The 115343-nt window shown below is 33.2% G+C and carries 110 protein-coding genes, 7 tRNA genes and 1 pseudogene (2 of these 118 only partly in view); 66 read left to right on the top strand and 52 right to left on the bottom strand.

Translation table 11 applies throughout. The features are described from left to right. A protein-coding gene (locus ACFS5J_RS07215; RefSeq protein ID WP_379811403.1) for a L,D-transpeptidase family protein crosses the window boundary here: on the bottom strand, positions 1 to 1396 show its 5' portion. Its footprint begins 197 nt before the window's first position; the window shows 1396 of its 1593 coding nt (coding positions 1-1396); the start codon lies at positions 1394 to 1396; the stop codon falls past the left edge of the window. A gap of 12 nt (positions 1397 to 1408) precedes the next feature. Further along, a complete protein-coding gene (locus tag ACFS5J_RS07210; RefSeq protein WP_379811402.1) occupies positions 1409 to 1849 on the bottom strand; it encodes a GNAT family N-acetyltransferase in 441 nt (146 codons plus the stop codon). Between the two features lie 140 nt (positions 1850 to 1989). Between ACFS5J_RS07210 and ACFS5J_RS07205 the strand changes: the two genes are divergently transcribed. From ACFS5J_RS07205 to ACFS5J_RS07195, 3 genes are all read left to right on the top strand, one after another. Continuing rightward, a tRNA-Gly gene (locus tag ACFS5J_RS07205) sits at positions 1990 to 2062 on the top strand. A 28-nt stretch (positions 2063 to 2090) separates the two neighbouring features. Next, a tRNA-Gly gene (locus tag ACFS5J_RS07200) sits at positions 2091 to 2166 on the top strand. Positions 2167 to 2191: 25 nt separating this feature from the next. Further along, positions 2192 to 2264: transfer RNA gene (locus ACFS5J_RS07195), tRNA-Gly, on the top strand. Positions 2265 to 2364: 100 nt separating this feature from the next. Here the strand turns inward: ACFS5J_RS07195 and pepE are convergent. Next, positions 2365 to 3072: a dipeptidase PepE gene (gene pepE, locus ACFS5J_RS07190; RefSeq protein ID WP_379811401.1), complete on the bottom strand. Its 708-nt coding sequence runs from the start codon at positions 3070 to 3072 to the stop codon at positions 2365 to 2367. 119 nt (positions 3073 to 3191) lie between these two features. Between pepE and ACFS5J_RS07185 the strand changes: the two genes are divergently transcribed. The 6 genes from ACFS5J_RS07185 to ACFS5J_RS07160 all read left to right on the top strand — a co-directional run bounded on the left by ACFS5J_RS07185 (position 3192) and on the right by ACFS5J_RS07160 (position 8610). Then, the gene (locus ACFS5J_RS07185) at positions 3192 to 3926 is read left to right on the top strand and encodes a carboxypeptidase-like regulatory domain-containing protein (protein ID WP_379811400.1); all 735 of its coding nucleotides are present in this window, start codon (positions 3192 to 3194) and stop codon (positions 3924 to 3926) included. 7 nt (positions 3927 to 3933) lie between these two features. Next, entirely contained in the window at positions 3934 to 4794 is an 861-nt protein-coding gene (locus ACFS5J_RS07180; RefSeq protein WP_379811399.1) for a hypothetical protein, read from the top strand. Positions 4795 to 4803: 9 nt separating this feature from the next. Beyond that, positions 4804 to 5307 (top strand): DUF6702 family protein, encoded by a 504-nt coding sequence (locus tag ACFS5J_RS07175; RefSeq protein ID WP_379811398.1) that lies wholly within the window; start codon positions 4804 to 4806, stop codon positions 5305 to 5307. A 15-nt stretch (positions 5308 to 5322) separates the two neighbouring features. Continuing rightward, complete coding sequence (locus ACFS5J_RS07170; RefSeq protein WP_379811397.1) at positions 5323 to 7590, top strand: M1 family metallopeptidase; 2268 nt, start codon at positions 5323 to 5325, stop codon at positions 7588 to 7590. Between the two features lie 103 nt (positions 7591 to 7693). Then, complete coding sequence (locus ACFS5J_RS07165; RefSeq protein ID WP_379811396.1) at positions 7694 to 8041, top strand: Sec-independent protein translocase subunit TatA/TatB; 348 nt, start codon at positions 7694 to 7696, stop codon at positions 8039 to 8041. Next, on the top strand, positions 8041 to 8610 hold the full coding sequence (locus ACFS5J_RS07160; RefSeq protein WP_379811477.1) for a phosphatase PAP2 family protein: 570 nt from the start codon (positions 8041 to 8043) through the stop codon (positions 8608 to 8610). Before ACFS5J_RS07165 ends, ACFS5J_RS07160 begins: the two co-directional genes overlap by 1 nt. Here the strand turns inward: ACFS5J_RS07160 and ACFS5J_RS07155 are convergent, their stop codons facing one another. Then, positions 8611 to 9252, bottom strand: coding sequence for an O-methyltransferase (locus ACFS5J_RS07155; protein ID WP_379811395.1), 642 nt, complete (start codon positions 9250 to 9252; stop codon positions 8611 to 8613). A gap of 71 nt (positions 9253 to 9323) precedes the next feature. Between ACFS5J_RS07155 and rlmN the strand changes: the two genes are divergently transcribed. The 7 genes from rlmN to dnaG all read left to right on the top strand — a co-directional run bounded on the left by rlmN (position 9324) and on the right by dnaG (position 17395). After that, positions 9324 to 10364, top strand: coding sequence for a 23S rRNA (adenine(2503)-C(2))-methyltransferase RlmN (gene rlmN / locus ACFS5J_RS07150; RefSeq protein ID WP_379811394.1), 1041 nt, complete (start codon positions 9324 to 9326; stop codon positions 10362 to 10364). 34 nt (positions 10365 to 10398) lie between these two features. Next, positions 10399 to 11379, top strand: a complete 981-nt coding sequence (locus ACFS5J_RS07145) for a polyprenyl synthetase family protein (protein WP_379811393.1) — start codon at positions 10399 to 10401, stop codon at positions 11377 to 11379. 105 nt (positions 11380 to 11484) lie between these two features. Beyond that, entirely contained in the window at positions 11485 to 12054 is a 570-nt protein-coding gene (locus tag ACFS5J_RS07140; RefSeq protein ID WP_379811392.1) for an RNA polymerase sigma factor, read from the top strand. Continuing rightward, on the top strand, positions 12041 to 12727 hold the full coding sequence (locus ACFS5J_RS07135; RefSeq protein WP_379811391.1) for a hypothetical protein: 687 nt from the start codon (positions 12041 to 12043) through the stop codon (positions 12725 to 12727). Before ACFS5J_RS07140 ends, ACFS5J_RS07135 begins: the two co-directional genes overlap by 14 nt. 30 nt (positions 12728 to 12757) lie before the next feature. After that, positions 12758 to 13870 carry a cell envelope integrity protein TolA gene (locus tag ACFS5J_RS07130; protein WP_379811390.1) on the top strand — a complete coding sequence of 371 codons (1113 nt, stop codon included), beginning with the start codon at positions 12758 to 12760 and terminating at the stop codon, positions 13868 to 13870. Positions 13871 to 14040: 170 nt separating this feature from the next. Next, positions 14041 to 15324 carry a hypothetical protein gene (locus ACFS5J_RS07125; protein WP_379811389.1) on the top strand — a complete coding sequence of 428 codons (1284 nt, stop codon included), beginning with the start codon at positions 14041 to 14043 and terminating at the stop codon, positions 15322 to 15324. Positions 15325 to 15418: 94 nt separating this feature from the next. Further along, positions 15419 to 17395, top strand: coding sequence for a DNA primase (gene dnaG, locus ACFS5J_RS07120; RefSeq protein WP_379811388.1), 1977 nt, complete (start codon positions 15419 to 15421; stop codon positions 17393 to 17395). On the opposite strand, the gene ACFS5J_RS07115 is transcribed toward dnaG, so the two are convergent. Both ACFS5J_RS07115 and nadE read right to left on the bottom strand, forming a co-directional pair. Continuing rightward, positions 17392 to 18021, bottom strand: coding sequence for a LuxR C-terminal-related transcriptional regulator (locus tag ACFS5J_RS07115; RefSeq protein WP_379811387.1), 630 nt, complete (start codon positions 18019 to 18021; stop codon positions 17392 to 17394). The genes dnaG and ACFS5J_RS07115 overlap by 4 nt on opposite strands. Before the next feature lie 80 nt (positions 18022 to 18101). Then, on the bottom strand, positions 18102 to 18908 hold the full coding sequence (gene nadE / locus ACFS5J_RS07110; protein ID WP_379811386.1) for an NAD(+) synthase: 807 nt from the start codon (positions 18906 to 18908) through the stop codon (positions 18102 to 18104). Positions 18909 to 19009: 101 nt separating this feature from the next. Here nadE and gldB point away from each other — a divergent pair, with 101 nt between their 5' ends. Both gldB and gldC read left to right on the top strand, forming a co-directional pair. Further along, positions 19010 to 19966 carry a gliding motility lipoprotein GldB gene (gldB, locus tag ACFS5J_RS07105; protein WP_379811385.1) on the top strand — a complete coding sequence of 319 codons (957 nt, stop codon included), beginning with the start codon at positions 19010 to 19012 and terminating at the stop codon, positions 19964 to 19966. Beyond that, positions 19966 to 20295 carry a gliding motility protein GldC gene (gene gldC / locus ACFS5J_RS07100; protein ID WP_379811384.1) on the top strand — a complete coding sequence of 110 codons (330 nt, stop codon included), beginning with the start codon at positions 19966 to 19968 and terminating at the stop codon, positions 20293 to 20295. The genes gldB and gldC overlap by 1 nt, the downstream gene beginning before the upstream one ends. Here gldC and yihA read toward each other — a convergent pair whose 3' ends face one another. Both yihA and ACFS5J_RS07090 read right to left on the bottom strand, forming a co-directional pair. Beyond that, entirely contained in the window at positions 20296 to 20916 is a 621-nt protein-coding gene (gene yihA, locus ACFS5J_RS07095; protein ID WP_379811383.1) for a ribosome biogenesis GTP-binding protein YihA/YsxC, read from the bottom strand. A gap of 36 nt (positions 20917 to 20952) precedes the next feature. Beyond that, on the bottom strand, positions 20953 to 21708 hold the full coding sequence (locus ACFS5J_RS07090) for an alpha/beta fold hydrolase (protein WP_379811382.1): 756 nt from the start codon (positions 21706 to 21708) through the stop codon (positions 20953 to 20955). Positions 21709 to 22060: 352 nt separating this feature from the next. Here ACFS5J_RS07090 and mraZ point away from each other — a divergent pair, with 352 nt between their 5' ends. The 19 genes from mraZ to ACFS5J_RS06995 all read left to right on the top strand — a co-directional run bounded on the left by mraZ (position 22061) and on the right by ACFS5J_RS06995 (position 42037). Continuing rightward, positions 22061 to 22531 carry a division/cell wall cluster transcriptional repressor MraZ gene (gene mraZ, locus ACFS5J_RS07085; RefSeq protein WP_379811381.1) on the top strand — a complete coding sequence of 157 codons (471 nt, stop codon included), beginning with the start codon at positions 22061 to 22063 and terminating at the stop codon, positions 22529 to 22531. Beyond that, positions 22518 to 23414, top strand: coding sequence for a 16S rRNA (cytosine(1402)-N(4))-methyltransferase RsmH (gene rsmH, locus ACFS5J_RS07080; protein WP_379811380.1), 897 nt, complete (start codon positions 22518 to 22520; stop codon positions 23412 to 23414). Before mraZ ends, rsmH begins: the two co-directional genes overlap by 14 nt. Position 23415: 1 nt before the next feature. Continuing rightward, on the top strand, positions 23416 to 23778 hold the full coding sequence (locus ACFS5J_RS07075; RefSeq protein WP_379811379.1) for an FtsL-like putative cell division protein: 363 nt from the start codon (positions 23416 to 23418) through the stop codon (positions 23776 to 23778). Continuing rightward, positions 23769 to 25751 (top strand): penicillin-binding protein, encoded by a 1983-nt coding sequence (locus ACFS5J_RS07070; protein WP_379811378.1) that lies wholly within the window; start codon positions 23769 to 23771, stop codon positions 25749 to 25751. The genes ACFS5J_RS07075 and ACFS5J_RS07070 overlap by 10 nt, the downstream gene beginning before the upstream one ends. Continuing rightward, positions 25748 to 27211: a UDP-N-acetylmuramoyl-L-alanyl-D-glutamate--2,6-diaminopimelate ligase gene (locus ACFS5J_RS07065; protein WP_379811377.1), complete on the top strand. Its 1464-nt coding sequence runs from the start codon at positions 25748 to 25750 to the stop codon at positions 27209 to 27211. The genes ACFS5J_RS07070 and ACFS5J_RS07065 overlap by 4 nt, the downstream gene beginning before the upstream one ends. Before the next feature lie 4 nt (positions 27212 to 27215). Then, the gene (mraY, locus tag ACFS5J_RS07060; RefSeq protein ID WP_379811376.1) at positions 27216 to 28433 is read left to right on the top strand and encodes a phospho-N-acetylmuramoyl-pentapeptide-transferase; all 1218 of its coding nucleotides are present in this window, start codon (positions 27216 to 27218) and stop codon (positions 28431 to 28433) included. Between the two features lies 1 nt (position 28434). Beyond that, positions 28435 to 29766 carry a UDP-N-acetylmuramoyl-L-alanine--D-glutamate ligase gene (gene murD / locus ACFS5J_RS07055; protein ID WP_379811375.1) on the top strand — a complete coding sequence of 444 codons (1332 nt, stop codon included), beginning with the start codon at positions 28435 to 28437 and terminating at the stop codon, positions 29764 to 29766. 3 nt (positions 29767 to 29769) lie between these two features. Beyond that, a complete protein-coding gene (locus ACFS5J_RS07050) occupies positions 29770 to 31068 on the top strand; it encodes an FtsW/RodA/SpoVE family cell cycle protein (protein ID WP_379811374.1) in 1299 nt (432 codons plus the stop codon). Continuing rightward, a complete protein-coding gene (gene murG, locus ACFS5J_RS07045) occupies positions 31069 to 32166 on the top strand; it encodes an undecaprenyldiphospho-muramoylpentapeptide beta-N-acetylglucosaminyltransferase (RefSeq protein WP_379811373.1) in 1098 nt (365 codons plus the stop codon). Between the two features lie 80 nt (positions 32167 to 32246). Beyond that, positions 32247 to 33605 carry a UDP-N-acetylmuramate--L-alanine ligase gene (murC, locus tag ACFS5J_RS07040; protein WP_379811372.1) on the top strand — a complete coding sequence of 453 codons (1359 nt, stop codon included), beginning with the start codon at positions 32247 to 32249 and terminating at the stop codon, positions 33603 to 33605. After that, positions 33583 to 34308, top strand: a complete 726-nt coding sequence (locus ACFS5J_RS07035; protein WP_379811371.1) for a cell division protein FtsQ/DivIB — start codon at positions 33583 to 33585, stop codon at positions 34306 to 34308. Before murC ends, ACFS5J_RS07035 begins: the two co-directional genes overlap by 23 nt. A 9-nt stretch (positions 34309 to 34317) precedes the next feature. After that, complete coding sequence (gene ftsA / locus ACFS5J_RS07030; RefSeq protein ID WP_379811370.1) at positions 34318 to 35682, top strand: cell division protein FtsA; 1365 nt, start codon at positions 34318 to 34320, stop codon at positions 35680 to 35682. Between the two features lie 12 nt (positions 35683 to 35694). After that, on the top strand, positions 35695 to 37704 hold the full coding sequence (gene ftsZ, locus ACFS5J_RS07025) for a cell division protein FtsZ (RefSeq protein WP_379811369.1): 2010 nt from the start codon (positions 35695 to 35697) through the stop codon (positions 37702 to 37704). 134 nt (positions 37705 to 37838) lie between these two features. Beyond that, positions 37839 to 38285 (top strand): GatB/YqeY domain-containing protein, encoded by a 447-nt coding sequence (locus ACFS5J_RS07020; RefSeq protein WP_379811368.1) that lies wholly within the window; start codon positions 37839 to 37841, stop codon positions 38283 to 38285. A gap of 25 nt (positions 38286 to 38310) precedes the next feature. Beyond that, positions 38311 to 38384, top strand: a tRNA-Arg gene (locus ACFS5J_RS07015). Between the two features lie 665 nt (positions 38385 to 39049). Further along, positions 39050 to 39943, top strand: a complete 894-nt coding sequence (locus tag ACFS5J_RS07010; protein WP_379811367.1) for a carboxypeptidase-like regulatory domain-containing protein — start codon at positions 39050 to 39052, stop codon at positions 39941 to 39943. Positions 39944 to 40195: 252 nt separating this feature from the next. Beyond that, on the top strand, positions 40196 to 40579 hold the full coding sequence (locus tag ACFS5J_RS07005; RefSeq protein ID WP_379811366.1) for a hypothetical protein: 384 nt from the start codon (positions 40196 to 40198) through the stop codon (positions 40577 to 40579). 142 nt (positions 40580 to 40721) lie between these two features. Continuing rightward, the gene (locus ACFS5J_RS07000; protein WP_379811365.1) at positions 40722 to 41522 is read left to right on the top strand and encodes a zinc-dependent peptidase; all 801 of its coding nucleotides are present in this window, start codon (positions 40722 to 40724) and stop codon (positions 41520 to 41522) included. A 95-nt stretch (positions 41523 to 41617) separates the two neighbouring features. Continuing rightward, positions 41618 to 42037 carry a CBS domain-containing protein gene (locus ACFS5J_RS06995; RefSeq protein WP_379811364.1) on the top strand — a complete coding sequence of 140 codons (420 nt, stop codon included), beginning with the start codon at positions 41618 to 41620 and terminating at the stop codon, positions 42035 to 42037. A 24-nt stretch (positions 42038 to 42061) separates the two neighbouring features. On the opposite strand, the gene rpe is transcribed toward ACFS5J_RS06995, so the two are convergent. From rpe to ACFS5J_RS06970, 5 genes are all read right to left on the bottom strand, one after another. Then, entirely contained in the window at positions 42062 to 42721 is a 660-nt protein-coding gene (gene rpe, locus ACFS5J_RS06990) for a ribulose-phosphate 3-epimerase (RefSeq protein ID WP_379811363.1), read from the bottom strand. 293 nt (positions 42722 to 43014) lie between these two features. Further along, complete coding sequence (locus ACFS5J_RS06985) at positions 43015 to 43878, bottom strand: sigma-70 family RNA polymerase sigma factor (protein ID WP_045967558.1); 864 nt, start codon at positions 43876 to 43878, stop codon at positions 43015 to 43017. A gap of 146 nt (positions 43879 to 44024) precedes the next feature. Continuing rightward, positions 44025 to 46193, bottom strand: coding sequence for a polyribonucleotide nucleotidyltransferase (locus tag ACFS5J_RS06980; RefSeq protein ID WP_379811362.1), 2169 nt, complete (start codon positions 46191 to 46193; stop codon positions 44025 to 44027). Positions 46194 to 46323: 130 nt separating this feature from the next. Beyond that, a complete protein-coding gene (rpsO, locus tag ACFS5J_RS06975) occupies positions 46324 to 46593 on the bottom strand; it encodes a 30S ribosomal protein S15 (RefSeq protein WP_379811361.1) in 270 nt (89 codons plus the stop codon). 118 nt (positions 46594 to 46711) lie between these two features. Beyond that, a complete protein-coding gene (locus tag ACFS5J_RS06970; protein ID WP_379811360.1) occupies positions 46712 to 47167 on the bottom strand; it encodes a GAF domain-containing protein in 456 nt (151 codons plus the stop codon). Positions 47168 to 47226: 59 nt separating this feature from the next. Between ACFS5J_RS06970 and xrtF the strand changes: the two genes are divergently transcribed. From xrtF to ACFS5J_RS06935, 7 genes are read left to right on the top strand one after another with little or no spacing between them, the layout of a single operon-like run. Then, positions 47227 to 47778 carry an exosortase family protein XrtF gene (gene xrtF / locus ACFS5J_RS06965; RefSeq protein ID WP_379811359.1) on the top strand — a complete coding sequence of 184 codons (552 nt, stop codon included), beginning with the start codon at positions 47227 to 47229 and terminating at the stop codon, positions 47776 to 47778. Continuing rightward, positions 47759 to 48208 (top strand): exosortase F system-associated membrane protein, encoded by a 450-nt coding sequence (locus ACFS5J_RS06960; protein ID WP_379811358.1) that lies wholly within the window; start codon positions 47759 to 47761, stop codon positions 48206 to 48208. The genes xrtF and ACFS5J_RS06960 overlap by 20 nt, the downstream gene beginning before the upstream one ends. A 22-nt stretch (positions 48209 to 48230) precedes the next feature. Continuing rightward, positions 48231 to 49058 carry an ATP cone domain-containing protein gene (locus ACFS5J_RS06955; protein ID WP_379811357.1) on the top strand — a complete coding sequence of 276 codons (828 nt, stop codon included), beginning with the start codon at positions 48231 to 48233 and terminating at the stop codon, positions 49056 to 49058. A gap of 2 nt (positions 49059 to 49060) precedes the next feature. Next, positions 49061 to 50416, top strand: coding sequence for an MBL fold metallo-hydrolase RNA specificity domain-containing protein (locus tag ACFS5J_RS06950; protein WP_379811356.1), 1356 nt, complete (start codon positions 49061 to 49063; stop codon positions 50414 to 50416). 45 nt (positions 50417 to 50461) lie between these two features. Then, positions 50462 to 50869 carry an HYC_CC_PP family protein gene (locus tag ACFS5J_RS06945; protein WP_379811355.1) on the top strand — a complete coding sequence of 136 codons (408 nt, stop codon included), beginning with the start codon at positions 50462 to 50464 and terminating at the stop codon, positions 50867 to 50869. A gap of 56 nt (positions 50870 to 50925) precedes the next feature. After that, positions 50926 to 53166 carry a TonB-dependent receptor gene (locus tag ACFS5J_RS06940; RefSeq protein WP_379811354.1) on the top strand — a complete coding sequence of 747 codons (2241 nt, stop codon included), beginning with the start codon at positions 50926 to 50928 and terminating at the stop codon, positions 53164 to 53166. 24 nt (positions 53167 to 53190) lie between these two features. Further along, complete coding sequence (locus tag ACFS5J_RS06935) at positions 53191 to 53535, top strand: heavy-metal-associated domain-containing protein (protein ID WP_379811353.1); 345 nt, start codon at positions 53191 to 53193, stop codon at positions 53533 to 53535. Between the two features lie 68 nt (positions 53536 to 53603). Here the strand turns inward: ACFS5J_RS06935 and ACFS5J_RS06930 are convergent, their stop codons facing one another. The 10 genes from ACFS5J_RS06930 to miaB form a co-directional block, all read right to left on the bottom strand. Beyond that, complete coding sequence (locus tag ACFS5J_RS06930; protein ID WP_379811352.1) at positions 53604 to 55016, bottom strand: hypothetical protein; 1413 nt, start codon at positions 55014 to 55016, stop codon at positions 53604 to 53606. Beyond that, positions 55006 to 55554, bottom strand: coding sequence for an RNA polymerase sigma factor (locus ACFS5J_RS06925; RefSeq protein ID WP_379811351.1), 549 nt, complete (start codon positions 55552 to 55554; stop codon positions 55006 to 55008). The genes ACFS5J_RS06930 and ACFS5J_RS06925 overlap by 11 nt, the downstream gene beginning before the upstream one ends. Positions 55555 to 55556: 2 nt before the next feature. Beyond that, positions 55557 to 56846, bottom strand: a complete 1290-nt coding sequence (locus tag ACFS5J_RS06920; protein WP_379811350.1) for a hypothetical protein — start codon at positions 56844 to 56846, stop codon at positions 55557 to 55559. A gap of 121 nt (positions 56847 to 56967) precedes the next feature. Then, on the bottom strand, positions 56968 to 58593 hold the full coding sequence (groL, locus tag ACFS5J_RS06915) for a chaperonin GroEL (protein ID WP_379811349.1): 1626 nt from the start codon (positions 58591 to 58593) through the stop codon (positions 56968 to 56970). A gap of 47 nt (positions 58594 to 58640) precedes the next feature. Continuing rightward, positions 58641 to 58916, bottom strand: a complete 276-nt coding sequence (locus ACFS5J_RS06910) for a co-chaperone GroES (protein WP_379811348.1) — start codon at positions 58914 to 58916, stop codon at positions 58641 to 58643. 140 nt (positions 58917 to 59056) lie between these two features. After that, a complete protein-coding gene (secG, locus tag ACFS5J_RS06905) occupies positions 59057 to 59419 on the bottom strand; it encodes a preprotein translocase subunit SecG (RefSeq protein ID WP_379811347.1) in 363 nt (120 codons plus the stop codon). Positions 59420 to 59422: 3 nt separating this feature from the next. Continuing rightward, positions 59423 to 60334, bottom strand: coding sequence for a hypothetical protein (locus ACFS5J_RS06900; protein WP_379811346.1), 912 nt, complete (start codon positions 60332 to 60334; stop codon positions 59423 to 59425). Between the two features lie 16 nt (positions 60335 to 60350). After that, a complete protein-coding gene (gene lptE, locus ACFS5J_RS06895; protein WP_379811345.1) occupies positions 60351 to 60854 on the bottom strand; it encodes an LPS assembly lipoprotein LptE in 504 nt (167 codons plus the stop codon). Next, positions 60855 to 62129, bottom strand: a complete 1275-nt coding sequence (locus ACFS5J_RS06890) for a sigma-54 interaction domain-containing protein (RefSeq protein WP_379811344.1) — start codon at positions 62127 to 62129, stop codon at positions 60855 to 60857. A 6-nt stretch (positions 62130 to 62135) separates the two neighbouring features. Then, positions 62136 to 63584 (bottom strand): tRNA (N6-isopentenyl adenosine(37)-C2)-methylthiotransferase MiaB, encoded by a 1449-nt coding sequence (miaB, locus tag ACFS5J_RS06885; protein ID WP_379811343.1) that lies wholly within the window; start codon positions 63582 to 63584, stop codon positions 62136 to 62138. A gap of 222 nt (positions 63585 to 63806) precedes the next feature. On the opposite strand from miaB, the gene topA reads away from it, so the two are divergent. From topA to ACFS5J_RS06850, 7 genes are all read left to right on the top strand, one after another. Then, positions 63807 to 66308 carry a type I DNA topoisomerase gene (gene topA / locus ACFS5J_RS06880; protein ID WP_379811342.1) on the top strand — a complete coding sequence of 834 codons (2502 nt, stop codon included), beginning with the start codon at positions 63807 to 63809 and terminating at the stop codon, positions 66306 to 66308. Between the two features lie 9 nt (positions 66309 to 66317). After that, entirely contained in the window at positions 66318 to 67466 is a 1149-nt protein-coding gene (locus ACFS5J_RS06875) for a formimidoylglutamase (protein ID WP_379811341.1), read from the top strand. A gap of 144 nt (positions 67467 to 67610) precedes the next feature. Further along, complete coding sequence (porK, locus tag ACFS5J_RS06870; RefSeq protein ID WP_379811340.1) at positions 67611 to 69005, top strand: T9SS ring complex lipoprotein PorK/GldK; 1395 nt, start codon at positions 67611 to 67613, stop codon at positions 69003 to 69005. A 55-nt stretch (positions 69006 to 69060) separates the two neighbouring features. After that, positions 69061 to 69693 carry a type IX secretion system motor protein PorL/GldL gene (porL, locus tag ACFS5J_RS06865; RefSeq protein WP_379811338.1) on the top strand — a complete coding sequence of 211 codons (633 nt, stop codon included), beginning with the start codon at positions 69061 to 69063 and terminating at the stop codon, positions 69691 to 69693. Positions 69694 to 69749: 56 nt separating this feature from the next. Further along, the gene (porM, locus tag ACFS5J_RS06860) at positions 69750 to 71303 is read left to right on the top strand and encodes a type IX secretion system motor protein PorM/GldM (RefSeq protein ID WP_379811336.1); all 1554 of its coding nucleotides are present in this window, start codon (positions 69750 to 69752) and stop codon (positions 71301 to 71303) included. Between the two features lie 45 nt (positions 71304 to 71348). Further along, positions 71349 to 72236 carry a type IX secretion system ring subunit PorN/GldN gene (porN, locus tag ACFS5J_RS06855; RefSeq protein WP_379811335.1) on the top strand — a complete coding sequence of 296 codons (888 nt, stop codon included), beginning with the start codon at positions 71349 to 71351 and terminating at the stop codon, positions 72234 to 72236. Positions 72237 to 72301: 65 nt separating this feature from the next. Continuing rightward, complete coding sequence (locus ACFS5J_RS06850; protein ID WP_379811334.1) at positions 72302 to 73357, top strand: NAD(P)/FAD-dependent oxidoreductase; 1056 nt, start codon at positions 72302 to 72304, stop codon at positions 73355 to 73357. Here ACFS5J_RS06850 and ACFS5J_RS06845 read toward each other — a convergent pair. Continuing rightward, entirely contained in the window at positions 73352 to 73750 is a 399-nt protein-coding gene (locus tag ACFS5J_RS06845) for a DUF983 domain-containing protein (RefSeq protein ID WP_379811333.1), read from the bottom strand. The two genes, ACFS5J_RS06850 and ACFS5J_RS06845, sit on opposite strands and share 6 nt — an antisense overlap. A 69-nt stretch (positions 73751 to 73819) precedes the next feature. On the opposite strand from ACFS5J_RS06845, the gene ACFS5J_RS06840 reads away from it, so the two are divergent. Further along, positions 73820 to 75730: an ABC-F family ATP-binding cassette domain-containing protein gene (locus ACFS5J_RS06840; protein ID WP_379811331.1), complete on the top strand. Its 1911-nt coding sequence runs from the start codon at positions 73820 to 73822 to the stop codon at positions 75728 to 75730. A gap of 47 nt (positions 75731 to 75777) precedes the next feature. On the opposite strand, the gene ACFS5J_RS06835 is transcribed toward ACFS5J_RS06840, so the two are convergent. Next, positions 75778 to 76923 (bottom strand): 8-amino-7-oxononanoate synthase, encoded by a 1146-nt coding sequence (locus ACFS5J_RS06835; protein WP_379811330.1) that lies wholly within the window; start codon positions 76921 to 76923, stop codon positions 75778 to 75780. 68 nt (positions 76924 to 76991) lie between these two features. Next, entirely contained in the window at positions 76992 to 77468 is a 477-nt protein-coding gene (locus ACFS5J_RS06830; protein WP_379811329.1) for a DUF1761 domain-containing protein, read from the bottom strand. 263 nt (positions 77469 to 77731) lie between these two features. Here ACFS5J_RS06830 and ACFS5J_RS06825 point away from each other — a divergent pair, with 263 nt between their 5' ends. The 5 genes from ACFS5J_RS06825 (at position 77732) to ACFS5J_RS06805 (ending at position 80750) form a co-directional block, all read left to right on the top strand. Beyond that, positions 77732 to 78166, top strand: coding sequence for a hypothetical protein (locus ACFS5J_RS06825; protein ID WP_379811328.1), 435 nt, complete (start codon positions 77732 to 77734; stop codon positions 78164 to 78166). A gap of 59 nt (positions 78167 to 78225) precedes the next feature. Beyond that, positions 78226 to 78537, top strand: a complete 312-nt coding sequence (locus ACFS5J_RS06820) for a hypothetical protein (RefSeq protein WP_379811327.1) — start codon at positions 78226 to 78228, stop codon at positions 78535 to 78537. Positions 78538 to 78862: 325 nt separating this feature from the next. After that, positions 78863 to 79180 (top strand): hypothetical protein, encoded by a 318-nt coding sequence (locus ACFS5J_RS06815; protein WP_379811325.1) that lies wholly within the window; start codon positions 78863 to 78865, stop codon positions 79178 to 79180. Positions 79181 to 79436: 256 nt separating this feature from the next. After that, positions 79437 to 80084, top strand: a complete 648-nt coding sequence (locus tag ACFS5J_RS06810) for a sensor histidine kinase (protein WP_379811324.1) — start codon at positions 79437 to 79439, stop codon at positions 80082 to 80084. A 3-nt stretch (positions 80085 to 80087) separates the two neighbouring features. Beyond that, positions 80088 to 80750: a response regulator transcription factor gene (locus ACFS5J_RS06805; RefSeq protein WP_379811323.1), complete on the top strand. Its 663-nt coding sequence runs from the start codon at positions 80088 to 80090 to the stop codon at positions 80748 to 80750. A gap of 38 nt (positions 80751 to 80788) precedes the next feature. On the opposite strand, the gene ACFS5J_RS06800 is transcribed toward ACFS5J_RS06805, so the two are convergent. The 4 genes from ACFS5J_RS06800 to ACFS5J_RS06785 form a co-directional block, all read right to left on the bottom strand. Further along, on the bottom strand, positions 80789 to 81235 hold the full coding sequence (locus ACFS5J_RS06800) for a KTSC domain-containing protein (RefSeq protein WP_379811321.1): 447 nt from the start codon (positions 81233 to 81235) through the stop codon (positions 80789 to 80791). 106 nt (positions 81236 to 81341) lie between these two features. Further along, positions 81342 to 83168, bottom strand: coding sequence for a hypothetical protein (locus tag ACFS5J_RS06795; RefSeq protein WP_379811320.1), 1827 nt, complete (start codon positions 83166 to 83168; stop codon positions 81342 to 81344). A gap of 142 nt (positions 83169 to 83310) precedes the next feature. Beyond that, entirely contained in the window at positions 83311 to 84687 is a 1377-nt protein-coding gene (locus ACFS5J_RS06790) for a hypothetical protein (RefSeq protein WP_379811319.1), read from the bottom strand. A 230-nt stretch (positions 84688 to 84917) separates the two neighbouring features. Continuing rightward, the gene (locus ACFS5J_RS06785; protein WP_379811317.1) at positions 84918 to 85247 is read right to left on the bottom strand and encodes a hypothetical protein; all 330 of its coding nucleotides are present in this window, start codon (positions 85245 to 85247) and stop codon (positions 84918 to 84920) included. A 520-nt stretch (positions 85248 to 85767) separates the two neighbouring features. Between ACFS5J_RS06785 and ACFS5J_RS06780 the strand changes: the two genes are divergently transcribed. After that, positions 85768 to 86145, top strand: a complete 378-nt coding sequence (locus ACFS5J_RS06780; protein ID WP_379811316.1) for a hypothetical protein — start codon at positions 85768 to 85770, stop codon at positions 86143 to 86145. A gap of 342 nt (positions 86146 to 86487) precedes the next feature. On the opposite strand, the gene ACFS5J_RS06775 is transcribed toward ACFS5J_RS06780, so the two are convergent. After that, positions 86488 to 86865 carry a hypothetical protein gene (locus ACFS5J_RS06775; RefSeq protein ID WP_379811315.1) on the bottom strand — a complete coding sequence of 126 codons (378 nt, stop codon included), beginning with the start codon at positions 86863 to 86865 and terminating at the stop codon, positions 86488 to 86490. An 806-nt stretch (positions 86866 to 87671) separates the two neighbouring features. Further along, a pseudogene (locus tag ACFS5J_RS06770) lies at positions 87672 to 88631 on the bottom strand (RHS repeat-associated core domain-containing protein); the annotation flags it as partial. Positions 88632 to 88845: 214 nt separating this feature from the next. Between ACFS5J_RS06770 and ACFS5J_RS06765 the strand changes: the two are divergent. Then, positions 88846 to 89175, top strand: a complete 330-nt coding sequence (locus tag ACFS5J_RS06765; protein WP_379811313.1) for a YegP family protein — start codon at positions 88846 to 88848, stop codon at positions 89173 to 89175. 272 nt (positions 89176 to 89447) lie between these two features. Here ACFS5J_RS06765 and ACFS5J_RS06760 read toward each other — a convergent pair whose 3' ends face one another. The 6 genes from ACFS5J_RS06760 to ACFS5J_RS06735 all read right to left on the bottom strand — a co-directional run bounded on the left by ACFS5J_RS06760 (position 89448) and on the right by ACFS5J_RS06735 (position 94571). Then, positions 89448 to 90116: an NUMOD1 domain-containing DNA-binding protein gene (locus tag ACFS5J_RS06760; RefSeq protein ID WP_379811312.1), complete on the bottom strand. Its 669-nt coding sequence runs from the start codon at positions 90114 to 90116 to the stop codon at positions 89448 to 89450. A gap of 19 nt (positions 90117 to 90135) precedes the next feature. Then, positions 90136 to 91587: a hypothetical protein gene (locus ACFS5J_RS06755; RefSeq protein ID WP_379811310.1), complete on the bottom strand. Its 1452-nt coding sequence runs from the start codon at positions 91585 to 91587 to the stop codon at positions 90136 to 90138. Between the two features lie 374 nt (positions 91588 to 91961). Beyond that, complete coding sequence (locus ACFS5J_RS06750; RefSeq protein WP_379811309.1) at positions 91962 to 92210, bottom strand: hypothetical protein; 249 nt, start codon at positions 92208 to 92210, stop codon at positions 91962 to 91964. Between the two features lie 49 nt (positions 92211 to 92259). After that, positions 92260 to 93261, bottom strand: coding sequence for a DUF3871 family protein (locus ACFS5J_RS06745; protein ID WP_379811308.1), 1002 nt, complete (start codon positions 93259 to 93261; stop codon positions 92260 to 92262). After that, entirely contained in the window at positions 93233 to 94135 is a 903-nt protein-coding gene (locus tag ACFS5J_RS06740) for an AAA family ATPase (RefSeq protein ID WP_379811307.1), read from the bottom strand. Before ACFS5J_RS06740 ends, ACFS5J_RS06745 begins: the two co-directional genes overlap by 29 nt. Positions 94136 to 94226: 91 nt before the next feature. Continuing rightward, a complete protein-coding gene (locus tag ACFS5J_RS06735) occupies positions 94227 to 94571 on the bottom strand; it encodes a hypothetical protein (RefSeq protein WP_379811305.1) in 345 nt (114 codons plus the stop codon). A 425-nt stretch (positions 94572 to 94996) separates the two neighbouring features. Here ACFS5J_RS06735 and ACFS5J_RS06730 point away from each other — a divergent pair, with 425 nt between their 5' ends. Further along, a complete protein-coding gene (locus ACFS5J_RS06730; RefSeq protein ID WP_379811303.1) occupies positions 94997 to 96775 on the top strand; it encodes a T9SS type A sorting domain-containing protein in 1779 nt (592 codons plus the stop codon). 141 nt (positions 96776 to 96916) lie between these two features. On the opposite strand, the gene ACFS5J_RS06725 is transcribed toward ACFS5J_RS06730, so the two are convergent. The 6 genes from ACFS5J_RS06725 to ACFS5J_RS06700 form a co-directional block, all read right to left on the bottom strand. Beyond that, entirely contained in the window at positions 96917 to 97234 is a 318-nt protein-coding gene (locus tag ACFS5J_RS06725; protein WP_379811302.1) for a hypothetical protein, read from the bottom strand. Between the two features lie 26 nt (positions 97235 to 97260). After that, the gene (locus ACFS5J_RS06720; RefSeq protein ID WP_379811301.1) at positions 97261 to 97674 is read right to left on the bottom strand and encodes a hypothetical protein; all 414 of its coding nucleotides are present in this window, start codon (positions 97672 to 97674) and stop codon (positions 97261 to 97263) included. Between the two features lie 105 nt (positions 97675 to 97779). After that, positions 97780 to 99018, bottom strand: coding sequence for a tyrosine-type recombinase/integrase (locus ACFS5J_RS06715; RefSeq protein WP_379811299.1), 1239 nt, complete (start codon positions 99016 to 99018; stop codon positions 97780 to 97782). 313 nt (positions 99019 to 99331) lie between these two features. Further along, positions 99332 to 99404: transfer RNA gene (locus ACFS5J_RS06710), tRNA-Met, on the bottom strand. Positions 99405 to 99431: 27 nt separating this feature from the next. Then, a tRNA-Met gene (locus tag ACFS5J_RS06705) sits at positions 99432 to 99504 on the bottom strand. An 80-nt stretch (positions 99505 to 99584) separates the two neighbouring features. Further along, positions 99585 to 99657 (bottom strand) — tRNA-Met (locus ACFS5J_RS06700). Between the two features lie 148 nt (positions 99658 to 99805). Between ACFS5J_RS06700 and era the strand changes: the two genes are divergently transcribed. After that, entirely contained in the window at positions 99806 to 100690 is an 885-nt protein-coding gene (gene era, locus ACFS5J_RS06695; RefSeq protein ID WP_379811298.1) for a GTPase Era, read from the top strand. Between the two features lie 6 nt (positions 100691 to 100696). Here era and ACFS5J_RS06690 read toward each other — a convergent pair whose 3' ends face one another. Further along, positions 100697 to 101188: a hypothetical protein gene (locus ACFS5J_RS06690; protein ID WP_379811296.1), complete on the bottom strand. Its 492-nt coding sequence runs from the start codon at positions 101186 to 101188 to the stop codon at positions 100697 to 100699. Between the two features lie 122 nt (positions 101189 to 101310). On the opposite strand from ACFS5J_RS06690, the gene der reads away from it, so the two are divergent. Then, positions 101311 to 102621 carry a ribosome biogenesis GTPase Der gene (gene der, locus ACFS5J_RS06685; protein WP_379811294.1) on the top strand — a complete coding sequence of 437 codons (1311 nt, stop codon included), beginning with the start codon at positions 101311 to 101313 and terminating at the stop codon, positions 102619 to 102621. A 101-nt stretch (positions 102622 to 102722) separates the two neighbouring features. Then, positions 102723 to 105506: an outer membrane beta-barrel protein gene (locus ACFS5J_RS06680; RefSeq protein ID WP_379811293.1), complete on the top strand. Its 2784-nt coding sequence runs from the start codon at positions 102723 to 102725 to the stop codon at positions 105504 to 105506. A 66-nt stretch (positions 105507 to 105572) separates the two neighbouring features. Here ACFS5J_RS06680 and ACFS5J_RS06675 read toward each other — a convergent pair whose 3' ends face one another. From ACFS5J_RS06675 to ACFS5J_RS06655, 5 genes are read right to left on the bottom strand one after another with little or no spacing between them, the layout of a single operon-like run. Next, entirely contained in the window at positions 105573 to 106385 is an 813-nt protein-coding gene (locus ACFS5J_RS06675) for a TPM domain-containing protein (protein WP_379811292.1), read from the bottom strand. Continuing rightward, entirely contained in the window at positions 106385 to 106822 is a 438-nt protein-coding gene (locus tag ACFS5J_RS06670; RefSeq protein WP_379811291.1) for a TPM domain-containing protein, read from the bottom strand. The genes ACFS5J_RS06675 and ACFS5J_RS06670 overlap by 1 nt, the downstream gene beginning before the upstream one ends. 10 nt (positions 106823 to 106832) lie before the next feature. Further along, complete coding sequence (locus tag ACFS5J_RS06665) at positions 106833 to 107432, bottom strand: LemA family protein (protein ID WP_379811289.1); 600 nt, start codon at positions 107430 to 107432, stop codon at positions 106833 to 106835. A 13-nt stretch (positions 107433 to 107445) separates the two neighbouring features. Further along, positions 107446 to 107775, bottom strand: a complete 330-nt coding sequence (locus tag ACFS5J_RS06660; RefSeq protein ID WP_379811288.1) for a MerR family transcriptional regulator — start codon at positions 107773 to 107775, stop codon at positions 107446 to 107448. Further along, positions 107775 to 108752: a M23 family metallopeptidase gene (locus ACFS5J_RS06655; RefSeq protein ID WP_379811287.1), complete on the bottom strand. Its 978-nt coding sequence runs from the start codon at positions 108750 to 108752 to the stop codon at positions 107775 to 107777. The genes ACFS5J_RS06660 and ACFS5J_RS06655 overlap by 1 nt, the downstream gene beginning before the upstream one ends. A gap of 190 nt (positions 108753 to 108942) precedes the next feature. On the opposite strand from ACFS5J_RS06655, the gene alaS reads away from it, so the two are divergent. From alaS to ACFS5J_RS06640, 3 genes are all read left to right on the top strand, one after another. After that, positions 108943 to 111555 carry an alanine--tRNA ligase gene (alaS, locus tag ACFS5J_RS06650; protein ID WP_379811286.1) on the top strand — a complete coding sequence of 871 codons (2613 nt, stop codon included), beginning with the start codon at positions 108943 to 108945 and terminating at the stop codon, positions 111553 to 111555. A 107-nt stretch (positions 111556 to 111662) separates the two neighbouring features. Next, entirely contained in the window at positions 111663 to 112613 is a 951-nt protein-coding gene (locus ACFS5J_RS06645; RefSeq protein ID WP_379811285.1) for a GSCFA domain-containing protein, read from the top strand. 4 nt (positions 112614 to 112617) lie between these two features. Then, positions 112618 to 113298: a DUF4230 domain-containing protein gene (locus tag ACFS5J_RS06640; protein ID WP_379811284.1), complete on the top strand. Its 681-nt coding sequence runs from the start codon at positions 112618 to 112620 to the stop codon at positions 113296 to 113298. Positions 113299 to 113334: 36 nt separating this feature from the next. Here the strand turns inward: ACFS5J_RS06640 and ACFS5J_RS06635 are convergent, their stop codons facing one another. Both ACFS5J_RS06635 and ACFS5J_RS06630 read right to left on the bottom strand, forming a co-directional pair. Continuing rightward, the gene (locus tag ACFS5J_RS06635; protein WP_379811283.1) at positions 113335 to 113643 is read right to left on the bottom strand and encodes a rhodanese-like domain-containing protein; all 309 of its coding nucleotides are present in this window, start codon (positions 113641 to 113643) and stop codon (positions 113335 to 113337) included. A gap of 63 nt (positions 113644 to 113706) precedes the next feature. Continuing rightward, a protein-coding gene (locus tag ACFS5J_RS06630; protein ID WP_379811282.1) for an aromatic amino acid hydroxylase crosses the window boundary here: on the bottom strand, positions 113707 to 115343 show its 3' portion. Its footprint extends 121 nt past the window's final position; the window shows 1637 of its 1758 coding nt (coding positions 122-1758); the start codon falls outside the window, past its right edge; it ends in the stop codon at positions 113707 to 113709.

Genomic DNA, 115343 nt, shown 5'->3' with positions numbered 1-115343 from the left:
CTTTTAAAAGTATTTTTTCGGTGAGTAGTAATGGGTTTTCAATACGCACACAACCAGAACTCAAAGCTCTGTATTCTTTTACAAAGTAATCCCTGTGGTTGGTGTCGTGTAAATATACAGCGTGACGATTTGGGAAATTCAATTTAACTAAGCCTAATGAATTGTCATAACTAGCCGCTTGTACATAGCGGTAAGATTTTGATTTTTCTGGTTTCCAATCTGTAGGTTCAATTTGATTGCCTTCTTTATCGAAAATCGAAATTTTAGTACGTTCAAAATAGCCGATATCTTTTTTTGCTGCAGGAGTTAAGTCTTCTTTTATAATTGTTGGAGGTACAGTCCATGTGGGGTTGAATACAAAATTTGACATGTGCGAACTCAAAATAGGGGTTTTTCTTTTAGGAGTTCCAATGACAACTCTGTTTGTGGATACTGTATCGTTGTTAACCACATAAACAAGATTGTAATTCGGTAAGTTAACTAACAAATATTCTTCACCTAGATTTTTTGGAAACCAGCGCCAACGTTCCAGATTGGCAATAATCTGTTCACGACGTTCATTTTTAGAATAATTAAAAGCTTTAATAGTTCCTTTGCCTATAACGCCATCGGGCTTTAAGCCATGTCTTAATTGAAAACGTTTCACAGCTTCAAACGTTAAACTATCATATACAGGTGTAATGATACTGTCTTTAATACGATAATCTTTCCAATACGCTAATCGTTTTTTAATCGATATGATTTCGTCAAGTGTATCATTTACTTCAATTTTATCGTTTAAAGTAATTTTTTTGAAGCGATATTCGGGATATTGTTCCAGATGATATAGACTTTTTTTAATTTGATTGTAGATGAAATGCTGAGGTTTTAGGTTTTTAAAAGTTGAAGCAATTGTATGCGATTTAATGTTTTTTTCCAATAGAGGAGAAAGAGCTACATCTTCTTTGCTAATATCCCAGTCTTCATACAAAACTTTTGGGTCTAATTTTCCTTTGTATAAATCAGAAGCGAGTTTTTGAAAAGAGCGAGTTAGTAGTATGTCATAGTTGATGATTTCATCATCTTTTAAGTTTTCTCTTTTGGCTTCTAATTTTTGAATTTTGTCCAGGTTATAGTCATCAGGGTTCAAACCTTCATTATAGCAAAGTTTAATTTCGTTAATTAAATCAGTTCTGTTTTCTTGATCGTACCAAATTTCAAGGTTGTTGAGTTTGGAGTAATAAAGTTGTAAACTGTCACTTAATGATTCTAGCTTTTCACTAGGAATAGGTCGAATAACAGTATTCGAGTCTTCCGACTTTATTAAACTATCATCAATACTGGTTATTTCGTTATCTTTTTTACAACTGAAAACGAAAATGAGTAGTATCGAAAGTAGAAATAATTTTTTAAACATAACTTAGTGTGTCTATTCAATTACTTTGAACATCACGAAATGTGTGCCAATTGAATCAATCTCAAAAGCTGTGCCGAAGGTTGTGTAACCTAATTTTTCATAAAATGGAACAGCAATTAGTCTTGCATTAAACCAAATTAAGCCATTTTTTTGAATTTTAACTTCTTTTTCAATTGCTTGAATGAGCTGTGCTCCGTATCCTTTTTTTTGGCACTCTGTTAAAACAGCCATGCCTCTTAATTGAAATTGGGTCTCATTTTTAAAATTTGAGTTACTTTTTTTGAAAAGTGAAGCTACACCTTTTAAATTATTGTCTTCAAAAAGTCCGAAATGGGAGGTGTTGGAGTCGTTATCATGGTCAAATTTACAACTATCAAGGGGCATTCCTGCTCTTAAAATGGGTTGTCGGACACTAAAAGTGTCACTAGCTGTAATTTTTTTTATAAAAAGCATTATGGTGTAATTGGTTAATAGTGAAAGGTTTAATTAGTTTTTTGGATAGGTAGCAATCTTTTTTATAAAGATAGGTGAAAAATTTTCAAAAAAAAACTTGCATTTCGTTTAACTTTTAGATTAAATTTGCACTCAGAAATGCGGAAGTAGCTCAGTTGGTAGAGCTCCAGCCTTCCAAGCTGGTTGTCGCGAGTTCGAGCCTCGTCTTCCGCTCTAAGTTTTACTGAATTAATTTTTTATTGCGGAAGTAGCTCAGTTGGTAGAGCTCCAGCCTTCCAAGCTGGTTGTCGCGAGTTCGAGCCTCGTCTTCCGCTCCAAGTTTTACTGAATTAATTTTTTACTGCGGAAGTAGCTCAGTTGGTAGAGCTCCAGCCTTCCAAGCTGGTTGTCGCGAGTTCGAGCCTCGTCTTCCGCTCACAGATAAACCACTCAAAAGAGTGGTTTTTTATTTTAATTCAATTTGTAATCGCATCTTTTATAACAAAAAGCCTCAAACACATGCTTGAGGCTTTTTGTTATTTTAAATTGTTTAATTCCGTTTCAGGAGCTATTTCAATTGCTGCTTCATTTTGTTTAAACAATCGTGCAGTTAAATGACCTTTTAATACGATTGAGTCATTATTTACTTCTAACCAGCTTCCTTCTCGTAAACCTAATACTGGTTGCGGGTTGAATTTGTGAAATTCGTTAATTCTTGTTTCTCTGGTTTCTCCCATATGTTCAGAGGATGGATCTGGGTCTAAATAATGCGGGTTGAGGTTAAAGGAAATGAAGCCAAGTGTTCTGAAACTTGGTGGATAGACTATAGGCATATCGTTTGTAGTGCCCATTGTTAATCCGCAAATGTTACTTCCTGCACTTGTGCCTAAATATGGTGTTCCGTTATTTACAACTTTGGCTAAAGATTCCATTATATTGTTGCGATACAATTCTGAAACTAATAAAAAGGTGTTACCACCTCCAGTAAAAATTCCTTCAGCTTGTTGTAATGCTTCAATTGGGTTTTCAAATTCGTGGAGCCCTGTTACTTTTTTGTGAATAGTAGTAAATGCTTTTCGTACTTTTTCGGTGTATTCATCGTGTGTAATACCTCCAGGTCTTGCATACGGAATGAATAGTATGGATGTAGCTTTTTCAAAATGTTTAGCTAGTGTAGGGAGTAAATATTCTAAGTACCCGCTGTTGTGTAATGTTGAGGTACTGGCAATTATGATTTTTTTCATTTTTCTCTCATTTTAAACAAAATTACAATTTTGTCTTAACATAAGTTTATCATCTTCTTAGTATTTAATTGGGAGGTTTAGCGGTTATTTTTACAAAGTATTAATTTAGAAACAGTTAAATGGATATACGGCTACTTCTTCTTATTTGTATGATTTTTAATCTGAATTACGGTCAAAAGGATTCTATTGTAAAGGGAAAAGTTGTTTCAGAATATAGTGTTTTGGAAGGTATTCATGTGATTAATAAAAATACGAAGAGAGGATTTGTTACATTGAGAGGAGGCTATTTTTCAATTACTGCATCGGTTCAGGATACGATTATGTTTAGTTCGGTCGGGTTAAAAGGAACAATACATGTTGTTGCTGAGGAAGATTTTACCAAGGATTTACTTTTCATACCGATGGAACCCTTAGTTAGCGAATTGAATGAGGTTGTTATGACGGAATATAAAAGTATTAATGCCGAATCTTTAGGCATCATTCCGAAAGGGATGAAATCGTATACACCAGCTGAACGTCGTTTGAAAACTGCTTCTGAATTTAAATTGGGAACTGCAATGCCATTGGATGGTGTTATAAATGCTATTTCGGGACGCACTAAACAACTTAAAAAAGAATTAAAAGTTGAACGAAAGCAAACATTTATGGAGTTGCTTACTGAAACCTATGATGAAAAATTTATAGTCAATACTTTAAAGATACCGCAAGAGCATGTGGAAGGATTTTTGTATTATGTTGTGGATGAAAAGCGATTGATTCAGGCAGTAACTTCTAAAAACAATACGATGGCTGTTTTTCTTATAAGTGAATTAGCAGCGAATTACAAGAAGTTGTTAGCAAGTGGAACTAACTGAAAAATATATGAGGCAAAACTACTTATTTGCAACGGTTTTATTATTGATACTTACACAGTGGACTTTTGCCCAAGGTAAAGAACGGGTTGTATTAGTGGGTAAAATCCTATCCGATTCGTTAGATGTTGAAAATATTTCAGTTTTTAATATTAGCAGTAACACAACATCGATTACTAATATTGATGGAAAGTTTTCAATTAAAGCACGTGAAACAGATACATTGTTTTTTCAAAGTTTGGCTTTTGTTTCCAAAAAATATGTATTGACTCAAAATGATTTTTGGGTAGATGATTTGGAAATCCGATTGGATGTTAAGATTAACGAACTCGATGAAGTAGTGGTCTCTCCTTCAACTTTAACAGGGATTTTAAAAGAAGATACTAAAAAAATAAAAGTTTACGGACTCAATATGTCGTCTATAGATGTGGGCGAAAAACGACAGTATAGCGATAGTAGATTTGATAGAACGCCAAATTCTGTTATGCCAAGTCAGTTTGCACCTAATGGAAGTAGTATTGATATTAAAATGATACTAGTAGGTGTTGCTGGTTTACTGGGTATTAAAGGAGATCCTAAGCGAAATTCGAGAAAGGTTTACGAATCGCGTTGGAAAAATGAAGTGACGTCCATGTCTTTTTCAGATCATCTTTACCGACGTTTTTCACATAATTTCTTTGTTAATAATTTAAAGCTTAAAAATGAAGAGATTGCAACATTTATAGCTTTTGCAGAACCTGGTGTTGACCAATTGGCTCAATTTTTAAAACCAGAAAATGAATTGCAATTTGTAGAATACTTACTGCAAAAAGTTGAGGAGTTTAAACGTAACAAATCAACTGAAAATACTACTAATACAAATCAAGATTAAAAACAGAGAATGAATTCAAAAATTAAATACGGAGTTTTTTTTATACTCGTTTTGCTTTTTTCGTCTTTTTCGTTGCATAAATTCTATGTTTCGGTGACGCAAATTGATGAAAATGTAAAAAAGGGAAGAATAGAAATTTCCAGTCGCATATTTATCGATGATTTGGAAAAAGCATTGGATAAAAAAAATAATAAAAAATTGTTCTTAGCAACAACAAAAGAGTTGCCTGAAGCAAAACAATTGATTCAAAATTATCTTGCTGATAAAATGAGGGTTACTATTAATGGAAAAGTGCAAAAGTTGGTTTTTTTGGGAAGCGAATATGAGGATGATGTGTTAATATGTTATTTAAAAGTTGATAATTCTCAAAAAATAGCTACTTTCGAATTTTTTAATGCAATCTTAACAGAAATTTATTCTGAACAACAAAATTTAGTACATACCAATATCAATCATAATAAGAAAAGTTTTTTGTTAACCAACAGTGAAAGGTTAGCGAATATCGAGAATTAAAGAATATTAAAAACCATGACAAAAAAGATTCTATTTTCTTCAGTTTTAGTAATGGCGACTTCCTTTTTTGCAACAGCGCAAAATGGAAAAACAGAAGAAGAAACGAGAAAACCAGGACATTATAACGAAAATAAGTTTCGTCAAATGTATGAGGAAATGGCAACGCCTAACATGTTTAGAACAGCATCAGGTGCGCCAGGACCAGCGTATTATCAGCAACAAGCTGATTACAAAATGACGTTGGAGTTGGATGATAAAAACACCAAGTTGTTTGGTAACGAAACCATTACGTATCACAATAATTCTCCTGAGAATTTAGAATATTTATGGGTACAGCTGGATCAAAATATGCGTGCTCCTCAGTCGAATACGCCATTGGTGGAAAGCCAAAGAATGGCTCCGGCACTTTCGCCTGATAAATTTGCAAAACAATTTATGGAAGAGCCTTTTCAAGGAGGTTTTCATATTGAAGAAGTAAAAGATAAATCGGGTAAAAATATGAGTTATACCATCAATCAAACGATGATGCGTATTAATTTAGATAAACCACTTGCTTCTGGTGCAAAAATCACGTTTTCAATTAAATGGTGGTACAATATCAATAATTACCAAGTTGACGGAGGTCGTTCGGGGTATGAGCAATTTGAAGACGGTAACCGTTTGTATGTAATTGCACAGTTTTATCCTCGTATGGCGGTTTATAGTGACGTTGAAGGATGGCAAAACATGCAATTCTGGGGTAGAGGAGAGTTTGCGTTACCATTTGGTAATTTCGACGTAAGCATTACAGTTCCGGCAGATCACGTTATGGAGGCTACAGGTGTTTTACAAAATAGAAAAGAGGTATTTACGGCGACTCAAATGAAGCGTTGGGAATTGGCTGAAAAAACTTATGATAAACCAGTTGTTATTGTAACGCAAGAAGAAGCGATTGCGGCGGAAAAAGGCTTTTCTGATAAAAAGAAAACTTGGAAGTTTAAAGCGGAAAATGTTCGTGATTTCGGATTCTCAACATCGCGTAAATTCATCTTAGATGCAATGGCAGTTAAGCTTGAGACGACTACTCCAATGGCAATTTCGCTTTATCCAAAAGAAGGAAATCCACTTTGGGGAGAATACTCAACAAGAGCGGTTGCACACACTTTAAAGTCATATTCTCACTATACATTCGATTACCCTTACCCAAAGGCGGTATCTATTTCAGCTCAAGATCAAGGTATGGAATATCCAATGATTTGTTGGAATTTTGGTCGTCCAGAAAAAGACGGTTCGTATTCGGATAGAGTTAAATACGGAATGTTAGGTGTAATTATACATGAAGTAGGACATAATTTCTTTCCAATGATTGTAAATTCAGATGAAAGACAATGGACTTGGATGGATGAAGGTTTGAATACTTTTATGGAATTCTTAGCTGAAAAAACATTCGATCCAAACTTCCCGTTAGATAGAGGTCCTGCGGATAAAATTGTTCCTTACATGAAAGGGAATCAAGATTTTATTGCGCCAATTATGTCGAATTCTGAAAATATATTCCAATTTGGAGCTAATGCTTACGGAAAACCAGCTACAGGTTTGAATATTCTTCGTGAAACGATTATGGGGCCAGAATTGTTTGATTATGCATTCAAAACATATGCAAACCGTTGGAAATTCAAACATCCAACTCCAGAAGATTTCTTCAGAACTATGGAAGATGCATCTGCAGTAGATTTGGATTGGTTTTGGAGAGGTTGGTTCTATTCAACGGATTATGTTGATCTAGGAATTAAAAGTGTGAAGCAGTACTATGTTTCAACTGAGCCTACTCAAGAATTGAAAGATTATGTAGCGCGTAGAGGAAGATTCTTACGTGATATGGGGCCTTTTGTCTATTTAATTGATGAAGAGCATAAAGAATTTAATTCTGCGACAAAGAAAGCGTTGAATGTTGCTGATATTCAAGTTTTAGAAGATTATTTATCATCTAACTATTCTGCATCTGAAAGAGCAGCATTGAAAAATCCTAAGTTTTTCTACGAAGTTGAGTTTGAAAAACCAGGAGGTATGATTATGCCAATTATTGCAGAATTTCAATTTGAAGATGGAACTACAGAACTTCATAAATTCCCAGCTCAAATTTGGAGAAAGAATAATGACACTGCTAAACGCATTTTCGCTACAAGTAAAAAAGTGGTTAAAATTCAGTTGGATCCTAAGTTAGAAACAGCCGATATTGATGTGACCAACAATATGTGGCCAAAAGAAGAAGTGAAGTCTAAATTTGACGAATTGGACAAATAATTTAATAGTTATAAAAAAAGGCACTTGTTAAAGTGCCTTTTTTTATTTTTAAAGCACCAAATCTTCGTAACTTTGTTCTTTCTAATTATATAATACTATCAAAATGTTTGGAATAGGCGGTGGAGAATTTGTCTTCATAATTTTTATTGTTTTGATGCTTTTTGGGTCAGATAAAATTCCAGAATTTGCACGTTCACTTGGAAAAGGGATGGCGCAACTTAAAAATGCCACTAACGAAATTAAAACCGAAATCAGTAGAAGTGCAAAAGATTCGGGTATGGATTTGGACTCTTTGACAGGTGGTGTTTCGGAAGAAATTAAAAAGGCTAAAGAAGAAATTAATAAGTCTATTAATCCATTGGAAAATATTGCTTCAGATATTCAAAATCCTATTCAAAAAGCAAAAGAAGACATTGAAAATATTACCGGACCTATAAAAAGACAAATGTAATTTTGGAACAGATTATTGACCTTGACAAGCAACTGTTTGTTTTTTTAAACGGTTTAGGTTCTGCACAATTTGACCCTTTTTGGGAATTGATAACAAAGCAATTCAATTGGGTGCCACTTATTTTAACAGTGTTATATTTAATTCAAAAAAAAATAGGTTGGAAGAACTTAGGAGTAGTAGTTTTATTTTTAGCATTGCTTATTACGTTTACCGATCAAACAACTAATTTTTTTAAAAATCATTTTCAGCGTTTACGTCCATGTAATGATCCCGAAATTATGGAGGTTATTCGAATTGTAATTCATAGAAATTCATTTAGCTTTTTCTCAGGACATGCTGCAAATTCTATGGCCGCAACTATGTTCGTGGGATTAGTGTTGCGTCGTTATTACAAGTATGTAGGATTACTTTTTTTATTTCCCTTAATATTTGCCTACAGCAGAATATACCTAGGTTTGCATTTTCCAGGTGATATTTTAACTGGTTATTTCTTTGGGATGCTTTTCGGATTTTGTTTTTATAAATTGTATCAATTGGTGGTTAAAAAATATCCACAATTGCAGGTATAATTATAAAACGCGACTTACCGTTAACCCATCTCGGATTGGTAACAAAACTGTTTCAACTCTAGGGTCGTCTTTAAGCAAACGATTGTATTCGACTAATACTTTTGTACTGATGTCTCTTGGATCAAGTTCTTCAACTACTTTACCACTCCACAATACATTATCAGATAAAATGATGCCGCCTTGGTTCATCATTGGTACAATCATATGGAAATAATTGATGTAGTTGTCTTTGTCTGCATCAATGAATACTAAGTCGAACTTTTTATTTAACGTAGGTATTATATCTAAAGCATTTCCTAAATGCGAAGTAATTTGATCTTTCCATGGAGAAGCATCAAAATATTTTTGTTGGAAATCCACTAACTCTTCTTTAATATCGATAGTGTCCAAAGTACCATCCTTTTGCATGCCTTCAGCCAAACATAAAGTTGCGTATCCTGTATAGGTTCCAATTTCTAAAATGTTCTTTGGATTGATTATTTTGGAAAGCATACTTAAAACTCTACCTTGAAAATGACCACTTAACATGCGAGGTTGTAGTATTTTCTGATGTGTTTCTTTGTTAAGTTGGGCTAATAATTTTGGTTCATTTTCCGAGTGTTGCTCAACGTAATGTTCTAATTCTTCCGAGATAAAGTGCATGTTTCATGAATTTTGTGCAAAATTACAAATAACCAAATAACCAAATGGACAAATTAACTTAAATTTGCAACATGCAAACGATAAAAAAAGATATCCGATCTTTAACAAAAGAACAATTACGCGAATTTTTTGTTTCCAATGGAGACAAAGCTTTTCGTGGCAATCAAGTTTATGAATGGTTATGGAGTAAACGTGCTCATACTTTTGAAGATATGACAAATGTTTCAAAAGAAACACGAGCTATGCTAGAAGAAAATTTTGTAATCAATCATATCAAAGTAGATACCATGCAGCGTAGTTCGGATGGTACCGTAAAAAATGCGGTTCGTTTGCATGATGATTTAATCGTTGAATCGGTATTGATACCAACAGAGACTAGAACTACAGCTTGCGTCTCAAGTCAAGTAGGGTGTAGTTTGGATTGTAATTTTTGCGCAACGGCACGTTTAAAGCGTATGCGTAATTTGAATCCTGATGAAATTTACGATCAAGTGGCAGCCATAGATAGTGAAAGTCGTTTGTACTACGACAGGCCATTGTCGAATATTGTTTTCATGGGAATGGGTGAACCTTTGATGAATTACCCTAATGTTATGAAAGCAATAGACATGATTACTTCTCCTGAAGGATTAGGAATGTCGCCAAAACGTATTACAGTTTCGACTTCAGGTGTTTCCAAGATGATTAAAAAGATGGCGGATGATGATGTGAAATTTAAGTTGGCGGTATCATTGCATTCGGCAATTGAAGAGATTCGTAATGAAATCATGCCTTTTACCAAAAGCTTTCCGTTAACAGAATTACGTGAAGCTTTAGAATATTGGTTCAAAAAAACAAAAAGTAAAATCACATACGAATATGTAGTGTGGAAAGGGATTAATGATGACAAAAAGTCAATTGATGCTTTGGTGAAATTTTGTAAGTATGTGCCATGTAAAGTAAACCTGATTGAATACAACGCTATTGATGATGGTGATTTTCAACAAGCCTCAGAGCAGGCTACAAATGATTATATAGCAGCTTTGGAGAAAAATAATATAGTTGTTAAAGTAAGACGTAGTCGTGGAAAGGATATTGATGCAGCTTGCGGACAATTGGCAAATAAATCATAAATTATACTGAAATTTCAGTATTTTTGAAACCAGCATGAAAGTCGTAGAACAAATCAAACATCCTATATTCTTAGAAATGGAACTTTTTGAAAAAAAGTTTCAAAACTCGATGTCCTCAAAAGTTGCACTTCTTAACCGAATTACCCATTACATTGTCAATCGAAAAGGAAAGCAAATGCGACCAATGTTTGTTTTCTTAACGGCTAAAATGGTTTCGGGAGGTGAGGTAAACGAACGAACATTTCGTGGCGCTTCAGTAATCGAACTGATTCATACTGCAACTTTGGTACACGATGATGTAGTAGATGATAGTAATAAACGTCGTGGATTTTTCTCGATTAATGCACTTTGGAAAAATAAAATAGCTGTTTTAGTAGGTGATTATTTATTATCAAAAGGCTTATTACTTTCAATAGATAACGAAGATTTCGATTTACTAAAAATCATTTCGGTTGCTGTTCGTGAAATGAGCGAAGGTGAATTGCTGCAAATTGAAAAAGCCCGTAGACTCGATATTACAGAGGAAGTGTATTACGAGATTATTCGTCAAAAAACGGCGACATTAATTGCGGCTTGTTGTTCGTTAGGAGCCTGTTCGGTAGCGCCAGAAGACAAAGATACAGTTGAAAAGATGCGTAAATTTGGAGAGCTTATAGGTATGGCTTTTCAAATTAAAGATGATTTGTTTGACTACACGGATGATGCTATTGGTAAACCTACGGGAATCGATATCAAAGAACAAAAAATGACTTTACCTTTAATTTATGCGTTAAACAGTTGTTCGCCTAAAGAAAAAAGTTGGGTTATAAATTCGGTTAAAAACCACAATAAAGATAAAAAGCGCGTAAAAGAGGTAATTCAATTTGTTAAAGACAAAAAGGGATTGCAATATGCTGAAGAGAAAATGATAGCCTTTCAGCAAGAAGCTTTAGCGTTAATTCAAAACTTCCCCTCATCACCTTACAAAGAGGCATTAACTTTGATGGTTAATTATGTAATTGAAAGGAAAAAATAATTTTTTTTCAATTCGGTACAACCTTTTTTTTACCATTCTCGTCTCTATAAATAGAACGCATTTGTAGAGCATATGAAATTGATTTGAGCGTATTAAAATTTCAAGATGAAGGTAATCAATTTACATCAAGAAGAACGACAATTAATTGAGCAAGCTGTTGCAAACAATAGACAGGCTCAGCAACAATTGTATGCAAAATTTTCTCCTAAAATGTTAGGAGTATGTAGGCAATATGTAAGTGATTTGCATCATGCTGAAGATGTTATGATAACCGCATTTATGAAGGTTTTTACCAACTTGAATAAATTTGAACATAAAGGCAGTTTTGAAGGTTGGATTCGTCGAATTATGGTCAATGAATGTATTGATTTTATTAGAGTAAAGAAAAATGTTTTCAAGCATCAAGATATTGAAGAAGGTGTCACTTTTGGAAATGTAAGCGATGAAGACTTAAATGATTTTTCGGTAGATGACATTCAGTTGTTAATTGATAAATTACCTGATGGCTGTAAAACAATTTTTAACCTTTATGCTATAGAAGGGTACAAACATCAAGAAATTGCTACGATGTTGAATATAACGGAAGGAACGTCAAAATCTCAATTGGCAAATGCTAGAAAATTACTGCAAAACCAAATTAACCAACTAAAACAAACGCAGAATGGAACCAAATAATATCGAAAATAAAATAAGAGAAAAATTGGGGTCTCGCGAAATTAATCCATCCGAAAACTCTTGGGATCGACTAGACGCTATGTTAACGGTACAAGAACCGAAAGGACCAAGGAAGAGTTATGTTATGCTATATGTTGCGGCGGCTTTTTTTCTTGTTTCTGGAATTGTTGTATGGTTTAATTCGAATACAACTACTGAGATTATAACGAATGCAACTCCGGTAGTAATTGCACCTGAAACATTGCCAGAAAATATTCAAGAAATGAGTGTTGAGAATAATGTTCCTAAAGCGGAAGTAGTGAAAGCTATTAATACAACTAACGTGATTTTTGAAAAGACAAGAATAGCCAAAGTCGATACAGAAGAGAATGTTGTTCAAGAAAATGAATTCAATAAAAGTAATATTTTGACAAAAGAGCAATTAACAAAGGTGAAATATCAATATGTGACTCCAGAGCAACTTTTGGCAGCTGTTGATGTTGTAACCACAGATAGCACAATTGAATTGAAAAATGAAACAAAAGAAGTGCCAAAAGTAAAAGTTAATTCAAATGCGCTATTAACTGCTGTAGAGTCTGAAATTGCAATCGAATATAGAGAAAACAGCTTTGATCGTATACAACGTAATTTGAACGAAGTGAAAGCAGCTTTTGCAAATAGAAATTATAAATAAGAATCATCATCAATCAAAAAACAAACAGTTATGCAAAAAATTATTTTTTACACAGTAATAATGTTCATCACGTTTATTACTAAGGTAACAGCTCAAGAAAAGAGCTTTGAGAAACAAGCGGGCGAAATAGCAAAAAATATTGAAACAATTACTACTGAAGAAAAGCAAGCGCTTAAGATAGAGGTTGAAGCTATTGAGAAACAATTGGAAGAAGGAAAGATTACTGCTGAGCAAGCAAAAGAGCAAAAAATGAAAGTTGCAGAGCAACATGCAAAAAATATTGAAACGAAAGTTGCACAAGAGCAAATAAAACTAGAACAATTAGTTCAAGCTAAAGTTGATGGTAAAGTGATTGCTGATACGATTTCGAAAAAGAAATTTAGGGAAGTTAATTTAGTTTTTGGTGTTAGTACTGAAGATGTTGATGAAAACGAAACTGAAATTAATCTTTCATCAATGAAAGTGTATAAAGGGAAAGACGATTATATAAGAAAAGTTTCGAAACGTACTACATCTCAAATTGTTTTTGCAACAGGATTAAATAATCTAATTACTGAAGGTCAAAGTTTAGAAGATTCGGACTATCGTATGTGGGGCTCTCATTTTTATGAATGGGGATTAACATTAAATTCGAGAATACTTAAAAATCACAATCTATTACATGCAAAGTATGGCTTGTCGTTAATGTATAATAATTTGCGTCCAACGGATAATCGTTATTTTGTTAAAAATGCCAATCAAACAGTTTTGTCAACCGCAACTATTGATTTAGATGAATCACGTTTTCGTAATGTGTATCTTGCTCTTCCTGTTCACTTGGAGCTTGACTTTTCTCCTAAAAGAGTTGACGATAAAGGGAATGAGTATTTTAGAACACATAAATCGTTTCGTTTAGGTCTTGGAGGATTTGGGGGATTGAGATTAAAATCAAAACAAATTTTAAAATATGATCAAGACGATTTAAAAGTAAAGGATAAACAAAAAGGCGATTTTAACGTGTCTAATTTTATTTATGGATTAAGTGGGTATATTGGGTATCGGGCAACCAGTTTATATGTGAAATATGATTTGAACCCAATGTTTAAACACAATGCAATTGATCAGAATAATATTTCATTTGGAGTTCGATTTGACATCAATTAAAATTTGAATAGTTAATGAAAAAAGGGCTTTCTCGAATGAGAAAGCTTTTTTGTTTGCGTGAGTTGATGTTTTATTAATAAAGTAGGTAAATTCTTAACGTTTGGTTAAATTTAGGTAGACCTTAGGGTAATGTAGACACGGTAAATTTGGGCAATTAAAAAAATGAAGAAATGAAAAATCATGCCTTTACCGTTGTCTTTTTTTTATTGATAGGGACTTTAAATGCTCAGGAAGCAAAAGGAATTGTTGGGGAATCAAATTGGTTTAATAATTGGACTTCTTTTGATCCTAAAAATGAAATATATAGAGAGCCTACACAGGTTATCGATAGTATTATAACTACAGATCTTGTGCTCAGAAGAAATTATACTTATTTATTGAAAGGTGTAGTTTATGTTACGAATAATGCAGTATTAACAATTGAGCCGGGTACTGTAATCCGTGGCGATTATAATACATGTGGGACATTGGTCGTTACTAAGGGAGCGAAATTAATAGCACAAGGGACAGAGTTTGAACCAATTGTTTTTACATCAAACAAGGAGTCTTATAATAAACGTCCGGGTGATTGGGGTGGTATTATCATTTTAGGTGATGCACCTATCAACAAGTTAGGTGGTATAAGTCATTTGGATTTCAATTTAGATCGTAAGTATAATCTATTTGGGGGGAACAATGCGAGTGATAATTCAGGAGTATTAAAATATGTTCGTATTGAATTTGCAGGGAGAAAGTTAAACTCTTCAAAGGAGTTAAATGCTCTGTCTTTAGCCGGAGTTGGTAATCAAACTGAAGTTAGCTATGTACAAGTAAGTTTTTCAAATGATGATTCTTTTGAAGGTTACGGAGGAAACTTAGCTATGAATCATTTGATTTCGTATCGCGCAACGGATGATGATTTCGATTTTACTTTAGGAGCACAAGTTGATATCAAAAATTCAATTGCTGTACGATATCCTTTCTCGTCAGATATTTCAGTATCGAGATGTTTTGAAATTGATTCATATGATAAAATTGATAATTTCGATTTTAATAGAAATCTTACCAATGTAAAAGCTTCCAACATGACGTTGGTAAACAATGAGTCCAATATGCAAGGATTAGTAAATGAAGCTGTTTTTGTTGATGAGAATAGTTTTTTTACGCTAAACAACTCTGTAGTTTCTGGTTTTGATTCATTTATGAAGTTCAATAAAAAAGTTATCGAAGACAAACATTTGGATAAAATAAAAGTTGCAAATATAACCGTTCATAATTGTGAAAATAATGTTGTATCGGAAACAGGATATGATGCAGAGTCACAATTGAAAAATTGGGCTAAAATGAATAGTAGTGCTGTTAATTTGTCAAATGCAAAAGGGGTTGATATTTTTATAGATTCGAATGTTAAGCATAGTCCTGATTTTAGATTAAAGCAAAATAATACATCAGGTTACTCTATTTCTTCGAAGTAAAAAGAAAGTTTTATTTTTAAAAGCATAGCGTAATTCTCTTTACGAATACAACATTAACTTTGTATCTTTGAGACTTAACTAAGTATAGGTACAATTGATTTCAAAGGCTACAATAGAAAATGTATTTGAAGCTGCTCGTGTAGAGGAGGTTATAGGTGATTTTGTTCAATTAAAACGTTCGGGAAGTAATCTTAAAGGCTTGAGCCCTTTTGTAGATGAAAAGTCGCCTTCGTTTATGGTTTCACCAGTGAAACAAATCTGGAAAGATTTTAGTTCTGGGAAAGGGGGAAATGTTGTGACTTTCTTAATGGAGCACGAACATTTCTCTTATCCCGAAGCTGTAAAATATTTAGCTAAAAAATACAATATTGAAGTTGAAGAAACCGTACAGACAAATGAGGATTTAGCAGTTGCTAATGAAAAAGAAAGTATGTACTTGGTTTCGGAATTTGCAAATAATTTTATGCATAATACCCTCTTGAATACGGAAGAGGGAAAGGCAATCGGACTTACCTATTTTAAAGAACGTGGCTTTACTTCTGATACCATTAAGAAATTTAGTTTAGGGTATTCTCCTGACAGTTGGGATGCTTTTACCAAAGAAGCATTGGGTAAAGGTTACAAATTGCAATATCTTGAAAAAACAGGCTTGACTATTGTAAAGGAAGATAAACAGTTTGATCGTTTTAAAGGGCGTGTGATGTTTCCTATCCAGAGTATGAGCGGTAGAGTGCTTGGTTTTGGTGGTCGTATATTGACTAGCGATAAAAAAGCAGCTAAATATGTTAATTCACCCGAGAGTGAAATTTATCATAAAAGTAAAGTACTTTACGGAATTTACCATGCCAAACAAGCAATAGCCAAACTTGATAATTGCTTTTTGGTAGAAGGTTATACCGATGTTGTTCAGTTTTACCAAGCTGGAATTGAAAATGTAGTTGCGTCTTCAGGAACCGCATTGACACCCGACCAAATTCGATTGGTAAGTCGTTTGACTAAAAATATAACGGTTTTATTTGATGGAGATGCCGCTGGTCTTCGCGCATCTATTCGCGGTATCGACCTTATTCTGGAAGCCGGAATGAATGTAAGGGTTTGTACTTTTCCAGATGGAGAAGACCCTGATAGTTTTGCTAAAAAAACACCTTTGAATGAGTTAACGGCTTATTTGGAAAATAATGCTAAGGATTTTATTCAGTTTAAAGCATCATTATTGATGAAAGAGGCGAATAATGATCCTATAAAAAAAGCGGATTTGATTCGTGATATGGTGGTTAGTATTTCTAAAATTCCAGATCGTATTAGACGCGAAATTTATTTGCAAGAATGTTCTCGAATTATGGATATTTCTGAGGATGTGTTGTTTAATACTTTAGCACAATTAGATAAAAAAGATCTGTCGGAAGCAAATAAAAAATTCAAAGAAGAGCAGAAAGCATTTGAGATTGTTCGAAATGAGAATCAAGCACAACAGTCTAAAATTGATATTCAAGATGAACTAGAGCGAAAGATTATCGAAATTATCTTACTATACGGAAATGTTTCGGAGGAGTTTGAAGATGTATTGTTGAAAGCAAATGAGGAAGGGGAGTTGATTGAGGTTAAAGAAATGAATACGTACAAAGTATACCAACGCATTTTTTTAAGTTTGCAAGAGGATGAGATTGAATTAGCAAACCCACTGTTTCGAGCGATTTATACCGATTTAATAAATTATTTCAATCAACAGGAAACCTTTGAAATTGAACAATATTTAATGCAATTGCCTCCTGAAATTGAACAAGAAGTTGCGTCTATTTTAATGCATGAAGAGCGAGAAGTTTTGCACAATTGGGAATCTCAACAAATTTTGGTAAAACAAAAGGAAACTACTATAGCGCAATATACTACAGAAACCATTTTAACCCTAAGATGGTATTGGGTTAATAAAATTATTGAAGAGTTAAAACTATCCTTAACACAAGAAGTGAAAGAGGATAACTCTGAAACCCTTTCTATGGTTATGGATTACCTAGGCTTAACGAATGTCTTTTCGAAGCGTTTAGGTCGTGTTATGAGTAGGTATTCTTAAATGATATCTAAACTTTTGGCTTTGCTCAATAAATCAACAAGATTGGTTACGTTTAGTTTGGCTAAAAGTCTCAATTTATATGTACTTATCGTTTTTTCGTCTAGACTTAAAATTTCGGCAATTTCTTTGTTTTTCTTTCCATCGTTTAAATAACGTAAAACTTCAATTTCTCTGGTAGAAAGTTTTTTGTACAAACGATCTGCTTTTTTGCCTTTACTTAAAAGTTCAATATTTTTCTTAACATCATCGCTAAAAACCACTATGCCTTGTTGTACCTTGTTAAGCGTGTCTTCAAGCGCTTTTAATGAGGTGTTTTTTTGTATGTAGGCAGAAACACCTGCTTTTATTGCAGTTGGCGCGTACATTTTCTCCGAAACTGCAGTAAACAAAACGAATTTGGTTTCATTGTGGTCTTTGATGAGATTTTTTATATCCCTTATACTTGTAATCCCTTCTAATTCTAAATCGATTATTGCAATGTCAATTTTTTTTGACTGAAGAGCACTTTGTAATTCTTCAAATGTAGTACCTGTGGCAACTATTTCCATTTGGGAGTTGCCACTAAAGTATGACTTGATTCCTTGAATTACCACCGGATGATTGTCTGAGATACAAACTTTTATCATGACTTTGAATTTTGGTTAAACGAACAAGTATATCCAAAGTTAATAAAAAAAAATGTAAATTCTTGTTAAATATTTAGTAATTATTTTAAATTTTTAGGAATTTCACATACAGGTATAGGGTTCATTTTGTGTTGGTTAATGGTGTTTAGGCGTTTGTAAATTTTAAAAACTTGGGCTTCTCTTCCTACAAAATCGTTTTCAGTTTTACCTGCTTCAAATTGCTGCATTGCCAGTTCTAATTCATCATAACTAGCGCCAATTTGCATTTCATCGGTTAAGTCATTTTCATATAAGCCATCAGAAGGTGCAGCGTTTAAAATACTTTCTGGAACGTCTAAGTGTTTCGCTAATAAACGAACTTCACTTTTTACCAAGTCAGCAATAGGACTGATGTCAACACCGCCATCTCCGTATTTAGTATAGAATCCAACACCAAAATCTTCGACTTTATTTCCAGTTCCGGCTACTAGTAAACCTCTAATTCCTGCATGATAATATAACGTTGTCATTCTTAAACGCGCGCGAGTATTGGCCAAAGTAATGTCAAGTGTATTTCTGTCGTTATTTTGTTCTACTTGGTTCGTAAATGCATCAAATACAGGGGTTAAGTCAGTGCGAATGTCTGAAACATTAGGAAATCTGTTTTTCAATTGTGTAATGTGTTCAACGGCTCTGTTTACGTGACTTTGATGCTGATGAATTGGCATTTCCACACAAAGTGTTGCCAATCCTGTTTGCGCACAAAGTGTTGAAGTTAAGGCGCTATCAATTCCTCCAGATATTCCTACAACAAATCCTTTAACTTTTGCGTTATTAGCATAATCAAGTAGCCACTGAACAATATGTTGATTTATTTCCTCAGATTTGAATGTATTTGAATTTGTCATTTTTTTAAGAAAATTTGTTAGGGTAAACAGTATATTTGCAGCGTTTAATTTACGCTGATTTAGAATCTAAAATTTATATAAAATTATAAAAAAAAGCCTTTATGAAGAAGCTTTTCCTATTATCCTTAGTCGTTTTGTTTTTTTCTTGTAAAAAAGAGACTCCTGAAGATTTGGCAATCAAAGAAATACCTGTTGAATTCAAGATTGAACGTTTTGATAAAATGTTTTACGAGTCGGAGCCAGAAGATTTAACAAGTATTAAGTCAAAATACCCATTTTTCTTTCCTGAGGGCAATGAGGATACGGTTTGGATTAATAAAATGCACAATCCTTTACTTCAAGATTTGTATAAAGAAGTAAAAATAAAATATACTAATACAAGTGATTTAGAAAAAGGTTTGGAAAGTTTATTTGCGAGAATTCAATACTACTTTCCAAGTTATAAAACACCACGTGTAATAACCTTAATTAGTGAAGTTGATACTGACGCTAAAGCAATTTATGCAGATTCAATCGCTTTGGTTTCTTTGGATTGTTATTTAGGAGCGGAACATCGTTTTTATGTTGATTTTCCAGAATATCAACGTGTAGGCTTTAATCAAGACCAAATTTTACCTGATTTGGTAACTAGTTTTTCTTATGGAAAAATAGCACCACCAGTTAACAAGTCATTATTGGCTTTAATGGTGTACTATGGTAAAGAACTTTATTTAAAAGATGTTTTGTTGCCAGACGTTACTGATGCAGCTAAAATTGCCTATACTGACAATCAAATTCAATGGTGTAAAGAAAATGAGTTTCAAATGTGGAGCTATTTTGTGGAAAACAATATTTTGTACGAAGCAAATAATAAAAATGAATTCCGCTTTATCAATGATGCTCCTTTTTCTAAGTTTTATTTAGAGATAGACAACGAATCACCAGGGAGAGTAGGACAATGGATAGGTTGGCAAATTGTAAGAAGCTATATGGAGCATAATAAAGTATCATTAGATCAAATGTTGGCTACTGATGCAAAAACTATTTTTGAACAATCACGATATAAACCAAGAAAATAATGGCAAATATTACCTCAGAAATTAAATTTCTAGTAGAATTAGATGAAAACAGAGTACCTGAAAAATTAAGCTGGTCTGCACAAGACGGCGGTATTGAAAATGAAGAAGCAAAAGCGATGATGTTATCTCTTTGGGATGCAAATGCTAGAGAAACAATGCGAATCGATTTATGGACAAAAGATATGCCGGTTGATGACATGAAGCAATTTTTTCACCAAACGTTAGTGGCTATGGCAGATACTTTTCAGCGCGCTACCGATGATGAAAAAATGAGTGCTACTATGCGTGATTTCTGCGATTATTTTGCGGAAAAATTGGAGTTGAAATAACTATACGAAATTTTCGTTTTTGAACATTTGGTCGTTAATATCGCCAATAAAGTTCAAAAGCTCATCCCTTCCAGTGCTTTCTAATGATGAGGTTACAAAATGTTGCGGCATTTCTTCCCATCCATTAGCAAGCACTTTCTTTTTGTAAGCTGCAATATTTTTTTGTGCTTGTACTTTGCCTATTTTATCTGCTTTTGTGAAAACAATACAAAACGGAACTTGTGCTTCACCAAGATAATTGATGAATTCCAAATCGATTTTTTGAGCTTCCAAACGTATATCGATTAAGATGAATGCACATACCAATTGTTCTCTGGTTTCAAAATAATCAGTAATAAACTTTTGAAACACTTCTTTTGTTTTTTTAGATACTCGAGCGTATCCGTATCCAGGTAAATCGACCAAATACCAATTTTGATTAATCTTAAAATGGTTGATCAATTGCGTTTTTCCTGGTTTTCCAGACGTTTTTGCTAAATTTTTATGGTTGGTAAGCATGTTTATAAGTGAGCTTTTTCCAACATTGGAACGTCCAATAAAAGCGTATTCTGGAAGTGGCTCATTCGGACATTTTTTTACGTCTGAATTACTTATAATAAACTCGGCACTGTTAATTTTCATCTTGATATAAAATAAAATTCCCCTTAGGGGGAATGTTTACATGTTGTTATTTTGTAGCCAATTCAATAAAATGGCATTGAATTCTTCTGGGTGCTCCATCATGGCAGCGTGACCACATTTGTCAATCCAAAACAACTCAGAATTCGGTAGTAATTGGTTGAATTCTTCCGCTACTTCTGGAGGAGTTACTTTGTCGTTTTTACCCCAAATAATACAAGTAGGTGTTTGCATTTTTGGTAAGTCTTTAGCCATATTATGACGAATGGCACTTTTGGCAATAGTCAACGTTTTTAATAATTTAATACGGTCGTTTACAGTGGCAAATACTTCGTCAACAATTTCTTTGGTAGCAACTTCCGGATTGTAAAAAACATCTTCACTCTTTTTCTTGATGTATTCATAATCTCCACGTTTTGGGTAGCTTTCTCCCATTCCGCTTTCGTAAAGTCCTGAACTGCCTGTTATTACTAGGCCTTTCATTAATTCTGGGTACATTTTAGTGTGGTACAAAGCAATGTGTCCACCAAGTGAATTACCCAATAATATTACTTTGTCGAAGCCTTTGTAGGTTATAAAGTCTTTGACAAATTTTGAAAAAGCTTTAACGTTTGTTTTTAAAATACTTTGAGTGTACAAGGGTAGTTCCGGAATGACAATTTTATAGCCTTTGTCTGCAAAAAAAGCTGCAACACCATCAAAGTTGCTTAAGCCGCCCATTAAGCCATGAAGAATAATAATTGGGGTGCCTTCTCCGGCTTCAAAATAGGTATATTTTTTTTCTTTCTTTAGCATAACGATAATTCCAAATTCAAATCAGAAATTTTCACAAATATAAGATTTTATAAATGATTTGAAAGAAATATTTAAAAGGGGGCTAAATATGATTTTGTAAGGTTTAAAAGCTTAGTTATCAACAGTTTTTTGTAGGAATGAGATTACTTTGAATTTATGTTTTTTTAGATTTTTTATTTTCGTTTTATGTTGCAATCGCTCGTTTTCACTGTTTTTGATGGTCTTTTGACGAAAAATAAAGGGTAAGTTATTGATTGTTAAAGTGTAAAAACTTATCAACAAAGTGGGGTAATGTGGTAAAAAGTGGTAAATATTTTTTAAATTTGTCAATATTCTAACGCTGTAAACGTATTTGGAAGCAATTATTGGAACATATGAGTGTAAAGTAGATGCAAAAGGAAGATTAATGCTTCCGGCTTCTCTGAAGAAACAATTAGGTTCTTTGGAGGAGGGTTTTGTGTTGAAGCGTTCGGTGTTTCAGCCTTGTTTGGAGTTGTATTCGATGAAGGAATGGCAGTTAGTAATGCAAAGGCTTAATAAGTTGAATCGTTTTGTGAAAAAGAATAATGATTTTATTCGACTTTTTACAGCTGGTGTAAAAATGATTGAAATTGATGCGACAGGAAGGTTGTTGATTTCAAAAGATTTGGTTGGTTTTGCGAAAATTGAAAAAGAAGTTGTATTGTCTTCAGCGATTAATATTGTGGAGATTTGGGATAAAGATCTTTATGAGAATGCTATAGAAAGTGCAACGGGTGATTTTGCAGAGTTAGCAGAAGAAGTAATGGGTAATTTATACGATGATGGAAATGGAATATCATAATCCGGTGTTATTAAAAGAAACTGTTGATGGTTTGAATGTCAAGCCTGATGGGGTGTATGTTGATGTTACATTTGGTGGTGGGGGTCACTCTAGGGAGATAATGTCTCGATTGGGTGAGAATGGAAGATTGTTTGCTTTTGATCAAGATGAGGATGCGCTTGCAAATGCAATTGATGATAGTCGCTTTGTGTTGATAAATGAAAACTTTAGAAATATAAAACGCTTTTTGCGCTTTCATGGTGTGAGAAAAGTGGATGGTATTTTAGCTGATTTGGGAGTTTCTTCTCATCAATTTGATGTTGCGGAAAGAGGGTTTTCAACTCGATTTGATGCGGAATTGGATATGAGGATGAATCGTAAAGGTGATTTAAGTGCTTATCATGTGGTAAATGAATATGATGAACAAGAATTGAAACGTGTTTTCTTGGATTATGGAGAATTGAAAAATGGTGGAGCTATGGCAAGTGTGATTGTTATGGCTCGTAAGGATAAACAAATTAAAGATTCGGAGCATTTAAAGCAGGTTTTAGCTAAGTTCTTACCGGCTCACAAGAGTAATAAAATTTTAGCACAGATATATCAGGCAATTCGTATTGAAGTGAATCAGGAGATGGAGGTTTTAAAGGAGTTTTTAGAACAATCATTAGAGATTTTAGATACAGGGGGACGTTTGAGTGTGATTTCGTATCATTCTTTAGAAGATAGATTGGTGAAGCGATTTATGCGAAACGGAATGTTTGAAGGGGAGCCAGAGCGCGACTTTTTTGGAAACTTTGAAGTTCCATTTAAGATTATAGAAAAATTGATTGTCCCTACAGAAGCTGAAATAGCGGTTAATAATAGAGCAAGAAGTGCAAAACTTAGAGTAGCAGAAAAAAAATAATATGAAAAGCGGAATTTACGGTTTATTGAAAGCAAAGTTTCTTGTAAGCGATGATGCTTTAAAGAACTGGAAATTTATTGTGTTTTTGATTGTTTTGGCTATGATGATGATTGCAAATAACCACCGTTATGATGCTAAAAATTATAAAATCACGGAACTTACTAATAAAGTAAAAGAATTACGATCTGAATTTGTTGATCGTCGTTCGGAATTGATGAAATTAAAGATGGAATCAACGGTTGCTGCAAAAATGGAAGAGCGTGATATTTTTCCTGCAGATGTGCCTCCAACTAAGATAATTGTAAAACATAAAGACTCTGTTAACTCAAAAAGCTTTTTTGATAAACTTAAACTATGGCAGTAACTAATAAAAATACCTCTTTTAGAATGTATTTGGTGGCTTTCTCGATTTTCGTGATGGCTGTTTTGGTTATGGTGAAGTTGAATAATATTCAATGGGTTGAAGGTGCGTATTATCGAAAATTAGCGGCAGAGCGTACAGTTAAAAATTTAAAAATTCCTGCAAACAAAGGAAATGTTTATTCATCAGATGGGAGTTTGTTAGCGACTTCAATACCAGAATATACAATTCGCTTTGATGCTGTTTCTCCATCGGAAGAAAATTTTAGAAATAATCTTAAACCTTTAAGTGATTCATTGGCTGTTTTTTTTGGGAAGTCTTCGGGCTTCTTCCAGGCAAAATTACAGAAGGCTAGAGCAAATAAAAACAGGTATTACCTAATTGGGCGAAAATTAAGCTATACGGATTATATGCGTATTAAAAGTTTTCCGCTTTTCAATAAAGGGCCTTATAAAGGAGGGATTATTATTGAACAAAAAACCGTTAGGGAGCATCCAATAGGTCAAATTGCGCAGCGTACAATTGGTTACGAACGTTCAGATAATGACGGAAAAGGACTGGAATATGCTTTTCGTAATTATATCAATGGAGAAGATGGGCATCGAATGATGCAAAAAATCGCTAAAAGTCAGTGGAAGCCTATTAATGATAATAATGAGTTAGAGCCTCAAGATGGGTATGATATTATTTCGACAATAGATGTTTATATTCAGGATATCGCACATCATGCTTTATTAAAGCAATTGGAATATTATCAAGCAGATCACGGTTGTGTAGTGGTGATGGAAACCAAAACGGGAGAAATTAAAGCAATTTCCAATTTAGGTAGAGCTAATGATGGTTCGTATTATGAAGCTCAAAATTATGCAGTTGCTGAAACACAAGAGCCAGGATCAACATTCAAAATAATGGATTTAATTGCATTATTGGATGATAAAAAAGTTGATACGAGTAAGGTTTACGATACAAACAATGGAATTGTAGAGTATTACGGAAGAAAAGTACGTGACTCCAAAAAAGGAGGATACGGTAAAATTTCTTTAGGAAGAGGTTTCGAACTTTCTTCAAATACTGTAGTAGTACAAGCGGTTTATGATGCTTATAGTAATGATCCGAAACAATTTGTAGAGCGAATTAATAATTATGGTTTAAATAAGCCATTAGGATTACAGCTAATAGGGGAAGGGAAACCGATTATTCCACAACCGGGTACAAAAAGCTGGAGTGGAACAACATTACCTTGGATGGCTTTCGGCTATAATATTGCTATGACTCCTTTACAAACGTTGACCTTGTACAATGCAGTTGCAAATGATGGTGTAATGGTAAAACCACTTTTTGTAAAAGAAATTAAGGAATGGAATAAAACCATTAAGAAGTTTGATACAGAAGTTTTATATCCCAAAATTGCTTCTGATGAAACTTTGATACAAGTGCGTTCATTGTTGGAGAATGTGGTAAAGAGAGGTACGGGTAAAAAATTGTACTCAAAAGATTTTTCAATGGCTGGTAAAACAGGGACAGCTCAAGCGAATTACCGTGATAAGTCAAAATTACATTATGTGTCGTCTTTTGCGGGGTATTTTCCAGCGAACAATCCCAAATATTCTTGCATAGTGGTAGTTCATAAACCAAATGTTTCTGCTGGGTATTATGGGGCAGATGTTGCAGGGCCTGTATTCAAACGTATAGCACAAAAAATTTACACCGATTCTCCACCTACAAATCATATTAAAAACATTGATCAAGCGATAACAAAATTAGATAATGCTTATATGCAGTATACAAATTCTGTAAACAAAGAAACACTAAGTATACCAAATGTTAAGGGAATGAATGGAATGGATGCAGTGGCTTTATTGGAAAATTTAGGATTAAAAGTGGAGGTTGAAGGATTTGGAAAAGTTCAAAAGCAATCGATCAAAGCCGGAGAAAGAATTAGAGAAAACGAAAAAATTACACTGAAATTATCGTGAAAATTTTAAAAGACATATTATACAAAGTTGGTATTGAAGCTGTAAATGGCACAACGGATATTGCGATTAACTATATTCATTTTGATTCAAGAAAAGTCGAAATGAATGATGTTTTTGTAGCAATTCGTGGAACAGTTTCAGATGGACATGATTTTATAGAAAAGGCTTTAAGCCAAGGAGCCACAGCTGTAATATGTGAGGAGTTTCCAAGTGTAATTGTAAACGGAGTTACCTATATAAAAGTTGAAGATGCCAATCATGCTTTGGCTGTAATGGCTGCTAATTTTTACGAAAATCCATCTGAAGGGCTAAAATTAGTTGGTGTTACCGGAACTAATGGTAAAACTACTATCGCTTCATTGTTATTCCAATTATTCAAAAAGGCAGGGTACAAAGTAGGATTACTTTCTACTGTAAAAATAATGGTTAATGATCAGGAGTTTAAAGCAACGCATACCACTCCAGATTCGTTGACAATCAATCATTATCTATATGAGATGATTGCAGTAGGATGTGAATTTTGTTTTATGGAAGTGAGTTCGCATGGAATTCATCAAAAACGTACAGAAGGATTGCACTTTACAGGTGGAATTTTCACCAATTTGTCGCATGATCATTTGGATTATCATAAAACATTTGCAGAATATCGCGATGTTAAAAAATCATTTTTCGATCATTTGCCGAAAACCGCATTTGCCATTTCAAATGTGGATGATAAGAATGGAACGATAATGCTTCAAAATACCAAAGCAAAGAAAATTACTTATGCTTTGAAATCTTATGCTGACTATAAAGCACAAATCTTAGAAAATCAATTTACAGGTTTATTGCTTAAAATTAACAACCATGAAGTGTGGAGTAAGTTGATTGGTTCTTTTAATGCATATAATTTGTTGGCGATTTTGGCAACAGCAGAAGCTTTAGGACTTGAAGAACAAGAAGCTTTACGACTATTGTCGGAATTAGAAAGTGTTTCCGGACGTTTTCAATATGTAATTTCTGAAGGAAAAGTAACAGCGATTGTAGATTATGCACACACGCCTGATGCTTTGGAAAATGTACTGAAGACTATAGAAAATATCCGTACGAAAAACGAGCAATTGATAACAGTTGTAGGTTGTGGAGGCGATAGGGATAAAACAAAACGTCCGATAATGGCACAAATTGCTTCAACATTAAGTGATAAAGTTGTTTTTACCTCTGACAACCCAAGAACGGAAAATCCAGAAACGATAATTGAAGAAATGGAAAAAGGAGTTGAACCTCAAAATTTCAAAAAAACAGTTTCGGTTTTAGATAGAAAACAAGCGATAAAAATGGCTTGTCAATTGGCTAATCCAAATGATATTATTTTGATTGCAGGGAAAGGACATGAAACGTATCAAGAGATTAATGGTGTTCGTCATGATTTTGATGATATGAAAATTGTTCAAGAATTATTAACGCTATTAAACAAGTAAAAGCATGCTATACTACTTTTTTCAATATTTAGACAGAGCATTTGACTTTCCTGGGGCAGGAGTGTTTCAATATATTACATTTCGTTCAGCAATGGCTTTTATTTTGTCATTAGCTATTTCAACTATTTATGGTAAACGCATTATCGGTTTTTTACGCAAACAGCAAGTTGGCGAAACGGTTCGTGAACTTGGTTTGGCAGGGCAGAGTGAGAAAGCAGGAACACCTACAATGGGTGGAATTATCATTATTTTGGCAACATTAGTCCCAGTACTTTTATTGGCGCGATTGGAAAATATTTATGTCATTCTTCTTATTGTTACGACGCTTTGGATGGGTGCAATTGGATTTCTAGATGATTATATTAAAATTTTCAAGAAAGATAAAGAAGGACTAAAAGGACGTTTTAAAGTTATTGGACAGGTAGGTTTAGGGTTAATCGTTGGTTCTGTTTTGTATTTTCATCCAAATGTGACAGTTAGAAAAGATACTACAGGAGCTCGTGTGAAAATCGAAAATCTTGATCCAGTTTCTTTGCAAGAAAAGTCTACAGCCACTACCATTCCATTTTTCAAAAACAACGAATTGGATTATGCCGATGTTTTGTCTTTTATGGGGGATGGTTATGAAAATTGGGCGTGGTTAATTTTTATACCAGTTGTAATTTTTATTATTACTGCAGTATCAAATGGCGCTAATTTAACCGATGGAATTGACGGTTTAGCAGCAGGTACATCGGCAATTTCGGTATTAACACTCGGGATATTTGCATTCCTTTCGGGTAATATCATTTTTTCCGATTATTTAAATATTATGTACATCCCCAATTCTGGAGAGATGACGATTTTCATTGCGGCATTTGTTGGGGCTTTGGTTGGGTTTCTATGGTACAATACCTATCCAGCTCAAGTTTTTATGGGCGATACGGGTAGTTTAACTATTGGAGGTATTATCGCAGTTATTGCAATTGCTATTCGTAAAGAATTATTGATCCCAATTTTATGTGGGATTTTCTTAGCAGAGAATTTATCGGTGGTATTACAAGTGAGTTATTTCAAGTATACCAAAAAGAAATATGGTGAAGGACGACGAATCTTTTTGATGTCACCTTTACATCATCATTATCAAAAGAAAGGGTTTCATGAAAGTAAAATTGTAACTCGATTCTGGATTGTGGGTATTTTATTAGCAATTCTTTCTTTGGTATTATTAAAATTAAGATAGTATGCGATTAGTAGTTCTTGGTGGTGGCGAAAGCGGTGTAGGTACTGCAATCCTTGGGAAAAAGAAAGGATATGATGTCTTTGTTTCCGATTTTGGAAAAATCAAAGAAAACTATCGTGAGATTTTAACCATTAATGGGATAAAATGGGAGGATGAAAAGCATTCAGAAGATTTGATTTTGAATGCAGATGTGGTGATGAAGAGTCCAGGTATTCCAGAAAAGGCGCCAATTGTAAAAAAACTTTTGGAATTGAACGTTCCGGTTATTTCAGAAATTGAGTTTGCGATACAATTTACAAATGCTGTTACTATTGGAATCACAGGTAGTAATGGAAAAACCACGACAACGCTGTTAACCTATCATTTGTTGAAACAAGGTGGTTTGAATGTTGGTTTAGCTGGAAATATTGGAAAAAGTTTTGCATGGCAGGTAGCGGAAAACAAGTTTGATTATTATGTATTGGAGTTGAGTAGTTTTCAGCTAGACGGAATCGTGAATTACAAACCGCATATTGCCATTATAACGAATCTTAGTCCTGATCATTTGGATCGCTATAATTACGATTACAATTTATACATAGCATCGAAATTTAAAATAACACAGAATCAAACGGAAGATGATTTTTTAATTATCGATCACGATGATGTAGAAATTAATAAATGGTTGCATAACCATTCAATAAAAGCACAAATTATTCCTTTTTCGATATCAAGTACAGTAGAAAAAGGAGGATATATAAACGAACAAAATATTAGTAGCAACATTAATAACGAACAATTAACTATGCCAATCAACGAATTAGCTTTAGAAGGAAAACACAATGTGAAAAACGCAATGGCAGCAACTGCTGTAGCGCAACTTTTGAAAATTAGAAAACAAACAATCAGAGAAAGCTTGAGTAATTTTCAAGGAGCTGAACATCGTTTGGAAAAAGTATTGAAAATTCAAAATGTGCAGTATGTGAACGATTCTAAAGCAACTAATGTTAATGCAACATTTTTTGCATTAGATAGTATGAATACGCCTACGGTTTGGATTGTTGGTGGAGTGGATAAGGGAAATGATTATGATGAGTTAATGTCATTGGTTCGTGAAAAAGTAAAAGGTATTGTGTGCTTAGGTGTGGACAATGCAAAATTATTTCAAACTTTCAATAATGTAGTGGATGTAATGGTTGAAACTACTTCTATGGAAGAGGCAGTTAAAATAGCGCAGCGTATGGCAGAAAAGGGCGATACAGTGTTGTTGTCACCATGTTGTGCAAGTTTTGACTTGTTTGAAAATTATGAAGACAGAGGTCGTCAATTTAAAAATGCAGTGCATAATTTGTAAGATATGAATCGATTAGTAGCCAGTTTAAGAGGGGATAAAGTAATATGGGCCATAGTTTTTTTATTGGCGCTTATTTCCTTTTTGCCGGTTTATAGTGCCAGTACCAATCTTGTGTATGTAATTGGTAAAGGTTCTACTTTGGGCTACTTGGTCAAGCATTTGGGGCATTTATTCATTGGTTTTATTATCATTTATTGGACACATAAAATCCCCTATCATTATTTTCGGGCTATATCACTTATTGGTATTCCCTTTGTAATTATACTGCTAATTTATACGCTTTTTCAGGGCACTACAATAGGAGGGGCTAATGCAAGTAGATGGATAAGAATACCGTTTGTAGGTATTGGTTTTCAAACTTCCACTTTAGCATTCACTGTTTTAATGGTTTATGTGGCACGATATCTAGCCAAAGTAAGTGATAAAACCTACAGCTTTAAAGAGTCGTTAGTTGAATTATGGATGCCTATTTTTGGGGTACTAATATTTATTTTGCCAACCAACTTTTCTACCACAGCTTTAATTTTTTCTATGGTGTGCATGTTGTTGTACATCGGGCAATATCCGTTTAAGTATTTATTAATTGTTCTCGGTGCAGGTATTGCTGCATTGCTTTTGTTTTTGTTGCTCGCAAAGGCTTTTCCAGAGAATAAAATGTTTAGTCGTGTTAAAACTTGGGAGAGTAGAATAGAACGATTTGTTGACGATAAGCCTAATGAAGATAATTACCAGATTGAAAAGGCAAAAATTGCAATTGCTTCAGGTAAAATTTACGGATTAGGTCCTGGTAAAAGTGTACAAAAGAACTTTTTGCCGCAATCTTCCTCCGATTTTATTTTTGCCATCATTGTTGAAGAGTATGGTATAATAGGAGCTTTTGGTATTATTTTTCTATACATGTTACTTTTTGTAAGGTTTATTATTAATGCACATAAAGCACCAACATTTTTTGGTAAGTTGTTAATAATTGGACTTGGTTTTCCAATTATTTTTCAAGCTATGGTTAATATGGCTGTTGCAGTTGAACTGTTACCGGTTACCGGACAAACATTGCCAATGATTAGTAGTGGAGGTACCTCTATTTGGATGACCTGTGTTTCGATAGGCTTGATCTTGAGTGTGACACGAAAAGAAGAGGAAGTTTCGCTAGATGAAGAAGAAAAAAGAAAAAGAGAAGAAGCATTGCAACGTATAATTGATAGAGAGGTAAGTTTAGATAGCGCACTTGAAGAAGATAAAGAAAAGGAAGAAGTGCAACATGATGAAAAAAATCCATTAGAACCAATTTTAAACCAGCAATAAATGGAGAAGCAATTTAAGTTTATTATAAGTGGTGGAGGAACTGGAGGGCATATTTATCCTGCTATAGCCATTGCAAACGAATTAAAAAGTCGTTATCCAGATGCTCAATTTTTGTTTGTGGGAGCAAATGATAAAATGGAAATGCAAAAAGTACCACAAGCAGGTTATAAAATAAAAGGACTTTGGATTTCGGGTATTCAACGAAAATTGACGCTTCAAAATGCTATGTTTCCTTTTAAGTTACTTTCGAGTTTGTGGAAATCATATTGGATTTTAAAACAATTTAAACCAGATGTGGTTATCGGAACTGGTGGTTTTGCAAGTGGTACAGTTTTGAAAGTTGCTTCCATGTTGGGGATACCAACGGTGGTTCAAGAACAAAATTCATATCCAGGAATAACAAATAAATTGTTAGCCAAAAAAGCTGCCGTTATTTGTGTGGCTTATGAAGGATTGGATCGCTTTTTTCCTCCTGAGAAAACAATTATAACAGGAAATCCTGTTCGTCAGGATTTATTAGAAATAGATGAAAAACGTATTCAAGCTTTAACCTATTTGGAGTTGGATCCAACGAAACGAACTTTGTTGGTTTTAGGCGGAAGTTTAGGGGCTAGACGAATTAATCAATTAATAGCAGAAGAAATTGATTTGTTTCAAGATTTAGGAATTCAGGTGGTTTGGCAATGTGGTAAATTGTATTTTGAAGAATACAATCATTTTAACGAGAAAAACAATGTTCATGTTTTGGCATTTATTGATAAAATGGACTTTGCATATGCTGCAGCCGACATAATAATTTCACGTTCAGGTGCTTCATCAGTTTCGGAGCTTTGTATAGTAGGTAAGCCTACTATTTTTATACCATCGCCTAATGTGTCTGAGGATCACCAAACTAAGAATGCACAAGCAATTTTGGACAAAAAAGCTGCAATTCTTTTGAAGGAAAATGAGTTAAATGAGAAGTTTAAAGTTACCTTTGCGGACCTTTTATCGAACGATGAAAAACAGGAAAAATTGAGTAAAAAAATTCACAAATTAGCCTTGCCATATGCAACGCGAGAAATTGTGAACGAAATTGAAAAATTGATAAAAGAATAAGTGTTGTAAACACGAAATGCTCCTTAAAAGCGTTTCATAATAGGGTAATTCAAGAGTGTTGTTTTAATTGGAAAACGGAAATGAATCTTAATCAAATACATAGCGTTTATTTTATAGGAATTGGGGGTATAGGCATGAGTGCTTTAGCTCGCTATTTTATGAATATTGGAAAAAATGTTGCGGGTTATGATAAAACAGAAACACAATTAACTTCCGAATTAAAAGCACTTGGTATGGATATCCATTTTGAAGATGCTGTTGCGTTAATTGAAGCTAAATATTTGGATAAAGAAACAACACTTGTGGTTGTTACACCTGCAATACCTAAAAATCATTCGGAGTGGAATTATTTTGTTGAAAATGGTTTTGAAGTAAAAAAGAGAGCAGAAGTTTTAGGATTAATTACAAAAGATACTTTTTGTTTCGCGGTTGCAGGGACACACGGTAAAACAACAACCTCTAGTATTCTGGGGCATGTTTTATATAAAAGCGGAGTGGATGTTACAGCTTTTTTGGGAGGAATTGTAGAAGAATACGATTCTAATTTAATTGGAGAAGGAAAATCTGTTACGGTTGTAGAAGCAGATGAATTTGATCGCTCTTTTCTTCATTTGCATCCAAATCTAGCATGTGTTACTTCAATGGATGCTGACCATTTGGATATTTATGGAGATGCCGCTGCAATTGAAGCTTCATTTAGAGAGTTTTCATGTAAAGTAAACAAGGAAGATTTGTTTGTGACAATAGGATTGCCCTTGGAAGGTAATAGCATTGGAATTAACGAACCGGCGGCTTATTCGGCTCAAAATATTCGCATTGAAAGCGGTTTTTACGTTTTTGATGTTAAAACAGAAGCAGAATTGATTGAAAATGTTCGCTTTGGTTTGCCAGGACATCATAATTTGTCAAATGCATTAATAGCTTTTGCCATGGCAAAACAATACGGCCTACAAAACGAATCAATAGTTGATGCTTTAGCAACTTTTCCAGGGGTGCGAAGACGTTTTTCATTTCAAGTAAGAGATGAAAAAATAGTGTATATTGATGATTATGCACACCATCCAACAGAAATTAATGCAGTGCATCAGGCGGTAAGAGAATTATATCCGGATAGAAAAGTATTAGCAGTTTTTCAACCGCACTTGTTTTCCAGAACTAGAGATTTTATAGGTGGTTTTGCTGAGAGCTTGTCAAAGTTTGATGAAGTTAAATTGTTGGACATATATCCAGCACGTGAATTGCCTATTGAAGGGGTTACTTCGCAATGGCTTTTGGATAAAATAAACAATCCTAATAAAGCACTTGTGACGAAAGAAAATTTGTTCCAGATTTTTAAAGAAACTGATGCGGATGTATTAGTGACTATAGGGGCTGGTGATATAGGGGAAATGGTTAAAGAATTAAAAAATATGCTGTATGAAAAGTATCAATTGGCATAATGTTCGCTTGGTTTTAATTCTCCTTGTGATGGTTTTTTTGTATTCTTTTTCGTCAAATAGAAACAAAAAAAGACCCATTAATGAGGTTACTGTTTCATTTGCAGCAGGTCAGGATAACCTGTTTATAACTCATGAAATGGTTAATAACTTGTTGAAACAAAATTTTGGAAGCTTGTCAAACATTGCGAAAGTTAAAGTAGATTTGAATAGTGTAGAGGCTATTCTCGATAATCACGAGATGATAGAAAAGGCTGAAGTGTTTTCTTCAATAGATGGTTCTCTAAGTGCGCATATTATTCAAAAGACCCCAACCGTAAGATTTTTATCAAATAATACTTCGTATTATCTTGATAGTAAAGGCGATAAAATGCCTTTATCCGAAAACTTTTCTGCAAGAGTTCCGCTCGTTGTAGGAAGTTTTTTTGATGTTAATAAAGAGGGTTATGTGGAATTGTTTAACAAAATTGAAAAGGACGATTTTTTAAAAAAAGACATAACAGGTGTTAAGATTCTTCCTTCTGGGAGTGTGATTTTAACAAACAGAAATTATAATTATAAGATAGTATTTGGTAATCCTGTTCAAATTGATAAAAAGCTAAGGAATTACAAAGCGTTTTATCAACATGCTATAAAGGATACCTTATTAAAGGAGTATAAAGAAGTAAACTTGATGTTCACTGAACAAGTAGTTTGTAAGAAATAATGTTGCGTTATGAATAAGGAGAATATTGCAGTAGGATTAGACATTGGTACAACTAAAATTGTGGCAATGATCGGTAAAAAGAATGAATACGGGAAATTGGAAATTCTAGGTGTTGGAAAATCCAAAAGTCTTGGTGTTCATAGAGGAGTTGTAAACAATATTACACAAACCATTCAGTCAATTCAACAAGCAATTTTAGAAGCTGAAAATAATTCAGATTATAAAATAAATGATGTAGTAGTTGGTATTGCGGGACAACACATTCGCAGTATTCAACACAGTGATTATATTAGTCGTCCAAATGCTGAGGAAGTAATAGGTGATTTAGATATTGATACTTTAATCGGGCAAGTGCATAAGTTAGCGATGTTGCCAGGAGAGGAGATTATTCATGTTTTACCTCAAGAGTTTAAAATTGATGGTCAAAATGAAATCAAAGAGCCAATTGGAATGTACGGCGGAAGACTTGAGTCAAGTTTTCATGTTGTAGTAGGTCAAGCGGCATCTATTCGCAATTTAGGGCGTTGTGTTAAAAGTGCTGGTTTAGAATTATCAGGTTTAACATTAGAGCCTTTAGCATCAGCTGATGCTGTATTAAGTCAGGAAGAAAAAGAAGCAGGTGTTGCTTTAATAGATATAGGTGGAGGTACTACCGATTTAGCTATTTTCAAAGATGGTATCATTCGTCATACGGCGGTAATTCCATTTGGAGGAAATGTTATTACAGAAGATATTAAAGAAGGTTGTTCTATTATTGAGAAGCAAGCTGAGTTGTTGAAAATCCGTTTCGGTTCGGCTTGGCCTGGTGAAAATAAAGACAATGAAATTGTTTCTATACCAGGATTAAGAGGTAGAGAGCCAAAAGAAATTTCGTTGAAAAACTTGTCAAAAATTATTCACGCTAGAGTTGTGGAAATTGTAGAACAAGTATATGCAGAAATTAAATTATACGGACATGAAGATCCGAAAAAGAAACTTATTGCAGGTATTGTATTAACAGGAGGTGGTGCTCAGTTAAAACACATCAAGCAATTAGTAGAATATATAACCGGTATGGATACCCGCATTGGTTATCCAAACGAACATTTAGCTGGAAATTCTGATGAAGAATTGTCTAGCCCATTGTATGCTACTGCTGTAGGATTGGTAATGAACAGCATTCGTAACAATACAAAAAGTGCTATTCCTTTAATGGAATTAAAAAAGGAAGAGCCTGTTGTTGTGCAACCAATTGTAGCGGCAGAACCAGTAGAAGAAGAGCTTGTTGAAGAAGAAATTCACGATACAAAGGCTACTACTGAGGAGAAAATCAAAAAGTCATTTTTTGATAAGTATATAGAAAAGATTAAAGAGTTTTTAGATAACGCAGAATAAAAAAGTACCATTATGCCAGAATTTGCAAACATTTCATTCGATTTACCAAAAAATCAATCCAACGTTATCAAAGTTATTGGAGTTGGTGGTGGAGGTAGCAATGCTATCAATCACATGTTCAAACAAGGGATTAAAGGTGTGGATTTTGTGGTTTGTAATACCGATTCACAAGCTTTAGAGAACAGCTCTGTTCCAAACAAAATTCAGTTAGGTGTAAGCTTAACAGAAGGTCTTGGAGCTGGTGCAAACCCTGAAGTGGGCCAACAGTCCGCTTTAGAGAGTATCAACGATATAGAAAAGATGTTGGATACTAACACAAAAATGCTCTTTATTACTGCTGGAATGGGTGGAGGTACAGGTACTGGTGCTGCCCCTGTTATTGCAAAGTTAGCAAAGGAAAGAGATATTTTAACAGTTGGTATTGTTACAATTCCTTTTCAATTTGAAGGTAAGATCCGTTCTGAGCAGGCATTACTTGGAGTGGAGCGCTTACGCAAACAAGTAGACTCTTTAATTGTTATTAACAATAATAAATTACGCGAAGTATACGGAAACCTTGGTTTTAAAGCTGGTTTCTCAAAAGCAGATGAAGTTTTAGCTACTGCAGCTAGAGGAATAGCGGAAGTTATTACACATCACTATACGCAAAATATCGATTTACGTGATGCGAAAACGGTATTGGCAAATAGTGGTACAGCTATAATGGGTTCTGCTATCGCTACCGGTGAAGAAAGAGCAAAAGAAGCGATTATGAATGCTTTAGATTCCCCGTTATTAAATGATAATAAAATAGCTGGTGCTAAAAATGTATTATTGTTAATCGTTTCAGGAACATCTGAAATTACTTTAGATGAAATTGGAGAAATTAATGATTTCATCCAATCGGAAGCAGGTTACAGTGCAAACATTATCATGGGGGTTGGTGAAGATGAGACTTTAGGGGAAGCTGTTGCTGTTACTATTATCGCTACAGGTTTTAATGTAGAGCAACAAGCTGAAATCGTTAATACAGAACCAAAAAAAATCATTCATTCACTAGAAGATGAACAAAAGATTGTTCATGATTTGTCGGGAAATAGAATGGAAAATATTTCAGTAGACCAACCAATTTTTGAGAAAAAAGAGGAGGTTAAGATTGAAACTCCAGAAGTTCCGGTAAACAAAGTAGAGGAGAAAGTAATTTTTACTTTAGAAGATACTGAAGAGGAAGTCAATGAATTAAAGTTTGAAATACAAGAACCAATAGCTGCAGTTGCTGAGAATGATTTAATTCAGACTACAGCGGCTATTCGTGATATAAAAGTTGATTTTGAAGTGGTTGCTCCTGCTATGCCAGTTGCAGCGGTTACACCAGTAGCTCCAGTTGCAAAAGTAAAGCCAATGAGCTTTGAAATCATAACGCCTCAGATAAAAGAAATTGAAGTTGTTGAGCCAGAATTCGTAATTGCAGATAATGAGTTTAATTTCTCATTGGATTTATTCGAAACACCTAAGGCGCAACAAAAAACTATATTTGATCTTACTGAAGAAACCAAAGAGATTGAAGTGAAGCAGCCAATTAATGTGGTTCCGGTAACAGAAGTGAATCAATCTGGAGTTGTGAAATATTCACTTGAGGACTATATGGATAAGGAAGATGAAGTTGTCGCTTCAAAACCAGTAGCTAAAGTTCAAGAACCTGTAGATGAAGCGTTAAACTTTGAGGTTAAGAAAACGGAAGTTGTAGAAGAAAAATCAATGTATCTTGAAGAGGTTTCTCCTATGGAAATGTCAATTGAAGATACCTTGAAAGCTAGAGCGGAAGAGCGTAAAAGAAGAATGAAAGACTTTAATTATAAATTCAACAATAGCGCGTCTAGAATTGATGAAATTGAAAAAGAGCCAGCTTATAAAAGAATGGGTATTGATGTGACTTCAAAACCAGATTCTTATGGGCAATCAAGGATGTCGTTAGGCACTGACAGTAATGATGATTTACAGTTGCGTTCCAACAATTCATTCTTGCATGATAATGTAGATTAATCTTTGTAAAACTACTACCTACCTACTTAAAACCCGAATTTGTTTCGGGTTTTTTTATTACTTTTGCTTTGCTTATGAAATTTACTATTTTAGTAGACTTCGTATAATTTGAACAATAATATAAAACTATAAGAATGAGTTTATCAGTACAAATAATGGACGCAATGAAAACAGCTATGAAAGCAAAAGATACTGTTGCTTTAGAAGCTTTGCGTGCCATTAAATCAGAAATTTTATTAGCCCAAACTTCAGGTGGAAACGCAGAATTATCAGCAGAGGACGAAATTAAATTACTTCAAAAATTAGTAAAACAACGTAAAGACAGTGCAAATGTTTATAACGAGCAAGGTCGTGCTGATTTAGCAGATCCTGAATTAGCACAGGTTGTTGTTATTGAGCAGTTTTTACCAGCACAGTTATCTGAGGAAGAAGTAGAGGTAATCGTAGCTAAAATCATCGCTGAAGGTGGTTTCTCAGGAATGGCTGCTATGGGACAAGTGATGGGAATGGTATCAAAAGAATTAGCTGGGAAGGCTGATGGTAAAACCATTTCTACAATTGTAAAAAAATTATTGGTTTAAAGAATAAGAGTGTTTAACGCTTTTTGGCTCCGTAGTTCAACTGGATAGAATGGCGGATTTCGGCTCCGTTGGTTGCAGGTTCGAACCCTGCCGGGGTCACGAGTAGGTGCAAAGTGTATACTTTGCACTTTTTTTATGTCTAAAAATGAAGGTAATAGAAAAACAAATTTGTATATTGTTGTCGTAAGTTTAAGTACTATTTAGTTTTTATAAAGTATAAGTAAAATGACTCTAAATAAATTAATCAGTGAAGTTGAAGGGAATTTATTTTATAAAATAATAGTTGGTTATTGCTTATTTACCATAATTAACAATCTTATTTTATTTGGTTTAAGTGCTGGGTATTTTTACTTGTATACTTTAGGGTATGTTTGTGAGGTCATAACAATAACTACCAAAGGTTGTATTGTTATTAGTTTGTTTTTACTTTGTAAAGTGTCTATTTTATGGTTATATAAAAAGTATGCGTATAAATTGCTTTTATATTATATAATTGGTGAGGCAATTATATTAATAGTTTCATTTTTAGATATTCTTTTAAATACTCATTTAATTGTAGCTTTTTATTCAAATCGACCTATATATGTATTGAGTTTGTATCTTACAAATAATTATTATATACTTCAGTTGCTTTTCAGTACAATATCCCTTCAGTTGCTTTTTAACAAGAATTTATTACGCAGTCCTATTTAAAATATAAGAAAATGACTTATTTTTAAATAATTCTGTAAGAATTATGGATTAATTTTTTAAATTAATGTGATATGAACAAATTACTAGTAATCCTATTTTTTATTATTTCTAATGTTCTTTTTGGACAAATTAAAGGAGTTGTTTTCTGTAAAAACTCCAATGCCCCAATACCATACGTTAATATTTGGATAGAAAATGAAAATATTGGAACAACTAGTAATAATGATGGTGAGTTTGAAATAGTAGATTCAAGAGGAAAATTTCTAATTTTATCTTGTTTGGGTTATGAAACAGCTAAAATAGATTTAGAAAATGTGCCTTCCAAAATCTTTTTAAATCCAACATCATTTACATTAAATGAAGTAACTGTTACTAGAGGTAAAGATAAAAAAGAAAATATACTTGGAGCATTCAATAATTCTGATGTTAGGGTTTATAGTGCTTCTGATAATGTACCACAAATTAGCGCTAGATTGTTCAATTTTGATTCACTTTGCGTAAAAACACCATATTTAAAAGCTCTAAAGTTGCAAACCTACAGTATGGTAAAGAATGCAAAGTTTAATATTCGATTTTATTCCGTTGGGGTAGAAGGACAACCGGATAAACTTCTTTATGAAAAAAATATAATAGGTATTGCAAAGAAAGGAATTAAGAGTGTGAAAATTGATTTATCGGATTTAAATATATTGTTTCCAGATGCAGGTCTTTTTGTAGGGTATGAATGGCTGATTATTGAGGAGAATAAACATTGGATTTCACTTCAACCAAAGGATTCTAATGAAAAAATTAAAAAATTACTTTATGAACCTAGAGTAGGAATTTTACCAATACCTCATAACGATAATAGTTGGGTATACAGAAGTGGAAAATGGCAAAAAAGTGAAAAACTAAGTAGTCAATTTTCAAAACCCTATTCTGAAAATTATGGATTATTAGCATTTGAGATTACTTTAACAGACTAAAGTTGTGTTTGTGATTTTTTTAAAATAGTGTAGGATTTTTTTGTTTTAATGATGTAAAAGCATTAATTGTTGTTTTTTTATTTAATTTTCATTTTTTTGTTTAAAATTTGACATAAGTCCCTAAAAGTTATTTTTTATTTAAAAATATTTTATATTTGGATATGAGTAAATAATTTTTATTTACTTATAGTCAGACTTTCCGAAACAGTGACTTAAAAAATCTGAAAGTAGGTAAATTTAATTTTATAAAATATGAAAAGTAAATTATGCTTAATTCTGTTAGCGATGTTAAGTTTACAATCTTGTTCTAAGGATGATGATTCAAGTAGTGATTCTGGAGTAACTCAATCAAAAATTTACGGTTGGTGGTACAGAGGAGAGAATGAACCACAATTGTATCATGGTTATTATTTTGGGAATGAAGATGATTATAGGCAAGAGGGTAGCGATTATGGTCTTGGACCAGGCATTGGTACTTGGGGTTGGGAAACAGATACTTCAATAAGAATTGTTCCTATTTCTGGTATGTATAACGAAGCGGTGCTAGAAGTTACTAAATTGACTAATGACTCATTAGTGGGTAAAGTTAATGGAGGTAGAACAATAAAACTTTCTCGTACCAATCATCAAGAATAAGGAATTGTTTATATATTTTTAATGACATATTTGAATTGTCAAATCAAAAAGGAGTTGGACTCCTTTTTTTATTAAATTTTAATCTTAAATATAATATTTTTATAAAACAATTTCTTATTTTCGTTTGCCTCAATATTTTAACGTGACTTATTTTTTAATTTTTTTAGGACTTATTTTTCTCGGCCTTTTCGCCTATAATGTTGTTGTTGAACCTATTTATGCTTTTGTTTTTCGAAAGCCGATGTATGTTCATTTTTATCCATTTCCAAAAAATTTAAAGTTAAACGAACTTCAGATATTAAACCAACGATTTGATTTTTATAAAAAATTACCCAAAAAGAAAAAAGGGTATTTTGAGCATCGTGTAGCCGATTTTTTAGAAAGTTATGCTTTCTATGGAAAAGATGGATTAGAGGTGACCGATGAGATGAGGGTTTTAATTGCAGCTACGGCTACTATGCTGACTTTTGGTTTGCGTAATTACCGTCTTACTGTAATAGAGAAAGTGATCATTTATCCTGATATTTATTATTCTCAATTGAATGATCAATACCATAAAGGTGAATTTAACCCCATGATGCGTGCAATTGTTTTTTCTTGGAAACATTTTCTGGAAGGTTACGAAATTGGTAACGATAATTTAAATTTAGGATTACACGAGTTTTCTCATGCACTTCATTTTCAAGGGCTAAAAAATACAGATACATCCGCTACTATTTTTGCAGCTACTTATGAAGATATTATTGCACAAGTTAAGCACCCTGCGAATTATAAACGTTTGATAAATTCTAATTACTTTAGAATTTATGCTTACACTAATGAATTTGAATTTATAGCAGTAATATTAGAACACTTTTTTGAAACCCCACAGCAGTTTAAAATGGAATTCCCAGAACTTTTCGAACAAGTGAAGGTAATGATTAATTATACAGAGGCGGTATAAAATACGTAAAAATATGCTAATTATCAATGATTTATGTTTTTTATCTGATAAAACATAGTGCTAACTTTGTAGTGTATCATTAAAATAGTTATGCCATGAAACAAAAAGTAGCAGTTACTACAATTATGACTAAAAACGTCATAAAACTAAATTTAACTGATGATTTAACCAAGGCAGAATATTTGTTTAAAAAACATCATATACGACATATACCAGTTGTTAATGGAAATAAAATAATTGGTATGTTGAGTTATACTGATTTGCTTCGAATATCTTTTGTAGATGCTGTTGATGATGACGCTGAAGTTGTAGATGCAACGGTTTATAATATGTTTACAGTTGAACAAGTAATGGCAAAAAATTTGGTTACCATCGATACAAACACAACAATTAAACAGGCAGCTGAAATTTTAGCATCCAATGAGTTTCATGCCTTACCGGTTGTAGAAGGTCAATTATTAGTGGGTATAGTCACAACTACAGACTTGATAAAATATTTAATTGATCAATATTAAAAAAAGCTCCATCAGGAGCTTTTTTTATTGTGTAATTTTTTTCAAATCGGCTATTGTTGCAGTCGGGTTTTCCGCTCCGAAAACATAGCTTCCGGCTACAAGTACATCAGCCCCTGCATCTGCTAGTTGTTTTGCGTTTTTATTGGTTACACCGCCATCAATTTCAATTAATGTAGAAGCGCCATTGCGCGTGATAATTTCTTTTAATTGTTTTACTTTTTTATAGGTGTTTTCAATAAAAGATTGTCCTCCAAAACCTGGATTTACACTCATGATACATACTAAGTCAATATCATTTATAACGTCTTCTAGTAAACTTACATTGGTGTGTGGGTTGATGGCAACACCAGCTTTCATGCCTTCAGCTTTCATGGCTTGTAGGGAACGGTGTAAATGGGTGCAAGCTTCGTAGTGAACGGTAAGAATATCAGCGCCTAATTTTTTAAATGTACTGATATAACGATCAGGATCTACTATCATTAAGTGAACGTCAATTGTTTTGGTAGCATGTTTTGAAATTGCTTGTAAAACTGGCATTCCAAAAGAGATATTAGGTACGAAAACACCATCCATAATATCAATGTGAAACCAATCGGCTTCACTTTGATTGACCATTTCAATATCACGTTGTAAGTTCGCAAAATCTGCGGCTAATACAGAAGGCGCTATAAGTGTGTTTTTCATTGTTGTTGTGTTGTTTTTATCTGATTCCGGTTCAGATTGTAATTTTATTGTACAAAGATAAATATATCTGTTAATATGGTTTGTTTGATTGTATTAAAAATATCTTAATTTACAATTAGGTCTTGTTTTCTTAAATTCTATCTAAAAACAAAACCACGGAAACCCGAGCGAAGCGAACAGACTGAGGTTTTTGTTTGCCTTTTAAAAAACAAAACCTCGGTAATCAGCCGAGGTTTCAATCATCAATCAAAAAACGAACAGTTATTGAAACTGTTGTTATTGTAATTTAGGGTTTATCCTAAATATGTTTTTAATATTTTACTTCTAGAAGTATGTTTTAATCGTCTAATTGCTTTCTCTTTAATTTGACGAACACGCTCGCGAGTTAAATCGAAAGTTTCTCCAATTTCTTCTAAAGTCATTGGGTGTTGGTCGCCTAAACCAAAATATAAACGAACAACATCTGCCTCTCTAGGAGTTAATGTCTCTAACGCTCTTTCAATTTCAGTTTGTAAAGACTCGTGAATTAACTCTCTATCTGGATTTGGAGATTCTCCTGAACGTAATACGTCGTATAAGTTTGAATCTTCACCTTCAACAAGAGGAGCATCCATTGATAAATGACGGCCAGAATTTTTCATGGACTCTTTAACGTCATTAACGGTCATGTCAAGTTCTTTTGCAATTTCTTCAGCAGAAGGAGCACGCTCACTAGATTGCTCTAAAAGCGCATACATTTTGTTGATTTTATTTATAGAGCCAATTTTGTTTAGAGGCAAACGAACAATACGAGATTGCTCTGCTAAGGCCTGTAAAATAGATTGACGAATCCACCAAACAGCATACGAAATGAATTTGAAACCACGCGTTTCATCAAAACGTTGTGCAGCTTTAATAAGACCTAAATTTCCTTCGTTAATTAAATCTGGAAGGGTAAGCCCTTGATTTTGGTATTGCTTTGCTACAGACACAACGAAACGTAAATTTGCTTTCGTTAATTTTTCAAGTGCTCTTTGATCACCTGCTTTTATGCGTTGTGCTAATTCTACCTCTTCATCGGCTGTAATTAAGTCTACTTTCCCTATCTCTTGTAAATATTTGTCTAAGGAAGCAGTCTCACGGTTGGTTACCTGCTTTGTAATTTTAAGCTGTCTCATCTAAATTATCCCTCTTAAATTAAGTGTTCAGTTTGTTATACGTATCAAGTTGAAAAAAAGTTACAAAAAATAAAAAAAAATATTTGAAATAAAAAGGTTCTATTTAATACAAATAGAACCTTTTAGTGAATTAATTATATTGCAAATTAACCTTGGGTATTATCTTTCTTTTCAATTTTTTTCTCTTCTCTTGGTGGACGAGGTAATAATTGTTTACGAGATACTTTTTCTTTACGTGTTTTAGGGTCAATTCCTAAGTACTTAACTTGGAATACATCTCCCATTTTAACAACGTCAGAAACGTTTTCTGTACGCTCCCAAGCTAACTCAGATACGTGTAATAAAACTTCATTTCCTGGAGCTTTAGTGTATTCAACTACAGCACCAAAATCTAGCATTTTTACTACTTTTACTTCGTATGCTTCTCCAATCTCTGGTTTGAACACGATTGAATCAATTTTAGCCAATACAGCAGCGATGCCTTCTGGACTAGTACCTAAAATTTCAACAACTCCTTGCTCGTCAACTTCGTTGATAACGATAGTTGTACCTGTAGCTTTTTGTAATTCTTGGATAACTTTTCCACCAGGACCAATCAATGCACCAATGAAAGCACCAGGAATTGTTCTAGTAATAATTTTTGGAGCTTTAGGTTTAACCTCAGCTCTTGGTTGTGCTAAAGTTTCCGTGATTTTTCCTAAGATATGTAAGCGTCCCTCACGTGCTTGACCTAAAGCTTGTTCCATAATATCATAACGTAATCCGTCAATTTTGATATCCATTTGGCAAGCTGTAATCCCGTCTGCAGTACCCGTTACTTTAAAGTCCATGTCTCCTAAGTGGTCTTCGTCTCCTAAAATATCTGATAATACTGCAAAGTTGTTACCGTCTGTGATTAATCCCATTGCAATTCCTGAAACAGGTTTAATCATTTGGATACCTGCATCCATCATAGCTAATGTCCCAGAACATACTGTTGCCATAGAAGAAGAACCATTAGATTCTAAAACTTCAGAAACGACACGTACAGTATAAGGACAGTCAGCAGGAATCATATTTTTAAGTGCACGTTGTGCTAAATTTCCGTGACCTACTTCTCTACGAGATGTACCTCTTAAAGGTTTTGCTTCTCCAGTTGAGAAAGGAGGGAAGTTGTAGTGTAAATAGAACGTTTCTTCTCCTTGTTCAGATGGTAAGTCAATTTGGTTTGCTTCTCTTGACGTTCCTAGAGTGACAGTTGCTAATGCTTGCGTTTCTCCACGTGTAAAGATTGCAGATCCGTGTGTAGAAGGTAAATAATCCACCTCGCACCAAATTGGACGAATTTCAGTTGTTTTTCTACCATCTAAACGTGTTCCTTTTTCAAGAATTACGTTACGAACAGCCTCTTTTTGAGTTTTGTAAATGTATTTGTTGATTAATTCAGCTAAGTCAGCATTTTCTGCATGATCTTCTTCGCTGAATAATGCTTTGATTTCTTCTTTAATTGCTGCAAATTTTTCACTTCTTTCGCTTTTAGCAGAAGCTTCTTGTGCTACAGCATAATATTTGTCGTAAGCAAATGCTTTAATTTTTGCGTAAACTGCTTCATCTTCTGCTTCACCTTCGTATTCTCTGTAAGCAGGAGCGCCAATTGCAGCTCTTAATCTTTCTTGAGCTTGAATTTGAAGTTTGATTGCTTCGTGTGCAAATTTAATTGCTTCAATCATTTCGGCTTCTGAAATTTCTTTCATTTCACCTTCAACCATTGCTACAGAATCCATTGAAGCTCCAATCATCATATCGATGTCAGATTGCTCTAATTCTTCTCTACTAGGGTTGATAATGAAATTTCCGTTAACACGTGCAACACGTACTTCAGAAATTAAATTGTAAAATGGAATGTCAGACACTGCTAAAGCGGCTGAAGCGGCTAAACCAGCTAATGCATCTGGCATTACATTGTCGTCATGAGACATTAACTGAATCATAACTTGAGTTTCTGCATGATAATCATCTGGGAAAAGTGGGCGTAAAACACGGTCAACAAGACGCATTGTTAATACTTCACTGTCGCTAGGACGTGCTTCTCTTTTGAAGAAACCACCTGGGAAACGTCCAGCTGCAGCAAATTTTTCGCGATAATCTACTGTTAAAGGTAAAAAGTCTACCCCTGGGTTTGCTGTTCTTGCAGAAACGGCAGTTGCCAATAACATAGCGTCTCCCATTCGAACAACTACAGAACCATCTGCTTGTTTGGCTAATTTTCCAGTTTCGATAGAGATGCTTCTTCCGTCACCTAAATCGATAACTTCTTGGAATACTTTTGGAATCATAATTTTTTTAATTCTTAATTAAACAAAGGGTCGTTGTGTTGTTGTGTAGTTGTGTGAAACCCAATGAAAAACCAAACTTTTTTATTTGATAGATATAAAACAAAAAGGGGCACAAAGCCCCTTTAGTTGATTATTTTCTAATTCCTAATTCTTTAATAATCTCACGATATCTGTTGATATCTTTTTTCTTTAAGTAGTCAAGAAGACTTCTTCTTTTACCTACTAATTTTACTAACGAACGCTCAGTGTTGTAATCGTGACGATTTTGTTTTAAGTGTCCAGTTAAGTGGTTGATTCTGAATGTGAACAATGCGATTTGTCCTTCTGCAGATCCAGTGTTTTCTGCTTTTCCTCCGTGTTTAGCGAAAATATCCGCTTTAACTTCTTTAGTTAAGTACATGCTAATATTATTTTAAATGATTATTATGCAGTGAATTGTATGTCTTACAATTCGAGTGCAAAGATAATAATTAATATGAATTTTAAATTATGGGAAACGAAATATTTTTAAAAGGGTATTAAAAAAGTGTTGCCACTTGAAGATTTACAAATTCTAAAAAAGCTTCGTCTTCATTCGTGAAAGGATCTAAAACATGCGAATCGATATCAATTTGTCCAATATTTTGTCCATTAACAAATAGTGGAACTACAATTTCAGATTTTACGGTAATGCTACAAGCAATATAGTTGTCTTGTGCTTTTACATCGGGTACCACAAAATTTTCATTTGAAACAGCTACTTGACCACAAATACCTTTTCCAAAAGGAATTACAGTATGGTCTGTTGTGTCGCCTACATACGGGCCAAGATGTAAAGTTTGAGTTTCATGATTGGCAAAATAATAACCAACCCAATTGTAATACGAAATATTGTCGTGTAATAATTGACAGATAGCTTTCAGTTTCTCGTCTCTGTTAGCGTTTGTGTTATTAATAATTGCGGAAACCTCCGGTTTTAATGATTCGAAACTCATATTTTATTTATTTTTTATTTCGTCACAAAATTATATATTTTTGTTGCAAACGAATCTGCTTGAAAACTTTTTTAACACAATATAAACTCTTTTTTGTTTTCCTCACCAAGTTTATACTTTTCTATCTGTTGATAACAGGAGGGTATAAACTGTATTTGAATAGTTATGATACGGATAATAACGAAGTCGATGGAATTACAACTAGACTATCAGAACAGGTGGTAGGACTTCTGCATTATTTTGAGTTTGATGTAACTTCAATACCACTTGAGTCAGAGCCTGCTATGAGTGTCGTTTTTAAAGGAGAACGTATTTGTAGAATAATTGAAGGTTGTAATGCTGTAAGTGTTATGATTTTGTTCGCCGCTTTTGTTTTTGCTTTTTCTTCTGGGTTTAAAAAAACTTCTCTTTTTATATTAATAGGGGTAACTTTAATTTATTTGCTTAATATAACTCGAATAGTAATTTTAATACCCGCATTGTTTTATTATCCAGAATATGAAGAGCTTTTACATGATGTAATTTTTCCTTTGTTTATTTATGGTGTTGTTTTTTTACTATGGATAATTTGGGTCATGAAAATTTCAGCATATGGAAAAGTTACTCAATAACAAACAATTTTGCAGAATTTTAGTTTTTCTGCTACTCGTTTTACTGATTGGAATTCGTGTGTTTGAAAAGCAACTGTTTTATGACCCTTTGATGTTGTTTTTTAAAGGGAATTACCAAAATCAAAACTTGCCCAATTTTGAAAGTGCAAAATTGTTTTTGAATATCAGTTTGCGTTACTTTATGAATACTCTACTTTCATTAGGAATTGTATATATTATTTTTAAAGATAAAGCCCAGCTTGTTTTTCTGTGTTGGGTTTATTTGGGTCTTTATGTTTTATTGATTCTTGTTTTCGCTTTTCTGTTATTAAATGCAGAATCTCCTGATTATTTAGTGTTGTTTTATTTTAGACGCTTTTTGATACAGCCAATTCCGCTACTTCTTTTTGTACCAGCACTTTTCTATCAAAAGATGATGAATAAATCGTAACTTAGTAATTCAATTTTGAATTATGAAGGTTAAAAAGAACTCAGGCGAAGTAGTTGCTTTTAACAAAGAGAAACTGATTCGTTCTTTATTAGCTTCAGGTGCTACACTTGATAAAGCAAATGATATAATTGATGATATAGAATCTCAATTTTATGATGGCATTACTTCTAGAAAAATTTACCGCTTGGCCTTTCAAAAGCTTAAATCGAGTTCAAAAGCTCATGCAGCGCGATACAGTTTAAAGAAAGGAATCATGGCATTAGGGCCTGCAGGTTTTCATTTTGAAAAATTCATTGCTCGTATTTTTGAATTACAGGGGTGTCAATCGCAAACCAATATTGTTGTTGAAGGAAGTTGCACAAGCCACGAGTTGGATGTCGTAATAAAAAAAGATAATCATATTGCTATGATAGAGTGTAAGTTTCATGGTAGTCAGGAAACTAAAACCGATGTGAAAGTGCCGATGTATATTTTGTCACGGTTTAATGATGTAAAAGGGAATACGTATAATTTTTTTGGAGATAAAAATCAAATTTCAAAATGTTGGTTAGTGACCAATAACAGGTTTACCTCAGAAGCAATAAAGTTTGGGACATGTTCCAATTTAAATCTAATGAGTTGGGATTATCCACCACAAAGTGGTTTAAAAGATTTGGTGAGTAAGTATAATGTTTACCCTATAACTTGCCTTACTACTTTAACGATGGCAGAAAAAGAAATTTTACTACTTCAAAATATTTTAACAGTTTACAATTTGTTGCATAACAAAGATGGATTTGCTAAGTTGAAATTAAGTCAATCTAGAGTTAAGAATGTGATGAAGGAGTGTGAAGAAATTTTAAATCATTAGGTATGAAAATACATTTTTTAGGAGGAGCAGGAACTGTAACAGGTTCAAAAACTTTGATAGAATCGGAAAACTTAAATGTTTTAATTGATTGCGGAATGTTTCAAGGTGTTAAGGAGTTACGATTGCGCAATCGGGAACCTTTAGGCTTTGATGCTTCTAAAATTGATTTTGTTTTGTTGACACATGGGCATCTGGATCATTGTGGTTGGTTGCCAAAACTAGTTGAACAAGGTTTTAAAGGAAAGATTTTTTGTACGGCTCCCACCAAAGAAATTGCTAAGTTGATTCTCTTAGATAGTGCTAAAATTCAAGAAGAAGAAGCACAAAAAGCAAATGAAGAGTTTTATTCCAAGCATCATCCTGCGTTGCCTTTGTATACGGTACATGATGCAGAGCAGGTTTTTCCATTATTGCGAGTAGTTGATAAAGATGTTCCTGTAGTATTGTCTGAAGATTTTTCATTTTCATTTTTTTATGCCTCACATATTTTAGGGGCTTGTTCTATTTCGGTTCAAGTGGAAGGTAAAATACTTGTTTTTTCAGGGGATATTGGTCAAGATGATGATGTATTGTTGTATCCAACGGTTAAGCCAAAAGTTGCGGATTATGTTTTCTTGGAAAGTACTTATGGAAATCGTTTGCATACCAATAGTAATCCTTTGTTTGATTTAGAAATATTAATCAATAACACCTTTCAAAGAGGTGGAAACGTAGTGATTCCAAGTTTTGCTGTGGAACGTGTTCAAACAGTAATGTATTTGCTTTGGCAACTTAAGTTGCAAGATAGAATTCCGGATATTCCTTACATCATTGATACTCCGATGGGGGTAAATGTTTTGCAAGTTTTTCAGGAAAATAGGAGTTGGCATAAGTTGAATTTTGAACAATGTGAACAAATGTGTGGAATGTTTACCATAATTTCGGACTTCAGAGATACCATTGAAACGATTTATGATAAACACCCCAAGGTAGTAATTGCGGCTAGTGGAATGGTTACCGGGGGAAGAGTTTTGTCGTATTTGGAGCGTTATTTGGGTGATGCTAATAATTTAGTTGCATTGGTAGGTTATCAGGCGGAAGGTACTAGAGGACAAAAATTATTAGAAGGCGCAACTGAAATTAAAATGTACGGAAAGATGATAGCCGTTAAAGCTGCTGTTCATTTAATAGATGGGCTTTCTGCTCATGGTGATCAAAATGATTTGCTTAATTGGTTAAGCGAAATAGAGCATAATCCTAAAAAAGTTTTTTTAGTACATGGAGAACCAGAAGCCGCACAAACCTTGAAATCGAAGATTGTCGAAAAGTATAATGTGGATTGTGATGTTCCATTTTTAGGTGAAGTTGTTGAAATTTAGAATAATCTTAACGTAATAATTGATTTACTTTTATATTTTTGCGGCATGCAATTCAGAAAAGGCACATCTGTACTTTTAGCTTTATTTATCCTATTTTCAAATTTAGGATTGGCTTTTAATGTACATTATTGCCAAAATAAAATTGCATCAGTATCGGTAAATTATGAATTTTCAGAAACTTGTGATGCACCAATAACTTCTTGTTGTGCTGCTGAAAATAATCATAAAAAATGCTGTTCAGACAAGGTTGTGAAATTGGAGAAAAAATCAGATAATATTCTGGTAAAATCACTTCAATTAGACCTTCATAGTTTTATAGTTGGTGAATTGAATTGGGGAGCAAATTTTAATTCGGTTGCTTCTGTTGATAGCAATCAAATGATAGATTTCTATTGCGATTCCAATGCGCCACCTTTCTACAAATTATACTGTCAATTGGTATTTTACGCATAATTTTAATGTTGTTTTTTTAGTTTTTTAAATAAAATCAGAACATTAAAATTAATTTCATGAATAAAAATATAGCGTTATTGCTATTGTTTTTCACGTCGTTACTTCAAGCACAAGACGAAATTAAAGGAAAAATAGTAGATGAAAATAACGAACCTTTATTAGGGGCCAATGTTTTTTGGCAAAACACAACTGTTGGTGCAACAACAGATTTTGAGGGAAATTTTACTCTTGTAAAATCAGAAGAATCTACAAGTTTAATAGTAAGCTACATCGGTTATCAAACCAAACGAGTAGATGTTACTTCAAATGCACCTTTGTTTGTGCAATTAGAAGCAGTTACCAATTTAAAGGAGGTTACTGTAGCTAAGACTAAAAAGTCAACGGAACATTCTCATTTTGAAGCAACCAATGTGCAAACTATGGGGCAAAAAGAGTTGTTGAAAGCGGCTTGTTGTAATCTTTCAGAGAGTTTTAGTACTAACCCGTCTATCGATGTCAATTTTTCAGATGCAGTTACGGGTAATAGGCAGATAAAAATGTTAGGTTTAACAAGTCCTTATATTTTAATAGCTGAAGAAAATATCCCATCAGTACGAGGTGCTTCACAAGCATATGGTTTGTCTTTTGTACCAGGTACTTGGGTGGAAAGTATTCAAATTACAAAAGGAGCGGGGAGTGTAATTAATGGTTATGAAAGTATTTCAGGCCAAATTAACTACGAATTGTTAAAACCAGCTACAGATATTCCATTCTTTTTAAATGCTTACGGTTCGATGGATAGTAGATTCGAATTAAATACGCATTTCAATCAAAAATACTCGGATAAATTGAGTTCCTCATTATTTGTTCATGGAAATACCAGACAGGGTAAGAATGATATGAACGATGATGGTTTTTTAGATAATCCAATTGGAAAACAAATTAATATCTTGAATCGTTGGCAGTATAGTGATGCTGCAAATGGATTGGTAAGTTTTTTAAACGTGCGTTACATGCGCGATGATAAGCAATCGGGGCAGGTATCTTTCAATCCGGATACTGATAGATTAACGACTAATGCTTGGGGAAGCGAAATCAATACGGAAAAAATTGAATTGTCAAATAAAACAGGATATGTTTTCCCAGATATGCCTTACCAAAGTATAGGTTTTCAAAATTCATTTCAATCACACAAGCAAGATTCTTATTTTGGATTAAACCAATATAATATTCATCAGAAAAGTTATTATTCCAATTTGTTGTTTAACTCTATTATTTCCAATACCAAAAATAAGTTTACAACAGGGATTAACTTTGCTTATGACAAATATGATGAAAATGTAGTTTTAAACTTTAGCAATGATTTTTCAAGAATCGACAATTCTGTTGGTGCTTTTTTTGAATACACATATGACAATTTAGATAATTTCAGCTTGGTTGCAGGCGCTCGTGTGGACAATCACAATCGTTTGGGGACATTCGTAACACCACGTATGCATATTCGTTATAACCCATGGAAAGAGGCTGTGTTGCGCGTTTCGGCAGGAAGAGGAAAAAGAGCAGCTAATATTTTTGCAGAAAATCAGCAGTTATTTGCTTCTTCACGTAATTTCAACATCTTGAATACAGATGGGAAGTTGTACGGTTTAAACACAGAAATTGCTTGGAATTACGGTTTGAGTTTTATTCAATCCTTTAAATTGTTTGGGGCAGATTCAGAGATTGTATTGGATTATTACCGTACCGATTTTGAAAATCAAGCAGTAGTTGATTTGGATTTCAGTCCACAACAAGTGTTGTTCTATAATTTGGAAGGGAAAAGTTTTGCCAATTCTTTTCAGGCAGAGTTTAGTATTGAGCCATTTAGGCATTTTAATGTTAAATCGGCATATAAATATTATGATGTGCAAACACAATATACTACTGGACAGTTGCAACGTGCTTTACAAGCGAAACATCGTTTCTTTACTAATGTAGCCTTTGAAACGCACATTAAAGAAAAAGGGCAACAATGGAAGTTTGATGCAACCTATAACTGGTTAGGTAAGCAACGCTTGCCTAATACATCAAGCAATTTGCCTGAATACCGTTTAGCAGAGTATGCGCCTTCTTTTGCAGTTGTAAATGCGCAGGTAACCAGAACTTTTTCTAGTACTTTTGAAGTGTATGTAGGAGGGGAGAATATTGGAAATTACAAACAAAAAAATGCTATTGTAAGTGCAGAAAATCCTTTTGGCTCATATTTTGATAGTAGTATGATATACGGACCTGTTTTTGGACAGATGTACTATGCAGGTTTGCGTTTTAAGATTAAATAAGTAACTTTAAATAAATTAAAAAAAATGAAAAATTTTATCGTATTAGTGATGGTTTCCTTTTTATCCTTAACGGGTTTTGCACAAGAGAAACAAAAACTAAATAAGAATAAGCAGGTGGAGTTTTCGGTAAATGGAAATTGTGAAATGTGTAAAAAGCGCATTGAAAAAGCAGCATTTTCAGTTCCTGGAGTTAAAAGTGCCGATTGGAATATTGATCATAAGGATATGCATTTAATCATTGATGAGAGAAAATGTTCAGCAGAAGATGTGCAAAAAGCAATTGCAAAAGCGGGACACGATGCAGGCAAAATAAAAGCTACAGAGGAAGATTATAATAAACTTCACGGCTGTTGTCAATATGAAAGATAGTAATACTAAAAAACTCCCACGAAATTGGGAGTTTTTTATTTTATGATAGTTGGTTGATGATTTTTAAATTAGAATTTATAACTGATTCCTGGTTGAATTGAAATATTGTATGGATTTGTTCTTCTATGTGTGTTTACAGGAGTTAAATAGAAGTTAAACATTGGATTTATAGTGATGCTAAATTTTTTAGAAATACTATAGTCAAACCCTAATCCAGTATTAAACGTAGCGTTTGCTTTCATAAAGTTTGATGCTGAACCTATGTTTCGTTTACTATTTAAATCAGTCGATAGTAACAGTTTGTTATTATCTAGATAATTGAAACTTACCCCGGCAATAGCTTCTATCTTAAGTTTATTTAGCTGCAAGAGCTTGCGGTAATAATTAAAATTAAGATTATAATATGAAAATTCTTGATACAGTTTATTGTTATTCGAGTTGTTTAAAGCATTATTGATGTCATTTACATTTAAGTCAGAATTTAAATCGATATCATTAAAGCTCGGGAAATTTTTGTTGCTTTCTAATTTGTTTTCAATACGATTGTTCGTAATAGAAAAGCCAAGACTGAAATTATGAATCTCTTTAGTGGTTTTGATATAGAATCCATAAGTTGATGAAACTTTGCTTAGTGTTTCAATACCGTTAAACGCATTATTTAATAATGATTGATTGGAAAAAGTATTGAAATAGGATGGACCATAATAGACTGTAATTGATAGATTGCCAAATCCTTTTTTGGAAATTGAATCGGTATCGCTTTTAACTAACTCTTTTACTTTTTCATTAGTATTATTCTCTTCTTCGATAGTTTTATTTTCAACTAATACATCAGCAATACTATCCGTTTCAATAGGATTTAAAATTTTACTGTTTGTTTGACTCAAATCCGTAAAATTTGAACTGTTTCTAAAGTCTGATTCTTCAGTATATAAGTTTTCTTTTGCTGATTTTGTGTTGCGGTTAATAGCAAGACTTGAATTTGTTTTAAAACCTTTTTTGCTTCTAGAGGATTTTGAATTTAGAACCACATTGTTATTCGAACTGTTATTTTTATTTGGAGATTTTGTTTGATTGGCTGTAATTACGCTATTTTTAAAATCATCTAAAGTTTTCTCATTAGTAGTATTGTTATCAGTAGCATTGTCATCGTGCTTATTTTTTGGTGTTATAGCTTTTGAAAAATTTATTGTTGCTGAATCTTCTTCTGTATAGTGAGAGTTTATCACGGTTTTGATATTTGATTTTTGTAAAGCATTTGGATTAAATTGATCTTGTTTGTTTGAAAAATGGTATATCATAAAAAGTGACGAACCCAATCCAATTCCTAATAAACTGAAGAAAAGGAGCATTATATATCTTTTTTTTCTTTTCTTATGTAATGTTTCTTCAATGTTTTTCCATACTAAGTCATTCGGAGATTCGTCCAAGTTTGATAGTTTGCTTTTTAAAAGTTTACCAATTTCAGTATTATTTTCCATTGCTTTTCTTTGTTTGGATGTTCTTTTGAAGAAGTAGTTGTTCTTTAAGTTTTGCTTTTGCTCGATGCAAATTTGATTTTGAAGCACTTTCAGAAATAGATAACATGCATGCAATTTCTTTGTGGGAATAATCTTCCAATTCATAAAGATTGAAAACCAAGCGATATTGATGCGGTAAATTTTGAACGTGTTTTAAAATATCGTTCAATGGGATATCTACTACTTCTTCATCTATTGATATTTCATCTTTATAGTCGTCTTTAATAGGGACTAATGAATAGCTTTTTTTATATTTAGTGATAGCTTTGTTAATTGTTATTCTTTTCATCCATCCTTCAAAACTTCCTTTTCCGTTGAACTTTTTTATTGTGGCAAAAATTTCAATGAATGAATCGTGTAGGTTGTCTTCTGCTTCAGATGAATTGGAACAATATTTTAGACAAAGCGCAAAGAGGGGAACTTTATACAGATTGTATAATTCCTCTTGCGCTTTGATGTCTTGCTTGCTACAGCGTTTTACTAATTGATCTAAATTCAAAATTAAAAGTAACGGATTGGTAAAGTTTTTATGGATACATCACTTTTTATCATTGTGTCAACATCTTGCGTATTCATATTAAAGAAATACGCATTTGTTACTGAATTTTCAGTTGAGCTCCAAAAGTTAGTTAAAATTAAACTTGCGCCAATATTATTTATGGTATTATGAATTAAAATACATTCTTCGTTTGATGGTAATATCCAGTCGGTGTAATTGTTCAATTCATACATTCCTACTTCAAACGCAGCAACGCTACCATTGTTTAGAGATGAACATATTGAAGGATTTAGATAGAAATTATTAGAATGGTGATAATTGACAATGTTTTTTGTGTTGATTAACCCTTCGCCTAATTCTGTGTTGTCTGTGTTTGCAATGTTATTGGTATCGCAACCCCATTGCAAAGTAATTGTTGTTAGGTAGTCTGGTGCTACTTCTATGTAGCGCCATCCATTACTGTATTCTCCTTTGTCATATAGCGTTATGCCTCCTGAAGGACCTTCTTCTCCAACAATATATGGTGTTGTACTAGTGCAGGTTTTTTGTACTTTAAATTGATTTCCTTGAAGATTTATTAAATGTATTGTTGATTCATCAATATATTCAACAAGCCAATTAAAATTCCAAGCAGCAGTAGCAGAATTTTGACCTTCAATATTTATATTTAAATGTAAGTTGTCTTCAATGAATAAGAATATCCAAGTTGCTTCTAAAATTTCATTGTCATGATAGAAATAAAAAGCGCCATTGTTTCTACTTTCAAAAGAACTTAAGTAAAATGTATTGTTGTTATCTTCATTAAACTGTACCTTCCAAAAGCATTTGTCTGCGCTTATAGGAAAACAAATATCATTGCATTCTTCAATTGTTGTTTCTTGATAACATTCTTTTAAGTTGGCTAATAATTCATCATTATTATTAATTGAAAAGACACTTCCATTGTTTAAGGTTGTATTGATAGGGTAACTGATACTTATGGAATTGTTGACAGATAAATTGTTTAGTAAATCCATCATGTCATCATCATTGAAGATGTTGTGATTTTGTATAATTGTCAAATTTGAATCATACTCAAATACTACAATAGGATAGACGAATTCTACACATACTTCACTTTCTTCCGTTGTGTTTTTTACACTTTTTTGTATTACTGTAAACAATTCAGAGTCCTTTTGAATCAGATCTTCTAGTTGTATTACTTTTAAATTATCGTCATAGTCACTACAACCATTTATAGTTAAGATTGTTATTATGAATAAAAAGGTGCTAGCTAGAAAAGTATTTTTCATAAGACATTTTTTTATGATTTATTATTAAGTCTTATAAAACCAAAAAGGTTGCGTAGATGATAATAAAAAAATCCGATTAGTTATCTAATCGGATTTTTTATTTTATAAGTCAGCTATGATATTACATCATACCAGGCATTCCTCCACCCATTGGCATAGCTGGAGAGTCTTCTTTAATATCGATTAAAGCACATTCAGTTGTTAAAATCATTCCAGAAACTGAAGCAGCATTTTCAAGTGCTACACGTGTTACTTTTTTAGGATCGATGATTCCTGCTTTTAGCATTTCAACATATTCACCTGTTTTAGCATTGAAACCGAAATCTTTATCACCTTCTAATACTTTTGCAATAACTACAGATCCTTCTCCGCCTGCATTTTCTACAATAGTTCTTAAAGGTGCTTCAACAGCTCTGTTGATAATTTGAATTCCTGTTGCTTCATCAGCGTTTTCAGCTTTTAAGTTGGCTAAAACTGCTTTAGCTCTCACTAATGCAACTCCACCACCAGCAACAATTCCTTCTTCTACAGCTGCACGAGTAGCATGTAAAGCATCGTCAACTCTGTCTTTTTTCTCTTTCATTTCAACTTCAGAAGCAGCACCTACGTACAATACGGCTACACCTCCAGCTAATTTAGCCAAACGCTCTTGAAGTTTTTCTCTATCGTAATCTGAAGTTGTAGTTTCAACTTGCGCTTTAATTTGGTTTACTCTTGCTTTAATGTTTTCAGCATCACCAGCACCATTTACAATTGTAGTATTGTCTTTGTCAATAGTTACGTTTTCAGCTGTTCCAAGCATGTCTAAAGTAGCGTTTTCTAATGAATAACCACTTTCTTCTGCAATTACAATACCACCTGTTAAAATAGCGATATCTTCAAGCATAGCTTTTCTTCTGTCTCCAAATCCTGGAGCTTTTACAGCAGCAATTTTTAAACCACCTCTTAATTTGTTTACTACCAATGTTGCCAATGCTTGTCCATCAACATCTTCTGCAATAATTAAAAGAGGACGACCTGATTGTGCCACTGGCTCAAGTATAGGTAATAACTCTTGTAAGTTTGATATTTTTTTGTCGAATAATAAGATATAAGGATTGTCTAATTCAGCAATCATTTTATCAGCATTGGTTACAAAATATGGAGAAAGGAATCCTCTGTCAAATTGCATACCTTCCACAACGTCAACATAAGTATCAGTTCCTTTTGCTTCTTCAACAGTGATAACACCTTCTTTTCCAACTTTTCCAAAAGCTGTAGCAATTAATTCACCAATAGTTTCGTCGTTGTTTGCAGAAATTGAAGCTACTTGTTTGATTTTTTCTGAAGAATCACCCACAGCAACAGTTTGTTTTCCTAAATCTTCTACTAAAGCCTCAACAGCTTTGTCGATACCTCTTTTGAGATCCATAGGATTTGCACCTGCCGCAACGTTCTTCAATCCTTCTTTTACAATAGCTTGCGCTAATACAGTTGCTGTAGTAGTACCATCACCAGCAATGTCATTTGTTTTAGAAGCTACTTCTTTTACCATTTGAGCTCCCATGTTTTCAAGAGGGTCTTCTAGTTCAATTTCTTTCGCTACTGAAACACCATCTTTAGTCACAGTTGGTCCACCAAACGATTTTGAAATTATTACATTTCTACCTTTTGGTCCTAAAGTTACTTTTACTGCATTTGCTAATGCGTCAACACCACGCTTAAGTCCATCACGTGCTTCTATATCAAATTTAATATCTTTTGCCATTTTCTTTTGTTGTTTTAGTTTTTAAAAGTTTAAAATTTCCTTGCCGATTAAAGAATTGCGTAAATTTCTTCTTCTCTCATGATTAGGTAATCTTTACCTTCATATTTGAATTCTGTGCCAGCGTACTTTCCGTAAAGTACAACATCTCCCGTTTTAACTGACATGGTATAATCTTTCTTACCATTACCTACAGCAACAACAGTTCCCTTTTGTGGTTTTTCTTTTGCTGTGTCTGGGATAATAATTCCTGAAGCAGTTGTAGTTTCTGCAGCCATTGGCTCAATCACTACGCGATCTGAAATTGGTTTAATGTTTAATGACATAGTATCTTTAATTTTATTTGTTATTTTGATGTTTCATTATTTTTCAGAAATTGTGCCAAAGCGAATTTCTGACATTTTTGCTTATACTAAAAATGCCAGCACTGACATGCTGGCATTTTTGTGATATATTTAGACTCAAATTATTGAGCTGCTTCTTCTGTTGCTGTTTCCGTAGCAGTTTCAACAGCTTCTTGTTGTGCTTCTGGAGTTGTAGAAATTTCTGTTGTTGGCATTGCAGGTGTTTCTTCTCCTGTTAAAACTTTTGAACCAGTGTTTGAACCAGTGTTGAAAGCTAAAGATGATAATAAAATTAAAGCAATTAAAATACCACCTAGTGTCCAAGTACTTTTGTCTAAAAAGTCACTTGTTTTTTGTACACCACCAATTTGTGCAGAACTACCAAATGTAGAAGATAATCCTCCTCCTTTTGGGTTTTGAACCATGATAGCTAAAATTAATAAGAAACAAACAATTGTTATTGCAATTAAAAATCCTGTAAACATAATCTAGTTATTATTATTTTGTTGTAAATCTTTTATATTTTTTATTCGGTCTGCAAAGAAAGTACTTTTTTCTGGATATTTCAAAATTAAAATTTCATATGCTTGTATAGCACGTTGATATTTTTTTTGTTCCAAAAACACCTTTGCTAAGGTTTCGGTCATCAAATGTGTAGGTTCTTCAACGCTTTTACTGACATTGACAGGTGTTTTAACCGCTTCTTTTATAGCCGGAATTTTCGGATTTGCCTCAATAAATTTATCAATTAATTCTAATTTTTTTGATTTTTCTTCATCAATTTGAGGTGTAATTTCTTCATCTTGACGTTCAATCGGTTTAAATTGGGTCAATTGTAACCATTCTTGAAAGGAATGTTTTTCCGCTTGGTTGAAGTCTAATGGTTTGCCAATTTCTAATGCTTCTTCAATTGGGTTTAGGACTTCTTCAGGTTCTTCTGAAACAATAATGTCTTCAAATTCTTTCTCAACTAGTGCTTCTTGAATTTCAGAAATTTCAGGGATTGTTTGTTCAATTTCTAATGCGTCAACGCTATCCTTGATTTCTGATTTTAAAGCGTTTTTTTGTAGTGGTGTTATTATTTCAATCGTTAAACCTTCCTTAACGGGGATATTGTTGATTGTTTTTTCTTGTTCCGCTACAGTGCTTTTTTGAAGCGTTGCAAATTTTTCGGAGGTAATGAAGTCAAATAGAACAGCTCTGTCAGTTGTGTGAGCCGCTGTTTTTTTTAATTCATAGTTATATCGAAAGCTGCTTTGATTGTAAAGCCCTTTTAACAATAATGCACGTGCACTTTGCAGAAATGGATATTGTAATAATACCATTTCCAAAGCAGAAGTTTGCTGCTGGTTTAAAGCTTCTGGTTTGTTGAGTAAATATGTTAATTCGGTACTATTCAAAATAAAAAGCGATTGCTTACCACTTTGCAAGTGATTCGTTAAATATGTCTTGTGTTATACGGGTAAAAATCTCATCTAGCGCTGTTGTAAGTCTTGTTCCAGTCATTTGCTCGTTTGCAGGATAATCGTGGAAGAACGAAAAACGCTTTTCAAAATCATCTTCTTCTTTGTTTTTGTTCGTAAAACGAACCATAACCGTAATGGTAAGTCTGTTTTGTGCCGCCCGTTGGTCCGCTGTAGCAGTCATCGGTGTAATGCGGTATTCTATAACTTCCCCTTCGTATAATAAATCACCACCTTGAGAAACTAAGTTTAAGCTGGTTTGATTTTGTATAATTTCTTGTAATTGTATTGTAAAAGTACGCTCAATTCCTGGCTCTACTAATTCTGCATTATTTTGAAAATAATTGACTTGAAAGGTTTCAGCATCAATTTTTCCCGTTCCTGTAAAGTTGTAATATTTGCAGCTACTTAAACTTAAAAGTAAAGTTAAGACTACTAATTTTAAAATTGATTTCATTTATAAATCATATTGTTTTATTTTGCGATACAATGTTCGTTCTGATATTCCCAGTTCGTCTGCTGCCGCTTTACGTTTTCCTTTGTTGCGTTCCAATGCCTTTTTGATCAATTCAATTTCCTTAGCTTCTAAGCTTAAAGTTTCTTCCTCTTCAATTGTTTCAGCAAAAAGATAATTTTCATCATCCAAATCATCTTCAAAATCCTCTTGTTCAATTGGTTCAATTTGATTGGAAACCGGAATTATTTCCGCTTTTGGTTCTTTATCAAAGATAACATTCTCCTCGTTTTGACCATAAATTCGCTGAATTAAATTTTTATTGGTCTCTTGAACTTTTGCTGAAGAACCACTTTGCATCAGCTCCATGGTCAATTTCTTCAAGTCATTTAAGTCGGCTTTCATGTCAAAAAGCACTTTGTATAAAATCTCTCTTTCATTACTAAAATCACCTTCCGCTTTTTTAGTACTAATTACAGATGGAAGATTTGAACCTTCAGAAGGGAGATAGTGCTGTAAAGTAGCAACAGAAATATCTCTGTTGGTTTCCAAAACCGAAATTTGCTCTGCTATATTTCGTAATTGACGAATATTACCACTCCAACGGTAACGAATTAAATGTTCTACTGCTTGCGCATCCAACTTAATAGGAGGCATTTTATATTTGTGTGCAAAATCGGCTGCAAATTTTCTAAAGAGTAAATGGATATCTTCTTTACGTTCGCGCAAAGGTGGTAAAGCAATTTCAACAGTACTCAAACGGTAGTACAAATCTTCACGAAACTTACCTTTTTCGATAGCCTCAAACATATTTACGTTTGTTGCAGCTACGATGCGCACATTAGTTTTTTGTACTTGTGAAGAACCTACTTTAATGAATTCTCCATTTTCCAAAACACGTAACAAACGTACTTGAGTAGTAAGTGGAAGTTCACCTACTTCGTCTAGAAAAATAGTACCGCCATCTGCAACTTCAAAATACCCTTCACGGGTAGAAGTTGCTCCCGTAAAAGCACCTTTTTCGTGACCGAAAAGTTCGCTGTCGATAGTTCCTTCTGGAATTGCACCACAGTTTACAGCAATATATTTGCCGTGCTTTCGGTGTGAAAGGGAATGTATGATTTTTGGAATACTCTCCTTACCAACACCGCTTTCGCCAGTTACCAATACCGAAATATCAGTAGGTGCTACTTGAATGGCTTTTTCTATAGCACGGTTTAGTTTTGGGTCGTTCCCAATGATTTCAAATCGTTGTTTTACGGCTTGTACTGTCTCCATTTAATGTTAGTTCATTATTTCCGAATACCCAACTGCTTCACCTATCAAGGTAGCAGCGGTACAATCTGTAATTTTTACATTCACAAAATCGCCTGGTTTATAGTTTTCTTTAGGGAAAACAACAACAGTATTTTGAGAATTTCTTCCAGACCAATGTTTATCCGAACGTTTTGAATCTTTTTCGATAAGAACTTCAACTACTTGTCCTACAAAACGCTGTGTTCTTTCTAAACCGTGTTTTTGTTGTAAGTCGATGATTTCGTTCAAACGTCTTTTTTTAACTTCTTCCGGAACGTCATCTTCCATTTTACGAGCAGCTAAAGTGCCTGGACGTTCTGAATAAGCAAACATGAAACCAAAGTCGTATTTTACATATTCCATCAATGATAAAGTATCTTGGTGGTCTTCCTCTGTTTCAGTTGGGAAACCAGAAATCATATCTTGTGATAGAGAAATGTCTGGGATAATACGATATATATTGTCAATTAACGCCATATATTCTTCACGCGTATGTTGACGATTCATTTCTTTTAAAATACGAGTACTTCCCGATTGTACTGGTAAGTGAATATAGTTACAGATGTTATGGTGCTTTGCCATAGTTTCAATAACTTCAAGATGCATGTCTTGTGGGTTTGACGTAGAGAAACGGAAACGCATTTTTGGAAATTGCGTAGCACACATATCTAGTAATTGTGCAAAGTCAACTGAAGTCGCTTTTTGCATATCCGTAGCTTTGTCAAAATCCTTTTTCAAGCCACCTCCGTACCATAAATAACTGTCTACATTTTGTCCAAGTAGTGTTACTTCTTTAAAACCTCTGTTTACTAAGTCTTGAATTTCTTCTAATATACTTTGTGGTTCACGGCTACGTTCTCTACCACGAGTAAAAGGTACTACACAGAAAGTACACATGTTGTCGCAACCACGGGTAATGGACACAAATGCGGTTATACCATTACTGCTCAAACGTACTGGTTGAATATCACCGTAAGTTTCTTCTTTGGAAAGAATAACATTGATAGCATCACGACCTTCTTCTACTTCTTTTAATAAGTTTGGAATGTCTTTATAGGCATCGGGACCTACTACCATATCAACAATTTTTTCTTCTTCAAGAAATTTGTCTTTCAAACGTTCTGCCATACAGCCTAAAACACCCACCTTCATAGAAGGGTTTATTTTTTTTACTGCATTATATTTTTCCAAACGTTTGCGAATAGTTTGCTCTGCTTTATCGCGAATCGAACAAGTGTTGACCAAAACTAAATCGGCTTCTTCTAAGTTTTGAGTGGTGTTATAGCCTTCATTGGTTAGAATAGAAGCTACAATTTCACTATCCGAAAAATTCATTTGACAACCGTAGCTCTCGATGAATAATTTTTTTGAATTTCCTTCTTTTTGGTCTAAAACAAGGCTTGTTCCTTGTTTTTGCTCTTCAATAATCTTTTCCATAATACGTATTCGTGTATTTCTTTCCGAATGGTTCGAATTGCAAAGATAGTACTAAATTCTAAAATGTGACAAGATGGCAGAATTACTTTAACATTTTAAAATAGCTTATATAATAGGTATAAGTAAAAGTTTAAACGATTTGCCGAATTATTGTTCAAAAAGCCCTGCTAAAATGTAATATTTAAAAAAAACTCATACTTTTGCGACAAACAAAATCGGAAAATGGCAAAGAATTTAGTAATCGTAGAGTCACCTGCAAAGGCAAAAACTATCGAGAAATTTCTAGGGAAGGATTATCAAGTGGAATCGAGTTTCGGGCATATTGCAGATTTACCTTCAAAAGAAATTGGGGTAGATGTAGAGAATGACTTTAAACCAAAGTATCAAGTATCAGCAGATAAAAAAGCATTGGTTAAGAAACTAAAAGATTTGTCGAAAAAAGCCGATATGGTTTGGTTGGCTTCCGATGAGGATCGCGAAGGAGAGGCGATAGCTTGGCATTTAGCAGAAGAGTTAAAACTTGATGCATCTAAAACTAAGCGGATTGTTTTTCATGAGATTACTAAGACAGCGATTCAAAAAGCAATCGAGAATCCAAGAGGGATTGATTATAACTTGGTAAACGCACAACAAGCACGAAGAGTATTAGATCGATTAGTAGGTTATGAATTATCTCCGGTACTTTGGAAAAAAGTAAAAGGAGGTTTGTCGGCAGGAAGAGTGCAATCTGTTTCCGTGCGATTGATAGTAGAGCGTGAGCGTGATATTCAAAACTTTAAAGCTGAAGCTTCGTATAGTGTAGTTGCAGAATTTACAAATGAAAAAGGAAAGGCTTTTAAAGCAAAATTACCTAAGAATTTTTCAACACAAAAAGAAGCAGAAGATTTTTTAAATAAGAATGTAGGGAGCTCTTATAAAGTTGCTGATTTGGAAACAAAGCCTACAAAGAAATCTCCAGCGGCACCATTTACGACTTCTACATTACAACAAGAAGCGGCTCGTAAGTTGTATTTGCCTGTAGGTATTACCATGCAAATTGCACAACGCTTGTATGAAGCCGGTTTGATTACTTATATGAGAACCGATAGTGTTAACTTGTCAAATGAAGCAATGAGTGCTGCTCAAGCGGAAATTGAAAGTTACTATGGAAAAGAGTTTAGTAAACCACGAAATTATAATACTAAAGCCAAAGGAGCTCAAGAAGCACACGAGGCTATTCGTCCGACAGATATGTCGCGTCATACAATTAACATAGATAGAGATCAAGCGCGTCTATACGATTTAATTTGGAAACGTACCATTGCTTCACAGATGAGTGATGCGCAATTGGAGCGCACAAATGTAAAGATAGATGCGAATAATCATAACGAGCAATTTGTTGCAACGGGTGAGGTAATTAAGTTTGAAGGTTTCTTGAAAGTGTATTTGGAGGGACATGATGACGATGAAGAAGAACAAGAAGGAATGTTGCCTGCAATGCAAGTGAATGAAAAGTTGATTAATAATTATATTACAGCTACTGAACGTTTTTCAAGACCTCCTAGTCGTTATACCGAAGCTTCTTTAGTTAAGAAGTTGGAAGAGTTGGGTATTGGACGTCCGTCTACTTATGCACCAACAATTTCTACAATTATCAATCGTAATTATGTTGAGAAGGGGACTTTTGAAGGTCAGGAGCGTAATTACACACAATTGATTTTAGAATCGGGTGTTGTTAAGTCAAAAGCCTTGATCGAGAATACGGGTTCGGATAAAGGGAAATTAGTTCCAACAGATATCGGAATCATAGTAAATGATTTCTTGGTTAAAAATTTTGATACAATTTTAGATTATAACTTTACGGCTAAAGTTGAGCAAGATTTTGATGAGATTGCAGGCGGTAATGAGGATTGGACAAAAATGATGAAAGATTTTTACAGTCATTTCCATCCGAAAGTGAAAGATGTTGAAGAAAATGCTGATAGAGAAAGTGGCGAGCGTGTTTTAGGAATGCATCCACAACTGAATAAACCTGTTTCGGTGCGTTTGGGGAAATTTGGTCCTATGGCTCAAATTGGTGATGCGGAAGATGAAGAGAAGCAATTTGCAAGTTTATTGCCAGACCAAAATATTGGAACTATTACATTAGAGGAGGCTTTAACGTTGTTTTTACTTCCAAAGGCGTTAGGTCAATATGAAGGAGAGGAAGTGGAAGTGAATAATGGGCGTTTTGGTCCCTATGTTCGTTTTGGTAAGACATTTATTTCATTGCCAAAAGGCGAGGAGCCATTAGATGTTTCTTTGAATAGAGCTATTGAGTTAATAAAAGAAAAGCAGCAAGCTGATGCGCCTATTGCAACTTATGAAAGTTTGCCAGTGCAAAAAGGGGTGGGGCGTTTTGGGCCATTTATTAAATGGAATGGAATGTTTATTAATGTAAATAAAAAATACAATTTTGATAATTTATCAAATGCAGATGTGCAAGAGTTGATTGAAGATAAATTACAAAAAGAAAAAGATAAACTAGTTCATAACTGGGAAGAAGAAGGAATTCGTGTTGAAAAAGCCCGTTGGGGTAGATCGGTTATTTTAAAAGGTAAAGTGAAAATTGAATTGGGTAAAGATATTGACCCAACGAAATTGACTTTAGAGGCAGTTAAAGAGATGATAGAAGCGAAAGCTCCAGCCAAAAAAACAGCTGCTAAAAAGACTACTGCGAAGAAAACGACAACAAAAAAGAAATAACATTATAGAATGGTTTTTGATTTTTTACAACCCGTAAGTGATGAGTTTGTTGAGTTTGTTGGTAATTTGTCGCCGCAGTCGTTAGGTCGAAAGACTGTTTTTCATACCAAAAAGGAATTTCCTAATCTGGATAATGTAACTGTTGCTATCATAACAGTAAATGAGTACAGAGGAGGGGGAGTAGATAATTACGATGAAGGATACTTTAATTTTCGCAAGAAATTTTACAGTCTGTTTCCTGGTAATTGGAAAGTTTCAATTGTAGATTTAGGAACAATTCAACAAGGAGCGGAAATACAGGATACTTATTTTTTAGTAAGTTCTATTTGTGAAGACTTGATGCGAAAAAAAATCATCCCAGTTGTAATTGGAGGTAGTCAAGATTTGACTTATCCTATGTATAGGGCTTATGATAACCTTGATCAAATGGTGAATTTAGTAGCAGTTGATAATCAGTTTGATTTTGCTAAGGAGAATTCAAATTTGAATAAATCATATTTGTCACGTATAGTAGTTGAAGAACCAAATAATTTGTTTAATTATAGTAATTTGGGTTTTCAGACGTATTATAATGCACAAGAAGAGATAGATTTACTAGAGAAGTTGTATTTTGAAGCGTACCGTTTAGGTGCAATTTCAAATGATTTGAAGTTAGCAGAACCTGTTTTTAGAGATGCTGATTTAATAAGTATCGATTTAAGTAGTGTAGAATCTGCTTTTTCGGGGAATTTTACTACATTTGAGCCAAACGGATTTAATGGTAAGGAAATTTGTGCATTAGCGCGATACGGAGGTATTAGCGATCGAGTTTCTTCTTTTGGAATTTTTGATTTTGAAAATACAATGAATGAACAAGGTTTAATTGCACAAATTGTGTGGTACTTTGTAGAAGGTGTTGCTTTTCGTTCATACGAGTATCCATTTGGAACAAAAGATAGTTATTTGAAGTATATAGTGCCAATTGATGATGAAGAATTGGTTTTTTATAAGAGTGATATTACTGGAAGATGGTGGATCGAAATACCTTTTCTTGATAATGTTAACAATAAATTAAAAAGAAATACGTTATTACCTTGTTCGTATGATGATTATTTAGGAGCTTGCGAACAAGAAATACCGGAGCGTTGGTGGAAAGCCCAAAGGCGTAATCTGCTCTAGATAAAGGCTAGAAAGATCTTGATGAAGTTATATTTTGTAATATTTAAGATTTTTTTAAGCATTTTTTGAAAAAAAATTGTTTTTCTCAAAATTATTGAATAGGTTTACGCCCTTAAAAGTAAAATACATTTAACCCAAATTTATATGAAGAAGTTAGTTGCATTTACAGCAATCTTGTCCCTGTTTATCAGTTGTGGTAAAGGAGATAGAGGAGAATTAGTAGGTGTTAAAGGGAGGAAATGGAATCCTGAAAAGCCTTACGGAATGACTCTAGTTCCAGGTGGAGCGTTTATTATGGGTAAATCAGATGATGATTTAGCTAATATTCAAGATGCGCCAACAAAAACTGTTACTGTTCGTTCGTTTTATATGGATGAAACAGAAATTACTAATAGTGAATACCGTCAGTTCGTGGAATGGGTAAAAGATTCTATTATTAGAACGAGATTGGCTATTCTAGCAGATGAGGTTGGTCAAACTTCAACTGATGGTGGTGGAAAAAATGCTGGAAGTATAGGAGATTATGCTTTCGCAGATGCTAATGTTGAAGAGATGTCTCCATATGACAAATATATGTATGAGAATTACTACAGCGTTGGTACAGATGATGATATGTATGCGGGTAGAAAATTAAAAAGTGGTAAAGATAAACCTAAGTTGATTTTAGATCCTCAAAAGTATCCAGATGAGTACTATGTTGAGGTAATGGATTCAATGTATCTTCCAGAGTCTGAATCGTACAATGGGTTAAAAACTGTTGATGTTTCTAAGCTTATGTTTAAATTCAAGGAAGTGGATTGGAATAAAGCGGTTAAGAAAAAAGGAAGAAAAGGTTTGTATGAGGAGAATCCTCCAATTGAAATCTATCCTGATACTACGGCTTGGATTAAAGATTTTGCTTATTCATATAATGAGCCAATGCACAATGACTATTTCTGGCATCAAGCTTTCGCAGACTATCCTGTGGTAGGTGTGAACTGGAATCAAGCTAAGGCATTTTGTGCATGGAGAACGATGTATAAAAACGGTTTTATTAAAAAACAAAAAGGTAGAGATCAAATCAACTCTTTCCGTTTGCCAACAGAGGCTGAGTGGGAATATGCAGCTCGTGGCGGAATTGAATCTGGAAAATTCCCTTGGGGTGGTCCTTATGCTAAAAATGACAGAGGTTGTTTTATGGCTAATTTTAAACCAAACCGTGGAGATTATGCAGCTGATGGTGCGTTGTATACTGTAGAGGCTAAATCGTATGAACCAAATGATTTTAACTTATACAATATGGCGGGTAACGTTGCGGAGTGGACACAGTCGGCTTATGATCCAACGGCTTATGAGTTTGTTTCTACAATGAATCCAAACGTTCCAGATAGTAAAAATCAACGTAAAGTTGTAAGAGGAGGTTCTTGGAAAGACGTGGGTTATTTTTTACAAGTTTCAACTCGTGACTTCGAGTATGCTGATTCGGCAAGAAGTTATATCGGTTTCAGAACAGTTCAGGATTACATGGGTACTGCAGCTACTGGAGCTAGACCAAAATAGTATTTTAACCAATTTTATAATTTATATTAACTTAACTAACTAAAATTTATTTATTATGGCAATTTTAAGTAAAAAAATGATGAATTTCCTTTACGGAATGGGAGCGGCAGTAGTAATCGTTGGAGCATTATTCAAATTGATGCACTGGCCAGGTGCAGGACCAATGCTTATCGTTGGATTATTAACTGAGGCTTTCATCTTTGCTTTGTCGGCATTTGAAGCTCCTGAGAAAGATCTAGATTGGTCTTTAGTTTACCCTGAATTAGCTGGTGGTGAGCCAACTTCAAGAAAGAAAAAAGAAAACCCAACTGATGCTCAAGGTTTATTGTCTCAAAAATTAGACAACATTTTAAAAGAAGCTAAAATTGACGGTGCTTTAATGGAAAGCTTAGGAACAAGTATCAAAAATTTTGAAGGTGCTGCTAAAGGAATTGCTCCTACTGTAGATGCTATCGCTTCTCAAAAGAAATATGCTGAAGAAATGACTACAGCTGCTAGTTCAATGGAAGCTTTAAATAGCTTATACAAAGTACAATTAGAAAGTGCTACAAGAAACGCAGAGGCTAACAAAGAAATCGCTGATAACGCTGCTAAATTAAAAGAGCAAATGCAATCGATGACTTCTAACATTGCATCGTTAAATGCAGTTTACGGAGGAATGCTTTCTGCTATGAACAACAGAGGATAATTAGTTTTATCATTTAATTTAAACAAACTATTAATTAAAAAAAAACTAATTAGGAAATGGCAGGAGGAAAATTAACCCCTAGACAGAAGATGATTAACCTGATGTATCTGGTTTTCATCGCGATGTTAGCATTAAATATGTCGAAAGAAGTATTAACGGCTTTCGGATTAATGAACGAAAAATTTGAAACAGCAAATACAAATCAAAAGGATTATAATAATAAATTATTAGGGGCTTTAGAAACTAAGGCTAGTGATGATCCAACTCGTTTTGCTGAAGCTAAAAAGAAAGCAGATCAAATTGCAAAAGCTTCAAACGATTTCTATAACTACTTAGGTGGAATTAAGAATGAAATTGAAGGAGGATTTGAAAAGTCAGAAGATGGTAAATTGCCATATGAGGCTATGGATAAATCTACAATTGATGAGGCATGGTTCGCAGGAGATGGATATTCTCCAAAAGGAAAAGAAATTATCGCTGAGTTTGATAAGTATAAAAATGCTATAAAAGCTGTAATTGGTAATTTACCAGCTTATCAACCAATCGTTAAAGAATTAGAAGCTAAGTTTACTACTTCTGATATCAAAGACGGAGAAGGTGTTAATAAAAAGTACTTAGATTATCATTTTAAAGGTTTCCCTGCTATTGCTACTGTGGCTAAGTTAGGAGCTATCCAAAATGATGTTAAGACTATTGAAGCTGGAGTTTACAATGTGTTTATGGGTAACACTTTAAAAGAAGCTGCTTCTTTTAAAAACTACCAAGCTATTGTAATTCCTGAAAAATCAGCTTTCTTTGCTGGTGAGCAATTTAAAGGTAAAGTTGTATTAGGTCGTTATGACAAATCTACAGTACCAACTAAAGTTGTTGTTAACGGACAAGAAGTTGATTTAGCTAAATCATTAGTTGATGGTCAAGTTAATTTAGGATTCAATACAGGAAATGTTGGTGAGCATGACATTAATGGTAAATTCACTTTCATGGAAGAAGGTAAGCCAGTTGATATTGACATCAAAGGAAACTATGTTGTAGTACCTAAACCAAATTCAGCTACTATTTCTGCTGATAAAATGAATGTTGTGTATCGTGGTGTAACTAACCCAATGACAATTTCATTTGCTGGTATTTCTGCTGATAAAGTTAGTGCTGCTGCACCAGGTTTAGTGAAAGCTGGTAAGCCAGGTCAATACAACATGAACCCAGGTTCAGGACGTGAAGTAACTATTAATGTTACGGGTACTTTACCTGATGGTCAAAAAGTTGCTGACAAGAAAACTTTCCGTATCAAAGATATTCCTGCTCCACAAGGTAAAATCCGTAGAGATGTTGCTGCTAAAGGATCGAAAGCAAATGCTGAAATTTCTACAATTACAGCTGAGTTAGAAGACTTTGATTTCGAATTAGGAATCGATGTTACGCAATTCAACATTAAAGTTCCAGGTCAACCAACAGTTGTAGTTAATGGATCAAAAATGGATGATAGAGCAAAAGGAGTTATTAGAAAAGCTTCTAGAGGAGATATTATTGTAATCTCTGAAATTAAAACAAAATTAAGAGGAAGTTCTTTATTGTTAAAGAAAACAACTCCTTGTACTTTTGAAATACAATAATTTTCAAATAATTGAGTTTATTTATAAACTATTAGAATAAAAAATATGAATTGGAGAAATCTTATATTAGTAGTAGCATTAGGTTTAAGTTCAACTTTTACATTTGCACAGTCTAATCTTTTAAATGCAAAAACTCCTGATCAAATTGGTCAGAAAACACAAGCTGAATTAGTAGCAGAAAATGATAACCCACTACCTTACGGTTATGTTATGGATAGAGATATCCTTATGGGTAAACGTACATGGGAAATCATCGACTTAGATGAGCGTGTTAACTTTCCGTTATACTTTCCTGTTGAAGGTGATTTAGGTCCGGATAGAAGGCCACTTTACGATGTTTTAGTTTCTGCTATTAGAGATAGTACGCTAACTGAGGTTTATGACTCTAGTTATTTTACTCAAAAGAAATCTTTAAAGGATATTGAGGCTTCATTAGTGTTTGTTGATACTACTGATACGGCTAGAGAGTATATTAATGCTGGTGAAGCAGTGCCAGAAGAATTTATCAACAAAGTAGAAATTCAAGCTTATCATGTTGATTCGTATAAAGTTGTAGGATATTGGTATTTTGACAAGCGTCAAGGTGAGTTGAAATACAGAATGTTAGGAGTTTGTCCTATGGTTCCAGATGTTTATACAATGAACAATGACGAGAAAGATTACGTTGAGTTATTTTGGGTGTATTTCCCAGCTGCTCGTGGAGTACTTCACAAAGCAAAAGCATTCAACGATAGAAATTCGGCAATGCCATTTACATTCGATCATTTGTTGAATTCACGTCGTTTTAACGCTGTGATTTACCAAGAAGAGAACGTTTATGGAGATCGTATGATCAAAGATTATATGCAAGAAAACGCTCAGATGCAGTTATTAGAATCTGATCGTGTTAAAGAAAAGATTCGCGATTTCGAACAAGACATGTGGAATTATTAATATAATTTTTCTCCAATTCATTAAAAACTCTCATCTAGCGATGAGAGTTTTTTTATTTTTGCACTATGATAGATTATTTAATTGTAGGTTGTGGTATAGCAGGTGTTGCTTTTGCGGAGCAAGCGCTACGTGCTAGTAAAAAGGTTTTGGTTTTTGATAATAATTCGCAACCTTCTTCTAAGATTGCGGGAGGACTCTACAATCCTGTGGTTTTAAAACGCTTTAGTGAAGTATGGAAAGCTAGTGAACAAGTTGATTTGGCAACCATTTTTTACGGAGTGTTAGAATCGAAATTGCAAACCCAGTTTGATTACAAAATGCCAATTTACAGAAGGCTTGCTTCTATCGAAGAGCAAAATAATTGGTTTGCAGCGGCAGATAAACCCAATTTATCACGTTTTTTATCAACACACTTAGTGCCTAATACATTTGACTATATTTCAGCTCCCTACCACTATGGAGAAGTTTTAGAGACCGGTTATTTGGATGTAAAGACTTTAGTTACTGCTTATGCTGCATATTTGAATTCTATAGGTAGCTTTTCTGCAGATGCATTCGATTATAAAGCAATTCAATTTGAAGAAGATCATGTTTTATACAATGATGTTAAAGTCAAACATATCGTTTTTGCAGAGGGCTTTGGTTTACATGCTAATCCATACTTTAATGATTTGCCTTTAGACGGAACTAAAGGAGAATTGTTGCATGTTAGAATCCCGAATTTGAACCTTGATAGAGTGGTTAAATCAAATATTTTTGTTTTGCCAATTGGGAATGATATTTACAAAGTTGGAGCAACGTATGATTGGCAAGACAAATCGAACACGCCTACTGAAGAAGCAAAAAAGGAATTGATTGATAATTTAAAAGATTTAATCAGTTGCGATTTTGAAGTTTTAGAACACTTTGCTGGTGTAAGACCTACTGTTAAAGATAGAAGACCTTTAGTAGGAAAACATCCAATTCATGATACATTATTTGTTTTGAATGGATTAGGGACCAGAGGCGTTATGCTAGCGCCTTATTTAGCTTTACAACTATATAATTGTATTGAAAACAACATTCCATTGGAAAATGATATTAATGTGGAACGCATCTATAAAAAAAGAGCTAAATCATAGCTCTTTTTTTTTGTTTTGTTTCCAGTTTTCATCGTAATGAATGAAAATATTAATCCATATATTTCTTGATAATCGCATAATTATAGGCATAAAAACGACTAATGTTACAATAATAGCGATAAAGGCCGTTTTAAGACTAGTGTTTAAAAATACATATGTAATTATAAATGCAGCTACAGCAAATGCAATTCCTAAGGCATAACTCACATACATAGCGCCATAAAAAAATGAAGGTTCTATCTTGTAATGTGTTTTACAGTGACTACAAGAGTCGTACATTTTATAAATATTGTTTAATTTATAGGGATTCTGATCCAAATACATACTCTCTTCCTGACATTTTGGACAAGTTCCTGTTAAAATACTATTTAGTTTCGATCCTTTTTTTAACATTTGCAAAAAATTTAATCAAATATACTATTTACTTTACAGTAAATGTGTAACAATTGTAACAAAAATCACATGCTAAACATACATAATTTGTCGGTTTCTTTTGGTGGAACCTATCTTTTCGAAGAGGTAACTTTTAGATTGGGTTCAGGAGATCGTGTTGGACTTGTTGGAAAAAATGGAGCAGGAAAATCAACAATGTTGAAAATTTTAGCAGGTGACTTTAAACCCGATTCTGGTACAATTGCTACTGAAAAGGAAGTGCAATTAGGTTTTTTGCGTCAGGATATTGATTTTGAAGAGGGACGAACTGTTTTAGAAGAAGCGTACCAAGCATTTGAAGCTATTAAAGTTGCGGAGTTTCGTATCGAAGAAATCAATCATCTATTGGCTACTAGAACGGACTACGAAAGTGAAGAGTATGGAGCTTTAATTGAGGAGTTGGGTGACGTAACTCACCATTATGAAGTTTTAGGAGGGTATAATTATGTTGGCGATACTGAAAAGATTCTTATTGGTTTAGGTTTTAAGAGGGAAGAGTTCAATAATTTAACTTCTACTTTTTCTGGAGGTTGGCGAATGCGTATTGAATTGGCTAAATTGTTATTACAGTCTAACGATATTCTTTTATTGGATGAGCCAACTAATCACTTGGATATTGAAAGTATCATTTGGTTGGAAAGTTTTCTTAAAACGTTTCCAGGAGTAGTGGTAATTGTTTCTCACGATAAAATGTTTTTGGACAATGTGACCAATAGAACCATCGAAATATCTTTGGGTAAAGCTTACGATTATAATAAACCGTACTCTCAATATTTAGTACTTCGTGAAGAGATTCGCGAAAAGCAATTGGCTACTCAAAAAAATCAAGCTAAAAAAATTGAAGAAACAGAAAAGTTAATTGAAAAATTCCGTGCAAAAGCGTCTAAAGCTTCCATGGCGCAATCGTTAATTAAAAAGCTTGATAAGGTTGAACGTATTGAGGTGGATGAAGATGATAATTCGGTTATGAATATTTCTTTCCCAGTTTCTCAAACGCCCGGTCGAGTTGTGGTAGAAGCAGAGCATGTAACCAAAGCCTATGGTGATAAAATAATATTAAAGGATATTTCCCTATTAGTAGAGCGTGGTAGTAAAATTGCTTTTGTGGGACAAAATGGTCAAGGTAAATCTACCTTTATAAAAGCTATTGTTGATGAGTTCGAATATCAAGGATCTATTAAGTTAGGACACAATGTGCAATTGGGATATTTTGCACAAAATCAAGCGGAGTATTTAGATGGTGAAAAAACACTTTTAGATACCATGCTTGAAGCCGCTCTAGACTCCAATCGTTCGAAGGTACGCGATATGCTTGGTGCATTTTTGTTCAGGGGTGATGATGTAGAGAAAAAAGTCAAAGTGCTATCAGGAGGGGAACGAAATCGTTTAGCATTATGTAAGCTGCTTTTACAGCCTATAAATGTATTGTTGATGGATGAGCCTACGAATCACTTAGATATTAAGTCTAAGAACGTTTTAAAGGCTGCATTACAAAAGTATGAAGGAACTTTGTTGTTAGTTTCGCACGACCGTGACTTCTTACAAGGTTTGGCAAATGTAACCTATGAGTTTAAAGACCAAAAAATAAAAGAGTATTTGGGGGATATCAATTTCTTCTTGGAACAACGTAACGCAAATGATATGCGTGCTATTGAGAAAAAGGATGAAGTAGTGAAGCCAAAAGATTCACAAACTAAAAATCTTTCTTACGAAGAACAAAAGAAGACGAAGTCGCTTCAAAACAAATTAAGTAAAATTGAAAGTCAAATCCAGCAATTGGAAAAAGACATTCAAAAAGATGATAAAGAATTGGCCACTCATTATGATAAGTTAATTGAAAATGCGTCATTTTTTACGGCTTACGAAAAAAAGAAACGCGAATTGGATCAGCTTTTAGAAGATTGGGAAAATGTGCAAATGGAACTGGAACAATTTAATTAGTGATGAATAAAGGAAGACTTTTTTGAAAATGCCAAAAAAGTCTTTTTTTATTTGAAAGGGTGGCGTTGTTGCCAATTCACCTCGGGTTCCAAACTATTAAAAATTCTGGCAATATATTTATTGATGAAACTATTGGTGTGTAGAATAAAACCTGACATTTGAATAGGATTAGCACCGATAGAGCTTTTGATTTCTAAGGCGGTTCTGCCAAAAATTATTTTTTCAAACTGATTTTCAATCCCGAATTTGGTCATGTTGTACAGCATGTTTAAATACAGCATGTTTTCCTTTTGAACAGTTTCATCATAACCTAAAAAATAAGTTTCTAAAACGACACCATTTAAAAGTAATGAATGAAAACCGACCAAATTAGCATTTAAAAAATACCCAAATACTTTAAAGCGATTACCACATTGCCTTTTAAAGGTAGAAAAGTGATGCTCATTTAAGAAAAAAGTATTGAAAGGCGCATTTTTTGCAACATAATGATACAACTGGTATATTTTACTTTCAAAACGAATAATCTCTTCTAACTCTAATTCTCTGCATACAATTCCGTTTATTTTTTTGTGAGCTCTTTTGTATTGGTCGCGGTATTTTTTGTTTAAAGCATTATAGTAATCATCTTTTGTTTTCCAATTTTCATCAATTTGAAAAATCATATTGGGTTGCGTATGGAACTCATAGATGTTTTTAAAATTATACATTTTTAGTTCTTTAGCTTTTTCAGTGTAAAAATCTTTAAATGAAACGATGTGGATTTTTATGTTTTTCTTTTGGAAGTATTCAATTATAGCATCGGAACTTTCAATTAAAATACTACTGATTTTTTCAATGTCAATTGGTCTTGAAAAAGCAAAGCTGTTTTGACCTGTTATCATGTTGTTGCCTAAAAACAGGACATGAGAAGCAAAATTTTTGAAAATAAAATTTCTAACCTTGGTTTTTAGACAATTATCGCGTTCTCCGAAAGATTCCAATTTGTTCAAATCGAGATATTGTGCTAGGCAAGTACCTATTAAAATATTTTCTTCAAAAACACCAATGTAAAAGCATTCCATGTTTACAGGTGCGGATTGTTCCAAGACATTCAAATAAGATGTTTGTAGAAAATGATTGCTATGGGCAACTTCATCCCATTCTTTTGGGAGACTAGCAATAGTGTTGAATATTTTAAAGGAGATGTTTTTCAAAGTAAAAAATAAATCGTCCTTAAAAATAGGACGATTTATAGTGAATTAAATGTTAAGAGACTGTTTTTTTATTTCCATCCACAGATGATTGCCCCCATGAGAGTTAAAGAGACCACCCAATATCCTCCTGTAATTAAAATGTACTTCCAAGACTTTTGTTCAAACAAACCATTTATGGCTACAGCTGGAAGGATTAGCATTACACCGGTCATGAGTCCATGTAACGCACCATGACCAAAACTTCTATGGTTCTCACCAACAACTTCCATATAAGCCATATAAGCAGGGTTAGTTGCATCACCATTAACAATTTGTAGAACACCACTTTGGTGAATGACAATGAGTGGTAAGAAAAATGACATGATAACGGATAAAATAAAAGTAAGACCAAAAATTTTAGCCATATTACCTTTTTTTGCTTTTTCTTCTGTCATTCCTGTTTCTGTCATCCAAGCTGTTCCAAATACTTTTGGGTTGTACCAAATGAAACCTACAAGAAAGGTTGATAATGCTGCTACTAAAGCAGCAATTGGATTAAAAATCATAAAATACTTTTTTTGGTTAGTGTATCTAATTTAATTTTTTTTTATAAATTGATTTGAGATTTGGGTGTGTTTTTTGTTTTTTCGAGCTATTTTGTAGGAATAACTACTCAAATTTATGGTAAATACGTATAAATAGGTATGTAAATACGTAATTATACGTATTGTTTACTGCGATATTTCGTTCTAAATTTGAATCATAAATCAAACAAGAGTATTTTATTTTTGATCAGTTTGATATTTTATAAGTTAAAAAGTAAAAAATAATGAGTTTAGTCAGAAACGTACACGAGTTGCAAATAAGTACTAAAACCGCTTTATTGTCAGTTTTTGGTCAAGCTCATTATTTTTTAATTGCTTTTTTTCTGTTTAAGCACAATATGGTTGACCAAGTAGAAAATCCATTTTTACTTGATTTTGATTTTTACATGATTATTTTGACAAGTTTGGTTTTTTCTTTGGTTTGGTTTATCGTTAATATTTGTATATCAAGTATATTACCAATCTATAGCATTCAGCCCAACGCTTCTGAGAAGGACGTATATTTTAGTTCAATGTCTTTTTCTATAGGATGTCTTACTTTGGCATTAATTCTTACTTTTCTACTAGATTCAAATTTTTACATTTTTATTGCATTTGCTTATATGTTTATTGCATTTAAAATTGTATGGTCTGTTTTTAAATTGATGTTTAATAAATAGTAATTTTTTTAAAAGAGAGAAAAGTCTTATATTAACACAATAATTATAATTCAAATTTTATGGCTGTTACACCAAATTCAGGAGCCCAGATTTCATTAACTGAGGCAGAAACATTAGTAGATGATTTTAAGGCTAAATTTCCAAGTGAAATTAAAGCTTCTTTTATTGGAATTGAAAATGTTCAAAATTTATTGAAACAAGACGGATGTATTGGAATTCGTATGTACTATGGATACGATAATGATGCGGAGAGATTGTCACCTGTTTTTGTTGGAGTAAATAGTGATGGAGAAGATATGATAGATTTGATAATGGACCGTAGTGTGCCTTGTCCTCCAGATTGTGATGCAAATAGCCCTTTAAACCGTTAATGTGGATTTATTAAGTTATACTTCTCAAATAGGCTTTTTTTTAGGATTATTACCGTTGGTAATTTATATATTAAACAAAAAGGTAAATCAAGAAACGGTTTACCTTTTGCCTTATATTGTATTAATGTTTGCAGGATCAATGTTTGAACAACTGAATGTAAATTTTTTTGGAATTCATACTGCAATTTGGTTTAGGTTTTATTGTTTTTTTGAGTTTTATGTGGTATTCTATTTTTTTTATAAAGTTTTAGAATATAAATTATTACTCAAGATTTTGGGGTGTATATATTTTGTAGTTTATTTCTATTTATTGAAAGATTTCTCTTTGGATCAACAGTTTTATGATGATATGCCTATTAATTTATTGATGGTAATATTTACGTTGTATGCTAGTACGCAGTGGTTTATTGAAGTTTTTCGAAAAATGGAGGATACCCCTTTGTATAGGCGTTCAGTTTTTTATTATATTTCTTCTTTTTTAATTTTCTTTACGGGGTCATTTTTAGTGCTGTTAACCGCTGATTACTTAAGGGAAGAGAATGTAGGGATTCGTAAATTTTGGGTAATCATAGGTGTTTTAAATATTGTGACTCGCTTAATTGTCAGTATTACTGTTTATAAGGCAAAAGTTAGAGTTACTTAAATCTATTTGTACTTTTCTTACCCCGTTCGAAACTTTTTTGTAATTTTATCCTCTAAATCTTACTAAAATTTGAATTGAAAGATTTGTTTTTTATAAGTTTTTTAGTTTTAATTTTGATTGTTAAGGAGATAAAAATTACTGTTTGGAGAGTTCAAATCAAATTGGAACATTAATCATTATAGGGTCAGGGCTGATAATTGTATTAGTACTTGTGCTACTTTTTTTGTCTGTTTTTTATCAGACTTACGTTTTAAAAATGAAGCGTAAGGAAGCAGAATTAATGTTAAAAACTTCGCTTGAAAGTGAGAAAAAAGAGCGTCAAAGAATTGCTGCGGATATTCATGATGGAGTATCTGGAGATTTAAATGCAATTCGAAATTTTATTTCTATTTTACTAAAGACAGAGCAAGATGTTGAAAAACAAGAAATGTTTGCTGAAATAAAGAGTGGAGTAGAAGCAGCACTTGAAAATACCAGAATTGTATCGTATAAATTGATGCCTCCTTTACTTGAAAAGGAAGGTTTTATTGTAGCTCTACAAGACTATTTTGAACGTTTGAATAGCAAAAACTCCGCTGTTTTTAGTTTAAATTTCAATAGTCGTTATGTCGATATGACTAATGAAATGGCTTATGAGTTATTCCGCGTACTTCAAGAGTTTACAACGAATATGATGAAATATGGAAATGTTTCTGAAGCTAAGGTAAATGTTATGGATGAAGCGCAGGCTTTAAAAATAACAATTCAAGACAACGGAACTCCATACAATTTCAAAGAAATGTATCTGAATTCAAAAGGAACTGGTTTAAAGAATATTAATTCGCGTTTAAAAGTAATAGAGGCCAATTTAATTCAGAATGAAGTTACTGACGGTAACTCATTTTTAATCGTTATAAGAAAATAACACATGAAAATTGCTATTGTAGACGACCATCAATTGTTTCGTAAAAGTCTTGTGCATCTAGTGAATACTTTTGATGGAGTAGAAGTGGTATTACAAGCAGGTAACGGAAAAGAATTCTTAGAAAAACTGGTTGATGTTCCCGTTGACTTGGTGTTATTGGATATTCAAATGCCCGAAATGGATGGTTTTCAAACGTGTAAAGTGCTTCGTGAGCAATATCCAGACTTGTACATTCTTATCATATCACAGTTAACCACAAAAGAAAGTATTCATCGTGTAATGGAAATGGGAGCGCATGGGTTTTTTACAAAAAATTCCGACCCAGAACAATTGGCGCAGGCTATAAGTAGTATTTCAGATAAAGGATATTATTTTGGTAACGAGCTAGGTTCGGTGCTAAGAGAGGCATTACTGTGGGAGAAAAAAGCCAATTATTCAACTACAGTATATGAAGATAATGCAATGTTAACTACTAGAGAAATTGAAATTATTAAATTAGCTTCACGGGAGTTAAGTAGTAAAGAAATTGCAGAAGAGTTAAATATTACAGTGAGAACTGTTGATACGCATCGAAAGCATATAATGGATAAGACGGCGTCTAAAAATATTATTGGGGCTGTTATTTATGCCTTAAAAAGACAATTGATAAACATTGATGATTTATAAAAATAAAAAAGCCTTTCATCTGAAAGGCTTTTTTATTTTTATACAGTTGCAACTAATTTACTAGCGCTTCTGTATAAATAAGTATTGTAAATATGACGTCTTGCGAAACGGCTAGGCGATTCCGCATTAATCATTTTGATATAAATGTTTTTTGGTACACCAAAATATTCATACTTATTACCATCTAAGAAATTTACATACAATACACTGTTGTCCATGTAAAAGTCTAAAATATTAGAAGTTGTAGTGGTTTTTGTATATTCTTCTTTGTCTTTTTCAAGGGTTTCAGGAGCAATACTCACTAAAAAATGATAGGCTTCAATTGTTAAAGTACTGATTGCTTCTACTTCCTTTTTTTGTTCCTCATCGGTAAATTTATCCGGATGATTCTCTTTCATGCTGTTTCGGTAGATAGTCTTTAACTCTTTTAAAGTAGCATCTTTCGTTACGTTAAGTAGTTTTCGGTACTCAACAATTTTTTTCATGTTCATAATTGTAAAAAATAATGCTTTTTAAAAGCAGTTGTAAACCTATTTCTTATTCCGGCGCAAAACTACTATAATTTATGTTAACCAACTAATAAAATCGTTTTTATTCGTACCGAATATATTCTGGCTTAGATAGTTGGAAGTCAGGAAGTGACAAGTCGGTATTTTCAAAAGAATTAGTTTTGAAAATATTTGTTCCTTCCAAAGGAATAGAAGGATAGTATGAAAACGAAATTTGAAAATGATTAAAAACCAAATAGTCATTATTGATTAAAACGCCAACGCCAAAGTTGGAATATATACGGCTGTTGAAAAAATCAGTATTTACGCCGGGAAGTACTCCAAAAGTCATATTGAGGTAGGGGCTAAAACGAAATCCATGCCAACTGCCAGGCGTATAGGTTTGCGTTTGTAAGCTTAAAACGCCTTTTTGAGTACCTGTAATAAGACTTTCAAAACCAGGGATACCGAGATTGTCATTTAAGGTTAGTTGGTCTTTTTCAGAAGGGTTACGGTTAGTTCCCCATATGTAAGATGGTTTTACAAATTGTCGTATACGCCATTTTCCAAGATAAAAGAGATTGGTAAAATACGTGAATTCCAATCGTAAAGCGATTTCTTGTGTGGTTCTGTTATCATAAAAACTGCCCCATTCTGCAGAACCACTCAAATAGCCAATGTTTAATTTTCTACCATACGCAAATTTGGATCCAAAATACCAGAGGGTTAAATTATTTTTATCTTGATATCCTACCTTTAATGCCATTATTTTACCATAAGGAACATCTTCTGGAAGATCGTAGTTGAAGATAAATTTATCTTGATAGTATTTTTGAGAAGTTAATCCAACTTGAAATATTGCATTTTTTTCATCTGAGAAAAAAGCATAAGGATCGATTGCAAAAGGCGGACTTTCAAAATATTTCTTTTGATTCAGTGTGAGGGAAGTGATAAGTTTGGTTGCTCGAAAGCGATATTCCATTTTGTCGGATAGCCTAAAGGAATGTCCGGCCCATATTTCGCCATATTCCGATTTTGTAGGACTAACAACGATACTATCAACAATTATTTGGCTAAACTCTTCACTTTGTGTTCTATTTTCAAAATAAACGCCACCAGCCCATTTCGTCAAAGGGGAGAAAAATTTACGCTGTAAAGAGACACTTCTTACACTGTTGTTGTCAAAATCATTTTCGTAATTAAGAGTGAGCTCGAGGTAACTGTTCTTGATGTTGTTGATGGTGTAGCGACCGGAAATATTTTTTTCTTTATCAATAAAACGCTCTTTAAATCGGCCATAAAGTTGGTGTCCGAGACCTAAAACATTGCGCTCTTTTAAATTAAAAGTTCCTTCACCTTCGGATAAGTTTCCATTTGGGATTAAACTCCAAGTATCCAAAGCTACTACTTCAATGTCAACAGAGTCTATTGTATTGGGAAGTTCGATAGTGTTTATTTCTACACGACGTATGTAGCGTTGACTTCTTATTAAACGCTCCGATTCTGCGATAAACAGAGGGTCGTAAGGGTCGTTGTTTTTAAAGAGTAATAAGTTTTTAATGGTCAGTTTTTTGGTTTTTACATGGATATGATTTCCAAAAGTTTCAAATTTTTTCGTTGGTACTTTGGAGGAATCACTAATAGAGTAACCAAATGGATCTAGGGTTTTAATTTTTATATTTCGTATAATTTTTCCTTTATAATTATTTTGGTCGGGTCTGTAGTTGGGTTCTATAATACGATTTACAGTTTTATTGAGTGCTGAAGGTCTAAAAATTAGTTTGTAGATTGCCCTTGAAAAGCTGTTCTTTTTTGAAAAATTATGAATATCGTGGTATACAGTCGTACTGTCGTTTACAATTTCATTATTTTGAGCGATACAAAATGATGAAATCAACAGAAAGACCCCTATAACGATTATATTTTTCATTTGCATACTTAAAGTTAGAATAACTTTTTTGTAAAATTAGTATCTGAATTTTATTTTGTAAGTAAAAAATGTAAATTAATGTAAAACAGTTTAATAAAAAAAGCTCCTTCAAAAGGAGCTTTTAAATTGAATTTATCCAATTTTATTTATTGGTGATATCTTTTAGTAGTTTTATTTGTAATAGTGATTCTGTTGAATTACCATTTGCATTATTGCCATTTATAATCATATTAGTTGGAACTTGCATATTTGATAACTCATGTGCAACACCAATGCGGGTTTCTTTTTCAATTTGCGCTTTTTCTTGTGGTGTTAAACCAGCATTTACTTTTAAGCGATTGGCGTCAGCCTCAGCCTTTTCTTTTATTAATAATGCTCGAGCTTCAAGTTCAGCAGTTTTAACCGCAATTTCGGCTAATTGTCTATTGGATTCCTCTTCTTTTACACGAGTTTCAATGGCAATCAATGTATTTACTTGCAGCTTTTCCTGTTTTACACGCTCAGCAGCTTTGTCTCGTTCTCCTTCAGCAACGATACGTTGTTGTGCAGCTCTAGCTGTTTCAACTTTTTGGATTTCAATAATCTTCTCGGCAGAAATATCACGTTGTTGTTTTAATTTGTCTTCAAAAGCCTTATTCAAATCTACATCATCGATAATTACTTGTGCAGTAATAATTTTGTTTACGTTGATTTCGTGAGGAATTCTTTTAGGAATACCGTTTACAAAAATTTTCTCGTTACGGATAAACTTGTTAATTTCCTTAATACTTCTTTTCTTTTTAACCAAGGAGTCGATTCCAGTTTCATTGTAAATTGTATCGCGTACCTCCACTTTTTTAACTACAAAGCCTCCGTTTTTAAGAGCGTCTTCAATAGTCATACGGTAATCGGTTGCTGAACCTGAAACATAATCTTCAGCCGAATACATGAAGGTAACGTTTTTTAATTGCTCTGAAATGGTTGGCAACAAAGTGTTGTTGATTAAGTTTGAAGGTTGTCTGTAGGTTTCTACAAGTTTAATAAATGAGGCATCGTCATTAGGCATTTCAAATCGAACAGAAGCATACACATTGGCGTCAACTTTATCGATGAAACGCACATTGATTCCGTTTGGAATAATGCCTTCAATACCGGTAACGTCTTGTTTGTAATTTCCTTTTTTGTCAAGCGCTACACATTTGATGTCAATGAATTTTTCCCACTCTTGAATTTTACTAAAAGGCACAACAAATTTAATACCTGGTGTCATAATTGTTGAACGTGCTCCCGATGGACTTAATATGTAATATTGGTGTCCTTCTTTTGCGAAAATTACCGATTCACTTAAAAGTAATAAAACTAAGCCAAATGCAAATACTCCAGCTCGCATTTTAAAATCCCACATGGTCAATAGTGGTGAATGTGGAGGTTGTCTATTACCGTTTACGTCTATTTCGCCGTTTGTTTTTCTTAAATAGGGGTAAACAAATGTCATTGCAATTGCGAAAGCAACCAATAGGAAACCTAGAAATGTTAACATACTTGAATATAAATTATGGGTTAGAAAATTGTCTTGAAAAAGGTAAAGCTTTAATCGTGTTTTTAGAAGTAGTATAGAAGTTACTACTGGAAAGTTTTAAGACTTTGAAGTTGAGTTTATGGCTTTGGTCTTTCAAGAATTGTAATTAAGATTGTCTTTATTGTACGCGAATAGCTACAAAAAAGTTACAATTTTAGGCTATAAAATTTAAGATATAGATTTTTAGGGTTTTATTTTTGAAGGACTTCTTCTTTTTTTACAATCTCATTAGTATGGTGAATTTCACCATTATAAGCATCTATTTCATTGGCTGCTAATACCGCAACCGACTTTAGTAAAGCGATATCTAGTCGATTACAAATTGCTTTAATATCTTTAGTTGCATCCGAAACACGCTTTTTTGGGTGCCACAAGGTGTCTTCTGTTAGATTGTATATTTTTTCTTTTTTAAAAATCCAGAAATCGTCAAAATATCCCATATCCAGTAAAGCATCTTTTGCTTCTTTATGTTTCTCTGCAATGTTGTAGCATAAAATTACTTTGCCGATTGTCTCTGTCATAACTTTGTAGATTTAAATTACAAAATAAATAAACATGGTTTTAGAAGGCAATACGTAAAATTACGTATTTATGTACGTGTTTTTACGTATGGCTTTAGCGGGGTGCTTAAAACTCAAGTTGATATTTTTATTATTGTATTTCTATTTTTTTTTTGAATATTATAGAGCAAAGAAAATTAATTCATTTTTAAAATAATTACGGAAAACCGTATATCAAAAGAATAGAAGTGTTTTTTGAATTCTATAGAAGTAAAAGTGAGGTTTTTCTTAAAAATTACCCACAAAAAAACCCTCTCATTGCTGAAAGGGTTACTTAGTAGCGGGAACAGGACTCGAACCTGTGATGGTAATCCCTTTGTATACTTGACTTTACAAGGGGTGTGGTTTTTTTGTTGTCGATTTGTATGCCTTTTATTTAAATTTGATATTCTAAATGGATAAAAATTATTTTATTTGCGCTATACTTAATTTCGTAAACCAAATTTTAATTTGGATTTAGTATGTTCAAATAATTTTAGGCATGGATTTTTTATTTTTAATTTTATTATTAACGATTAATTTTTTCACTTTTTTTTTAATAGATAGAAAAGTAATTGCTAAGCTAATTGCGAATGTTTTATTTTTTGTTGTATTAATTTTTTATTCAAAATATTTTAATGAATTTAAGGAAATCTTAGGTTTAAAAATGGAAAAAAAACATTATTTTATTATGATGGTTTTTAGTTTTTCCATTCTTGGGATAGTATATATTGTGTATTATTTCAATCAATTAAATTCACATATAAATAATGAAATTTTAGGAAAGCCATTGCCTTTTTCTCTTAGTAAGAAACTAATCTCAATAGTATTAATATTTGCTGTAAGTTTAATGCAAATTGTGTTGTTTTTAAAAAATTAGAAAATCATAATAGTTCATTGTTTTTATTATAAAATAAGGTTTTATTTTATTGGTAATGAGTGTTTTGTTTTTTAGCGTATTCTCTGAATGGTTTTATTAATGGTGATTTAAGCTTCCTTTATGGACTACAATAAATAAGAAAATCCTAACCATATCAGTTAGGATTTCTTGCTTTATACACTTAACTAATCAAACCCTTTATAACCTCAATACAGCTCATATAAGACACTTAAAAATGTTTTTATGAGAATGTTGTTGAGGATATTTGAGGTGTTATATGGGCTTATAAATGCTTAAAATGGATTGAGGCGAAACGGTTAGGAATCGCCTTTGTTTTTTAATTTAATTTGTACTTATACTTTTTAAATCTTCTCTTGAAAATCCAGCCTCTAATATTAATGTTGTATCAGTTATAGGTTCATTTAGATAGATTCTACTTACTTCATGATTATTTGAAGAATAAATTACTTTGTAAAATCCTCCAATTTTCTCTCCTTTTTCATCCCTTGGTGAATCAGAACCCCAAGCTTTTTCATTAACATAATATTTGTATCTTAAGTATGGTCTCATACTTGCTCCCTTGAACTCAGTAATTTTACCAACCGTAACTATTCCATGGTTTTCAATTTCATTGTCGTAATTATTTCCTTCATAAAGATTATAAACAATCCAAATTAAAGACAAAAAAAGAATAAAATAATTAAAATTTTTAGTTTTCATAATTTATTTATCTGTAAAATTAGAAGCTCCTGTTCCTATGCTTTCTATTCCTGAGTTAATCATCTATTGATAAGTCGCAAATGAAGCATTGGTCATTGTTGAACTTGGTCATTGTATATTCCTTTTAATACTTCCACCTATAGAATTAATCATAAGTTTATTTGTTGATACACTAAATGTATTTAAAATGCTATTATTTTTACCAATGATTTTATGAGAATGTTATATTGAGGATAATTGAGGTGTTATATGGGCTTATAAATACTTAAAATGGATAAAGGATGAGGCGAAACGGTTAGGAATCTCCTTTTACATATAAAAGAAAGAACTTGTTCTAAAATTAATATTACTAATACAGAAACATTATTAAATTACCTATTATCTGCCTCGGATGAAAAGTAGGACTTAGTAATATTAATAAGAGGTATAATTCTAAAGTTAAAAAAATGAAGACATAAATAGTATGTAAAACTCTACTTCTTTTCGATATGCCAAAGAATTCTTTATTATTCATTATAGGATAATTTTTAAAATATTTGCTAACTAAATAATAAATTATGAATGCAAATATTAAACCAGCAATTTTATAAACATCCTTAAAAAAATGTCCAAATAAAATAACAAAATCTATGTGCTCAAACAATAGTACCCTGAAAAACATTAAAACATCGAATATTCCAAAAAAAACAATAAATGATAAAATTATTTTACCTGTTTCACCATTTTCCCCAAAATGTTTATAATTTAAATGAGCACAACACCAATAACTATAACTTAAAAGCTTTTTTATTTTTTTCATAATTGAATTAATCAAAAGGATTTATATTAACATTTACTCCTCCAGTACTTTCGTCAATCGCATTCCCAATCATATCAGTTACTCCAACACCATTATTAAATAAAGAAACTGTTAAATCAACGCCGCTGTACGCCCAGCCTAGAGGTCCCATTGTAGAAAGTATTGAAATTGCAATCTTAGCACCTTCACCATAAGTTAATTTACCATCAGACCCTGCTTCTAACGTTGTTAAAACCGCAGAAGCATAGCCCCATTTTAGTGAGCCAGCACTAAGTTTTGCCGAGATATTTTTTGCGAAATTCTGATTAATTCTTTGACCTTGAACTCCTCTGATGAATTTGCCATTTGCTTGTTTTGCCAAGATATTTGAACTCCTCCATTTTCCCTTAGCATTAAACCAACCAAAACGATTTGATTTTAAATTACCTCTGGTACCTAATTGAAATGATTGTGTGCTAACTCCTATTTTTAATGCAGTCCAAGAATCAAACTGAGAACTCATATCATTTTCACCATACCACTGGGAGCCATAAACAAGAGCCTCTAGTCTATTAGCCGCACCATTAATTGCACTTTCACTATATCCTGTTCTTGAATTGCCAACAACTTCAATTCCTGGTAACATAATTAATTCACCTGGTGACATATTTAAACTTATATCTGAACTGTAAAAGTTTACGTAACCACCATCATAGGTTTCAAAACCTCCATTTCCATTATTGTTCCAGACGGTTACATCATCACGACTCCTATCAAACATCTCCATTAAAACACTTTCTTCAATTAATCCTGTTGGGTCTGAAAAGACTATTGGATTATTAAACGCGAAGCGATATGGGGTAAATCCTGGTGCTATCTCCGCCAATCTATCCATTCCATAAAAAAGTCCTATTGCAGGGTCATATTGTCTAAAATCCATTGCCGTAACATTAAGTCCTAGCTCATCTTGAAACTCTTTACCGTTGTATTTATACTTGTAAGATTTAGTAAACTTCTCTTAAGTTATTATATGCGTAAAAACTACTCTTTCATAAAAGAACGTCCAATCTTCTTTATTACTGCAACGAAAATATACTTATTCAATGTTTTTTCCTAGTTAACTAAAAAAAAACAACTAACGTTCTGTGATTTTTTATTTATATTTAGGTCTGAAAATTAAACAATTATAAAATTTTATTAAAATGGGAAAATTTGAGATTACAAAAAGAACAAATGGGGATTATCAATTCAATTTGAAAGCTGGCAATGGTCAAGTTATCTTAACTAGTCAAGGCTATTCTTCTAAAGCAGGTTGTGAAAACGGAATTGATTCTGTTAAAACAAATTCTAAAATTGATGAGCGTTTTGAAAGAAAGACATCAACGAATGGTAAGCCTTATTTTAATTTAAAATCTTCTAATGGTCAAATTATTGGAACGAGTGAAATGTATGAAAGTACAGCTTCAAGAGATAACGGAATTGAATCAGTCAAAAATAATGCTCCAAGTGCTGAGGTAGTAGATTTAAGTTAGGTTTTGATGTGAGATATAATAAAAAAAGCTCTCATTTGAGAGCTTTTTATAATGTAGGGATTATTTCGTTTACAATGTAATCTTCAGCTACTTGCTTTGTTAGTACATTTTTATTTCTGTTGTTTCTTAAGAGTAGAATGTTTGAAGTGTTTTCACCATATTCAAAATCTTCAGAGTTTAAATATTGCCTAGAATAAGAATGGTATACTATTTGTCTTTTAGTGTTTGCTATAGTAGAATTTTTATCATTTATTCAGAATTTAGGTTTTAATCTAGTTTTTTTCTCTTGGACCCACATAAAGCCAAATATATCCCCCTGATTGTTTTCTTTCTCCTCTACAACACTTAGTTATACAGGATTTTGATATACCTGTAATTCTAGAAGCTTCAGAAGCTGAAACATATGTATTCAATAAATTCCCTTTTAAACTGAATTGTTGTACTGCTTTTTTTCTACTGTCATTGTTCAGAGTAAAAGGCTCTTTGTATTCATAACTCCACATATAACCTCCTGCGGTTTGGTTCACACTCCAACAAGCTCTACTTATACTTTGTTTTTTTACATTTATACTGTTTCCAGAATCTGTTAAATTGTCAAAAGTGCTATTTAAAGTGCCATCAAGGTTGTACTTATAAATTGTTTTTTTAAAACCTCCTCCTTTGTCAGCGTTGTAGCCATTAATATACGAATTTTCTACTTTAATGTGTAAAATTTCTTTTTGCGCTAGTTCATCTTGAGTAGTTGCAGTATCAATTTGTTCCCAATTGAAAGTTTCTGGTCCGTATGTGTTGATTGCCTTATGGAATTTAATGTTGCTTCCTGAACTTGACTTTTGGTAATGGTCTTGTATTCTTTCTTCAATATTTTGGGTTGTAGCCCCAATGTAAACTTCGCCATTTAGCGTGTTTGTTGCTTTGTAAATTATTCCTTCTATCATCATCTTTCTTGTTTTTTATTTATTATCCTGCTACTGTAAATACTCCAAATTCCAATATCACTTCATTCATTGTTTTTTGAACTATATCAGCTTCACTTTTTTTACAACCCAAAGCATCATATATGTATAGCACATATATTCCTTGGTTGTTTAATCTGCGTATTACTTCAGTCATAATTTGTACTTCTAATTCAAACATTTTCATTGAAGTTATTTTATGACCAAAATTAGACCCTCTCTTGTCTTTAATTATATTTTTCAATAATTCTGGTTCATGTAGGTTGTAATACTCGTATAGAGGGCTTCTTTTCATTCCTTGAATCTTTCTGTTGAAAAAGGATAAGTGCTCTGTTTTTACCTCTTGTAAGCTAATTCCAAGGGCATTTGCGACATTTTGATGCGTTATATACTTGGTTGAGCCTTTGTAAATTTGCATCGCTAAATTTGGGTGTAAAGCTTTAAAGTCAACTTCAATAATTTCTTCTCCGTTTATTGTAACAAACTCTCTTATCCAACTCGGCATTAAATTAAAGCTGTCTACAACCCTTCCTCCAGATTTATAATTACCAATATGGGGCATTAAATATCCCTTTTGAGTTAGGTATAAATATTGCTTGATATTTTCCTCTACAAAGGTTTTGTTTTTGAAATCTTTAATTTTCTCCTTCTTGCGTTTATTTAATTTACACAAAGCTTTTCCTTTTTTGGAGTGATAATTGTCTTCAATTAATCGATCAGCTTCAATTGATATTTTCTCAATTGATGGTATTTCAAGAATAGGATAGATTCTCAATAAATTATATGCGATTTTGTTTTCTATAGCTTCACTTAGTTTTTTCAAATGTTGCTTTCTTCGCTTCTCAATTAAGTCTTCACTTGTTAATGTATATGTTTCAAAATTAATTGTTTGAAAACGTTGGTTTAACTTATAAGCTTTTGAATATGAACCAGATTTGTATGTTTCATTTCCATATTGTCCTTTTTTAATTTCAATTATGGGATATGTAGAATTGGTTGTGTACGTTAAAGCATCAATTATCGATGTGTAGATGTAGGTATTGTCATTTCCTTTTTTATATTTTTGATCAAGATATTTTGAATTTAGGTTTAGCCATTGATCATATTCATTTTCATAAAAAACTGTACCTGTAAAATTTGATACAAAATCCATACATTTTTCTACTGCAATAGTTTTGTTGTTATCAATCTTATTTAAAACTGATTTTGGTAATCGATTAATCGTTCTTTTTACAGTTTTAGGAATGGTAATACTTTCAACAGATGATAAATATGTCGGAAAATTGATACTACTATCTTCTGTAAAGATTGGGGTGTTTAAGTTGTTAGTTCCTTTAAAATAAGGTGTTTCAGTGATAGATTGATTCTTTTGTGAATCAGTAACATAATTAATAGTACTTGAAGGTGGTTGGTACTGATAATTAGAATTGAATTGAGTTTCTTTCAATAAATTCATTTTTTCAAAATTGATTAAACATTCAGTTTGAATCAGTTTTTTTGAATTTTTGAATATGTAGTATTTGTTAAGTAATTGTAGAGAGTAGTTTTTAGTAAAAAACTGAAATTAGCTGCAAATATAAGAAAAATATTTGAGAAATCCAAATTTTTAACACATTATTTTGTACAAAAGTGTTAATTTTTTAATTTTAACTCAATAATAAGTCCAGAAATACCAACACAAATTAGATTTGTGCTGATAAATGGACTAGGTTATTAACGTTTTCAGTGTTTTTTTGATGTAGCAGAGAACGGCTCAAAAGTTAATATCAAAATACAACATAACTGCTTTTGGGTATGATTACTCATCGTAATTAGTGAATCATTATATCTTTAGACGATGATTTCAAAATGGTAGTAGTAATAGGCTTTACCTTGAATGATGTAAACGGTTTTTAATTCTAAATTTACTTTTACTGCTTCAACAAATACGATATCACCAATTCTTAATGCTCCAATATCATGAATTACCTTTACTTGAAAAGGACAAAATAGTTTTTTTAGGAGATTATTCCACGTTACCACATAAATTACTCGAGGAGAAGCGTATTTTAATGTTTCTGCGAGTTCTTTTTTGTTCATTTTTACTGAATTATTGTAAATTTTGTTTGGGTAAATTTTAATAAAACCATCATGAAAAGGCTATTGTATTATTATAGATGAAATAATCCGTCTGGTTGTTTTGCAGCGTTTTAAAGAGGTAATTTATAAACTCGTAAGCATTTACATTCCGTTCCAAATTACTGTCTATATACGTGCTTTTATTGGCTTCTGTAAATAGGTTGTAGACATTCCAAAGGCTAATTTTATCGTCTGCTGATTTAGCAAAGTTTTCATCTAAATGGTAATCCCTTACAATGGAATTGATTTGACTGTCGTTGATTTTTAGAGTAAAAATTTCATTTTTAATAGTCTTATCCAAATGAGGGAATAGTTTCATTTTTCCAATTAAATGAGCAAATTGGTTTTCCGTAAGGTAATAGTCGTTCATTGAACGCATAAGTTCCAAATGCTTTTTTTTATCATAGCTTTCAAACAAGATATTAGTTCGATTGGCTAGCTCCTCAATAGAACTTACACGCAAATCCTCCTTTAAACCATCCGTTGCTATACAAAGATTGGTACATACCTTATTTTGAAACCCAATAAATAGCTTAAACTTCTCAATGGATTTTTTACTAAATAAATTTTCTTGGTTGTAGGCGCGTACTCCACCAATGCATAAGTTTAAAGGGTTACCGTTTACAATTTCACTTATTTCGGGTATTTCAAATAGAAATGCCATACGTTCGTAATAAATGGTTTTTTCTTCTTCCAATAAATCTTTGGCAGGTTTTCCAATAGCTGATGGTATTCGTCCTTTTATAACATGTGAAACTCTAATTTCAGGAACAAGATTACCCTGATACCCCAAAACATCTTGTATAACATTTTTTACAGTATTGATGAATTGGTAATGAGAAATAGTGGTTTCATTGTCTTTTGCAAAAACTGGAATGATACAATCGTTTTTGAGGTGTTCCAAAGTTACAGGTAGTGTATTCGCTTCTATAAAGGAGGAAGTTTTTGATTGTACAATTGCATCTTCCTCAATTATTTGGTGGCTAATGTTTTGTTGTAAGGTTGTTTCCATGAAGTTGAGTATTTTGATTTGAAATGATGTTATCCGTTGGTACGACTTGTGCAGTTAATGCAGACAATGCATCTTTTTTGGCTACAATTAAGGGATATAATTCTTTGCTGAATTGCGAATTATTATTGTAGATGGTTTTTAATTCTTCTTCAGTAGTACAATTTTCTATTTGTAGTTTTAAAGTGTCTAATGAAATACCTTGATTGCACCAGTCTTTTAATTTCTTTCCTGTAGATGAATTTATAATGAACTCGGGTTTTCCAACAAATAAGCCTGTTCTGTCTTTACTTGCAGCAACTAAATGTTTGTCATTTAGGAATTCAAAATTGACGGTCAATTCATACTCATAGCCCTCACGTTGGATTTCTTTAGTACCCAATTTCATGACTTTGGTTTTACCAGTGCTGTCTTGATCCAAGCTGTAATCCACTTTTCTACGTGATGTAGTTATAATATGGGTTTTGGATTGTATAATGGCATCAATAAAAGCGTTATGACGTGGTGTTATTTTTGCCCAATCGTTAAAACGTCCTCCTAACTGCTCGTGAATTTCCAAACAGCCACCTTTTCCTGACCATTCATGTGAAATGGAATCTATAATTACTACTTCAATAGCAGCGTTTTCACAAATTTTAATAGCTTCAATATACCGTTCTGGAGTATACGGTTCGCTTAACGACAATACGTTGAATTCTCCTAGATGAGAATATAAACTGGCACTATTGTTTTCTGTATCGATGAGTGCAATTTTATTCCAATCGTTGGTAATTCCAAAGGCTAGGAGTAAGGCACTGTAGGTCTTACCATATCCACTAGGACCTGACATACCAATTCGCAGTTTGACTTGATGTCTTTTTGCTTTTTCTAATTTCATGGTGTAGATGTTTTAAATTGATTAATAAAAAAGGAGCTTCCGATTTGGAAACTCCCTTGACTAAGCTGTATGGCGTATAATAAATGTTGTTTTATTCAATCACCATTTCGTGGTTAACATTTTCTGCAATAATTGCATTTTCATCACTCATGTATTCGTGGCGATGGTTACGCTGAATCATTTCACCTGTTTCTTCAATTGTGAATTCATACGGTTCAACTTCAACTTTTACGATTTTACCAGGCAATGAACTTCCAATTAAGGATTGACAGGTTGTTTCATTAAAAGTGCAAGAAACTCTTGCGGTTTTAGCGGTTAAGTAAGTTCTTCCAGTTTCTCTGCTGATAACTGCTTCAACCCCTCCTTGAACAACTAAAGAAAAGAACTCCTCGCCATTTTCTTTTTTGTAAGCTTTGTAATCAATAATTTGTACCATAGTTTTTTAAATTTAAGATTAAACATAGCGAGTGCTACCCGCCGCACTTGACCAAAGTGGAGTGATGATTCTACTTCCTTGCCCAACGGGGGTATTACCCAAAATCAAAGTAGAATGGGGGTTGATGCTTAATTACATCACGTTCGTTTCTGAAAAAAAATAAAAAAATTTGAAAAAAATAAATTTTAGTATCCAGTTACTACTAATATTTCAATTACCGGCCATAGTGCGATGTAAACTTGGGTATAGGGTGAAACACTTAGAGGTTTACGGACTGTTTTGTATTTTGTAAAATATTGGGAATTAACACAAAGTGTGAAATTTATGTAAGTATTTATTGAAATATTATTTTATATTTGAATATAACATAATGCGCTATACGGTGTTTTTGTTTGGTGTTGTACTAAAATTGAAATATAAAATAGATGAAAAGAATTTTACTATTACTGGTGTTGTGCTTAGGTACTTTAACATTACAAGGACAAGGTTTTCAATGGTTGCAAAATGGAGGGGGAACGGCGAGTATATCGGGGTCAAACTACTATAGACAAGAACAAGTTATTGATATTGCTACAGATAGCCAACGTAATGTTTATGTGGTATCGGTAGTGACTATGCTTAATGTCCAACTGGGGACAGTACCAGTAACTACTTTTGAGCAAGATATAAATAGTACTGATTTTGTTATTGCTAGTTATAGCTGTGATGGTACTTACCGCTGGCACAAAGTATTTGGCGGCGGTGATAGTGATTTTCCAGCTGGTATCGAAGTGGATAGTCAAGACAATGTGTATGTAGTGGGGTATCTAAAAGAATGTCGTGCAGCTGGTCAACCGTATTACGCAATACCTCAAATAGGGGACAATAGTGGTATTGATTATACTTCTACTAATTCTCCAACGGCATGTCAAAGGGCTTTTATGGCCAAGTTTAACAGCAATGGAGTATATCAGTGGATACATTATATACATCCTCCATCAACTAATTCAGCACCATTGTCCCACCCTTTTATGGTACGAAATTTTTATATGGTAAATGATGTTATCCATTGGCTTTTATGGATTCCTCCAGGTACTTATGAAAATGGCGCATTTAGTAATACGAATACTAACTTACCATTTTTATATTATGTATTAAAGTATGACACCTCTGGTAATTTTATCAGTGCTACCCCTTTTGATTTACAGCTATCAAATTATACTTCTAGTGAAATGCGTTGGTATCGCAACCCCTATAATGGGTATTATTATGCTATTCATGCAAATAACAATAATAGTATCACCATGACAGCCAATAATGGAAATACAAGCATGACTCCAGGTCCCTCAAAGATTATATGTTTTAACGCTTTAGGCCAATATCAATGGCATACAGAGTCAACAGGTGTTGTATTAGAATTATCTGATGTTGATTTTGATGTAAACAATAATGTATATCTGTCTGGAAGAACTAGTAATTTTGCTCCGGGTAGTTTTTTAGGTTGGGATATATCCAATTTACCATTTGGAGCTGTAGGATTTGTTATGAAGTGTAATCCAACCGTTACCTCTTATGATTGGGTGAGTCATTATGACCCACCTGGAGGTCAATTGCTTTATTCATCTATGAAATATACTCCTACAGCAATTTACTTTGCAGGTCAGATGGTATCATCCCCTTTTGTATGGGGCAATCAGTCGATAACAGGTCCTGGAACTAATAATGGTTTTGATCCCTTGTTAGCTCGTTTGGACCCTGCAACTGGAGCATGTACTAGTTTGCATCGTATTGTTGGTAATAATGGATCAAATGATACTTTTACAGCAATGGAATTTGACAATGCAGGAGATTTGATTTTGGGAGGCAGAATGGGATATGCTTTAACGGACAGTAATAATGTTACGCATTATGCTGTGGGTGGTAATACTGATTTTTTTGTTACGAAATTTGCATCACAGGCGTGTCAATCTTTAAGTGCTGAAAGTTTTGGTGAAACACAAATAAATATTTACCCGAATCCTACAAACACTTTTATTTCAGTAAATAATATTCAGCAAGAATATAACTACGCAATTTTTGATTTAAAAGGAGTCCGTGTGAAAGAAGGTACTGTTGCTATTGATAAAAATAGTATTGCTATGGATGATTTGAGTCTTGGTATTTATGTATTACAGCTTCAAAGTAATGATGGAGCAGTTTTAAATATAAAAGTGATAAAAAATTAATTCTAAGTCTAATCAATTATTAATCCACTACTAATATCTCTATTACTATTAATAATGTTACTGAATTGACTATGCTGAAAAACCCTAGTATGTAAAGGGTTTGTAGCTTTTTGTTAGTGTTTTGTAATGTCAGTTTTCCGATTAGTATAGGATATGCATATGAAAGTCAAAAGTGAAGGCTTTGCAATTTGGGCAGTAATTGTTGGATTGATTTAAAAACAAATCAAAGTTTTGAAAAACATTGTTTTTACCATTGTCACCTTTTAGGTCATTGTCGGTGTAAAACAAGTAATTTGGATTTTTATCATCAGTAATGTAGTTCACACTCTCTAGTTTTCCAGTATGAACATTTATTGCGGGAACAGGATTATTGGTCTGGTAGTTAAATCTTCCACCACCAAACCAAATATCTGTTTTGTAATCGCAGATTCTGCAATGTGCGTTTAAAATATAACCCATGGATATTCTTTTTCTATTTGATTGTATTAGAACTTATTTCTTTTTGCTGAAGCTATTCCAATTTTATTACTATCAAAAATGTTTATAATATTAATTCCAGTTGTATTGTTTAATGAACTAATTAGATTGTCTGCAAAATCTTGAGCATCTTGTTCGTACAAGAACTGGTTCATAATTATGTTTAATACGTCATGATTTATATGAGCTTCTTTTATATAAGGTTCGTTTTCAAGTTCTTTAATAAAGTTTTTGTGAGCTTCGTTTAAAATCGTTGTTTTATTTATCTCGTTTTGAACTAAATTTTCAAAATGCATATTAGCTATTTTTTTATTGCTATTACTTCTTTCTCTTTGAACAGCTTCTCTAGTTTCGTTTTCTTTAATTGCTGTAATAATAAAATAAATTACAATTAAAATAATTCCAATAATAATAGCGCTCATGTTTTTTGTTTTTTGGTTAGACTTAATGTTTTTTATTGTAAATGATTGTTGCAATTACTCAAAGTGATTCAGGCTTTATTTAATCAATTTACAAGATTAATTTTACTACAAATTACGGGTATCCCCATTTTTACTCAATTTTTCTGATAGTGACTTCATTTGCTCACTTACTTTTTTCTGAACGACTTTCGCATAATGTTCTTGGGTAGTTGAGATTTTTGCATGTCCAAGCAATTCGCTTACTATTTCAATAGGAATATCATTGTATAATAAAATAGTTGTGGCAAATGTTTTACGTGCAGTATGATGAGTAATTCTTTTCTCTATACCAACTATTTCAGCGATTTCTTTTAAGTATGAATTGAATTTTTGATTGGATATTTTTGGTAAAATATTTGAATTTGGAATTGAATCGTCTGCATACTTTGTAATTATTTCCTCTGCCTTACCTAGTAATGGAATTGAAATGTATTTCTTTGTTTTCTTTCTAAAAATACGAATCCATCTAGCTTTGTCAAAACCTGAAATAATATTCTTGTTTTTCAAACTGACCATTTCTTCATATGGTAAACCTGTGTAACAGCAAAAAATAAATAAATCTTTAATCTGCCTAAGTCTTCGTTGTTTGAAATTATGGTTTTCAACTAGTGATAATTCTTCAGGAGTTAAGTAAATGACTTCTAATTTAACTTTTTTAGGTTTGTAGAGTAGGAAAGGGTCTGTTATAATAAATCCTTCAGATAGTGCTAACTTGATTATTTTGCGTATTCTCTGAATGGTTTTATTAATGGTGATTTGCTTTTGCTTCTTTTGAATTTTTAAATACCGATCCAATTCAGTTAAAAACTTCAGATTTATTTCTTTTAGGAGAAGATCTTGCTTTTTGTACGTATGTTTTATAAAATCCTGGGTGTGATTTTTTGCTTCAAGGAATTTTTTGTAAGTACCAATGGAATATTCAATATTGATAAGACGTTGCATTGAATCGTTGTGTAGGTCAAATATTTCCAAAAGTGTTTTTTCAGATTTTATATTTTCTCCTTTAAAATGAAGGTATATGTCGTTAACATCAAAATCGGTTTGTTGAACCTGAAGAAATAAAAAAGCCTGACTTATCATGTGATTTATCAGGCTTAGTTGTGTTTCTATTTGGCTGTCATTAATTGTTTCAGTATTTATCCATTGTTTGGAACTGTCCCATTCGTTTGGTTTTATAAGTAGACCGGTGGCGAATTCACGCCTTTTTTGATTGTAGGTGATTCTACATCTTAAAGGACATTTTCCTTGCTTGTTTATTCGTGCTTTTGCTAGTAAAAAGATAATGTTGATTTTTTTATTATTCATGGCTTGTATATTAAGTTAATGGAGGTTAAAAGTGGCACACCTGAATTTTAGAGTGGTACACCTTTTTTATAAGTTTTGTGTCCGATTTGAACCCTCAATTTATGAAAATGGCACACCAAAAAGCACACCTTTGAAAAAAGTGGCACACCTAGTTTTTTTCGAAATATGCACACCTTGAAAAAATAGTACGCCTTTTTTGATTGTAAAATTGAAGGTAGAGAGTGTGTTTCTTGAATTCTATAGAAGTAAAAGTGAGGTTTTTCGTAAAAATTACCCACAAAAAAACCCTCTCATTGCTGAAAGGGTTACTTAGTAGCGGGAACAGGACTCGAACCTGTGACCTTCGGGTTATGAGCCCGACGAGCTGCCTACTGCTCTATCCCGCGCTGTGCGTTGAAATTCAATAAATTTAGTAGCGGGAACAGGACTCGAACCTGTGACCTTCGGGTTATGAGCCCGACGAGCTGCCTACTGCTCTATCCCGCGCTGTGTTTTACGCTGAAGTTTCCAATACTTTCAAAATACTACTTCAAAATCTCTTGAAAGGGTTAAAGTGACCAACTTAGTAGCGGGAACAGGACTCGAACCTGTGACCTTCGGGTTATGAGCCCGACGAGCTGCCTACTGCTCTATCCCGCGATTTGTGAGTGCAAAAGTACAAGGATTATATTGAAATACAAGTATTTTTATAAAAAACTTTTAAATTTCTTCTATTCACTTGATATGACTACCTTTGCACTTTGAATCTTTTAATGGTAAAGGATATCGTTAAAGTAAATACAAACAAATGGAACACAAAGCAGGTTTTGTTAATATAATTGGAAATCCTAATGTAGGAAAGTCAACCTTGATGAATGCATTAGTAGGTGAGCGCTTGTCTATTATCACAAGTAAAGCACAAACAACGCGTCATCGTATTTTAGGAATTGTGAATGGCGATGATTTTCAAATGGTATTGAGTGATACTCCAGGGATTATTAAACCGGCTTATGAATTACAAAGTTCGATGATGGATTTTGTGAAAAATGCTTTTGAAGATGCCGATGTGTTGATTTATATGGTAGAAATAGGAGAGAAGGAATTAAAAGATGAAGCCTTCTTTAATAAAATTATACATTCTAAAATTCCAGTTTTATTATTGTTGAATAAAATTGATAAGTCCAATCAAGACCAATTGGATGAGCAAATAGAATTGTGGTCTTCAAAAGTGCCGAATGCAGAAATTTTCCCAATATCGGCTTTAGAAAATTTCAACGTTAAGACTGTTTTTGATCGCATTATTGAATTGTTGCCCGTTTCTCCACCATATTATCCAAAAGACGCATTGACAGATAAGCCAGAGCGTTTTTTTGTGAATGAGACTATCCGCGAAAAGATTTTATTGAATTATGATAAAGAGATTCCTTACGCTGTTGAAATTGAAACGGAAGAGTTTTTAGAAGATGATACTATAATTAGAATCCGTGCCGTAATTATGGTAGAACGCGATTCGCAAAAGGGAATTATTATCGGACATAAAGGATCTGCTTTAAAACGCGTGGGTATGCAGTCACGAGAGGATTTGGAAAAATTCTTTGGAAAGCAAATTCATTTGGAAACTTATGTCAAAGTAAACAAGGATTGGCGTAATAGTGCTTTTCAATTGCGTCGATTTGGTTATAACAACAAGTAATAAAAGCTAAATAATACGTTCAACTAATTCCTCAAGTTCTCGCATTTGGGGAATTCCTTTTTTACGGTTTCTTCTAGCAAAATAGTATAAAAAGCCCCAAGTACAAATCATAAGTCCCATGATGATAAGATCAAAAGTGCATTTTTGATTCAAGCTCCATTTGGAATACGCAATAAGCCCAAAGGTTATAAAGATACTGGCAACTATAAAATGTAAAAACATAAACATGGTCCATAATACCGGATCTGGACCAAATAAACCGTTTAAGGCCGTATTACCGTCTTCCATTGTTTCTAGTTCAATGTGGAGTTGCGGGGAATACTTTTCGCGTTTCAAAACGCCAATACTAAGCCAGATATGATTGTCAAGAGTTTTAATGTGATAGTCAGGAGCTAATTCTAATTTTAAAAGCTCGCATTCTTGTTTAATCGTTGCTATGGATTTGGGAGAAGTTCTGTAAAAGCGCAAACGAAGTTTTAATTCTTTAACGGGTTCCATATCTCGGATTTTGGTCTTACTAATTTAGGAAATTTTTTTCAAATTCATATTTTTAACTTCTGATTTTTAGTTTCTGATTTCTAACTTGTAATTGTTATCTTTGCACATTCAAAAATAGATGTATGAACAATATTGTTGCCATAGTAGGAAGGCCAAATGTAGGAAAATCCACTTTTTTTAATCGTTTAATACAACGTAGAGATGCTATTGTAGACTCTGTAAGTGGTGTTACACGTGATAGAAATTATGGAAAAAGTGAATGGAATGGAAAAGCATTTTCAGTAATTGATACGGGTGGTTATATCAAAGGTTCTGACGATATTTTTGAAGGTGAGATTCGCCGTCAGGTGGAACTAGCGATAGATGAAGCTGATGCAATTATCTTTGTTGTAGACGTTGAAGAGGGGGTAACCCCAATGGATGAAGAGGTAGCAAAGTTGTTGCGTAAAGTAACCAAGCCTATTTTGCTTGCGGTAAACAAAGTGGATAATGGTGCGCGTGAGAAAGATGCTGTAGAATTTTATTCATTAGGTTTAGGTGAGTATTTTACAATAGCTGGTATGAATGGTAGTGGAACAGGAGAGTTATTGGATAAACTTGTGGAGGTTTTGCCAGAATTACCAGAAATAGAAGAAGAAGAAAATCCGTTACCGCGTTTTACTGTAGTGGGGCGTCCTAATGCAGGGAAATCATCTTTTATCAATGCTTTAATTGGAGAAGATCGTTTTGTAGTTACCGATATTGCCGGAACAACTCGTGATGCTATTGATACAACGTACAATCGTTTTGGCTTTGAATTTAAATTAGTGGATACTGCAGGTATCAGAAGAAAAGCTAAAGTTAAAGAAGATTTAGAATTTTATTCGGTAATGCGTTCTGTGAGAGCTATCGAGCATAGTGATGTTTGTATTTTGATGATTGATGCCACAAGAGGATTTGAAGGGCAAGATCAAAGCATCTTTTGGTTAGCAGAAAAGAACAGAAAAGGGATCGTAATCTTGGTTAATAAATGGGATTTAATTGAAAAAGATACCATGTCAACTCGTGATTATGAGCGTAAAATTCGTGAGGAAATTGCACCTTTCACTGATGTGCCGATTTTGTTTGTTTCAGCTCTAACAAAACAACGTTTGTTGAAAGCGTTGGAAGCAGCGGTTGAAGTTTTCGAAAACAGAAAGCAACGTGTAGCGACTTCAAAATTCAACGATTTAATGTTACCAATTATTGAGCGTACACCACCTCCAGCAATCAAGGGAAAATATGTAAAAATTAAATATTGTATGCAGTTGCCAACACCTACACCTCAGTTTGTGTTTTTTGCTAATTTGCCACAATATGTAAAAGATCCTTACAAACGTTTTATCGAGAATCAATTAAGAGAAAACTATAACTTTTCGGGAGTTCCTATCGATATTTATTTCAGACAGAAATAAAGTGTTAAAAAAATGGTAAGTTTTTAGTAAGTTTTTTTTATTTCTAGAAATATTTTAAGTAATTCGCTGTTAATTAGTAATGCTAACTAACAGCTTTTTTTATGCGCTTTATTTTATCATTCGTTTTTTTACTATTTTTAGGTTTCGCTTTTAGTCAGAATTCATTTACTATTTCAGGAAAAATCTTAGACCAAGATTCCAAGTTGCCTTTGGAAGCAGCTACAATTTACTTTACAAAAGTTAGTGACTCCACAGTAGTTGATTATTCTATCACCAATAAGTATGGGGATTTTAATCTTAAAGTAAAGAATATCAGCTATCCTGTATTGTTCAAAGCATCTTATAATGGTTATAAGGTTTATGAGAAAAGATTTGAAACAGTTACAAAGGATATCCATTTTGGAAGCTTGGAACTTCAAGAAAATGTTGCTTCATTAAATGAAATTGTTGTGAAATCGGAGGCACCACCAATCGTCATAAAGAGTGATACGTTAGAGTTTAATGCTTCTTCATTTAAAGTTACGCCAGATGCCAACGTAGAGGCACTTCTAAAACAATTGCCAGGAGTTGAAATTGATGAAGAAGGTAAGATTACCGTTAATGGTAAAGAGGTGAACAATATTTTAGTCAACGGGAAACCTTTTTTTGGTAAAGATGGAAAAGTAGCAACGCAAAATTTACCGGCAGAAATAATTGATAAAATTCAGGTTACTGATACTAAAACAAAAGAAGAGGAATTATCAGGACAAAATGCTAGTTCGAATGAAAGTACCATTAATTTAACCATTCAGGAAGATAAAAACAAAGGGTTGTTTGGTAAGGCTACAGCTGGTTATGGAACAGATGACCGCTATGAATCGAGTTTGTTGTTTAATTATTTCAAGGATACTCGGAAAATAAGTGTATTGGGTTCTTCAAATAATATCAATTCTGTTGGTTTTTCAATGGATGAAATTTTTGATAACATGGGGGGAGGTCGTAATAGTTCCATCTGGGTTAATGATAACGGTAGCTTTGGAATTAATGGAATGCAATTTGGCGGTAATACAGGTATTACAAAGTCTAATATGATAGGAGTTAATTTTGCAGACGAGTGGTTTAATAAAAAAATTGACCCTAATGGGAGTTATTACTTTTCAAATGCTGTGACGGATAATACCAATACAACAAAACGAGTTAATCTCTTACCAACTGGTAATACAATTTCCGATTCAAAATCTGTTACTCGAAATGATGTTAACGCACATAATGTAAGTTTTGATTTTGAAATTCAAATCGATTCGACTACAACGATGTATATAAGTCCCAATTTATCAAAGAGTACAAACAAAAATCGATTTACTAGTAGTTCAACAACCGCAAATGAAGATTTGGTGCTTTTGAATGAAAATAATGTCGATAATTTCACCTCTTCTGATAATACAAAGTTTCAAAATAATATATATTTAAACAAAAAGTTTAATAAAAAAGGGAGATGGGGGAGTATCTCCTTTAAAAATACCAATTCTAAAGATAATACAGATTTAAGTACTATAAATAATACTATTTTCTATCAATCTGGGAATTCGAATGATATCCGTAATCAATTTGTATATGATGATGATAAAAGGGATCAATATACAGTTGAGTTAGGTTATAATGAGCCTGTTTTAGATTCTATAAGTTTAGGTGTAAACATGTCATATAAATGGAGTAATGCTGAAGAATTAAAAAACACATTTGATTTTAATGATTTCAATGGTGATTATACCAATTTTAATGATTTGCTGTCAAATTCTATTTTTTCAAAGTCAAGTACCTTTAATTCTCACGTACGATTAAGTTTAAATAAAAGTAAAATTAGAGGTAGACTTTCTATAGGAACAGATGTCTTAGATTACGATAATACGGCACTTTATTTAGGGCAAGAAACGAATGTTGTTAAAAATTATATATACCCAAGTGTAGATGGTTATTTTAGTTGGACATTAGGAAAATCAAAATCATTATACAGCTATTATTCGTATAAAGCATCGTTGCCGTCGGCTAATCAATTGTTGCCGTTTGAAAATCTTTCCAATCCTTTAAATACTATAGTTGGAAATGAAAATTTGAAACCTGAAGAGCGTTTTTCATTTTATTCTAATTTTAATAATTACGATTACAGCACACGTACAGGTTTTTTTGCATATTTAGGAGGAGATGTTACAGGGAATAAAATTGTGAGCTCTACCGTTTATGATAATGATTTTAAAGCGGTAACTTCTTATGTTAATATTAATAGAGCTTCTAGTATGTATGCTGGTTTTAGTTTTAATAAATCTTTCAAAGAAGGGAAAAGAACTTTTAAATACGGCTTTGGAACGTATTTAGATTATGATTTTGACCAAGGGTTAACGAATGCTGAGTTATATAAATCAAGAGGGTATGGTATTAGTCCGCGTGTCAACTTTTCATGGATGCTTGAAGACTTAATTACGATTTCACCTTCTTATCGTTACAATTATCAAAATACCGATTTTGATAATTATATAATTGAGAAAACTAATTTTTATAAGCATACTTTTAAGTTAGAAACTACACTTTACTGGCCTAAGAATATAGTTTTTGGAAGTGATTTTGGTTATACGTATAATTCGAATATTTCAGATGGTTTCCAAAAAGATTTTTACCTATGGAATTTAAGTTTAGGTTATAATTTCTTTAACGACCAATTACTAGCTAAAGTAAAAATGTACGACGTTTTAGATCAAAATGTAAATGCAAGAAGAACTGTTACACCAACAGCAATTACTGATTCCGAGAATACTGTTTTACAGCAGTACTTGATGTTTTCATTAACCTATAAGTTGCAGAAATTTGGTGCAAAAGAGAAGAAAGGTTCAAATTTTATCTTGATTGATTAGTTTCGGTTTATTGATAAAAAAAGGTCTTCATTTTGAAGACCTTTTTTTATTATATAATATGTTTAATTACCAGCTTCCACCAGCGCCACCACCTGAGAATCCTCCTCCTCCGAAGCCACCGCCAAAGCCGCCGCCGCCAAAACCACCACCAGATGAACCTCCGAAACCACCGCCTCCAAATCCACCATTGCGGCGCCCTAAACTGCTAAGTATGATTACATCCATTAAGTCTGGGCCAGCAAAACGACCGCCATTACCACCGCCGTTTCCGCCTTTGTTTTTGGAGATTAATACAATTAGTATAACGATGAAAATTATAAAAACCAGAACAGGAACTCCACTCCCTTTTTTGTTTTCTTTTCTTTCACCTTTATAAGTGCCTTTAATAACTTCAAAAATAGCATCAGCACCTTTGTTAAGTCCGTTGTAATAGCTTCCAGCCTTGAATTCAGGAATGATTACATTTCGGACGATTTCACCAGTTGTTCCTGCTGTAAGTTTGTGTTCCAAGCCGTAACCAGGAGAAATCCAAATTTTCCGATCTTTTTCCGACAATAGAATTAGTACTCCATTATCTTCTTTCGCTTGACCAATTCCCCATTTGTGTCCCCATTTTGGAGTTAAGATACCAATATCTTCTCCTTTTAAATCTTTAATGATGATGACGACAATTTGTGTTGAGGTAGTGTCGGAATAGCGAACTAATTTTTCTTCTAAGCTTTGTTTTTCACTAGTATTTAACAAATTGGCATAATCGTAAACACTAGTTTGAAAACTAGGTTTTTCTGGAATTTCAAATTGAGCAAAACCTAAGAATTGGAAAAGTAATGCAGTAATTAAAATTAAAAATCGAGTTATTTTAAATAGTAAGTTCGTCATTATCCTTTTGAAATTTCGTTAGGTAGTTCATCGATGTCATCACTTTGATAAGGGAAGAAGTGTTTTAATTGTTCGCCGGCTTTTAAAATGCCATCGACAAGTCCTTTTTTGTAGTTTCCTACTTTAAAATTTTCAATGACTACATTTTTTGTGCCATCCCAGAAATCATTAGCAACAACATTGTTAATTCCTTCATCCCCTATAATTGCAAACTTTTTATCGGCAACACATACATAAAACAAAACACCATTTCGTGCTTTTGTTTGGTGCATATTTAGGGTTAAAAAAACCTCTTGAGCTCTTTCAAGAGGTTGTTTTTCGGAATGTTCTTCAATATGTACTCTGATTTCTCCTGAAGTGTTAGTTTCAGCAATGGTAATTGCTTGAACAATTTCTTGCTCTTCTTCAGGGGTTAAGAAATCTTCTGTTTTAGACATTTTTCTTGTATTAGTTTCCAAAATCAAATTCTACTTCAACTGGCTTTTCAGCTCCTTCAACAGCATCAAAATATGCTTTTTCTTTGAATCCGAACATTCCTGCAAATAAGTTATTTGGGAAGATTTTGATATGATTGTTATACGGTTTTACAGCTTCGTTGAAACGTGTTCTTGCGGTTAAAATTTGATTTTCTGTACTTGCTAATTCGTCTTGAAGTTTTAAAAAGTTTTGATTTGCTTTTAAATCTGGGTATTTTTCAACCGTAACTAATAAACGAGAAAGCGCAGAACTTAATCCTCCTTGTGCTTGATTGAAAGCAGCTAATTGTTCTGGAGTAATGTTAGTTGGGTCTATTGTGGTCGCTGTAGCTTTTGCTCTAGCGTTTACAACAGCTTCTAAAGTTGATTTTTCAAAGTCAGCAGCACCTTTTACGGTTTTTACTAAATTTCCAATAAGGTCATTTCTTCTTTGATATGACGTTTGTACGTTACCCCAAGCTTCTTGGACGTTTTGGTCTAGTGTTACAGCTGTATTGTTGATGCCTTTTACATAACTGTAAATTCCTAAAATAACAACAACAAGAATAATCCATGGAAGGTACTTTTTCATAATATTAAAAGTTTTAAAGTTGATTTTTAAGTTCGTTTAATTGTGATTTAATGGTTTCTAATTTTCGTATAATTTCAAATTTGTCTAATGTTTTCTTTTTACTCTCCTTCAAATGAATTTTAGCCCCTTCTAAAGTGAAACCACGTTCCTTTACCAAATGGTGAATGAGTTGTAAGTTCTTTACATCTTCAGGAGTGAATTTTCGATTGCCTTTCGCATTTTTTTTGGGTTTTAGAATGTCAAATTCCTTTTCCCAAAAACGAATTAAAGAAGCATTGACATCAAATGCGGATGCTATTTCACCGATACTGTAATAAAGCTTTTCTGGTAAATTTATATGCATTAGTCAAGTGATTGGTTTTCTTGGTTGGCAAGTTTTGAAATAGCGATGTATTCCTCGGCCGAAATACTGCCATAGTAAAAATTCATAGGGTTTATCTTTTTTCCATTTTGAATTACTTCATAGTGTAAGTGTGGCGCTTCGCTTCGGCCTGTACTTCCCACATAGCCTATAATGTCACCACGCTTTACTTTTTGTCCTTTTCTACAGTTATACTTGCTTAAATGGGCATACAGTGTTACATAACCGTATCCGTGGCTGATTTCAATATGGTTTCCATAACCCGAAAGTGAATTATCTGCTTTTAAAACGACACCATCTCCTGTAGCAAAAATTGGTGTGCCCGATTTTGCTGTAAAATCCATACCATAGTGGAATTTTCTAATTTTGGTAAAAGGGTCATTTCGGTACCCGAAACCTGAAGCCATTCTTTTCAAATCTTCATTTTTTACCGGTTGTATTGCTGGGATAGCTGCTAACAATTTTTCTTTTTGTTTTGCAAGCTTTGTAATTTCATCCAATGATTTAGATTGAATAACCAATTCTTTAGTTAACACATCTATTCTGCGGGTTGTATTCATAACCAATTCTGAGTTGATGTACCCTTCTAATGATTTGTAACGGTTAACACCTCCAAAACCAGCTTTGCGTTCTTCATCAGTTATAGGCGATGTGTTAAAATAAATACGGTAAATATTGTTGTCGCGATCTTCAATTGCAGTAAGAACTTCGCTCATTAAATCGACCTTTTTATTCAAAAGTTTATAGTTAAGCTTCATGTTTTCAAGCTCACTCGTTAACAGTTTGTCTTTTGGTGTTTCAAAAAAAGGCGTGTTGATTAGCAGTACTAAACCAAGAAAACCAAATAGGGCCGAAGACAATAAAAACAATAAAATATAACCAAACTTTTTTCTTTTTTTGGTCTTAATACGTTTATATGCTAAATTTTCAGAATCGTAATAATATTTTACCTTCGACATGTTTTAAAATTACTATTTTTGCACCAAATATTTTGGCTGACAATTATTATACGAACAAAATTAAAAAATGTTTCACTCCATTTGTTTTTTTTGTCAGAAACTTTTGGAAAATGATAGTCGGAGTATTGTAAAATACAATTTGGTTTAAGATATTTTTTTGTTTTAAACGATTTTAATAAAAATACAAAGCATGAAATCACAAGACATACGTAAAGCCTATTTGAATTTCTTTGAAAGTAAGGGGCATTTAATCGTTCCATCGGCGCCAATCGTTTTAAAAGATGATCCAACGTTGATGTTCAACAACTCAGGTATGGCCCAGTTTAAAGAATATTTTTTAGGAAATGCAACTCCTAAAAGTAACAGAATTGCTGATACACAAAAATGTCTTCGTGTTTCTGGAAAACATAACGATTTAGAAGATGTAGGGTTTGATACTTACCACCATACCATGTTTGAAATGCTTGGGAACTGGTCTTTTGGAGATTATTTCAAAAAAGAAGCTATAGAATGGGCGTGGGAGTTTTTAACGGCTGTATTGAAGATTGATAAGGATCGTTTATATGTTTCTGTTTTTGAAGGAAATCCAGCAGAGAATGTTCCATTTGATCAAGAAGCTTTTGATTTGTGGAAACAGTTTGTAGCGGAAGACCGAATTGTTCTAGGTAATAAAAAAGATAATTTCTGGGAAATGGGTGAGCAAGGACCTTGCGGACCATGTTCTGAAATTCATATTGACTTGCGTTCGGATGAAGAACGAGCAAAAGTTTCTGGTTTTAGTTTAGTCAATGCCGATCATCCTCAAGTTGTTGAAATTTGGAACAACGTATTTATGGAGTTCAACCGTAAAGCGGATGGCTCATTGGAAAAATTACCAGCGAAACATGTTGATACAGGAATGGGATTTGAGCGTTTGTGCATGGCAATGCAAGGTAAAACGTCAAATTATGATACAGATGTTTTTACACCATTAATTCGTGAAGTCGAAACGATTACTGGTTTTAAATATGCAGTTGATGAAAAAACCGATATTGCTATTCGCGTAGTTGTGGATCACGTTCGTGCTGTTGCTTTTGCAATTGCAGATGGTCAGTTACCTTCAAATACTGGAGCGGGTTATGTTATTCGTCGTATTTTAAGAAGAGCTATTCGCTACGGCTTTACATTTTTGAATCGTAAAGAGCCTTTCATATACAAATTGGTTGAGGTGTTGAGTCGCCAAATGGGTGAGTCTTTCCCTGAAATTAAGTCGCAACAAAATTTAGTTACGCAAGTAATAAAGGAAGAAGAATCTTCTTTCTTGCGTACTTTGGATCAAGGATTAGTTTTGTTGGATAGTGTTATTGCATCAACAGTAGGAAAAGAAGTTTCTGGAGCTAGAGCTTTTGAATTGTATGATACTTTTGGTTTTCCAATTGACTTAACAGCCTTGATTTTACGAGAGAAAGGGTATAGCTTAAATGAAGCGGAGTTTGATGCTGAATTGAAAAAACAGAAAGAACGTTCTCGTGCCGCTTCAAAAGTAACGACTGGGGATTGGGAAGTACTGTATGATGATGATGTTGAGGAGTTCGTTGGATACGATAGTACAACTACAAAAGTAAAAATAACACGTTACCGTAAAGTAGAAAATCAAAAAATGGGCGAAATGTACCAATTGGTTTTCAACCTAACACCTTTTTATCCAGAAGGAGGAGGTCAAATTGGTGATCAAGGATTTATTGAAGCTTCAAACGGTGAGGTAATTTATATTGAAGATACTAAGAAAGAGAATAATGTAATTATTCATTTTACAAAGACATTACCGCGTAAATTAGAAGATACTTTCACGGCTGTCGTGAATAGTGAGTTCAGAAAGAATGTGTCAAGTAATCACTCGGCGACCCACTTATTACATCAAGCATTACGTGCAGTTTTAGGAACGCATGTGGAACAAAAAGGGTCATTGGTAAGTAATTCTTATTTGCGTTTCGACTTTTCTCATTTTGCGAAAGTTACTGAAGACGAGTTGAAGCAAGTCGAGGAATTTGTGAATGCTAGAATTTTAGATGCACTTCCATTAGTAGAAAGACGTAACATTCCATTTCAACAAGCTTTAGACGAAGGTGCTATGGCGTTGTTTGGAGAAAAATATGGGGATACAGTACGTGCTATTAAGTTCGGAGAGAGTATGGAGCTTTGCGGGGGTATTCATGTACAAAATACAAAAGATATTTGGCATTTTATGATTACTTCGGAAAGTGCTGTTGCAGCTGGAGTAAGAAGGATAGAAGCGATTACAAATGATTTTGCTAAAAATTATTTGATGGAGCAAAACAGTTTGTTGCAAGAGGTAAAAGGTTTGTTGAAAAATCCTCAAGATATTTCAAAGTCAGTTACATCATTGCAAGATGAAAATGCAAAATTGAAAAAGCAAGTTGAGCAGTTGTTGAAAGATAAGGCTAAGAACATGAAAGGCGAATTAGTCTCGCAATTTCAATCGGTTAATGGAGTAGACTTCTTAGCAATTCAAGTTGATTTAGATCCGGCTGGAGCCAAGGATTTAGCGCATGATTTGGGAAGTGATAAAGATAATTTGTTCTTGATTTTAGCTACGGCACAAGAAGGGAAACCAATGTTGACATGTTATATTTCTAAAGAATTGGTGGCAAGCAAAGGCTTAAATGCGGGCCAAGTAGTTCGTGAATTAGGGAAATTCATCCAAGGAGGCGGAGGAGGGCAACCTTTCTTTGCAACAGCTGGTGGTAAAAATGTGGCAGGTATAGCAGAAGCATTAGCAAACGCTAAAAATTTCTTGAATTAAGATTTTTAAAATTTTATATCTAAACCCGATAAATGAAACTTATCGGGTTTTCTTTTTTATCACTATTTTTGAGTAATATATTTTTAGTAATTTAAGCTGTGTTGTAAATGAAATTTCGGACTGAAATACCTTTAGTGAAAAGTAGTTTTCCAATGGACTATCAATCAAAAATATTATTGATGGGTTCTTGTTTTGCAGAAAATATTGGAGAAAAGTTTCAATATTTCAAATTTCAGTCAGAGATTAATCCTTTTGGTATTATTTTCAATTCTACTTCTTTGCTAAATCTATTGAGAAGAAGTGTTCAAAAGCGTTATTTTACAGCAGAAGATGTTTTTTATCATAATGATTTGTGGCATTGTTTCGAAGTGCACTCTGAGTTGTCAAACACGAATAGAGATGTATTTTTAGAAAATTTAAATCGTTTAGTAGATGATGTAAATACACAAGCTCACACAATAACACATTTGCAAATTACTTTAGGGACTGCTTGGGTGTATCGTGCTATTGCTTCAAACGAAATAGTAGCCAACTGTCATAAAGTTCCTCAGAAGGAATTTAATAAAGAGTTGCTTTCTGTAACAAGTATAACTGATGATTTGCATGAAATTATTGAACTGCTAGGGACTGTAAATTCAAAATGTAAGATTATTTTCACAGTGTCTCCAGTGCGTCACATTAAGGATGGTTTTGTGGAGAATACGGTTAGTAAAGCGCATTTGATAACTGCAGTAAATGCTGTTGTAAGGGAATATAATTCTAAAGTGGAATATTTCCCTAGTTTTGAAATAATGATGGATGAATTGCGTGATTATCGTTTTTATGCTGAAGATATGTTGCATCCAAATCAAGTTGCGGTCGATTATATTTGGTCCCAATTTGTTCAAAATTATCTATCAAATTCTGCTTTTGAGTTAATGAGAGAGGTGGATGCAATTCAAAAAGGATTGGCACATAGATCTTTTAATGAAGAAACGGAATCACATCAAAAGTTTTTGAAAAACTTGTCCAATAAAATTTTAAATTTAAACAAGAAATTACCGCATATAACATTTTGAAATTATGGCACGAAAAACATCTACAGAAACGCAGGTTAAAAATATGATGGTTCCGCTTTTCCAATCTTTAGGGAGGTCAGGAAAAATAATTTACATCATACTTTTATTATTGTTATTTTATTTTGGCTATCATTATTTCATAGCTGCTAAGTCTTCTTCTTCGGTTACTTTTAATTCGAAGTTGATTGAAAAAGAAATTAAAAATGTTGGTAAACTCATTGTTACAGAAGGACATTATGCAAAAGTGTTGACTTATAAAGATCAACAGAAGTATATGTTGGATTTGGTTACTTTTGAAAAGAAAGCTTTAATTGTTGCTAATGCAGATGTAATTGTTTCGTATGATTTGCGTCAAGTGAAATATAATATTGATGAAGAAGCTAAAAAGGTGACAATAATCAGTATTCCTGAGCCAGAATTAAAGATTAATCAGAATCTTCATTTTTATGATGTCAACCAAAGCCGCTTTAATCCTTTTGGGGCAAATGATTATAATAAGATAAACAAGAAGGTTAAAGAGGTAATTGCAAAAGAAATCGAAAATTCAACTTTAAAATCAAATGCAGAGAACCGATTAATAAGTGAGTTGTCAAAAATATTGATTGTTACCCATTCTATGGGTTGGACTTTGGAATATAAAGGTGAATTAATTGATAGAGAATCGGATTTTAATTTAAAATTGTAATAAAAAAGGCTTCAAATATTTGAAGCCTTTTTTATTTTATAGTTTGCTTTGTAAGCTTGTCCAGCCACCGCCATTAATACATTCAATACCATTTTTGTTTAAAATGGAAGTTGCTTGAGCACTTCGCATTCCAGAACGGCAACAAGCAATAATGGGCTTGTTCCATTTTTTTATAGTTTCAATATTCCCGTCCAATACCTGTAACGCAATATTTTTTGAACCTTTGATGTGTCCTTCAGAAAATTCCCCTGGAGTTCTTACATCTAAAATAATAGCACCTTTGCTGATGAAATCTTGAATTTCATTCGTTTTGTTTCCAAATCCTAACATATCTAAAATTCCCATAATTCTTAATTTTTAAGCAAAGTTAAATAAACTAGTATTGTTGAATTGTAACATAAGTTACGATTAGATGCTTTCGGTTTCTAAAATTAAACTTAATCCGTTTTCGATAAGATTAGCTACCTCTGGGCGTTTAATTTTTAGATTGTCCAAATGATTTCTTACGTCTTCCAAAAGGGAATGATTGCGAGTTGTTGTACAAATTTCAGCTATTTCTACTGATAACAACCAATCATTAGGGTGGTTCATTTTTACCTTGTCGAAAATTGCATTTAAAGCTAAATCGGAAATATTGTTTTCTCTTATGTTGCGTACATTTTTATAAAGCCCCTCCAATTCTTCTCTTTCTGGAGAAGTTTTTGCTTTAATGGTGGTTGAAGATGGTACATGTGTTATCATATCAAAACTATTTACATCTGCAGGACCGCTAAATGCAGAAACAACTTCTTTTCCTACTGCCATGTCATAAATCCCCCATTCTGGCTGGAATAAAACGGTATCTCCTTGAGTAACCGTACAATTTTTAAACTTAATAATTAAAATTTTACCTAGAATGTTACGAGTGCCCGTTATGATTTCGCCTGAAACTTTAATGTTGCCTTCAAATTCTAAAGTTACATGTTGTCCTTCGTGAATATCATATGCCGAAAGGTCTCTTGGGCTCATGTCTTCAATCGCCAAATTAATTCCTTTTAGTTTCCCAATAGGTGATCCAAAACCTTCAGCATGGTATTCTGTACCGTGACCAACTAGCTCTTTCTCTCTGTATGATAAGGCAGTTTTGCCAGTTGTTTGTACGTAAACTGGTTTTCCTTCGTTTGCTATAACATTTGTGAAAACTCCTGAGATTTGGATGCCTGTGCTTAATTCAATTGTTCCTAATGCTTTAGAATCAATTAATTTTTGTACACTAGAAAGACCGCCAACTCGTATCGCCATTTTATTAGCAAATTCTTCTAAAACAGAATTTAAATGTGCGAAATCAGGTGTAACATAAAGCTGTGGTTGTGGTTTTGTAATGTCAAAACTTTGATCAGCAGCTGAAATGTCATATGGAATCTTTTTAACATTATCAGTCATGCACCATTCACTTTCTCCAATTGAAGATAGCAAACCGGCTCCATATATTTTCGGATCTTCAACCGTTCCTATTAATCCGTATTCAACTGTCCACCAATGGAGATTACGGATACGAGCCATTTCGGATAATTCACCCATATTATTTTGAAGATAGTCAACTTGGGCTTCAGCTTTTTCGATTTCTTCTTGTGGTGTGTCTTCTGCTTCTTTTAAAATAGAAAGTAATCGGATAGCTTCATACATTTCATAATCACGAGATGATGATATGGCTTTACATCCAATTTCGCCAAAACGTCTTAAATATTCTGCATATTCAGGATTAGCAATAATAGGAGCATGGCCTGCGCCTTCGTGTATAATGTCTGGTGCTGGAGTATACTCTATGTGTTCCAATTGGCGAATATCAGACGCAATAACTAAAACATTATACGCTTGAAATTCCATGAAGGCATTTGGTGGGATAAAACCATCCACTGCTACTGCGGCCCATCCAATTTCTTTTAATATACGATTCATTCCATACATATTTGGAATGTATTCGATATCGATTCCTGTTTGTTTTAATCCTTCTAAATATGAATCATGTGCTACCTTTCCTAGGTAACTAACATTTTTACGCATAA

This window comes from Flavobacterium chuncheonense (assembly GCF_042686145.1).
GTDB lineage: Bacteria > Bacteroidota > Bacteroidia > Flavobacteriales > Flavobacteriaceae > Flavobacterium > Flavobacterium chuncheonense.
Note: the sequence above shows the minus strand (reverse complement) of the source record. Positions and strands in the feature narration are given on the sequence as shown.

Coding starts and splice junctions, on each gene's coding strand:
- ACFS5J_RS07210 (WP_379811402.1), bottom strand. CDS start 1,849: ATGCTTTTTATAAAAAAAATTACAGCTAGTGACACTTTTAGTGTCCGA.
- pepE (WP_379811401.1), bottom strand. CDS start 3,072: ATGAAAAAAATCATAATTGCCAGTACCTCAACATTACACAACAGCGGG.
- ACFS5J_RS07185 (WP_379811400.1), top strand. CDS start 3,192: ATGGATATACGGCTACTTCTTCTTATTTGTATGATTTTTAATCTGAAT.
- ACFS5J_RS07180 (WP_379811399.1), top strand. CDS start 3,934: ATGAGGCAAAACTACTTATTTGCAACGGTTTTATTATTGATACTTACA.
- ACFS5J_RS07175 (WP_379811398.1), top strand. CDS start 4,804: ATGAATTCAAAAATTAAATACGGAGTTTTTTTTATACTCGTTTTGCTT.
- ACFS5J_RS07170 (WP_379811397.1), top strand. CDS start 5,323: ATGACAAAAAAGATTCTATTTTCTTCAGTTTTAGTAATGGCGACTTCC.
- ACFS5J_RS07165 (WP_379811396.1), top strand. CDS start 7,694: ATGTTTGGAATAGGCGGTGGAGAATTTGTCTTCATAATTTTTATTGTT.
- ACFS5J_RS07155 (WP_379811395.1), bottom strand. CDS start 9,252: ATGCACTTTATCTCGGAAGAATTAGAACATTACGTTGAGCAACACTCG.
- rlmN (WP_379811394.1), top strand. CDS start 9,324: ATGCAAACGATAAAAAAAGATATCCGATCTTTAACAAAAGAACAATTA.
- ACFS5J_RS07145 (WP_379811393.1), top strand. CDS start 10,399: ATGAAAGTCGTAGAACAAATCAAACATCCTATATTCTTAGAAATGGAA.
- ACFS5J_RS07140 (WP_379811392.1), top strand. CDS start 11,485: ATGAAGGTAATCAATTTACATCAAGAAGAACGACAATTAATTGAGCAA.
- ACFS5J_RS07135 (WP_379811391.1), top strand. CDS start 12,041: ATGGAACCAAATAATATCGAAAATAAAATAAGAGAAAAATTGGGGTCT.
- ACFS5J_RS07130 (WP_379811390.1), top strand. CDS start 12,758: ATGCAAAAAATTATTTTTTACACAGTAATAATGTTCATCACGTTTATT.
- ACFS5J_RS07125 (WP_379811389.1), top strand. CDS start 14,041: ATGAAAAATCATGCCTTTACCGTTGTCTTTTTTTTATTGATAGGGACT.
- ACFS5J_RS07115 (WP_379811387.1), bottom strand. CDS start 18,021: ATGATAAAAGTTTGTATCTCAGACAATCATCCGGTGGTAATTCAAGGA.
- nadE (WP_379811386.1), bottom strand. CDS start 18,908: ATGACAAATTCAAATACATTCAAATCTGAGGAAATAAATCAACATATT.
- gldB (WP_379811385.1), top strand. CDS start 19,010: ATGAAGAAGCTTTTCCTATTATCCTTAGTCGTTTTGTTTTTTTCTTGT.
- gldC (WP_379811384.1), top strand. CDS start 19,966: ATGGCAAATATTACCTCAGAAATTAAATTTCTAGTAGAATTAGATGAA.
- yihA (WP_379811383.1), bottom strand. CDS start 20,916: ATGAAAATTAACAGTGCCGAGTTTATTATAAGTAATTCAGACGTAAAA.
- ACFS5J_RS07090 (WP_379811382.1), bottom strand. CDS start 21,708: ATGCTAAAGAAAGAAAAAAAATATACCTATTTTGAAGCCGGAGAAGGC.
- rsmH (WP_379811380.1), top strand. CDS start 22,518: ATGGAATATCATAATCCGGTGTTATTAAAAGAAACTGTTGATGGTTTG.
- ACFS5J_RS07075 (WP_379811379.1), top strand. CDS start 23,416: ATGAAAAGCGGAATTTACGGTTTATTGAAAGCAAAGTTTCTTGTAAGC.
- ACFS5J_RS07070 (WP_379811378.1), top strand. CDS start 23,769: ATGGCAGTAACTAATAAAAATACCTCTTTTAGAATGTATTTGGTGGCT.
- mraY (WP_379811376.1), top strand. CDS start 27,216: ATGCTATACTACTTTTTTCAATATTTAGACAGAGCATTTGACTTTCCT.
- murD (WP_379811375.1), top strand. CDS start 28,435: ATGCGATTAGTAGTTCTTGGTGGTGGCGAAAGCGGTGTAGGTACTGCA.
- ACFS5J_RS07050 (WP_379811374.1), top strand. CDS start 29,770: ATGAATCGATTAGTAGCCAGTTTAAGAGGGGATAAAGTAATATGGGCC.
- murG (WP_379811373.1), top strand. CDS start 31,069: ATGGAGAAGCAATTTAAGTTTATTATAAGTGGTGGAGGAACTGGAGGG.
- murC (WP_379811372.1), top strand. CDS start 32,247: ATGAATCTTAATCAAATACATAGCGTTTATTTTATAGGAATTGGGGGT.
- ACFS5J_RS07035 (WP_379811371.1), top strand. CDS start 33,583: ATGAAAAGTATCAATTGGCATAATGTTCGCTTGGTTTTAATTCTCCTT.
- ftsA (WP_379811370.1), top strand. CDS start 34,318: ATGAATAAGGAGAATATTGCAGTAGGATTAGACATTGGTACAACTAAA.
- ftsZ (WP_379811369.1), top strand. CDS start 35,695: ATGCCAGAATTTGCAAACATTTCATTCGATTTACCAAAAAATCAATCC.
- ACFS5J_RS07020 (WP_379811368.1), top strand. CDS start 37,839: ATGAGTTTATCAGTACAAATAATGGACGCAATGAAAACAGCTATGAAA.
- ACFS5J_RS07010 (WP_379811367.1), top strand. CDS start 39,050: ATGAACAAATTACTAGTAATCCTATTTTTTATTATTTCTAATGTTCTT.
- ACFS5J_RS07005 (WP_379811366.1), top strand. CDS start 40,196: ATGAAAAGTAAATTATGCTTAATTCTGTTAGCGATGTTAAGTTTACAA.
- ACFS5J_RS06995 (WP_379811364.1), top strand. CDS start 41,618: ATGAAACAAAAAGTAGCAGTTACTACAATTATGACTAAAAACGTCATA.
- rpe (WP_379811363.1), bottom strand. CDS start 42,721: ATGAAAAACACACTTATAGCGCCTTCTGTATTAGCCGCAGATTTTGCG.
- ACFS5J_RS06985 (WP_045967558.1), bottom strand. CDS start 43,878: ATGAGACAGCTTAAAATTACAAAGCAGGTAACCAACCGTGAGACTGCT.
- ACFS5J_RS06980 (WP_379811362.1), bottom strand. CDS start 46,193: ATGATTCCAAAAGTATTCCAAGAAGTTATCGATTTAGGTGACGGAAGA.
- rpsO (WP_379811361.1), bottom strand. CDS start 46,593: ATGTACTTAACTAAAGAAGTTAAAGCGGATATTTTCGCTAAACACGGA.
- ACFS5J_RS06970 (WP_379811360.1), bottom strand. CDS start 47,167: ATGAGTTTCGAATCATTAAAACCGGAGGTTTCCGCAATTATTAATAAC.
- ACFS5J_RS06960 (WP_379811358.1), top strand. CDS start 47,759: ATGGAAAAGTTACTCAATAACAAACAATTTTGCAGAATTTTAGTTTTT.
- ACFS5J_RS06955 (WP_379811357.1), top strand. CDS start 48,231: ATGAAGGTTAAAAAGAACTCAGGCGAAGTAGTTGCTTTTAACAAAGAG.
- ACFS5J_RS06950 (WP_379811356.1), top strand. CDS start 49,061: ATGAAAATACATTTTTTAGGAGGAGCAGGAACTGTAACAGGTTCAAAA.
- ACFS5J_RS06945 (WP_379811355.1), top strand. CDS start 50,462: ATGCAATTCAGAAAAGGCACATCTGTACTTTTAGCTTTATTTATCCTA.
- ACFS5J_RS06940 (WP_379811354.1), top strand. CDS start 50,926: ATGAATAAAAATATAGCGTTATTGCTATTGTTTTTCACGTCGTTACTT.
- ACFS5J_RS06935 (WP_379811353.1), top strand. CDS start 53,191: ATGAAAAATTTTATCGTATTAGTGATGGTTTCCTTTTTATCCTTAACG.
- ACFS5J_RS06930 (WP_379811352.1), bottom strand. CDS start 55,016: ATGGAAAATAATACTGAAATTGGTAAACTTTTAAAAAGCAAACTATCA.
- ACFS5J_RS06920 (WP_379811350.1), bottom strand. CDS start 56,846: ATGAAAAATACTTTTCTAGCTAGCACCTTTTTATTCATAATAACAATC.
- groL (WP_379811349.1), bottom strand. CDS start 58,593: ATGGCAAAAGATATTAAATTTGATATAGAAGCACGTGATGGACTTAAG.
- ACFS5J_RS06910 (WP_379811348.1), bottom strand. CDS start 58,916: ATGTCATTAAACATTAAACCAATTTCAGATCGCGTAGTGATTGAGCCA.
- secG (WP_379811347.1), bottom strand. CDS start 59,419: ATGTTTACAGGATTTTTAATTGCAATAACAATTGTTTGTTTCTTATTA.
- lptE (WP_379811345.1), bottom strand. CDS start 60,854: ATGAAATCAATTTTAAAATTAGTAGTCTTAACTTTACTTTTAAGTTTA.
- ACFS5J_RS06890 (WP_379811344.1), bottom strand. CDS start 62,129: ATGGAGACAGTACAAGCCGTAAAACAACGATTTGAAATCATTGGGAAC.
- miaB (WP_379811343.1), bottom strand. CDS start 63,584: ATGGAAAAGATTATTGAAGAGCAAAAACAAGGAACAAGCCTTGTTTTA.
- topA (WP_379811342.1), top strand. CDS start 63,807: ATGGCAAAGAATTTAGTAATCGTAGAGTCACCTGCAAAGGCAAAAACT.
- ACFS5J_RS06875 (WP_379811341.1), top strand. CDS start 66,318: ATGGTTTTTGATTTTTTACAACCCGTAAGTGATGAGTTTGTTGAGTTT.
- porK (WP_379811340.1), top strand. CDS start 67,611: ATGAAGAAGTTAGTTGCATTTACAGCAATCTTGTCCCTGTTTATCAGT.
- porL (WP_379811338.1), top strand. CDS start 69,061: ATGGCAATTTTAAGTAAAAAAATGATGAATTTCCTTTACGGAATGGGA.
- porM (WP_379811336.1), top strand. CDS start 69,750: ATGGCAGGAGGAAAATTAACCCCTAGACAGAAGATGATTAACCTGATG.
- porN (WP_379811335.1), top strand. CDS start 71,349: ATGAATTGGAGAAATCTTATATTAGTAGTAGCATTAGGTTTAAGTTCA.
- ACFS5J_RS06850 (WP_379811334.1), top strand. CDS start 72,302: ATGATAGATTATTTAATTGTAGGTTGTGGTATAGCAGGTGTTGCTTTT.
- ACFS5J_RS06845 (WP_379811333.1), bottom strand. CDS start 73,750: ATGTTAAAAAAAGGATCGAAACTAAATAGTATTTTAACAGGAACTTGT.
- ACFS5J_RS06840 (WP_379811331.1), top strand. CDS start 73,820: ATGCTAAACATACATAATTTGTCGGTTTCTTTTGGTGGAACCTATCTT.
- ACFS5J_RS06830 (WP_379811329.1), bottom strand. CDS start 77,468: ATGATTTTTAATCCAATTGCTGCTTTAGTAGCAGCATTATCAACCTTT.
- ACFS5J_RS06825 (WP_379811328.1), top strand. CDS start 77,732: ATGAGTTTAGTCAGAAACGTACACGAGTTGCAAATAAGTACTAAAACC.
- ACFS5J_RS06820 (WP_379811327.1), top strand. CDS start 78,226: ATGGCTGTTACACCAAATTCAGGAGCCCAGATTTCATTAACTGAGGCA.
- ACFS5J_RS06810 (WP_379811324.1), top strand. CDS start 79,437: ATGAAGCGTAAGGAAGCAGAATTAATGTTAAAAACTTCGCTTGAAAGT.
- ACFS5J_RS06805 (WP_379811323.1), top strand. CDS start 80,088: ATGAAAATTGCTATTGTAGACGACCATCAATTGTTTCGTAAAAGTCTT.
- ACFS5J_RS06800 (WP_379811321.1), bottom strand. CDS start 81,235: ATGAAAAAAATTGTTGAGTACCGAAAACTACTTAACGTAACGAAAGAT.
- ACFS5J_RS06795 (WP_379811320.1), bottom strand. CDS start 83,168: ATGAAAAATATAATCGTTATAGGGGTCTTTCTGTTGATTTCATCATTT.
- ACFS5J_RS06790 (WP_379811319.1), bottom strand. CDS start 84,687: ATGTTAACATTTCTAGGTTTCCTATTGGTTGCTTTCGCAATTGCAATG.
- ACFS5J_RS06785 (WP_379811317.1), bottom strand. CDS start 85,247: ATGACAGAGACAATCGGCAAAGTAATTTTATGCTACAACATTGCAGAG.
- ACFS5J_RS06780 (WP_379811316.1), top strand. CDS start 85,768: ATGGATTTTTTATTTTTAATTTTATTATTAACGATTAATTTTTTCACT.
- ACFS5J_RS06775 (WP_379811315.1), bottom strand. CDS start 86,865: ATGAAAACTAAAAATTTTAATTATTTTATTCTTTTTTTGTCTTTAATT.
- ACFS5J_RS06765 (WP_379811313.1), top strand. CDS start 88,846: ATGGGAAAATTTGAGATTACAAAAAGAACAAATGGGGATTATCAATTC.
- ACFS5J_RS06760 (WP_379811312.1), bottom strand. CDS start 90,116: ATGATGATAGAAGGAATAATTTACAAAGCAACAAACACGCTAAATGGC.
- ACFS5J_RS06755 (WP_379811310.1), bottom strand. CDS start 91,587: ATGAATTTATTGAAAGAAACTCAATTCAATTCTAATTATCAGTACCAA.
- ACFS5J_RS06750 (WP_379811309.1), bottom strand. CDS start 92,210: ATGAACAAAAAAGAACTCGCAGAAACATTAAAATACGCTTCTCCTCGA.
- ACFS5J_RS06745 (WP_379811308.1), bottom strand. CDS start 93,261: ATGGAAACAACCTTACAACAAAACATTAGCCACCAAATAATTGAGGAA.
- ACFS5J_RS06740 (WP_379811307.1), bottom strand. CDS start 94,135: ATGAAATTAGAAAAAGCAAAAAGACATCAAGTCAAACTGCGAATTGGT.
- ACFS5J_RS06735 (WP_379811305.1), bottom strand. CDS start 94,571: ATGGTACAAATTATTGATTACAAAGCTTACAAAAAAGAAAATGGCGAG.
- ACFS5J_RS06730 (WP_379811303.1), top strand. CDS start 94,997: ATGAAAAGAATTTTACTATTACTGGTGTTGTGCTTAGGTACTTTAACA.
- ACFS5J_RS06725 (WP_379811302.1), bottom strand. CDS start 97,234: ATGGGTTATATTTTAAACGCACATTGCAGAATCTGCGATTACAAAACA.
- ACFS5J_RS06720 (WP_379811301.1), bottom strand. CDS start 97,674: ATGAGCGCTATTATTATTGGAATTATTTTAATTGTAATTTATTTTATT.
- ACFS5J_RS06715 (WP_379811299.1), bottom strand. CDS start 99,018: ATGAATAATAAAAAAATCAACATTATCTTTTTACTAGCAAAAGCACGA.
- era (WP_379811298.1), top strand. CDS start 99,806: ATGGAACACAAAGCAGGTTTTGTTAATATAATTGGAAATCCTAATGTA.
- ACFS5J_RS06690 (WP_379811296.1), bottom strand. CDS start 101,188: ATGGAACCCGTTAAAGAATTAAAACTTCGTTTGCGCTTTTACAGAACT.
- der (WP_379811294.1), top strand. CDS start 101,311: ATGAACAATATTGTTGCCATAGTAGGAAGGCCAAATGTAGGAAAATCC.
- ACFS5J_RS06680 (WP_379811293.1), top strand. CDS start 102,723: ATGCGCTTTATTTTATCATTCGTTTTTTTACTATTTTTAGGTTTCGCT.
- ACFS5J_RS06675 (WP_379811292.1), bottom strand. CDS start 106,385: ATGACGAACTTACTATTTAAAATAACTCGATTTTTAATTTTAATTACT.
- ACFS5J_RS06670 (WP_379811291.1), bottom strand. CDS start 106,822: ATGTCTAAAACAGAAGATTTCTTAACCCCTGAAGAAGAGCAAGAAATT.
- ACFS5J_RS06665 (WP_379811289.1), bottom strand. CDS start 107,432: ATGAAAAAGTACCTTCCATGGATTATTCTTGTTGTTGTTATTTTAGGA.
- ACFS5J_RS06660 (WP_379811288.1), bottom strand. CDS start 107,775: ATGCATATAAATTTACCAGAAAAGCTTTATTACAGTATCGGTGAAATA.
- ACFS5J_RS06655 (WP_379811287.1), bottom strand. CDS start 108,752: ATGTCGAAGGTAAAATATTATTACGATTCTGAAAATTTAGCATATAAA.
- alaS (WP_379811286.1), top strand. CDS start 108,943: ATGAAATCACAAGACATACGTAAAGCCTATTTGAATTTCTTTGAAAGT.
- ACFS5J_RS06645 (WP_379811285.1), top strand. CDS start 111,663: ATGAAATTTCGGACTGAAATACCTTTAGTGAAAAGTAGTTTTCCAATG.
- ACFS5J_RS06640 (WP_379811284.1), top strand. CDS start 112,618: ATGGCACGAAAAACATCTACAGAAACGCAGGTTAAAAATATGATGGTT.
- ACFS5J_RS06635 (WP_379811283.1), bottom strand. CDS start 113,643: ATGGGAATTTTAGATATGTTAGGATTTGGAAACAAAACGAATGAAATT.